Annotated in this window: 94 protein-coding genes, 1 other RNA gene, 5 pseudogenes and 1 riboswitch; of the genes and pseudogenes, 52 read left to right on the plus strand and 48 right to left on the minus strand. The window is 70.4% G+C overall.

Annotated features, from left to right (window positions below; translation table 11 throughout):
* Positions 1–118: 118 nt before the first annotated feature.
* Both ABZ928_RS50345 and ABZ928_RS50350 read right to left on the minus strand, forming a co-directional pair.
* A complete protein-coding gene (locus ABZ928_RS50345) occupies positions 119–1,288 on the minus strand; it encodes a serine hydrolase domain-containing protein (protein ID WP_361535995.1) in 1,170 nt (389 codons plus the stop codon).
* Positions 1,240–2,541, minus strand: a complete 1,302-nt coding sequence (locus ABZ928_RS50350; RefSeq protein ID WP_361535998.1) for a multidrug effflux MFS transporter — start codon at positions 2,539–2,541, stop codon at positions 1,240–1,242. Before ABZ928_RS50350 ends, ABZ928_RS50345 begins: the two co-directional genes overlap by 49 nt.
* An 88-nt stretch (positions 2,542–2,629) precedes the next feature.
* Here ABZ928_RS50350 and ABZ928_RS50355 point away from each other — a divergent pair, with 88 nt between their 5' ends.
* Positions 2,630–3,619 carry a Gfo/Idh/MocA family oxidoreductase gene (locus tag ABZ928_RS50355; protein ID WP_361536000.1) on the plus strand — a complete coding sequence of 330 codons (990 nt, stop codon included), beginning with the start codon at positions 2,630–2,632 and terminating at the stop codon, positions 3,617–3,619.
* Positions 3,620–3,693: 74 nt separating this feature from the next.
* Positions 3,694–4,455 (plus strand): SDR family oxidoreductase, encoded by a 762-nt coding sequence (locus ABZ928_RS50360; RefSeq protein ID WP_361536002.1) that lies wholly within the window; start codon positions 3,694–3,696, stop codon positions 4,453–4,455.
* A 242-nt stretch (positions 4,456–4,697) separates the two neighbouring features.
* On the opposite strand, the gene ABZ928_RS50365 is transcribed toward ABZ928_RS50360, so the two are convergent.
* Positions 4,698–5,756: a D-alanyl-D-alanine carboxypeptidase gene (locus ABZ928_RS50365; protein ID WP_361536004.1), complete on the minus strand. Its 1,059-nt coding sequence runs from the start codon at positions 5,754–5,756 to the stop codon at positions 4,698–4,700.
* Positions 5,757–5,969: 213 nt separating this feature from the next.
* Between ABZ928_RS50365 and ABZ928_RS50370 the strand changes: the two genes are divergently transcribed.
* The gene (locus tag ABZ928_RS50370) at positions 5,970–7,442 is read left to right on the plus strand and encodes an ABC transporter permease (protein ID WP_361536006.1); all 1,473 of its coding nucleotides are present in this window, start codon (positions 5,970–5,972) and stop codon (positions 7,440–7,442) included.
* 91 nt (positions 7,443–7,533) lie between these two features.
* Positions 7,534–8,247, plus strand: a complete 714-nt coding sequence (locus tag ABZ928_RS50375) for an ABC transporter ATP-binding protein (RefSeq protein ID WP_361536008.1) — start codon at positions 7,534–7,536, stop codon at positions 8,245–8,247.
* Positions 8,248–8,345: 98 nt separating this feature from the next.
* On the opposite strand, the gene ABZ928_RS50380 is transcribed toward ABZ928_RS50375, so the two are convergent.
* On the minus strand, positions 8,346–8,672 hold the full coding sequence (locus ABZ928_RS50380; RefSeq protein ID WP_361536010.1) for a nuclear transport factor 2 family protein: 327 nt from the start codon (positions 8,670–8,672) through the stop codon (positions 8,346–8,348).
* A gap of 132 nt (positions 8,673–8,804) precedes the next feature.
* Here ABZ928_RS50380 and ABZ928_RS50385 point away from each other — a divergent pair, with 132 nt between their 5' ends.
* The 4 genes from ABZ928_RS50385 (at position 8,805) to ABZ928_RS50400 (ending at position 11,030) form a co-directional block, all read left to right on the plus strand.
* Entirely contained in the window at positions 8,805–9,371 is a 567-nt protein-coding gene (locus ABZ928_RS50385; protein WP_361536012.1) for a DoxX family membrane protein, read from the plus strand.
* Between the two features lie 66 nt (positions 9,372–9,437).
* Positions 9,438–9,890 (plus strand): DUF6153 family protein, encoded by a 453-nt coding sequence (locus ABZ928_RS50390; RefSeq protein ID WP_361536014.1) that lies wholly within the window; start codon positions 9,438–9,440, stop codon positions 9,888–9,890.
* Positions 9,891–9,963: 73 nt separating this feature from the next.
* Positions 9,964–10,623: a DUF305 domain-containing protein gene (locus ABZ928_RS50395; protein WP_361536016.1), complete on the plus strand. Its 660-nt coding sequence runs from the start codon at positions 9,964–9,966 to the stop codon at positions 10,621–10,623.
* A 47-nt stretch (positions 10,624–10,670) separates the two neighbouring features.
* On the plus strand, positions 10,671–11,030 hold the full coding sequence (locus ABZ928_RS50400; RefSeq protein WP_361536018.1) for a MazG-like family protein: 360 nt from the start codon (positions 10,671–10,673) through the stop codon (positions 11,028–11,030).
* A gap of 83 nt (positions 11,031–11,113) precedes the next feature.
* On the opposite strand, the gene ABZ928_RS50405 is transcribed toward ABZ928_RS50400, so the two are convergent.
* From ABZ928_RS50405 to ABZ928_RS50420, 4 genes are all read right to left on the minus strand, one after another.
* Positions 11,114–13,297, minus strand: coding sequence for an FG-GAP-like repeat-containing protein (locus ABZ928_RS50405; RefSeq protein ID WP_361536020.1), 2,184 nt, complete (start codon positions 13,295–13,297; stop codon positions 11,114–11,116).
* Between the two features lies 1 nt (position 13,298).
* Entirely contained in the window at positions 13,299–13,667 is a 369-nt protein-coding gene (locus tag ABZ928_RS50410; protein WP_361536022.1) for a hypothetical protein, read from the minus strand.
* Between the two features lie 57 nt (positions 13,668–13,724).
* Positions 13,725–15,731: a hypothetical protein gene (locus ABZ928_RS50415; RefSeq protein WP_361536024.1), complete on the minus strand. Its 2,007-nt coding sequence runs from the start codon at positions 15,729–15,731 to the stop codon at positions 13,725–13,727.
* A gap of 198 nt (positions 15,732–15,929) precedes the next feature.
* Complete coding sequence (locus tag ABZ928_RS50420; protein ID WP_361536026.1) at positions 15,930–16,589, minus strand: TetR/AcrR family transcriptional regulator; 660 nt, start codon at positions 16,587–16,589, stop codon at positions 15,930–15,932.
* Between the two features lie 116 nt (positions 16,590–16,705).
* On the opposite strand from ABZ928_RS50420, the gene ABZ928_RS50425 reads away from it, so the two are divergent.
* The 4 genes and pseudogenes from ABZ928_RS50425 (at position 16,706) to ABZ928_RS50440 (ending at position 21,237) form a co-directional block, all read left to right on the plus strand.
* Complete coding sequence (locus ABZ928_RS50425; RefSeq protein ID WP_361536028.1) at positions 16,706–17,398, plus strand: TetR/AcrR family transcriptional regulator; 693 nt, start codon at positions 16,706–16,708, stop codon at positions 17,396–17,398.
* A gap of 163 nt (positions 17,399–17,561) precedes the next feature.
* The gene (locus tag ABZ928_RS50430; RefSeq protein ID WP_361536030.1) at positions 17,562–18,209 is read left to right on the plus strand and encodes a hypothetical protein; all 648 of its coding nucleotides are present in this window, start codon (positions 17,562–17,564) and stop codon (positions 18,207–18,209) included.
* Positions 18,210–18,299: 90 nt separating this feature from the next.
* A pseudogene (locus tag ABZ928_RS50435) lies at positions 18,300–18,497 on the plus strand (DUF4246 domain-containing protein); the annotation flags it as partial.
* A gap of 169 nt (positions 18,498–18,666) precedes the next feature.
* Positions 18,667–21,237: a DUF262 domain-containing protein gene (locus tag ABZ928_RS50440; protein WP_361536032.1), complete on the plus strand. Its 2,571-nt coding sequence runs from the start codon at positions 18,667–18,669 to the stop codon at positions 21,235–21,237.
* A 198-nt stretch (positions 21,238–21,435) separates the two neighbouring features.
* Here ABZ928_RS50440 and ABZ928_RS50445 read toward each other — a convergent pair whose 3' ends face one another.
* The 3 genes from ABZ928_RS50445 to ABZ928_RS50455 form a co-directional block, all read right to left on the minus strand.
* Positions 21,436–21,699, minus strand: coding sequence for a hypothetical protein (locus tag ABZ928_RS50445; RefSeq protein WP_361536034.1), 264 nt, complete (start codon positions 21,697–21,699; stop codon positions 21,436–21,438).
* Positions 21,696–22,049 (minus strand): DUF6247 family protein, encoded by a 354-nt coding sequence (locus tag ABZ928_RS50450; RefSeq protein WP_361536036.1) that lies wholly within the window; start codon positions 22,047–22,049, stop codon positions 21,696–21,698. The genes ABZ928_RS50445 and ABZ928_RS50450 overlap by 4 nt, the downstream gene beginning before the upstream one ends.
* A 265-nt stretch (positions 22,050–22,314) precedes the next feature.
* On the minus strand, positions 22,315–22,572 hold the full coding sequence (locus ABZ928_RS50455) for a hypothetical protein (RefSeq protein ID WP_361536038.1): 258 nt from the start codon (positions 22,570–22,572) through the stop codon (positions 22,315–22,317).
* A gap of 565 nt (positions 22,573–23,137) precedes the next feature.
* Between ABZ928_RS50455 and ABZ928_RS50460 the strand changes: the two are divergent.
* A pseudogene (locus tag ABZ928_RS50460) lies at positions 23,138–23,314 on the plus strand (GntR family transcriptional regulator); the annotation flags it as partial.
* 650 nt (positions 23,315–23,964) lie between these two features.
* Here the strand turns inward: ABZ928_RS50460 and ABZ928_RS50465 are convergent.
* A complete protein-coding gene (locus ABZ928_RS50465; protein ID WP_361536040.1) occupies positions 23,965–24,594 on the minus strand; it encodes a hypothetical protein in 630 nt (209 codons plus the stop codon).
* Here ABZ928_RS50465 and ABZ928_RS50470 point away from each other — a divergent pair.
* Both ABZ928_RS50470 and ABZ928_RS50475 read left to right on the plus strand, forming a co-directional pair.
* Positions 24,593–24,718 carry a hypothetical protein gene (locus ABZ928_RS50470; protein ID WP_361536042.1) on the plus strand — a complete coding sequence of 42 codons (126 nt, stop codon included), beginning with the start codon at positions 24,593–24,595 and terminating at the stop codon, positions 24,716–24,718. The two genes, ABZ928_RS50465 and ABZ928_RS50470, sit on opposite strands and share 2 nt — an antisense overlap.
* Positions 24,719–25,084: 366 nt before the next feature.
* On the plus strand, positions 25,085–25,486 hold the full coding sequence (locus tag ABZ928_RS50475) for a hypothetical protein (RefSeq protein ID WP_361536044.1): 402 nt from the start codon (positions 25,085–25,087) through the stop codon (positions 25,484–25,486).
* A gap of 36 nt (positions 25,487–25,522) precedes the next feature.
* Here ABZ928_RS50475 and ABZ928_RS50480 read toward each other — a convergent pair whose 3' ends face one another.
* The 5 genes and pseudogenes from ABZ928_RS50480 to ABZ928_RS50500 all read right to left on the minus strand — a co-directional run bounded on the left by ABZ928_RS50480 (position 25,523) and on the right by ABZ928_RS50500 (position 31,921).
* Positions 25,523–28,840, minus strand: coding sequence for a type ISP restriction/modification enzyme (locus ABZ928_RS50480; protein WP_361536046.1), 3,318 nt, complete (start codon positions 28,838–28,840; stop codon positions 25,523–25,525).
* Between the two features lie 309 nt (positions 28,841–29,149).
* Positions 29,150–29,566: RNase P RNA component class A (gene rnpB, locus ABZ928_RS50485), an RNA gene on the minus strand.
* A gap of 115 nt (positions 29,567–29,681) precedes the next feature.
* Positions 29,682–30,458: pseudogene (locus ABZ928_RS50490) on the minus strand (DMT family transporter); the annotation flags it as partial.
* Positions 30,459–30,479: 21 nt separating this feature from the next.
* Entirely contained in the window at positions 30,480–31,295 is an 816-nt protein-coding gene (locus ABZ928_RS50495; protein WP_361536048.1) for an AraC family transcriptional regulator, read from the minus strand.
* Positions 31,296–31,342: 47 nt separating this feature from the next.
* On the minus strand, positions 31,343–31,921 hold the full coding sequence (locus ABZ928_RS50500) for a Uma2 family endonuclease (RefSeq protein ID WP_361536050.1): 579 nt from the start codon (positions 31,919–31,921) through the stop codon (positions 31,343–31,345).
* Between the two features lie 165 nt (positions 31,922–32,086).
* Here ABZ928_RS50500 and ABZ928_RS50505 point away from each other — a divergent pair, with 165 nt between their 5' ends.
* Both ABZ928_RS50505 and ABZ928_RS50510 read left to right on the plus strand, forming a co-directional pair.
* A complete protein-coding gene (locus ABZ928_RS50505) occupies positions 32,087–32,836 on the plus strand; it encodes a MerR family transcriptional regulator (protein ID WP_361536052.1) in 750 nt (249 codons plus the stop codon).
* The gene (locus ABZ928_RS50510; RefSeq protein ID WP_361536054.1) at positions 32,833–33,444 is read left to right on the plus strand and encodes a hypothetical protein; all 612 of its coding nucleotides are present in this window, start codon (positions 32,833–32,835) and stop codon (positions 33,442–33,444) included. Before ABZ928_RS50505 ends, ABZ928_RS50510 begins: the two co-directional genes overlap by 4 nt.
* On the opposite strand, the gene ABZ928_RS50515 is transcribed toward ABZ928_RS50510, so the two are convergent.
* Positions 33,386–34,825, minus strand: coding sequence for an RNB domain-containing ribonuclease (locus ABZ928_RS50515; protein ID WP_361536056.1), 1,440 nt, complete (start codon positions 34,823–34,825; stop codon positions 33,386–33,388). The two genes, ABZ928_RS50510 and ABZ928_RS50515, sit on opposite strands and share 59 nt — an antisense overlap.
* A 95-nt stretch (positions 34,826–34,920) precedes the next feature.
* Here ABZ928_RS50515 and yaaA point away from each other — a divergent pair, with 95 nt between their 5' ends.
* A complete protein-coding gene (gene yaaA / locus ABZ928_RS50520) occupies positions 34,921–35,703 on the plus strand; it encodes a peroxide stress protein YaaA (RefSeq protein WP_361536058.1) in 783 nt (260 codons plus the stop codon).
* Between the two features lie 115 nt (positions 35,704–35,818).
* The gene (locus tag ABZ928_RS50525) at positions 35,819–36,451 is read left to right on the plus strand and encodes a bifunctional 4-hydroxy-2-oxoglutarate aldolase/2-dehydro-3-deoxy-phosphogluconate aldolase (RefSeq protein WP_361536060.1); all 633 of its coding nucleotides are present in this window, start codon (positions 35,819–35,821) and stop codon (positions 36,449–36,451) included.
* Here ABZ928_RS50525 and ABZ928_RS50530 read toward each other — a convergent pair.
* The 3 genes from ABZ928_RS50530 to ABZ928_RS50540 are packed head-to-tail and all read right to left on the minus strand — an operon-like array spanning position 36,423 to position 39,354.
* A complete protein-coding gene (locus ABZ928_RS50530; RefSeq protein ID WP_361536062.1) occupies positions 36,423–37,745 on the minus strand; it encodes a bifunctional RNase H/acid phosphatase in 1,323 nt (440 codons plus the stop codon). The two genes, ABZ928_RS50525 and ABZ928_RS50530, sit on opposite strands and share 29 nt — an antisense overlap.
* 11 nt (positions 37,746–37,756) lie before the next feature.
* Complete coding sequence (locus ABZ928_RS50535) at positions 37,757–38,500, minus strand: C4-type zinc ribbon domain-containing protein (protein ID WP_361536170.1); 744 nt, start codon at positions 38,498–38,500, stop codon at positions 37,757–37,759.
* Positions 38,497–39,354 carry a Nif3-like dinuclear metal center hexameric protein gene (locus ABZ928_RS50540; RefSeq protein ID WP_361536172.1) on the minus strand — a complete coding sequence of 286 codons (858 nt, stop codon included), beginning with the start codon at positions 39,352–39,354 and terminating at the stop codon, positions 38,497–38,499. Before ABZ928_RS50540 ends, ABZ928_RS50535 begins: the two co-directional genes overlap by 4 nt.
* 202 nt (positions 39,355–39,556) lie before the next feature.
* On the opposite strand from ABZ928_RS50540, the gene ABZ928_RS50545 reads away from it, so the two are divergent.
* Together ABZ928_RS50545 and ABZ928_RS50550 are read left to right on the plus strand one after the other, a co-directional pair.
* Positions 39,557–40,885 carry a hypothetical protein gene (locus tag ABZ928_RS50545; RefSeq protein ID WP_361536064.1) on the plus strand — a complete coding sequence of 443 codons (1,329 nt, stop codon included), beginning with the start codon at positions 39,557–39,559 and terminating at the stop codon, positions 40,883–40,885.
* 96 nt (positions 40,886–40,981) lie between these two features.
* Complete coding sequence (locus tag ABZ928_RS50550; RefSeq protein ID WP_361536066.1) at positions 40,982–41,137, plus strand: hypothetical protein; 156 nt, start codon at positions 40,982–40,984, stop codon at positions 41,135–41,137.
* Between the two features lie 88 nt (positions 41,138–41,225).
* On the opposite strand, the gene ABZ928_RS50555 is transcribed toward ABZ928_RS50550, so the two are convergent.
* From ABZ928_RS50555 to ABZ928_RS50565, 3 genes are read right to left on the minus strand one after another with little or no spacing between them, the layout of a single operon-like run.
* Complete coding sequence (locus ABZ928_RS50555; RefSeq protein WP_361536068.1) at positions 41,226–42,164, minus strand: 3-oxoacyl-ACP reductase; 939 nt, start codon at positions 42,162–42,164, stop codon at positions 41,226–41,228.
* Positions 42,165–42,200: 36 nt separating this feature from the next.
* Positions 42,201–43,277, minus strand: coding sequence for a Zn-dependent alcohol dehydrogenase (locus tag ABZ928_RS50560; protein ID WP_361536070.1), 1,077 nt, complete (start codon positions 43,275–43,277; stop codon positions 42,201–42,203).
* A 39-nt stretch (positions 43,278–43,316) separates the two neighbouring features.
* The gene (locus ABZ928_RS50565) at positions 43,317–44,174 is read right to left on the minus strand and encodes a MaoC/PaaZ C-terminal domain-containing protein (protein ID WP_361536072.1); all 858 of its coding nucleotides are present in this window, start codon (positions 44,172–44,174) and stop codon (positions 43,317–43,319) included.
* Between the two features lie 287 nt (positions 44,175–44,461).
* On the opposite strand from ABZ928_RS50565, the gene ABZ928_RS50570 reads away from it, so the two are divergent.
* Positions 44,462–45,739 (plus strand): sensor histidine kinase, encoded by a 1,278-nt coding sequence (locus tag ABZ928_RS50570; protein WP_361536074.1) that lies wholly within the window; start codon positions 44,462–44,464, stop codon positions 45,737–45,739.
* 148 nt (positions 45,740–45,887) lie between these two features.
* Here ABZ928_RS50570 and ABZ928_RS50575 read toward each other — a convergent pair whose 3' ends face one another.
* Positions 45,888–46,388: an amino acid transporter gene (locus ABZ928_RS50575; protein WP_361536076.1), complete on the minus strand. Its 501-nt coding sequence runs from the start codon at positions 46,386–46,388 to the stop codon at positions 45,888–45,890.
* A gap of 95 nt (positions 46,389–46,483) precedes the next feature.
* On the opposite strand from ABZ928_RS50575, the gene ABZ928_RS50580 reads away from it, so the two are divergent.
* On the plus strand, positions 46,484–47,116 hold the full coding sequence (locus ABZ928_RS50580; protein WP_361536174.1) for a response regulator transcription factor: 633 nt from the start codon (positions 46,484–46,486) through the stop codon (positions 47,114–47,116).
* A gap of 71 nt (positions 47,117–47,187) precedes the next feature.
* On the opposite strand, the gene ABZ928_RS50585 is transcribed toward ABZ928_RS50580, so the two are convergent.
* The 3 genes and pseudogenes from ABZ928_RS50585 to ABZ928_RS50595 form a co-directional block, all read right to left on the minus strand.
* Positions 47,188–47,940: a class I SAM-dependent methyltransferase gene (locus tag ABZ928_RS50585; RefSeq protein WP_361536078.1), complete on the minus strand. Its 753-nt coding sequence runs from the start codon at positions 47,938–47,940 to the stop codon at positions 47,188–47,190.
* A 252-nt stretch (positions 47,941–48,192) separates the two neighbouring features.
* Positions 48,193–49,044: a hypothetical protein gene (locus ABZ928_RS50590; protein WP_361536080.1), complete on the minus strand. Its 852-nt coding sequence runs from the start codon at positions 49,042–49,044 to the stop codon at positions 48,193–48,195.
* A gap of 158 nt (positions 49,045–49,202) precedes the next feature.
* Positions 49,203–49,712: pseudogene (locus ABZ928_RS50595) on the minus strand (SigE family RNA polymerase sigma factor); the annotation flags it as partial.
* A 231-nt stretch (positions 49,713–49,943) separates the two neighbouring features.
* Between ABZ928_RS50595 and ABZ928_RS50600 the strand changes: the two are divergent.
* Positions 49,944–51,680, plus strand: a complete 1,737-nt coding sequence (locus ABZ928_RS50600; RefSeq protein WP_361536082.1) for an MFS transporter — start codon at positions 49,944–49,946, stop codon at positions 51,678–51,680.
* Positions 51,681–51,781: 101 nt separating this feature from the next.
* Complete coding sequence (locus ABZ928_RS50605; RefSeq protein ID WP_361536084.1) at positions 51,782–52,432, plus strand: class I SAM-dependent methyltransferase; 651 nt, start codon at positions 51,782–51,784, stop codon at positions 52,430–52,432.
* A gap of 13 nt (positions 52,433–52,445) precedes the next feature.
* Here ABZ928_RS50605 and ABZ928_RS50610 read toward each other — a convergent pair whose 3' ends face one another.
* A complete protein-coding gene (locus ABZ928_RS50610; RefSeq protein ID WP_361536086.1) occupies positions 52,446–52,649 on the minus strand; it encodes a chaplin family protein in 204 nt (67 codons plus the stop codon).
* 130 nt (positions 52,650–52,779) lie between these two features.
* On the opposite strand from ABZ928_RS50610, the gene ABZ928_RS50615 reads away from it, so the two are divergent.
* From ABZ928_RS50615 to ABZ928_RS50625, 3 genes are all read left to right on the plus strand, one after another.
* A complete protein-coding gene (locus ABZ928_RS50615) occupies positions 52,780–53,736 on the plus strand; it encodes an N-acetylmuramoyl-L-alanine amidase (protein ID WP_361536088.1) in 957 nt (318 codons plus the stop codon).
* A gap of 200 nt (positions 53,737–53,936) precedes the next feature.
* Positions 53,937–54,704, plus strand: a complete 768-nt coding sequence (locus tag ABZ928_RS50620) for a hypothetical protein (RefSeq protein ID WP_361536090.1) — start codon at positions 53,937–53,939, stop codon at positions 54,702–54,704.
* Between the two features lie 107 nt (positions 54,705–54,811).
* Complete coding sequence (locus ABZ928_RS50625; RefSeq protein ID WP_361536092.1) at positions 54,812–55,822, plus strand: LLM class F420-dependent oxidoreductase; 1,011 nt, start codon at positions 54,812–54,814, stop codon at positions 55,820–55,822.
* A 4-nt stretch (positions 55,823–55,826) separates the two neighbouring features.
* Here ABZ928_RS50625 and ABZ928_RS50630 read toward each other — a convergent pair whose 3' ends face one another.
* On the minus strand, positions 55,827–56,372 hold the full coding sequence (locus ABZ928_RS50630; RefSeq protein ID WP_361536094.1) for a hypothetical protein: 546 nt from the start codon (positions 56,370–56,372) through the stop codon (positions 55,827–55,829).
* Between the two features lie 120 nt (positions 56,373–56,492).
* Between ABZ928_RS50630 and ABZ928_RS50635 the strand changes: the two genes are divergently transcribed.
* Positions 56,493–56,783 carry a hypothetical protein gene (locus ABZ928_RS50635; RefSeq protein ID WP_361536096.1) on the plus strand — a complete coding sequence of 97 codons (291 nt, stop codon included), beginning with the start codon at positions 56,493–56,495 and terminating at the stop codon, positions 56,781–56,783.
* A 10-nt stretch (positions 56,784–56,793) separates the two neighbouring features.
* Here ABZ928_RS50635 and ABZ928_RS50640 read toward each other — a convergent pair whose 3' ends face one another.
* Genes ABZ928_RS50640 through ABZ928_RS50650 form a run of 3 tightly spaced genes read right to left on the minus strand, consistent with a single transcriptional unit; the run spans position 56,794 to position 59,968 of the window.
* A complete protein-coding gene (locus tag ABZ928_RS50640) occupies positions 56,794–57,864 on the minus strand; it encodes a prenyltransferase/squalene oxidase repeat-containing protein (protein WP_361536098.1) in 1,071 nt (356 codons plus the stop codon).
* The gene (locus tag ABZ928_RS50645) at positions 57,861–58,595 is read right to left on the minus strand and encodes a class I SAM-dependent methyltransferase (protein WP_361536100.1); all 735 of its coding nucleotides are present in this window, start codon (positions 58,593–58,595) and stop codon (positions 57,861–57,863) included. The genes ABZ928_RS50640 and ABZ928_RS50645 overlap by 4 nt, the downstream gene beginning before the upstream one ends.
* Positions 58,589–59,968: a glycosyltransferase family 4 protein gene (locus ABZ928_RS50650; RefSeq protein ID WP_361536102.1), complete on the minus strand. Its 1,380-nt coding sequence runs from the start codon at positions 59,966–59,968 to the stop codon at positions 58,589–58,591. The genes ABZ928_RS50645 and ABZ928_RS50650 overlap by 7 nt, the downstream gene beginning before the upstream one ends.
* Before the next feature lie 209 nt (positions 59,969–60,177).
* On the opposite strand from ABZ928_RS50650, the gene ABZ928_RS50655 reads away from it, so the two are divergent.
* Genes ABZ928_RS50655 through ABZ928_RS50665 form a run of 3 tightly spaced genes read left to right on the plus strand, consistent with a single transcriptional unit; the run spans position 60,178 to position 61,541 of the window.
* Positions 60,178–60,798, plus strand: coding sequence for a TetR family transcriptional regulator (locus ABZ928_RS50655; protein ID WP_361536104.1), 621 nt, complete (start codon positions 60,178–60,180; stop codon positions 60,796–60,798).
* A 39-nt stretch (positions 60,799–60,837) separates the two neighbouring features.
* The gene (locus ABZ928_RS50660; protein WP_361536106.1) at positions 60,838–61,107 is read left to right on the plus strand and encodes a CopG family transcriptional regulator; all 270 of its coding nucleotides are present in this window, start codon (positions 60,838–60,840) and stop codon (positions 61,105–61,107) included.
* Positions 61,104–61,541: a PIN domain-containing protein gene (locus tag ABZ928_RS50665; protein ID WP_361536108.1), complete on the plus strand. Its 438-nt coding sequence runs from the start codon at positions 61,104–61,106 to the stop codon at positions 61,539–61,541. The genes ABZ928_RS50660 and ABZ928_RS50665 overlap by 4 nt, the downstream gene beginning before the upstream one ends.
* 9 nt (positions 61,542–61,550) lie before the next feature.
* On the opposite strand, the gene ABZ928_RS50670 is transcribed toward ABZ928_RS50665, so the two are convergent.
* Positions 61,551–61,784, minus strand: a complete 234-nt coding sequence (locus ABZ928_RS50670) for a ferredoxin (protein WP_361536110.1) — start codon at positions 61,782–61,784, stop codon at positions 61,551–61,553.
* A 6-nt stretch (positions 61,785–61,790) separates the two neighbouring features.
* The gene (locus ABZ928_RS50675) at positions 61,791–63,248 is read right to left on the minus strand and encodes an aldehyde dehydrogenase (protein WP_361536112.1); all 1,458 of its coding nucleotides are present in this window, start codon (positions 63,246–63,248) and stop codon (positions 61,791–61,793) included.
* Between the two features lie 188 nt (positions 63,249–63,436).
* On the opposite strand from ABZ928_RS50675, the gene ABZ928_RS50680 reads away from it, so the two are divergent.
* Positions 63,437–64,474 carry an MBL fold metallo-hydrolase gene (locus tag ABZ928_RS50680; protein ID WP_361536114.1) on the plus strand — a complete coding sequence of 346 codons (1,038 nt, stop codon included), beginning with the start codon at positions 63,437–63,439 and terminating at the stop codon, positions 64,472–64,474.
* A 60-nt stretch (positions 64,475–64,534) separates the two neighbouring features.
* On the plus strand, positions 64,535–65,017 hold the full coding sequence (locus tag ABZ928_RS50685) for a nuclear transport factor 2 family protein (protein ID WP_361536116.1): 483 nt from the start codon (positions 64,535–64,537) through the stop codon (positions 65,015–65,017).
* A 33-nt stretch (positions 65,018–65,050) separates the two neighbouring features.
* Here ABZ928_RS50685 and ABZ928_RS50690 read toward each other — a convergent pair whose 3' ends face one another.
* The gene (locus tag ABZ928_RS50690; RefSeq protein WP_361536118.1) at positions 65,051–65,701 is read right to left on the minus strand and encodes a phosphotransferase; all 651 of its coding nucleotides are present in this window, start codon (positions 65,699–65,701) and stop codon (positions 65,051–65,053) included.
* A 47-nt stretch (positions 65,702–65,748) separates the two neighbouring features.
* Positions 65,749–65,885, plus strand: a riboswitch (cobalamin riboswitch).
* 114 nt (positions 65,886–65,999) lie between these two features.
* On the opposite strand from ABZ928_RS50690, the gene ABZ928_RS50695 reads away from it, so the two are divergent.
* The 7 genes from ABZ928_RS50695 to ABZ928_RS50725 all read left to right on the plus strand — a co-directional run bounded on the left by ABZ928_RS50695 (position 66,000) and on the right by ABZ928_RS50725 (position 73,384).
* Positions 66,000–67,241 carry a prenyltransferase/squalene oxidase repeat-containing protein gene (locus ABZ928_RS50695; protein WP_361536120.1) on the plus strand — a complete coding sequence of 414 codons (1,242 nt, stop codon included), beginning with the start codon at positions 66,000–66,002 and terminating at the stop codon, positions 67,239–67,241.
* 14 nt (positions 67,242–67,255) lie between these two features.
* Positions 67,256–67,915, plus strand: coding sequence for an SCO2322 family protein (locus ABZ928_RS50700; RefSeq protein ID WP_361536176.1), 660 nt, complete (start codon positions 67,256–67,258; stop codon positions 67,913–67,915).
* Positions 67,908–69,044 (plus strand): energy-coupling factor transporter transmembrane component T, encoded by a 1,137-nt coding sequence (locus ABZ928_RS50705; RefSeq protein ID WP_361536122.1) that lies wholly within the window; start codon positions 67,908–67,910, stop codon positions 69,042–69,044. Before ABZ928_RS50700 ends, ABZ928_RS50705 begins: the two co-directional genes overlap by 8 nt.
* The gene (locus ABZ928_RS50710; protein ID WP_361536124.1) at positions 69,041–70,858 is read left to right on the plus strand and encodes an ATP-binding cassette domain-containing protein; all 1,818 of its coding nucleotides are present in this window, start codon (positions 69,041–69,043) and stop codon (positions 70,856–70,858) included. The genes ABZ928_RS50705 and ABZ928_RS50710 overlap by 4 nt, the downstream gene beginning before the upstream one ends.
* Positions 70,859–70,917: 59 nt before the next feature.
* Positions 70,918–71,748 (plus strand): ECF transporter S component, encoded by an 831-nt coding sequence (locus tag ABZ928_RS50715; protein ID WP_361536178.1) that lies wholly within the window; start codon positions 70,918–70,920, stop codon positions 71,746–71,748.
* A gap of 296 nt (positions 71,749–72,044) precedes the next feature.
* Entirely contained in the window at positions 72,045–72,464 is a 420-nt protein-coding gene (locus tag ABZ928_RS50720) for a transglycosylase SLT domain-containing protein (RefSeq protein WP_361536126.1), read from the plus strand.
* 221 nt (positions 72,465–72,685) lie between these two features.
* On the plus strand, positions 72,686–73,384 hold the full coding sequence (locus ABZ928_RS50725) for a YoaK family protein (RefSeq protein WP_361536128.1): 699 nt from the start codon (positions 72,686–72,688) through the stop codon (positions 73,382–73,384).
* A gap of 213 nt (positions 73,385–73,597) precedes the next feature.
* Here the strand turns inward: ABZ928_RS50725 and ABZ928_RS50730 are convergent, their stop codons facing one another.
* On the minus strand, positions 73,598–74,092 hold the full coding sequence (locus ABZ928_RS50730) for a hypothetical protein (RefSeq protein WP_361536130.1): 495 nt from the start codon (positions 74,090–74,092) through the stop codon (positions 73,598–73,600).
* A gap of 227 nt (positions 74,093–74,319) precedes the next feature.
* Between ABZ928_RS50730 and ABZ928_RS50735 the strand changes: the two genes are divergently transcribed.
* Positions 74,320–74,853 carry a peptidoglycan-binding protein gene (locus tag ABZ928_RS50735; protein ID WP_361536132.1) on the plus strand — a complete coding sequence of 178 codons (534 nt, stop codon included), beginning with the start codon at positions 74,320–74,322 and terminating at the stop codon, positions 74,851–74,853.
* A 203-nt stretch (positions 74,854–75,056) separates the two neighbouring features.
* Positions 75,057–75,929 (plus strand): annotated as a pseudogene (locus ABZ928_RS50740) (helix-turn-helix domain-containing protein); the annotation flags it as partial.
* A gap of 23 nt (positions 75,930–75,952) precedes the next feature.
* Here the strand turns inward: ABZ928_RS50740 and ABZ928_RS50745 are convergent.
* Positions 75,953–76,342 carry an ATP-binding protein gene (locus tag ABZ928_RS50745; protein ID WP_361536180.1) on the minus strand — a complete coding sequence of 130 codons (390 nt, stop codon included), beginning with the start codon at positions 76,340–76,342 and terminating at the stop codon, positions 75,953–75,955.
* A gap of 101 nt (positions 76,343–76,443) precedes the next feature.
* Between ABZ928_RS50745 and ABZ928_RS50750 the strand changes: the two genes are divergently transcribed.
* Entirely contained in the window at positions 76,444–77,271 is an 828-nt protein-coding gene (locus tag ABZ928_RS50750) for a helix-turn-helix transcriptional regulator (protein ID WP_361536134.1), read from the plus strand.
* Positions 77,252–77,527, plus strand: coding sequence for a DUF397 domain-containing protein (locus tag ABZ928_RS50755; RefSeq protein ID WP_361536136.1), 276 nt, complete (start codon positions 77,252–77,254; stop codon positions 77,525–77,527). Before ABZ928_RS50750 ends, ABZ928_RS50755 begins: the two co-directional genes overlap by 20 nt.
* Here ABZ928_RS50755 and ABZ928_RS50760 read toward each other — a convergent pair.
* Positions 77,511–78,680, minus strand: coding sequence for a steroid 3-ketoacyl-CoA thiolase (locus ABZ928_RS50760; RefSeq protein ID WP_361536138.1), 1,170 nt, complete (start codon positions 78,678–78,680; stop codon positions 77,511–77,513). The two genes, ABZ928_RS50755 and ABZ928_RS50760, sit on opposite strands and share 17 nt — an antisense overlap.
* Before the next feature lie 237 nt (positions 78,681–78,917).
* Here ABZ928_RS50760 and ABZ928_RS50765 point away from each other — a divergent pair, with 237 nt between their 5' ends.
* Positions 78,918–80,156: a cytochrome P450 gene (locus ABZ928_RS50765; protein WP_361536140.1), complete on the plus strand. Its 1,239-nt coding sequence runs from the start codon at positions 78,918–78,920 to the stop codon at positions 80,154–80,156.
* Positions 80,157–80,260: 104 nt separating this feature from the next.
* On the opposite strand, the gene ABZ928_RS50770 is transcribed toward ABZ928_RS50765, so the two are convergent.
* The 5 genes from ABZ928_RS50770 to ABZ928_RS50790 all read right to left on the minus strand — a co-directional run bounded on the left by ABZ928_RS50770 (position 80,261) and on the right by ABZ928_RS50790 (position 86,289).
* Positions 80,261–81,424 carry an NAD(P)-binding domain-containing protein gene (locus tag ABZ928_RS50770; RefSeq protein ID WP_361536142.1) on the minus strand — a complete coding sequence of 388 codons (1,164 nt, stop codon included), beginning with the start codon at positions 81,422–81,424 and terminating at the stop codon, positions 80,261–80,263.
* The gene (locus ABZ928_RS50775) at positions 81,421–81,624 is read right to left on the minus strand and encodes a tetratricopeptide repeat protein (protein ID WP_361536144.1); all 204 of its coding nucleotides are present in this window, start codon (positions 81,622–81,624) and stop codon (positions 81,421–81,423) included. The genes ABZ928_RS50770 and ABZ928_RS50775 overlap by 4 nt, the downstream gene beginning before the upstream one ends.
* A 92-nt stretch (positions 81,625–81,716) precedes the next feature.
* Complete coding sequence (locus ABZ928_RS50780; protein WP_361536146.1) at positions 81,717–83,375, minus strand: LuxR C-terminal-related transcriptional regulator; 1,659 nt, start codon at positions 83,373–83,375, stop codon at positions 81,717–81,719.
* A 72-nt stretch (positions 83,376–83,447) separates the two neighbouring features.
* Positions 83,448–84,293: a hypothetical protein gene (locus ABZ928_RS50785; RefSeq protein WP_361536148.1), complete on the minus strand. Its 846-nt coding sequence runs from the start codon at positions 84,291–84,293 to the stop codon at positions 83,448–83,450.
* Positions 84,253–86,289 (minus strand): bifunctional glycosyltransferase 87/phosphatase PAP2 family protein, encoded by a 2,037-nt coding sequence (locus ABZ928_RS50790; protein ID WP_361536150.1) that lies wholly within the window; start codon positions 86,287–86,289, stop codon positions 84,253–84,255. Before ABZ928_RS50790 ends, ABZ928_RS50785 begins: the two co-directional genes overlap by 41 nt.
* A 232-nt stretch (positions 86,290–86,521) precedes the next feature.
* Between ABZ928_RS50790 and ABZ928_RS50795 the strand changes: the two genes are divergently transcribed.
* Positions 86,522–87,640 (plus strand): DUF2330 domain-containing protein, encoded by a 1,119-nt coding sequence (locus tag ABZ928_RS50795; protein WP_361536182.1) that lies wholly within the window; start codon positions 86,522–86,524, stop codon positions 87,638–87,640.
* A 79-nt stretch (positions 87,641–87,719) separates the two neighbouring features.
* Positions 87,720–88,391: an O-methyltransferase gene (locus ABZ928_RS50800; protein WP_361536152.1), complete on the plus strand. Its 672-nt coding sequence runs from the start codon at positions 87,720–87,722 to the stop codon at positions 88,389–88,391.
* A gap of 34 nt (positions 88,392–88,425) precedes the next feature.
* Here the strand turns inward: ABZ928_RS50800 and ABZ928_RS50805 are convergent, their stop codons facing one another.
* The gene (locus tag ABZ928_RS50805; protein WP_361536154.1) at positions 88,426–88,818 is read right to left on the minus strand and encodes a hypothetical protein; all 393 of its coding nucleotides are present in this window, start codon (positions 88,816–88,818) and stop codon (positions 88,426–88,428) included.
* A gap of 104 nt (positions 88,819–88,922) precedes the next feature.
* Here ABZ928_RS50805 and ABZ928_RS50810 point away from each other — a divergent pair, with 104 nt between their 5' ends.
* Positions 88,923–89,372: a DUF1992 domain-containing protein gene (locus tag ABZ928_RS50810; RefSeq protein ID WP_361536156.1), complete on the plus strand. Its 450-nt coding sequence runs from the start codon at positions 88,923–88,925 to the stop codon at positions 89,370–89,372.
* Here the strand turns inward: ABZ928_RS50810 and ABZ928_RS50815 are convergent.
* Both ABZ928_RS50815 and ABZ928_RS50820 read right to left on the minus strand, forming a co-directional pair.
* On the minus strand, positions 89,358–89,900 hold the full coding sequence (locus tag ABZ928_RS50815; protein ID WP_361536158.1) for a hypothetical protein: 543 nt from the start codon (positions 89,898–89,900) through the stop codon (positions 89,358–89,360). The genes ABZ928_RS50810 and ABZ928_RS50815 overlap by 15 nt on opposite strands.
* 5 nt (positions 89,901–89,905) lie before the next feature.
* Positions 89,906–90,646 (minus strand): hypothetical protein, encoded by a 741-nt coding sequence (locus tag ABZ928_RS50820; RefSeq protein WP_361536160.1) that lies wholly within the window; start codon positions 90,644–90,646, stop codon positions 89,906–89,908.
* A gap of 120 nt (positions 90,647–90,766) precedes the next feature.
* Between ABZ928_RS50820 and ABZ928_RS50825 the strand changes: the two genes are divergently transcribed.
* Complete coding sequence (locus ABZ928_RS50825) at positions 90,767–91,399, plus strand: dihydrofolate reductase family protein (RefSeq protein WP_361536162.1); 633 nt, start codon at positions 90,767–90,769, stop codon at positions 91,397–91,399.
* Between the two features lie 22 nt (positions 91,400–91,421).
* Positions 91,422–91,928, plus strand: coding sequence for a GNAT family N-acetyltransferase (locus ABZ928_RS50830; RefSeq protein WP_361536164.1), 507 nt, complete (start codon positions 91,422–91,424; stop codon positions 91,926–91,928).
* On the opposite strand, the gene ABZ928_RS50835 is transcribed toward ABZ928_RS50830, so the two are convergent.
* Positions 91,921–93,978, minus strand: coding sequence for an MDR family MFS transporter (locus tag ABZ928_RS50835; protein WP_361536166.1), 2,058 nt, complete (start codon positions 93,976–93,978; stop codon positions 91,921–91,923). The two genes, ABZ928_RS50830 and ABZ928_RS50835, sit on opposite strands and share 8 nt — an antisense overlap.
* 167 nt (positions 93,979–94,145) lie before the next feature.
* Between ABZ928_RS50835 and ABZ928_RS50840 the strand changes: the two genes are divergently transcribed.
* Positions 94,146–95,150, plus strand: coding sequence for a peptidoglycan-binding domain-containing protein (locus ABZ928_RS50840; RefSeq protein ID WP_361536168.1), 1,005 nt, complete (start codon positions 94,146–94,148; stop codon positions 95,148–95,150).
* Positions 95,151–95,358 lie beyond the last annotated feature (208 nt).

Genomic DNA, 95,358 nt, shown 5'->3' on the forward strand with positions numbered 1-95,358 from the left:
GGGCTGAAAAACCCAGCCCCTCCGGCGTTTGAGGAGCGGGGTCTGGGGCGGAGCCCCAGAAGGATGGGACGGGTAGGGGCGGCGGGGGCGAGAAAACTTCCCGCCGAGCACGGCCCGGTCACCGCACCGCCCGCGCCACCCTCGTCGCCGCCTCCGCCCTCGGTCTGCTGTCCGCCGGGCGTCTCCGGGGGTGGACCGTGTTCGCCAGGAGCACCAGGAACGTGTCCGTCTCGCGGTCCAGGACGAGCGACGTGCCCGTGAATCCCGTATGCCCCGCCGCTCCTCGCCCCGCCAGCTCCCCCATGAACCACGGCTGGTCGATCGCGAAGCCCAGGCCCGGCGGGGTCAGCAGCAGCTCCACGAAGTCCGGGCCGAGGATGCGGGCGGGGCCGTAGGAGCCGCCGGCCAGGAGGGTGCGGCAGAAGACCGCCAGGTCGCGGCCGGTCGAGAACAGGCCCGCGTGACCGGCCACGCCGCCCAGCGCCCACGCGTTCTCGTCGTGGACCACACCCCGCAGCATCCCCCGGTCCGCCTTGGCCCAGGGCCGCCGTTGGCACTCCGTGGCCGCCGCTCCGGGGCAGGGGCCGAAGCGGGTCGCCGTCATGCCCAGCGGGCGCGTGATGCCGTCGTGGACAAGGTTGTCGAGGCCGCGGCCGGTGATGCGTTCCAGGACGTGCTGGAGGAGGAGCAGGTTGAGGTCGGAGTAGGTGTAGGTGCCGGGCACGCCGATGGGGGCCTCGGCGCGGAGCAGCCTCAGTCGTTCCTCGTCGTCGGCGCAGTCGTACAGCGGGAGTTCGGGGCGCAGTCCCGACGTGTGCGTGAGCAGCTCCCGCACCGTCACCCCGTGCCGCGCCGCCGCCTGGAAGTCCGGCAGGTACGCCCCCACGCGCGCGTCGATGCCGAGCGTGCCGCGTTCGATCTGCTGGATCGCGGCGACCGCCGTGAACAGCTTGGTGAGGGAGGCGAGGTCGAAGGGGGTGTCGACGGTCATCGGGACACGGGACCGGGCCGGCAGTTCCACGCCCGTGTCGGTCTCGGGGTCGTAGGACGCGTACCGGACCGCCCAGCCCGCCGCCTCCTCGACCGCGATCACGGGTCCGCGCCCGGCGACGAGGACGACGCCCGCCGCCCAGGGGCGGTCGCCGGTGGTGAGGTCGTGGGCGTCCTGGATCAGCTGGTCGAGCTCTCCGGGGTCGAGCCCGGCCCGTTCCGCTGTGTCGCTGCGCAGTCTCGGCGCGCTCAGCTCTCTGCTCCCTCCACGCTCGCACGTCTGTTCCAAGGACGGCACATTCCCATGAAACAGGCAAGCGCTACCAGTGCCGACACGAGCTGGACGACCGCCATGGGGACGGCCGTGTCCTCTCCCGCGATCCCCACCAGCGGCGAGGCGACCGCTCCGACGAGGAACGAGGACGTGCCGAGCAGCGCGGACGCCGAGCCCGCGGAGTGCTTGGTGCGCAGGAGGGCGAGGGACTGGGCGTTGGGGAGGGTGAGGCCCATCGCCGACATCAGCACGAAGAGGGCCGCCGCCACCGGGAGCAGGCCCGCCTCGCCGAAGACGCCCAGGGACATCAGGAGCAGTGCGGTCGCCGCGGTGATCACGACCGCCAGCCCGGCCCCCAGGACCTTCTCCAGGCTGACCCGGCCCACCAGGACCTTGCCGTTGAGCTGGCCGACCGCCACCAGGCCCACCGAGTTGATCCCGAACAGCAGGCTGAACGTCTGCGGCGAGGCCCCGTAGATCTCCTGGATCACGAACGGCGAGGCCGATATGTAGGCGAACAGCGCGGCGAAGGCGAAGCCGCCGGCCAGCATGAAGCCGCTGAAGGGGAGGTCCGCGAGGAGCGCCCGCATCGAGCGCAGGGCCTCCCCCACACCGCCGGCGTGCCGGTCGGCCTCGGGAAGGGTCTCGGGGAGCCGGAACCAGACGAGGGCCGCGAGCAGCGCGCCCACCACCGTCAGGACCACGAACACGCCCCGCCAGTCGGTCACCCGGAGGATCTGGCCGCCGATGAGCGGCGCGACGATCGGGGCGACCCCGCCGATCAGCATCAGCGTGGAGAAGAAGCGGGCCATGGCGTCACCGTCGTAGAGGTCGCGGACGACGGCCCGCGCGATGACGATCCCGGCGGAGCCCGCGAGTCCCTGGGTGAGGCGGAAGGCGACCAGGGTCTCGACGTTGGGTGCCACCGCGCAGAGGGCGGTGGCGACGACGTAGACCGCGAGGCCCGCGAGGAGCGGGCGGCGGCGGCCCCAGCGGTCGCTCATCGGGCCGACCACGAGCTGGCCGAGGGCCATGCCGAGCAGACAGGCGGTGAGGGTGAGCTGGACGGTCGCGGCGGGGGCGTGCAGGGCGTCGGTGACCTCGGGGAGCGAGGGGAGGTACATGTCCATCGCCAGCGGGGGCGTGGCCGTCAGACCGCCGAGGGTGAGGGTGACGAGCCAGCCGGTGCGGCGGGCGGCACGAGTGGGCGGCCGCTCCTCTTCCTGAGTCGCGGCCGCCTGTTCCAGGTCCGGTGTCGATGCCCCGCTGTCGGGCATGTGCCCCTCCCTCCGCGTCGGATCCGCCACCTATGCTCTCAGCTCGTACACAGTGGCGAGCGTCACCAGAGCGAGGGCAGGGGCCGGCATGACGGAGCAGAGCGTGCGCTGGGGGATCCTGGCGACCGGCGGGATCGCGGCGGCGTTCACCGCGGATCTCGTGGACCTGCCGGACGCCGAGGTCGTGGCGGTGGCCTCGCGGAGCGAGGAGTCCGCGAAGGCGTTCGCCGAACGCTTCGGGATCGAGCGGGCCTACGGCGAGTGGGGCGCGCTCGCCGAGGACGCGGACATCGATGTCGTCTACGTCGCCACCCCGCACTCGGCACACCGGGCGGCCGCCGGCCTCTGCCTGGAGGCCGGGCGGAACGTGCTCTGCGAGAAGGCCTTCACCCTCAACGCCCGCGAGGCCGAGGAACTGGTCGGGCTGGCGCGCGAGCGCGGAAGCTTCCTGATGGAAGCGATGTGGATGTACTGCAATCCCCTCATACGGCAGCTCAAGGCGCTGGTGGACGACGGCGCGATCGGCGAGATCCGCAGCGTCCAGGCCGACTTCGGACTCGCCGGCCCCTTCCCGCCCAGCCACCGCCTCCGCGACCCCGCCCAGGGCGGCGGCGCCCTCCTGGACCTCGGCGTCTACCCGGTCTCCTTCGCCCACCTGCTGCTCGGCGAACCGTCCGACATCACCGCCCGCGCCACCCTCTCCGACGAGGGCGTCGACCTCCAGACGGGCGCCCTGCTCTCCTGGGACAGCGGCGCGCTCGCGTCGGTGCACTGCTCGATCATCGGCGGTACGGCGACGTCGGCGTCGGTCACCGGTTCGCTGGGCCGCATCGACGTGCCGTACGGCTTCTTCTTCCCGGACCGGTTCGTGCTGCACCGGGACGGCCGTGACCCCGAGGAGTTCAAGGCCGAGGCCGGGCCCCGCAACAGCCTCAAGCACGAGGCCGTCGAGGTCATGCGGGCGGTGCGGGCCGGGGAGACCGAGTCGCCGCTCGTGCCGCTGGGGGGCACGCTCGCGGTGATGCGGACGCTGGACGCGGTGCGGGAGCGGGTGGGGGTCCGTTACCCGGGCGAGTAGGACATCCACATAAGGCATCCACATAGCGGATAGCCCGTTCCGCATCGCGGATATACCTCCTACCCTCCGATGTCATGACTGAGGAGCATGGATCAAGGATCGCCGTCGTGACCGGCGCCGGTTCGGGCATCGGGCGGGCCGTCGCCGTGGAGCTGCTGCGGGCCGGCTGGTCGGTGGCGCTGGCGGGGCGCAAGCCGGGGACGCTGGAGGAGACGGCGGCGCTCGTACCCGAGGGCGCCGCCCTCGTCGTACGCACGGATGTGGCGCGCCCTGAGGACGTGGCCGCGCTGTTCGCCGCGACCGTGGAGCGGTTCGGGCGGGTGGACCTGCTGTTCAACAACGCGGGGACGTTCGGGCCAGGCGGGGTGCCGGTGGAGGAGCTGCCGTACGACGCCTGGCGGCATGTGGTGGACACCAACCTCAACGGGGCGTTCCTGTGCGCGCAGGCGGCGTACCGGCAGATGAAGGAGCAGGAGCCGCAGGGCGGGCGGATCATCAACAACGGGTCCATCTCCGCCCATACTCCGCGTCCGCACTCCGTGGCCTACACGGCGACCAAGCACGCGCTGACCGGGCTCACCAAGTCACTGTCCCTGGACGGGCGGCCGTACGGCATCGCGGTCGGGCAGATCGACATCGGGAACGCGGCGACCGACATGACGGCACGGATGCAGACCGGTGCGTTGCAGGCCAACGGGGAGGTCGCGCCCGAGCCGGTGATGGATGTGGCGGATGTGGCGCGCACGGTGCGGCACATGGCGGAGCTGCCGTTGGCGGCGAACGTGCAGTTCGCGACCGTACTGGCGACGGCGATGCCGTACGTGGGGCGTGGCTGAGGCCGTCGAGGAGCGGTTGAGGGCTCAATCTGCACAAGCGGAATATGAATCTCCGCTCCATCCGGGCCGGTGACGGCCTTATGCTCTACATCTCCTCCACCAGAACTTCACACTTGGAGCAGTGAGCTTCCGCAGACCAAACCGAGGGGGGAGACGGCAGCCGTTCCACCGAGCCGGTTGGGGGTGGACTCCGCGTGGGACCGCGGAGGACACACCGGCGGGTGGAACGGCTGCCGCACGCATCAACTCCGGCGCCTGCGCAGCGCGTACGTCCCTCCGGCGACCAACGCCAGTGTCCCGGCCGCCCCTTCGAGCAGCCGCCACGGCGAGGGCCCTTGCGCGGCGACACCCGCCGCGCCCGCCGCGCCTTGGACCGCCTCCTTCGTCGGCGACGGGCTCGCGCTCGCCTCGCTCAGGGGAGCCGCCAACCGCCCCACCGGCGACACCGAACTCCCTTCCCCGAAGCCCCAGTCGAGCAGTCGCGCGGTCTCCTCGTACACGGCGTTGTTGCCGCTGTCGGGGTGCAGGACCGTCACCAGGAGGGTGCGGCCGTCGCGGGTGGCGGCGCCGGTGAAGGTGTTGCCGGCGTTGCTGGTGTAGCCGTTCTTCACGCCGATGAGACCGTCGTACGTCTTCACACCGTACGAGCCCGTCAGCAGACGGTCGGTGTTCTGGATCTGGAAGGTCTTCTTCCCGCTCGCCGACGCCGGGAAGTCGGCCGTCTTCGTGGCGCAGTACGCGCGGAAGTCGGCGTTCTTGAGGCCGTGGCGGGCGAAGAGCGTGAGGTCGTACGCGGACGACAACTGCCCTTTGTGGTCGAAGCCGTCGGGACTGGCGACATGGGTGTCCCGGGCCTGGAGGTCCGCCGCCTTGGCCTGCATCTCGGCGACCGTCGCCTCGATGCCGCCGTTCATGTGGGCGAGGACGTGCACGGCGTCGTTGCCGGAGCGCAGGAAGACGCCCTGCCACAACTGCTCGACGGTGTACGTGATTCCGGCCCTGACGCCGACGAGGCTGGAGCCCGCCGGGATTCCGGCGAGGTCGGCGGCCGTCACCTTGTGGCGTTCGGTGCGGGCGAATTTCGGCAGGACCGTGACGGCGAACAGCATTTTCAGCGTGGACGCGGGCGCGAGTCGCGTATGTGCGCGGTGGGCGGCGAGGATCTCACCGCTGTCGTGATCGGCGACCAGCCAGGCACGGGCCGTGAGGTTCTTGGGAATGCCGGACGCGGGAGCGGCCGCTGTGACCAGCGGGGCAGCCGCCGTGAGGGCCAGCAGGGACCGTCTGGACAGGGAATTCAAAGAAAGAGTGCTCCTCGCAAAGTAAGGCCCCACCCAACAGCGGGTTCCTGGCAATACGCCCTCCGCAGCTTAGGAATCAGCTGTCTTACCCATTTCTGATCCGGGATCCCGCTTTCTCAGTCCTTGCACATCCTTTACTCAGCCCTGCTCAAAGGTTCGTCCCTAATTTGAGCCCGCGCCCACAGCGGGCGCCAAGAACCTCTGAGGAACGGGATGTTTGGCATCTATCTCAAGCGCGAGCTGGGCCGGCGCAAGAAGGCGGCTCTGGTCATCGCACTGGGTCTGGCGCTCGGTATCGCGCTGGTCATCACCGTCAACTCGGTGTCGGCCGGTATGACTCAGGCTCAGGACAAGGTCCTGAAGTCGCTGTACGGCCTCGGCACGGACATGACGGTGACCAAGGCGCGCTCGGCGCCCACCGACAACAGCTCCGGCAGACCGAACTTCGAGTTCGACGCCAAGTCCAACGACAGCGACGAGACGCAGAGCTCCGACCGTGTGATGACGCAGGGCGGCCAGGCCCTCAAGGCCGCGCTCGTCGCCAAGGTCGCGAAGCAGGACGGCGTCGCCAACGCGGTCGGCGCGATCACCCTCAACGTCACCAAGGTCGACGGCTCCTTCACCCAGGGCAAGGCCCAGTCCACCACCGGCAGCAGCAGCCAGGGCCAGGGCGGACCCGGCGGCGGCAGCGGCGGCAACAGCACGGCGGCCCCCCAGGTGCAGGGCGGCGGCGCCTCCTTCGACGTGAACTCCTACTCGGTCGCCGGCGTCGACGTCACCGACCAGACCCTCGGCCCGCTGGCCGGCATGGAGATCACCTCCGGCAAGACCTTCACGGCCGCGCAGACCAACGCGAAGGTCGCGGTGCTCAGCAAGTCGTACGCCAAGGAGAACTCGTACAAGGTCGGCAAGACCTTCAAGATCTCCGGCACCAAGTACACGATCATCGGTATCGCGACGGCCTCCAGCAGCGAGTCCACCACCGACGTCTACCTGCCCCTGAAGCAGGCCCAGACGCTGGCCGACGCCAAGAACCAGGTCACCACGATCTACGTCAAGGCGACCGACTCCAAGCAGATCGACTCGGTCAAGTCGACCATCCAGAAGAACATCTCCGGTACGACGGTGACGACCTCGGCGGACCTCGCGGAGACCGTCTCCGGCTCGCTCTCCACCGCCTCGAACCTCGCCACCAGCGTCGGCAAGTGGCTGTCCATCGCGGTGCTCGCGGCCGCCTTCCTGGTCGCCGCGCTGCTGACCTCCTCCGCCGTGTCTCGCCGGGTGCGTGAGTTCGGCACGCTGAAGGCGCTCGGCTGGCCGAGCCGCCGGGTGACCCGGCAGGTCGTCGGCGAGTCCATGGTCAACGGCCTCCTCGGCGGTGCCCTCGGCATCGGCCTGGGCCTCGCGGCGGCCTACGCGGTCACCGCGATCAGCCCGAAGCTGACCGCTCAGCTCGGCAACACCGGCGGCGGTGGCGGCGGCATGGGCGGCGGCCCCGGCGGTGGCGGTCCGGGCCAGCAGTCCACGCAGAACACCATGGAGATCGCGCTCTCCGCGCCCGTCTCGCTGACCACCATCGCCCTCGCGGTGGGCCTGGCGGTGACCGGCGGTCTGATCGCCGGCGCGATGGGCGGCTGGCGGGCCTCGCGGATGCGGCCTGCGGACGCGCTGCGCAGCGTGTCGTAGGGCCTTCGGGTCCAGCCCCTTGAGCTGGGGTGCCGCGACCGTTCCCCCCGGGCCGCGGCACCCCGTCCCCCTTACTTACGGAGAGCACCCCATGTACAGACTGACCGGCGTCACCAAGCGCTACTCGCGCGGCAAGGAGACGGTCGAGGCGCTGCGCGGCATCGACCTCACCATCGAGGACGGCGACCAGCTCGTCATCCAGGGCCCCACGGGCGGCGGCAAGTCGACCCTGCTCCAGATGATCGGCGGGCTCGACCGGCCGACCGAGGGCAGTGTCGAGCTGGACGGCGTGGACCTCGCGAAGATCAGCGAGGCGAAGCTGACGCGGCTGCGGGCCGAGAAGATCGGCATCATCTTCCAGTCCTTCAACCTCATCCCGACGCTGACGGCTCAGGAGAACGTCGAGACGGCCCTCGTCCCGCTCGGCGTCAAGCCCGCCGAGCGGCGTGAGCGGGCGGCGGAGGCGCTGCGGTCCGTGGGCCTCGGCGAGCGTCTCGCGCACGCGCCGTCCGAGCTGTCGGGTGGTCAGCAGCAGCGGGTCGCCATCGCCCGTGCGCTGGTGAAGAAGCCGAAGGTTCTCCTCGCCGACGAGCCCACGGGCAACCTCGACGAGGGCACTCGGGACGACATCATGGGCCTGCTGGAAGGCCTGTGGCACGAGTACGGGCTGACGTTCATCCTGGTCACGCACGACTCGTCGATCGCCAAGCGGGCGCCGCGGCTGGCGACCATCAAGGCGGGGCAGATCACGTTGACCGAGCAGCACCAGCGGCAGCACCCGCAGCAGTCGTACGCGCAGTACTAGGCAGTACTAGGCAGTACTAGGCAGTACTAGGCAGTACTAGGCAGTACTTAGACGGTCCCGCACCTCTGAGAACAGGCGTAGCCGCTCATGGTGAGCGGCTACGCCTGACCCGTTTCGAAGCGGGAGATCCGGCCGTCGTCCTCGATGTCGAAGTGCCACTTGGTGCGCATCTCGCCCCAGGTGTCGTTGCTGTAGCGGGCGATGAGGTCACGGCCGCCGCGGGACTCGTTGTCGACCTCCATGTGGCCGTGGGAGGTGAAGATCTCACGGTCGATCCACTCGGAGAGGTCGCGGTCGGAACCGTCGTCCGACATGGTCGCGCCGGGCGTGAGCAGCGCCATGAAGCCGTCGCGGTCGTGGGCGTTGACGGCACCGACGAAGGCGCGGACGGCCGGGTCGCTGAGTTTGGACGTCTGAATCGTCATGCCAGCCAGACTCACACCGCCGCCCGAGCCACGCCACCCGAACGGCGGGCCTGGGCGACACCGACGGGTGCCAGGGGTGCGACGGTGGAAACGCGGGAGGGGTTGTTGTTGCCGTCTGCTCCGGGAGCCATCGTGACGACGTACGACCGACGTGATCTGGGCCTGCTGCTGCTCCGGCTGGGGACCGGGGGTGTGCTGGCCGCGCACGGCGCGCAGAAGCTGTTCGGCTGGTTCGGCGGCCACGGCATCGAGGGGACCGGCCAGTTCATGGAGTCCGTCGGCTACTCGCCCGGCCGGGCGAGCGCCACCGCGGCGGGCCTCGCGGAAGCGGGCGGCGGCACGCTGCTGGCGCTGGGCCTGGCGACCCCGGCCGCGGGTGCGGCGGCGGCCGGTGCGATGGGAGGCGCGGCCACCGTGCACGCGCCCAACGGCTTCTTCAACCAGGGCGGCGGCTACGAGTACGCCGCGACGCTCGGCCTGGCCGCGACGGGGCTGGCGATCTCCGGGCCGGGGCGGCTCTCTCTCGACCATGCCATCGGGCACGTGTTCGACAGGGGGTGGATGGTGCCGGTGGCCCTCGCGGGCACGGCCGCGGTGACTGCGGTGGTCGTGGGGGCGCGGAACCGGCGGCTCCAGGAGAAGGAGAAAGAGGAGCAGGCGGGGTTGTTCGACGAGCAGGAGGCGCTGTTCGGGGAGTGACGTCCGCTGTCCCACGGGCGCGACTTCCACAGGGCGCCCACCGGCGGTCCCTGGCCCGCCCCTAGGATGGCCCCCGTGAACGGCCCCGAGCACCATCCCGCGCGACCGCCTCTGTGGCGGTGCCGGGTGCTGCTCGTGCTGGCTCTGCTGGCGGGGCTCATGGGCATGCATGCCCTGGCTCCGGGGGCGGCGGTCGCGGCCGACCATCCGCACGGCTCGCCCATGACAGCCATGGCTGCGGCGTCCGCCATGTCTGCCACGTCCGTCATGGCCGAGTCCGTGACCGCCGCGCACGGCGACTGCGGCGACTGGGGTTCCTGCGGCTCGGGCCACGTCACGCACGCCGACCCGACCTGTACGGCGGCCTCGGTGAGCGGTGGGCCGTCCCTGCCCGCGCTGGTACCCGACCCGGTCGCCGTCGCCGTACGAGACGAATCGCCGCGCGGGTACGCCGGCGCGGACCCGGACGGCGCTCGCGCACCTCCGTCCTTGGCGGAACTCCAACTCCTGCGGATCTAGACACGGCCCGGCGCGCCTCGCTGTGCGCCGCGTCGGTATGTCCAGATCCCTTTCATCCAGCAGGAGTTCAAGCATGAGCACCACCACCCGTACGCGCCGCGCTGCCCTCGTGGCGGTGACCGTGACCGCCGCGCTCGTCCTCGCGGCCTGTGGCGGCGACGACAGTGACAGCGGCAGTGGCAGCGGTCATGGGGGCGGGCACAGTTCGGCGGCCTCGTCGTCCTCGTCGGCCTCGTCCGGCGACACCGCCGCCGCTCACAACGCCCAGGACGTGTCCTTCGCGCAGGGCATGATCCCGCATCACCGTCAGGCCCTGGAGATGGCGCAGCTCGCCGCCGACCGGGCCTCGTCCGCCGAGGTGAAAGACCTCGCCGCGCGCATCGAGAAGGCCCAGGACCCGGAGATCGAGACGATGTCCGGGTGGCTGAAGTCCTGGGGCGAGGAGGTGCCGGAGGACATGGGGTCCATGCCCGGCATGGATCACGGGTCCGGCTCCGCCATGCCCGGCATGATGGACGACGCGGAGATGGAGAAGCTGGGGAAGGCCTCCGGGAAGGACTTCGACACGCAGTTCCTGACGTTGATGGTGGAGCACCATGAGGGTGCCGTCGACATGGCGAAGACGGAGCAGTCGAAGGGCCGGTACGCGGCCGCCACCGCCATGGCCGGCGACATCGTCACCGCGCAGACGGCCGAGATCGAGGAGATGAACAAACTCCTCGGCAAGAGCTGAGCTGAGCTGAGGGGACGGCTGTCAGTGGTGGGTGCCAAGCTGCGTCCATGAGCGATCGCGACACCACGGCAGACCTCTCGGCAGACCTCACGGCGGCAGACCTTTGGAGCGGCATCGACTCCCTGTGGGCCTGGCTCGATTCCCAGCACCCCGTCGGCGGCCAGGATCCCCTCCTCCTCCGTATGTTGAAGCTCTCGGAGGAGGTCGGCGAGGTCGCCCAGGCGGTGATCGGGACGACCGGTCAGAATCCCCGCAAGGGCACGACCCACACCTGGGAGGACGTCCAAGCCGAACTCTGCGATGTCGTGATCACGGCGCTCGTCGCGCTGCGGACGCTGACTCCGGACACTCGGGAGGTCTTCGACCGGCATCTTCGGCGGGTGCTGGAGCGGTCGCTGGAACGGTGATTGGGGCGGTGATTGGGGCGGTGATTGGGGCAGTGACTGGGGCCGACAGATTACGTCTGCCCCAGTCACCCCGCGTCCCGTGCTCAGGTGCGGTTGACCCACACGCCGGCGTCGCCGAAGCCGAGGACGTCGGCCTTGCCGTCGCCGGTGATGTTGGCGACGAACCGGGGGTGGTTCTCGACGCGCCAGCCCCCGGCGTTGTAACCGAAGTTGGCGATCACCCGTCCGGGCGGGTCGAAGAGTCCCGCGCCGAGGGACCGGGACACCCAGACACCGGCGTCACCGAAGCCGACGACGTCAGCGCGGCCGTCCCCGGTGGTGTCGGCGAGGAAGCGCGGATGCTTCTCCACCCGCCAGCCACCGGCGTTGTAGGCGAAGTTGGCGATCGGCATCGTCATCGGCCCGAAGGTCCCGTCGCCGTTCGACAGGGCCACCCACACCCCGTCGTCACCGAAGCCCACGACATCAGCGCGCCCGTCCCCGGTGACATCCGCGAGGAAACGCGGATGCTTCTCGACGCGCCAGCCACCGGCGTTGTAACCGAAGTTGGCGATCGGCATGGTCATCGGCTGGAAGGTTCCGTCACCGTTGGACAGGGCCACCCACACCCCGTCGTAGCCGAATCCCACGATGTCCGCACGGCCGTCGCCCGTCACGTCCGCGAGGAAACGCGGATGCCGCTCCACCCGCCAACCCCCGGCGTTGTAGCCGAAGTTGTCGATGGCGAGCGTCATGGGTCCGAACGTGCCGTCGCCGTTGGACAGGGCGACCCACACCCCGTCGTAGCCGAAGCCGACGATGTCGGCGCGGCCGTCTCCAGTGATGTCGGCGAGGAAGCGTGGATGCTTCTCCACCCGCCAACCACCCGCGTTGTAGCCGAAGTTGGCGATCGGCATCGTCATCGCCCCGAAGGTGCCGTCACCGTTGGACAGAGCCACCCACACCCCGTCGTAGCCAAAGCCCACGATGTCCGCACGGCCGTCGCCGGTGATGTCGGCGAGGAAGCGCGGATGCTTCTCCACTCGCCAACCACCGGCCTCGTAGCCGAAGTTGTCGATGACCCGGCGCGGGGTCTCGAAGCGGCCGTCGGAATGGCCCGGGGACACATACACGCCCGCGTCGCCGAAGCCGACGATGTCCAGGCGTCCGTCGGCGGTGATGTCCCCGAGGAGCCGGGGGTGCTTCTCTACGCGCCAGCCTCCGGCGGCGTAGCCGTAGTTGCGCACGAGCAGCTGCGGTGACCAGCCGAGGTGGCCCGGGGTGAACTCGCACACCGCGAAGGTGTTGGCCTTCATGAGGCAGGCGACGCCGCCACCGCCCGCGCAGTTCTCGCAGTTGCCGTTGGCCAGGCCGTACCGTCCCCAGGAGCCGCCGCAGTCGCACTTGCTGTTGGCGTACTCGTCGGGGCAGCCGAAGATGTGCCCGGTCTCGTGGGCGAAGACGCGGTCGATGTTGTCGGGGCCCCAGCCGTCGTTGGCGTACTGCATGACCACGCGCGGACCGCCGATGCTCGCGAACGCGAAGTGGTTGAGCGGGTACTTGGTGAAGAAGCCGCAGTAGGTCCAGCGGGTGCCGAACCGGGTGCGCAGGTCCTCGACGTAGGCGTTCACGCCGGCCCAGTCGGCGCTGTAGCCGATCGCCGCCATCGCGGGGTCGCGCCAAAGGGCTTCCAGGTCGGGGGCGTTGGGGTCGGCGGCGACCGTGACGGCCACGTTCTGGATGTCGTAGGAGAAGCTGATGCCGGCGATGGGGTTGGTCGTCGGGTAGAAGCTGAGCCCGTTCTGCACCTCGGCGACGACCTTGAGTATCTCGTCGTTGGAGAACTGGAGGTCGGAGGTGGGGCCCTGCACGATGACGATGCCGACCGCGACGGTGCCCTCCAGGTAGGAACTGGTCGGCGCGGCGGCGGTGGCGGAAGCTGAGGCGGCGGCGGAGGGTGGCCCGGGCTGGGGTACGACCTCCGTACAGTCGGGCATGTCCCATGGCTCCGCGTCCCGCAGGCGGCGGGTCTTCGCTGTGCGGTACGCGGTGGACTCGCGCAACCGCAGGGCGGCCAAGCCGAGTTGCTCCACCTCGGTGAGGCCGTCCGTGTCGCCGGGCTCGGGTCCCGGCGCCGCCGCGGCCGCTCCGTCGGGCACGGCGACGACGCTGACCCTGCCGTACCGGTGCAGGGTCTGTCCCACGCCGGGCCAGGTCGGTGCGGCACCCCGCTGGGCGGCGTCCGCTCCGAGTACGGCGCGTTCGGTGATGTCGAAGTCTCCTGCCATCTCACACTCCGTTCGGATTCTGGTCGGGCGGCTGGAATTCCGGGTCGCCCCAGTTCCGGCCGTCGCCCGGCCTCGATGACTTCTTGCTCGGGCCCGCCTTCCAGGCCTCGACGAACAGGCGGGCGGTTTCGTCGAGTTGGCGGAGGAGGGTGTCGTCGCCGCTGCTCGTGATCTCTCCCTGAGGGGAGCGCGCGAGGGCGAGGCGGCCGTGCGCGGACAGTTCGGGGAGGTGTTTCGCGTCGGCGCGGTAGACGGTGATCGACGGGGGGAGCTGGGCGACGACGGGCCAGGGGGCCTCGCCCTCGCCTACCTCTACGTTCTCGCCCGGGTCGGAGCCGATGCTCACGACGAGGATCTCGGTGTTCTCCACGACCGCCCCCTTGTCTCTCAGGAAGTGGATTCGTCCCTCAGGGAGTGGGGTGGGCCCTCAGGGGGTGGACGCGAGCTCGGTGTAGACGGCGCAGTGGTCGCTCCACCTGCTGGGGAGGTCGCCGCACAGGCCCGGTCCTCCGGTGGGCAGGAAGCTCGTGTGCGTGCCGGACGCCGCGAACCGTGCCGGGAAGAAGCGCTGTTCGCCGACGAGGATCCCGACGACGTCGTCGGACGCCGGTGGCGCCGGCGGGAAGGCGGCGATCTCGTACTTGGCGAAGGTGCCCGTGGCGACCTCGTTGTCGATGTCGTTGCGGGTGGCGTTGAAGTCACCGGCCAGGACCGGCGGGAAGAGACGGCCGCCGGGAGCGGGCGGCACGGCCAGTTCGAGCTGGTCCACGGCCTGGGCTATGAGCGCGTAGTCCGGTCCCGGCTCGGTGCTGCTGGTGTGGACGTCCCATACGTCGACCGAGTGGACGGCGAGCGGCCAGCGCTCCACGAGCGCGAACCGCGCGAACGCGGCCGGCCGGATCGCCCAGTGCGGCCCCCAGTACTTGGTGTCCCGGGTGGTGGAGTCGACCCGGGCGCAGTACGCGGCCCAGTTCGCGGGCGGATTCGTGCAGGGGTAGCTGGCGCGCGGGGCGGGCGTGAGGGGCAGGCTGTCGTACGGAGACCCGATCGCGAGGGTGCCGGGTACGGGCGTGATGTTGCGCAGCCGTTGCGGGTTGTAGAGCACGGCCCGGCCTTGGTACAGCGGGTTCCAGCCCTCCACGGACGGGCCGGTGCTCAGCAGCGCGGCGCGGTAGCGCACCCCGGTGGCCGACTCGATCCTCGCCATCAGCCCGAAGACCGCCTCGTAGTCCTTGGGGTCGCAGCCGCCGAGGAACCAGCACTTGCTGGCGGGGGTCTCCTGGAGAACCAGCAGGTCAGGGACAGTCTGAGTGGCACCCATCCACGCCGCGAGCCGCCCGTGACGGTCCCGCCACGGGCCGAACGAGCTGTCCGTGCCCTGGAGGTTGAGGGAGAGGACCGAGATGTTCTCGTCGGACAGGGCGCGTTTGCCGCAGTCCACGTACAGGTGGAAGGGGCGGTCGGAGAGGGTGCCGTCGGGGGTGCGGGTCTCGACCGTCACCCCGGTGGTGCTGAAGGAGCTGCCCGCGGTGAAGACGAGCCCGGGCGCGTACACCAGACCGTTCCCGGGATCGGCGATGGACGCGACCCGTGCGCAGGACTCGACGGCCGCGCTGAAGCGCACCTCGTAGCGGCCCGTCCCGGTCCGTGCGGCGGAGCGAACCCCGTCCCCGCGGACCAGGCCGCCCGCGGCGTCGACGACCGCGCTGCCCCGGTAGCCGGTACGGGGGTCCTGGGCGCAGTGCACGGCGAGATGGAACGGCGCGTCCATGAGCCCGCCGCCGAGGTTCTTGGTCTCGACGTACACCCCGTACGGGCCGAGATGCCCGCCCGCCGCGAACGCCAGCGCGGGGTAGTACACCAGCCCGGCCCCAGGGTCCCCCACGGTCACCCGGTACGCGCACGCGCTGACGTCATGGCCGAACACGACCTCGTAACGCCCCACCCCGAAACGGGTGAACGACGCGGCCGACCCCCGCACCAGCCCACCGGGCCCGACGACGGCCCGGTCACCGCCCGCGCAGTCCACCGTCAACTGGAAGGGCAGGTCGGTCAGTCCGCCCCCGGAGTTCTTGGTCTCGACGTACACCCCGGCCCGGCTCTGATGGCCACCGGCGGTGAAGACGAGCCCGGCCGGCGGAACGGCCCCCTTGCCGGGTTCGCCGACGCTCGCCGTGAACACACAGTCGCTGACATCCCGTCCGAACCGTGCCTCGTAGACCCCGGCGGACGACCGGTTCAGCCAGGTGAGTCCGGAACTGCGCACCACACTGCCGTCCGCCCTGGCCACGACCCACAGCGCACTCTGCGCGGCGGGGCTGCCGCTGGGGAGTTGCGCCGGGACGCCTGCGGCGGGCGGTGCCACGACCACCGCTGCAACCGCTGCCCCCGCGACCAGCACGGCGAGCGCGCCGACCCACGATGCCCGAACCACGGTGCGTAAGCGCCGAGTTGCCCGGTGAACGACGTCCGAATGATGCGCCATGGCGGCCCCCCGCTGCCTGAGCGTTGCCGGGCGCGGTACGCCCCGCTCAGGCTGGAGACTCAACTCCCGGACTGTGCCACTGTCAATACGACATCGAACTGAAAAGCCCGAGTTACAGGGATGATTCCGCTTATGCCGATCTTCGCGTCATTCGCCCGCGTCGTCATGCAGCCCCTGCAGGAACATGTCGAGGAAGTGCCCGCGGACGCCGTACGCGCTGACCCCTCGCAGCCGTGCGATATGTGAACTGAACCCCGCGATGGACCCGGTGAAGGTCTCGGCGGCGACGGAGCAGTCGATACCGGGCCGCAGTTCACCTCTCGACCGGGCGTCCCGCAGGACGTCCTCGACGACGGCGAGGGGTTTGTCGATGCAGTCGCGCTGGAACCGGGCGTACAGGTCGGGGTAGTTGGGGAGTTCGAAGGAGCAGCGGGCGGCGATGAGCCAGCGCGGGCTGTCGAGGGCGTCGGCGATGTCGTCGTAGAGGGCGTCGAGGTCGCCGACGAGGCTGCCGGTGCGGGGTGGGACGAGGTCGAGGGCGAGGGTGTTGAGCCCGGCGAGGATCAGCTCGTCGCGCTCGGTCCAGCGGCTGTAGAGGGTGCGTTTGGCGACCTTGGCGCGGGCGGCGACGTTGTTGATCCGGAAGCCGGCGACACCGTGGTCGGAGAGCTCGTCGACGACGGCGCGGAGGATGCGGTCGTCGGCGGTGGTGTCGCGGGGGCGGCCGGGTTTGGCGGGGACAGGGGCCTTGGCGGGGACAGGGGCCTCGGCGCGGGCTCCGGCTGGGGCGGACGACGTGGCTGCCATGCCTGTGACCCCTCCCATCCATTTCGCTACCAGAACGGTTTCGTATTCATGCCAGCCTAGGTTACCGTAGATGTGTACGAAACCGTTTCGTTAGAAGCTCGAACGAGGTGCCGCGGATGACAGCGACGGAACAGGCCATCACGCCAGGCACGCGCCGCAGCGGCAGCCGCAGTCGCAGCCGCATCACCCCGGAACGCGAGGCGGAGCTCTACGCCACCGTCCTCGACCTCCTCCGCGAGGTCGGATACGAGGCCCTGACCATGGACGCGGTCGCGACCCGCACCCGGTGCAGCAAGGCCACCCTCTACCGCCAGTGGGCGGGCAAACCGGAACTCGTCGCCCAGGCGCTGCGCCAGACCAAGGGCAACGTCATCAGCGACATCGACACCGGGTCGCTGCGCGGCGACTTCCACGAGATGGTGAGACGCCTCGACGACGAGTCGCTCCGCAGGGAAACGGCCTTGGTCCGCGGCCTCATCCACGCCGTCCACACCCACCCCGACCTCCTCCAAGCCCTCCAGGACCTGGTCGTCGACCCGGACCCCACGGGCCTGGAGTCGATCCTGCGGCGCGCGGTGTCCCGGGGCGAGGTCGACCCCGGCTGCCCGGCCCTGGAGTACATCCCGTACGTCCTGATCGGCGCCCTGGTGGCCCGCCCACTGGTGGCGGACCGGCCGCCGGACCGGTCGTTCCTGCTGCACTATCTGGACTCGGTGGTACTGCCGTCCCTGACGGCCTGCCCCCGCCCGGATGAACGCCCAGAAGTCCGAGGGCAGGGGCAGTCAGAGGGCAGGGCAGGCAGAGGGTAGGGCAGCCAGGGGGTAGGGGCGGTCAAAGGGCAAGGGCAGTCAGAGGGCAGCCGCGGAAATGCGGTGACCCCGTTCGCCGTCCGCGCCGCGTCCGTACTCGCCACGCTGCTATTACTTGCCGGTGCAGACCTCCGCATCCGCACACCCGACCCACCCGATCCCCATGACAAGGCAGAACCAGTTGAACGACAAGGCGCCTCAGCAGCCGGAACCCCAGTCCGCCATCTCCGAGCCGGAGCTCGTGGGGACCTCGCTCCCTCCGATGCCCCCGGCGCCGCCCACGACGTCCCTGCCCTGGGCCGCCCCACAGGGCCGTCGGCGCAAGCGTGCCCTCATAGCCGGCGCCGCCGCCGTCGTGCTCCTCGCCGGTGGCGGCATCACCTGGTGGGCGCTGGCCGGCGACGGCGACCCCATGGACCACGTCGAGGTCTCGGGCGGCAAGCTCGTCACCGGGGACAGCGACTCGTACGGTGACGGGGAGGACTGCGACGACACCGACGAGTTCTCGTACAACGACTGTGACGCGTACGGCGATTCCGACGATTCGGATGACGCGACCTACGAGTTCGTCTACAAGATCACCAACAAGGGCGACGAACCCGCCAACTACTCCGTCCTCGTCAACGGCTTCGACGAGGACGGCGACTTCGTCGGCCAGACCTACATCGGTACGACACACCTGGCCGCCGGCAAGACCGACGCCGACAAGGGCGAGTTCGACGAGTACGTCACCCTCGAAGACGGCCACGACCTGTCCGACATCAAGTCCGTGAAGGTCGCCTACGTGGAGCGCATGGCCCTGGCCAACTGATCCCGGCGTGCCGGTACACCGGCGGTTCTGCGACAGCGCGACCGCCGACTGCCGCCACCTCCGCCTGACCACCGCTGCGGTGTCAGTGCGCTGAAGTCCCGTTGCACCGCGTTCGCAACACCCCGAACCCTGCGGGAACTTCAGATCATGCAGTGCAGCGCCCATATCCGGGCGAAGCCAGGGTGGTTCGACAAGATGAACGATCCCGACTTCGTCACGAGGTGGACGCGGGAAGCGGTCGCCCAGGGCCTCATCGAAGCACAAGTCCGTTACGTGCTTGCCGAAATCCCGGCTGCGCGAGGTCGTCGACGAACACAACGAGCAGGTCTACGAGCGAGGATTCTCCCTCTGCGAGCACTGAACGCACCGTGGCCCGACCGTTCCGTGGCTGTCAGTGGGAAGCCCTATGGTCGTTCCCACGTGCCACGACCGCATCAACTGCCAAGGGGGGACCACGATGCAGGCGAAGGAGACGCTGTTCGCCGATCTCGTACAGGGGAGGGCCCAGCAGTTCCAGGTACCGCTTTATCAGCGGACGTACTCCTGGACGGAGAAGCAACTCGGACAGCTGTGGAACGACATCCTGGAGCAGGCGGAGCTGATCGAGCGCGGCGAGAAGGCGAACACACATTTCCTGGGCTCCGTCGTCCTCGCACCGTCTCCGCAGAACGAGGCGACGTTCCCCCGCTGGCTCGTCGTCGACGGTCAGCAGAGACTGACCACACTCTCCCTCGCTCTGGCCGCGATCCGCGATCACATCAGGGACGCCCAGCCCGACGAGGCCGAGCGCATCGACGAGGAATACCTGATCAACAAGCGGAAGAGCGGCAGCGACCACTTCCGGCTGCTGCCGACCCAGGCGGACCGGCCGCAGTTCGCCGCGCATGTCCGCGGCCCGCTCACGGAACAGGCCACCGGCGGCAGTGTCGCCGCGGCCTACACCTTCTTCCGCCGCAAGCTGGTCGAGGCTGCCGATCCGGCGGCCCCGCAGGACGTGTTCCGCATCGAGCAGGCCATCACCTCCCGGCTGACCCTGGTGGCGGTGACGGCCGAGCGCAGCGACAACGTGCATCGCATCTTCGAGTCCCTCAACAACACCGGGCTCAAGCTCAGCCAGGCCGACCTGCTGCGCAACTACCTGTTCATGAAGCTCCCCACCCGCGGTGAGCACGTCTACGAGACCTATTGGCTCCCCCTGCAGGACAGCCTGCGCAACGAAGAGCTGGAACTGCTCATGTGGCTCCAACTGGTCCTCGACGGCGACGACCGGGTACGCCGCCAGGACCTGTACGCGGCTCAGCAGCAGCACTTCGAGCGCGGCGGGGCTCGCGAGGACGAGATCGAGGCGTACATCAAGGAGCTGCACCGCAGCGCCGCTCTCTTCCGCCGTCTGCTCCACCCGGAGGAGGAGCCGGACCCATCGGTCCGTGCCCATCTGCACCGCCTGGACACCTGGCAGGCCCTGGCCACCTACCCCGCGCTGATGCTGCTCCTGGACCGGCGCCAGCGCGGGGAACTCGACTCCGCGGACACCGCCCGTGCGCTGTCGTACATCGAGAGCTTCCTGGTACGCCGGATGATCTGCCGGGTGCTGCCGAACAGCCTCGGCAGGATCTTCCAGGCCGTACCGGCGCAGCTGCCGCTCGATGTGCCCGTAGCCGACGGCTTGCACCACGTGCTCTCCGCCGACAACCGGTTCTGGCCCGATGACGACGAGCTGCGCGAGAAGATCCAGAAGGCACCCTTCTACCGGTACGGACTCGCTCCGCAGCGCAAGATGGTGCTGCAACGGCTTGAGGAGAGCTACGAGCATCCGGAGCCGGTGGACTTCGCCGCCGCGCGGCTCACCATCGAGCACGTCATGCCGCAGTCGCCCGGCGACGAGTGGCTGCGCATGCTGGACGAGGACACAGCCGACGGAGAGAACCCGCAGGACCTGCACTCCCGCTTGCAGCACACCCTCGGGAACCTGACGCTCACCGCGATCAACTCGGAACTGTCGAACCACCCCTTCGAGCGCAAGCAGGGTCTGCTGCATGGCAGCCACCTGGAGATGAACCGCCGCATCGCCGCGACCGAACGCTGGGGCGCGAAGGAGATCCTGGCCCGCGCCGACGAACTCACCGACCGTGCAGTGGCGTTGTGGCCGTCCCCGCTCCGCGGAGTCGGCCGCGCGGAACGCAGCCGGGACTGGCATCTGGCCCACCAGGTACTCGCGGCACTCCCCCACGGCACCTGGACGTCATACGGCGATCTCGCCGCGTTCCTCGGCTCCGGCGCCCAGGCGGTGGGCAACCACCTGGCGGGAACACCCGGGGTGGCGAACGCGTATCGGGTGCTCACCTCGGAGGGCAAGGTCTCGGACGGCTTCCGCTGGACCTCAGCGGACGAGAACGGCGACGTCCGCTCCCGGCTGTCCGCGGACGGTGTCGCCTTCACGGTGACCGGAGCCGCCGATCCCGCACAACGCCTCACCGCTGACGACCTCGCACTGCTGGTTGCCGATGCGAATGACCAGACCGAGGACTCGGCCTCCGCGCAAAGCACGCCGAACGCTCCGGGCGAGGAAACCCGCGCCGACCGCTTCTTCCGCCAGCTCGCGGCGGACGACTCCCCGGAGACAGTCGAGGCGGTACGCGCGCTCCTCGCCCGCTGGGAGGAACTCGGCGGCTGGATCGGCCACGGGGCGGGCCAGGTCACGACGAGCGCGTTCCTCATGCTCGGGAAGGCAGGCGCCCCGGGCCGCGGCATCTGGCCCCTGACGCTCTACCCGGGCGGAGGGCGGGGTGGCACGGCACAAGTGGTGTTCCAGTACCTGGCCGCCCGGGAACCGTTCACCGACCGCGTCCTACGCCTCGAGTTCCTCAAGCGCCTCAACGACCTGGAAGGCGTCGACATCCCGGAGGGCAAGCTGGAACTGCACCCGAGCTTCCGGCTCTCGGTACTGGAGAGCGACCGCAACCGCGAGTTGCTCGGCGAGGCGTTGGCGTGGTTCCGGGACCGCTGGGAGAGCCGGAACACGGCCTGAGTGCAAGGGCCTTGGGCCTGACCGGTTCTTGCCGGGCAGGCCCCGGCCTGGCGGCAAGAGCAAGTCAGAGATCGTCCGGAAGCATCGGAAGGAAGAGTGGCCATGCAGCGGGCGAACCATGCCAACGTAGCGGCGGCCCAGCGTGAGGATCGCGTCCCTTCCAAAGGGCTGCAAAGGCTGCCCTCTCTCAGGGTGTCGTCACCCGTGCCACACGACACTGCAGATGTAGACGCACTCGTGCCGGGGAACGACGAGGAACTGAATGAAGCCGCGCCCGCCGAAGATCGGGAAGTTCCTTAGGCCGCCGGGTTTGTCCTCGGGTCTGCTCCCTGCCGTCTCGGCGTCGCGCCCCAGCGCGGCAAGCTCGGTGGCAATGCGCTCCACCTCTGCGACAACGCCGATGGGAAGCCCGGCGGTCAGGTACTCCTCGCTCGGGTTGTAGTCCCACTTCCAGTCGGTCACAGTCCGGCCTCGGCCTCCGCCTCTGCGTGGATCTCCCTTATCTCGGTGATGGCATCCGCCGGATCCTCCACCCCGCCGCTCACCACGTCCTCCAGATGGCGCAGACGAGCAGCTCGTGAGGGATAGCGCTGGATCGCCACGAACACGCCCCACGTGTGGACGAAGGTGCGCAGTGGCGCAAGAGACTGGGCCCGCTGAGCGCTGGTGGTCGCGTCGACGAGATCACGCACAAACGCTGGCATACGGCTCGGCGTGAGCTCCTCAACGGCGGCACGCAGGGCGTCCGGGGTCAGGGCAGGCATAGGGATGAGCGGCTCACCGGGCTGCGGCTGCGCGTGCAGTGCGGTCACGGTCGTGCTCCCGGTTCGAGGGTGGACGTTGGCTGTGTTCTAGACGGTACCCGCACCGCGCCGAATCGACGGCCGGATCAACGCATGGGCACGAGCCGATCAGGCCTGGTCACCCGGCGGCCGGTGAGACCCGGATTGGCTCTTGGAACGGGCACTGGTTCTACCGCCGGGCACGCCGGGTGCGATCTTGCCTTCGTGAGGCCTCTAAGCCTTCGCCAACAAGATCGCACCCAACCACCGGCGCCACGGCCGGACGCCTACACGGTCACGCTGTGTCGGCCGCCATGATTCCGACGCATTCTTCGAGCGCCGCGTGCAACGACGGTACAAAGGCGGCAAGTTCGACGTCCGACGCCTTGCCTCCCTCGAGTACGGCGCCAACGACCGTCACCAGGACTGCGGCGGCCTTGAGTGCGTGCGCGTCGGCCAGTTCCTCCAGGAAGCCGCCGGGCTGCGCGACCACGAAAGCCTCCTTGCCGGTGGCGGGATCGACACCGACGCTACGGAGACGCCTCGCGCTCATGCGACCTCCGCCGGGATGTAGTCCTGACCGAGGGTCGCGAGGACTGCAGCTCGGCGCCCGTCTCGCTGGAGGCGCCTGTGGTCGCGTTCGTCGCGCTCGCGTTCCCATACGGCGAGGTAGGGACGGACGAGTGGCTGGCCGTCGGCGAGGACGATGTCCGTCGGGTACGACTGAGGCCCGCGCGTGATCTTGGGAACGGCGACGGGCGGCCTCCCGACAAGCGAAAGTGGCGTTTCGGTGGCACGGTGCACTCCACATGGAGGCAGGAAAAGGCTCAGGATCGCGGCCAGTAGGCTGCGCATAGGTCGACTCCTTGTCAGTCGGCACAGCCCCGGCGTGGAAGCTCTCACCCTTCTCGCCGGGGCGTTTTGTTCCCTCCGAACCCTACCTGGATAACGGTAGTAGTAGGTAGTGGTTAGTAGTAGTGGTAGGTAATGCGTAGTAGAGAGTGGCGCTCTACGGTCAAAAGGTGGACAAGATCAGCCCCGACTCGCCGCAGTACGTGTACGAACAGCTGGCCGCGATCATCGAACAGAAGATCCGTTCCGGCTAGTATCCGCCCGGCACCCGCCTGCCGGGAGAACTGGCCATGACGCATGAGTACAAAGTCGGCCCGGGTACCGTCCGGCGCGCTCTAGACATCCTGCGGGACAGAGGACTAGTGGTGACTGTGCGTGCCCGAGGGTCGTTCGTCGTCGACCCCCCGCCGCCGCCCTCCGAAGACCCTCAGCCTTCCACCTGAACCGCGCCCTCAAAGGCGACTCCGTCCACCGCCGCACCTTCCGCACGCGCACCGAGGCCCGCACCGAGAGCGCTGCCTGGATAACCGACTTCTACAACCGAGGCAGCTACACAGCGTGTGGGTTCAAGGGCGCGATCGACTACGAACGTGACTACGGAGCCACCCTCGCCGAGGGACTGGCCGCACAGACCGTCTCCATGCTGCGAGGAGTTTGACAGATGGATCTGCAACGGTATCCATGAAGCACCGAGTCGTCAGGAATGGGACACTTCGTCGCGTATCAACGCGCCGAGGCGGCGCTGCGCGTGCGACATCCCGAGTTAAGCGATCGCATCGAGATGCACTCGCCGTTGAGTGCATTGCCAACGATGCTCTCCGTCCGGCTTCCCGACGACCGCAGAGTCTTGCTCTGGCTGACACGCTTCGCCCGCCCGCGCGACTTCTATCCCTTCTGGTTGATCGTCGGCCCCGACGACGAGGGATTGCCTCGGATCTGGGACGCCTTAACCAGCCCCGAAGTGCTCGCCGACGCAGTCCGGGAGCGTGTCAGCGCCTTCGAGGAACAGCGTGTAGAGGTGAGTCCGTGGCGATGGGACGAGCCGGACAGGGAGGCGTCGGTCATCAGGCTGGCTGACACGCTGGCGGAGAATTCATTCGACGTCCGGCTCGTCGTGTCCGGAAATCGGATCCGTACGACGCAGACAGCGGATGGTGTCGAGGCGTTCCCCTTTCGAGAGCACGAGGGGGACTTCCTGGAGTTCCGGGTCGGACACCACTCGGTGCGGATCTCCCGGAAGAAGGAGATCGGCTGGCTCGCGGATGTGCACGACCCGGAACTGGATGTGCAGTGGCGCATCGATCTCCACTGGCTCCTCGACAAGCAGGCCGGGAGCCTTCCCGGTTACACCGAAGATGACCAGGTCCTCGGTGGGTTCTATGAGGTCATCGAGGCCGCTGTACGGGACGGACCACCCGAGAACGTGGTCAACTCGCCCCCGCGTAAGGGAGATCGGCCGCGCATAGCGGCAGACCTCGACCCAAGCGACTCGCTGAGTCCACAGCAGGCGCTGCAGGTCACGATGTGGGAACTGCGCGCTCTGGGCTTCGCCGACGTGGCCATCGAGGGCGACGCCGAATCCGCATCCTTGACGTCGGAGATCTTGTCCATCGCCTCGACGGCGCGTCCCAAGGCACTTGGTCTCGCGGACATCAAACATCTGTATGCGGATGCCTCCATCGCGGAAAAGCGGCTGATGGTGCTGCTGCGGACGGGGGGGCATGACACGTCCCGCGGTGGAGTTCGCGAACCGGGCGGGAGCCCTCGTGTTCTGGGCGGACAAGAAAACTGGCCTGCTCGCGCCCTACGGCGGGCTCGCCCGCGAGGTCGCGTTCTCCGAGGTGTAGGCGTAGCAGCCGGTCCGGGGCCTCTCCTGAATGACAGGGCCTGGACCGGCGGTCAATCAGCGCGGGGCAGTGCCGTCCGTAGACCACTCGTTGGCGAAGTGTTCCATCTGCTTCAGCACAAGCTCAATGGCTGCCGGGGCCTGCGTAGGGCGGGTAGCTGGCTCTCGGCCAGAACCGCACCCAAAGCATCGCCCATCAACTCCGGCGGGCCTGACCGCCCGGCGGCGCCGCGCCCTCACAGAGTCCAATCCCTCGGTACAGCAACGCCCCTCTACGTCCGCCTCGTCTCCCCCTCAGTGGTCGGGACCGCTCCTCCCCGCGTACAACCCTCACAAGGAAGGCGCCGATCTCTGCTACAACTACCGTGTGGATCTGTCCCTTTCTACGTCGGAATGCCAGTTGCTGCGCCATCTCGTATTGGCAGACATGCCGTATGTCGACCAGGGTGCGGTAGCCGTAGCCGTGCAGGGGCTGGATGAAGAGACTGTGCAGGACGACGTACGGTCACTCACATGGAGAGGGATGGTGGCAGCTGACGGCGGCCGCCTCTCGATCACCCCCCTCGGCGCGGCAGCGCATTATGCATCCGAGGTCGAATACCTATCGGCGCGCCTCGTCGATGTGGTCACGCTGGCTGACGAACTTGTGCATCTCGCTCCGGCCTTGGCCCGCGAGATGCATGCCGTACGCCAAGTCGCCCAAGGGGCATGGCCGCTTGAGCAGGCGACGCGCTATGCCTCGGACGGTCCTCCTGGACGGCCGCGTTGATGGCACGCGTACGCCGTGGTCGGCCCCAACCATGATTCACATGAGCGTGCCGGGCCCGCCTTCGGCACCGAAGCCGAGGTCGGGGATACGACGGCGCGGCTTTCGCACCTTGGGAGCGACAGGCAGGATTGCGGCCTTCGCCAGATCAGACTCTGTGATCACTGGACCGGCCACGATGCGTTCTAGGAGAGCCTGTTGGGTCGGCTCCAGTTCCACCAGCCGGCGCAGCACCGAAAGCAGCTCCATGAGCTCCGTTGACCACTCTGCGGGCCAGGTCTCGGCATGGATATCGTCCAGCGGGCTGGTTTTCCTGCTGTTGGGCTTGGCCTTGCGGTAGCCGAACCACTTCTTGACGATCTGCATGTCGCCGACTTCGTACGCCCAAACCTCGGGCGGGACGGGCCCGAATTGTCCGGAGCCTAGATGCAGGGTCTTCGTCATCTCGGCGTACTTGATCTCGGCGGGTAGCGCTTGTCCTACGGCGTGTTCGTAGCGGACGCGGCGCGGATCCCCCTGGGGATAGCACACGTCTGCTTTGGGCCTGCCGTCCTCGGGAGCAGCGTAGAGCTCTCCGTACGTCGAGGCCCACAGCACCTCGGAGCCCAGCCGGACGGCTTCATTCCACAGCTGTGGGTCGCGGGTGAGCGGCACGCGCACGCCCGGTGTGAGCAGTTCCTCGGTGAACTGCTCGGTGAACCCGGGGTGCCCCGTCACCGCCACCGCATACGCGGCCAGGTCGTGCACGTTGATCTGAGGGATTCCAAGCACGGCGGCGAGGTGGGCGAGCAGGCCGGGCGGGACGTTGGGAGTACCGTCGGGATGTAGGACAGGCATGACCTTGCCGCCCCGCCCGTTGAAGTGGTGCGTGTCTGGCAGCAGCGCCGTGGCGACGACCGCCGGTCCCGAGTCGATCTCGTGCGAGGACTGCTGGTTGAGGAACAGCTGGTCATGCTGGAGCGATTCCCACAAATCCGGGCGTGGAAAGTCGATGACTCGGTTGTCGGCGATGAGCCACTGACGGTCGAAGCTGCGCATCCCGATCCTGATCAGCTCGGGCTCTCTCGTGGCCTCCTGGCCAATCGGTGTCGCGTGTGCGGGACGGCCGGGCAGGGGTTCCACCTTCTTGTCCAGCGTGCGGTCGCGAGTCTCCTTAAGCAGTTCGGCTTTCTTGGCCTGGTCCCGCTGCGAGACGAGGTGGGCCCAGCGCCGTTGGAGGATCTCCCGGTCCGGGCCGTTTACCCAGGAGCGGTTGGCCTTGCTGCCGGGGCTTCCCCAAGGGAAGAGGTCGCTGAGTTCGGGATATTCCTCCCAGCCGGTGTCCGAGGTTGGGCGGAACGGCTGCGTGGCTTCGGAGTGTGCGTCGTGCCATCCGTCATCGTCCAGGCGGATGGCTTTCAACTGGCGGTACTTGGCGGCTCGCTTGCCTTCGACCGTGCGGTAATGGATACGGGCGGGCCGCTCCGGATCACGGTCAGTGCGCCGAACGAAGATGCAGATCGCGAGCGGCTGCGCCACGCCCGGAAAGATCCGTGTGGATACGTCCGGGCGATGACCTTCCGGGGAGACATCGATGATCCAACCCTCGTCGCAGGTGCGCCGGAGGTAGTCCCGCATACCGCGCCCGCCGGGGCCGCCGGCAAATCCAGAGGGCGTGATGAAGCAGATCACGCCGTGCTGGTCCTCGTCGTGTGCGTCGAAGACCTTCCACGTCGCCCAGCGCCAGAAGTAGATGTACAGGTTCTTCAGGATGTGCTCGTAGCGCCCGTTGCCCGGCCACTTGAAGTCATTGATCGGCGGCGCGCCACGCCCGGCGGCACCGCTCTCGATCCAACCTCCCCGCCCCTTGGCCTTGTCGTCGTACGGCGGGTTCCCGATCACCACGGTCACCGGCGTGGTGGCTTTCACCTTGTTCGCGCGCTTCCGTGACTCCGATATCACTCCATACGTGGAGGCCAGAGACTCCTCGGCTACATACGGGTTGTCCAATGTGTCCGTGACGTAAAGCTGCAGACCGTCCCTCGGCTGCGCCGCACGGTGATGCTTCAACAAATCGGAGGTGCGCAGCTCGGCCACCGCGAAGGGGCCCATCTGCAGTTCGAATCCAACCAGGCGACGAGCCAGATCGCTGATGGCCTCCGGGACAGCACCGGGGCCGGTGTGCTGCCCGGCCCAGTCAGCCACATGCTCGATGATCGCGTGGAGGTAGGTTCCTGTCCCCATGGCCGGATCGACGATGCGCACGTCCTGGCTGGCATAGCCTTGCGCCCGGTCCAGCCGCGTACGCAGCACGTCCTCGGTCAGGCGCACCATCTCCTCCACGACCTCGCGTGGGGTGTAGTACGAGCCGCTCTTCTGCCGCAGCTTCTCGTCGTACACCTCGAGGAACGACTCATACAGATGCAGGTAGGCATCGCGTCGGCCCTTGCGGATGGACTCCCAGCGCACCGCGTCGATCACGCGCACGAGCAAGTCCAGCGTCACCTCGAAGCTTTCGGTGACGTTGTCGGTAAGCAGTTGGAGGGCCTTGCCCATCAAGGCGTGCCCGGCATCGAGCCTCCGGCCGATCTCGTGCAACCCTGTGTCCGTCAGACGGAGATCCTCCGTCCGGGCAAGCAGCAGGGCGAAGGTGACAGCCTGGGCATAGCCGTCGGCGAAGGTGGCGTCATCGGCCGTCGGGAAGAGGAGCTTGCGCCAGTCACCCATTAGGCCGGTAAACCGAAGATCCTGCGGGCGCGCCCCATCGGCCGCCGCGCGTCGTTCGGTCTCCAGTTGCTCCAGCACCGCGGCACGCAGCAGCCGACACAGCGGAGCGATACGTCGTACCAGCACGGAGACTTGGCGAATCTCCTCGGGGTACCAGTACAGGAAGGTCTGCAACAGGACGTGGAACGCGTCTGGAGAAACGACCTTCAAGTCGGCGCCAGCTCGATCCAGATCGCCCTCGAAGGTGACAGGGTCGCCGACTGCCACCCCATGCCGGAACAGTCGCCATTCGGTGCCGTTCGTATAGAGCAGGTTCGGCAGATCGCGTAGACGCTCCCACTGCTCCTTATTACGGCCAGTGAACTTGCTTGGGTCAACGCTCTGGCCGGGCCTCTTGATCTCGACATACCCGATGATCGCGCCGTGGACCTCAACCGCGTAGTCGGGGCGCACCCCAAGGTCGGGCAGCGGCGTCTCCGCGTGCCACAGAACGTCCTGCAGTTTGTACTGGGCGCCAGCGCTCTGCAGCAGCTTCTCAAGCGGCGCGCGGATAGCAAACTCGGGCCACCCAGGACCGTCGAGCAGTAACTTGCTCGATGCGCCGAAGACCGACACGGCCTTCGTTAACCACTCCCGCTGGCTCTCCACCACGTCACGCGCCCCCGAACTTCCATTCATGATCCCGCTGAAAGTATGACAGGGAGATCGTGATCATGAAAGGCGCAAAGCCATCAACTAGGTGTCCCCGTAAGGGAGATGAAACTCACCAGGGGTTGAAGCTGCTCAGCGCTCACTCAGCGCCCCGCCTGACAAGCAAAGTCACACCTCGCCAGCGCTTCCCCCGCTTCACAACCACGCGGGGATTCCTGGGAACTCCCAGATAGAAGCGGGAACCTCTCCCATCGAAGGGGCCTCCGTCGCAGATCGGAGGCCCCTCCAAGGCAAAGCGGCAGGTAGCAGCAGACGAGCCGAGCTATACGCCGGGTTCTGTCACCCGGTCGCCTCGCAGCGACCGGGGAGACGGCCATCCATCTAGGACCGGCGTTGCCGCCGGCCTCGTGCGGTCTACCCGGAGACTCGGGCGGGCAGCCCTCGAACGTCCCCGCAGGGCCCACCCCTCTTTCGAGAAGAGGGCCCCTTTTGACCTTGCTCCAGGTGGGGTTTACCTAGCTGCCCAAGTCACCTTGGGCACTGGTGGTCTCTTACACCACCGTTTCACCCTTACCCGGCACCGAAGCGCCGGGCGGTTTGTTTTCTGTGGCACTGTCCCGCGGGTCACCCCGGGTGGCCGTTAGCCACCACCCTGCCCTGTGGAGCCCGGACGTTCCTCGGGAAGCCCCCGTCAAGGGGACTCCACGCGGCCGTCCGCCCGGCTCGTCTGCCGTGTCGACCATGTTACCGGCCCTCCACTCCTCGCAGGACCGGCTGCCGTCGCCAGTACCGACCCCGCCAGGATCAGGACGAAGGCCACCCCCACCCCCGCCGTCAGCTCCTCCCCCAGGAACAGCGCCCCCGCGGCCACCGCCACCGCCGGGTTCACGTACGTGATCACCGTCGACCGCGTCAGGCCCACCTCCTTGATCAGCTCCAGGAAGGCGACGAAGGCGACCGCCGTGCAGATCACTCCCAGGCCCGCCAGCGCCAGCAGAACCGAAGTCGACGGCATGGACGACGGCCACGTCACCCCCGCCGCCGGTGCGTACACCACCGCCGCCAGCGCCAGGCACGACGCCGTGAGCTGGAGTGACGGGACAACCCTCAAATAGCGCGCCGCTATCAGTGGCGCCGTCGCGTACCCCACCACCGTCACCAGCACCTCCGCCATCGACCGCGCGTCTCCCCCGGTCAGATGCGGCACCGTCAGGACCCCGACACCCGCCATGCCCAGCCCCAGACCCGTCACCCTTCGCGCCCCCAGCCGCTCCGTGTCCCCGAAGAAGCGGGCCAGCGCCACGCCCACGATCGGCACCCCCGCGATCAGCAGACCCGCCGTCGAGCTCGACAGATGCCTCTCCGCGTCCGTCAGCGTGAACCACGGGCCGATGATCTCTATGCACGCGAAGGCCAGGAGCGGTTTCCAGTGGGCCCGGACCGTCGCCGGCAGACCCCGCGCCGCGAACGGCAACAGCAGCGCCGCCCCCAGCGCACACCGCGTGAACACCACGAACGACGGGGACAGCGGAGCCTCCACCGCCACCTTGATCATCAGGTAGGGGATGCCCCACACCACTCCCATCAGGGAGAACAGGAACCAGCCGCGTGCAGTCATACCGCCATGCTCGTCGCGCCGTCAGCGCCCGTCTTGAACGCTGTTGCGGTACGCCGCCGGCGTCACCCCCAGCACCCGCCGGAACCAGCGGGTCAGATGGGCCTGGTCCGCGAAACCCACCGCTGCCGCCGCCTCCGCCGGACGCAAGCCCGATTCCAGCAGGGTCCGGGCTCGGTGGACCCGGTACTGCGCCAGCCAGGCGTACGGGGGCAGGCCCATCGTCGTGCGGAAGGCCCGTAGGAGTTGGTAGCGGGACAGGCCTACGTCCTCGGCCAGCGTCGTCAGCGACGGAGGGGCCGTCAGTTCGCCCGCCAAGCGGTCGCGTACGAGCAGCGCGATTCCTTCGCTGCCCGGCACCTCATCGCACGTCGCCCGTGCCGTCGAGTGGCGGCGGGCCAGTGCCGTCAGGAGCCACGGCAGTCGCGACTCCGCCTCCAGGGGGTCGGGGCAGGCGCTGAGTTCCGTGTGGGTCAGGCGGAGGGCCGTGGCCAGTTCCGGGTCGTCTATCAGGGGCTCGCGGAAGTGCGGGAAGCCGAGGGTGCCGTCGGCCAGCATGGGCGTCGCCGCGTACAGGGCCCGGTACGCGTATCCGTCCGTCGCGTTTCCCGGGCCTCCCGTGTGCACCTCCCCCGGCGCCAGTACGACGATGGAGCCCGGGCCCGTACGGATGTGGCCGCCGCGGTAGTCGATGATCTCCGAGCCGCCGACGCAGACGCCGACCGTGAACTCGTCGTGGGCGTGGGGTGCGTAGACGTGCTTGTCGAAACGGGCCGTGAGGAGGTCCAGGCGGGGGCCGCATCGGCCCAGCCTCGCCCTGGTCCACAGTGCCTGCTCCACGTGTTGCCCCCCGTCTGTCGTCCTCACAGGGGGCAACGCTGGAATGCTCAGAGAAAGTCCGATGTCTCCAGGTCGAAGGCGAACGGCGCGGGGAGCACAAGAGTCTTCCCGAAGGGGCGAGTGCAGTGCTCCAAGTAGTCGTCACCTCTCGGGTCGCTGAACAGCGTGACCGACGAAACGTCGCGGTCGACCAACAGATAAAGGGGGATGCCACCGCGGGCGTAACAGCGGCGTTTGGCCTCGCGGTCCGCCTTGGGCTTGGTGGAGGTCACCCCCAGGACCATGGCGACACCGTCGCACGGCATCCAGGAGCCGGCTCCCGCAAAAAGGTCGCGCTCGACAGGGCCGAAGGTGGTGTCCGGTACCACGTGGTTCTTCGGGCAGGCGTCTCCGCTCTTCAGCCTCAGTCCCTTGTTCCCCGAGAAGTCCATGTCGATCTGTGATTGCCTGATCACTTGCCGCACAATCCGGCTGATGTACTTCTCGTGATCCCCGTCCGGCGGCGGCGTCACAACGATCTCCCCCTCGATCAGCTCAGCCCGGAAACCCTCCGGCGTCTCCAGGGCGAGAAAGCCCTCGAGCAGGACATCCGCCTGCGTGAGCGGCTCATGGGCCATGGCAGTCATGTCACGCCCCTCCTTCTGTCGCTCGCCAGGCTGGGACATCGGCTGATCACCTGTCCGTGAGATCGGAAACCGTTCCCGCGATCGTGGCACACGATCCCGGCCGGCGTCAGGCACGCCGAACCGCGCGCTTGACCCTGCCGCGACGTCAACGTCTCTACTGATCCCATGCGGATCGGAGAACTCGCCGCCGCCGTCGGCGTCACGACGCGGACCGTGCGGCACTACCACCATCAGGGGCTGCTGCCGGAGCCGGAGCGGCTGGTCAATGGGTATCGGGACTACACGTTGCGGCACGCGGTCGTGCTGGCGCGGATCCGGCGGCTGACCGAGTTGGGGCTGGGGCTGGCAGAGGTGCGGGATGTGCTGGCCGATGACACCGAGAAGGAGCTCGTCGAGATTCTTCGGGAGCTTGATGAGGATCTTGCCCGGCAGGAGGCCGCCATCAGGGAGCGGCGGGTGCGGTTGCGGGCGTTGCTCGACGCCGACGAGTTGCCGAGCGAAGGGCCCGTCTCGCCCGAACTCGCCGCGTTGTTCGGTGAGATGGCCCCGCTTTCCCACTCCCCCATGGCCGTCAAGGACCGGGAGGTGCTCGCGCTCATCGAGACCGCCGCCCGGCCCGAGGACCGGGAGCGGATGCTGGCCGCGGTGCACTCCCTGCTGGCCTCGCCCGACACCGTCGCGCGGGCCAACGAGGCGTACGCGCTGCTCGACGACCTTGCCGACGCCTCCGTCGACGATCCGCGGATCGAACGGGCCGCCCGGCAACTCGCCGACAGCACACCGCGCGAACTGCTGCCCGAAGCCGCCTCCGTCGATCACGGCAGCAGCTTCCTGCGGGCGTTCTACGCCGACTTCGCCCCGGCCCAGGCGGAGGCCATCCGCCGTGCCCTGCGCATGCTCACGGAGGAGACATGAGGACGGCCGCCACGCTCGTACGGCATGAACTGCGGCTCCTCGTCAGCCTGTTGCTGTGGGCGGGGCGGCGGACGCATCAGGCCCGGCACGGGCGGGCCTTCGGGTACGCCCGCGGGGAGGGGCCGTTGATGTTCGGGCTCGCGTTCGTGTGCGTGATCGAGTCGGTCACGATGTCCGTGCTGCTGCGGGAACTGCCGGACGTGCACCGGGTCGTGCTCCTGCTGGACGTGTACACCGTCGTGCTCGTCGTCGGGATGCATGCCGCCAACGTCGTACGGCCGCATGTGCTGGACGAGGGCTCGCTGCGGATCCGGCGGGCCGCGCATGTGGATCTGCGGATACCGATCGAGCACATCGCGTGCGTACGACGGGAGTTGCGGGCCACCCATCAGCATGCCGACGGTGAACTCGGCCTGGCCATGGGCGCGCGGACCACCGTCACCCTCGAACTGGACCGGCCCGTCGTCCACTTCACCTTGCTCGGGCGCCCGAAGGTCGTCCACCTCGTCCGTTTCCACGCCGACGAGCCCGGCGAACTCGTGCACGCGATCACGCGGGCGCGAAGCGCACTTTCCCGGACGGGCCAGGTCCCGGATCCGCCTGGGTGAGGCGGACCCGCAGCCGCTCCCCCAGCGGCAGCCGCTCCGGGCCGCCCTCGATCCGTCCGATGACCGCCGGTGACACCAACTGGACCACGCCCACCGTCGGTTGACGTTCTTCGACCTCCACCACGCACCCGTCGAACACCTCCCCCACCCGGTCCTTCAGCAGCGCCGCCTCGACGATGTCGACGCACGCCCGTTCCACCGCGCCCGCGCGCCGGCCGCCCTCGGCCATCTCGCGCGGCAGGACGTCCAGAGCGGCGAAGACCCACTCGGGAACCGGCTCCCCCGCCACCGCCGCCAGGCAGATCTCCGACGCGTACCGGTCGGCCAGGCGGCGGAGCGGGGCCGTGCAGTGGGCGTACGGGGCCGCCACCGCGGAGTGCGTGGTGATGTCGGGGAGGACGCCGTCCCGGAAAACCGTGTAGCCCGCGCCCCGCAGCAGCGTCGTGCACTCCTGGAGGAAGGCCGCGTGCTGCGGGATCCCCGGATCCAGCGAGCGCACCAACGCCGCGTACGACACATGGTGCGGCCAGTCGATGTGCAGGGCGTGGGCGGTGCGGCGGAGGCGGCCGACCGCGCCGTCGGGGGCGGCGGGGAGGGTGCGGAGGACGCCCGTGCCGAGCCCCAGCATCAGGTCCGCCGCGGCCATCCCGGTCAGCAGGGAGATCTGGGCGTTCCAGGCGTCGGCGGGGAGCGGGGCGCGGTACGTCAGTTCATACGTCCCGTCGTTCTCGACGATCTCCTGCTCGGGGACGTTGAGCGAGATGCCGCCCCGCTCCACCTCCAGCTCCTCCCGCAGCCGGCCGATCACCTCCAGCAGGGCCAGCGGCTCCTCGGCGGTCTTCTCGTCGATCCGCCGCTGTACGCCGGCGTAGTCGAGCTTGGCCCGGCTGCGGACCAGGGCGCGGCGGACGTCCACCGCAAGCGTCCGGCCCTCCGCGTCGAGGTCGATCGTCCACAGGGCCGCCGGGCGGGGCCGGGCGGGGAGGAGACTGGCGGCGCCCTCGCTGAGCGTGACGGGGTGCAGGGGGACCTTCTCGTCCGGGAAATAGAGGGTCATCACCCGCCGGTGGGCCTCCTGGTCCAGCGCGGATCCCGGTACGACGAAGGCGGCGACGTCGGCGATGGCGTACCGGACGCGGTAGCCGGTGCCGTGGCGGGAGAGGTGCATCGCCTGGTCGAGGTCGGTGGAGGTGGGGGGATCGATGGTGAACAGGGGGATGTCGGTGGCGTCGTACGACGGGAGGGCCGGAGGCCGCTCGGCGTCGGCCACGGCCTCCGGCGGGTACGTCTCCGGGACGTCCAGTTCGGTGCGCAGGGCGGTGAGGGCGGCCCGGAGGGGGGCTTCGGGGGCGCCGGTCACGCGGATGTGGCGGCGGGGCATACAGCGAGCGTAGGGCCGGGGAGACCCAGGAGCACGCCGTACGCTGTCGCAGAGCTGTACAGGATCTACAGCCACTACAGAAGGAGATCCCGCCCGTGCTTGTCCTGCTGCCGCCGTCCGAAGGCAAGGCCTCCTCCGGTCGTGGCGCCCCGCTGAAGCTGGAGTCGCTGTCGCTGCCGGGGCTGACGGCCGCCCGTGAGGCCGTACTCGACGAGCTCGTCGAGCTGTGCGCCGGGGACGAGGAGAAGGCGCGGGAGGTGCTCGGGCTGAGCGAGGGGCTGCGGGGCGAGGTCGGCAAGAACACCGAGCTGCGGACGGCGGGGGCGCGGCCCGCCGGGGAGATCTACACGGGGGTGCTGTACGACGCCCTGGAGCTGTCCTCGCTCGACACGGCGGCGAAGCGGCGGGCCGGGCGTCAGCTGCTCGTCTTCTCCGGGCTGTGGGGGGCGGTCGGGGTCGCCGACAAGATCCCTTCCTACCGGTGCTCCATGGGCGTGAAGCTGCCAGGACTCGGAGCACTCGGCGCGCACTGGCGTACGCCGATGGCGGCGGCGCTTCCCGAGGCCGCCGGGGACGGACTGGTACTGGACCTGCGGTCCTCGGCGTACGCGGCGGCCTGGAAGCCGAAGGGTGAGGTGGCCGGGCGGACGGCGAGCGTACGGGTGCTGCACGCGCCGACGCGGAAGGTGGTCAGCCACTTCAACAAGGCGACCAAGGGGCGGATCGTACGGTCGCTGCTGTCGGCCGGGGTGGCGCCGAAGGGCCCTGCCGAGCTGGTGGAGGCGCTCAGGGACCTCGGGTATGTGGTGGAGGTGGAGCCTCCGAAGGGTGCCGGGAAGGCGTGGGCGCTGGATGTGCTGGTGGACGAGATCCACTGAGCCCGCACTCCGGCACCGCACTCCAGCACCACATTGCGAGCCCGCACTCCAGCACCGTATTGCAGCATCTGCAACGCTCGTTGCAGCTAACGCTTCTCATCGGCACGATGACGTCATGAACGTGCTGGATCTCGCACCCGTCGTGCCCGTCGTCGTCATCGAGGACGCCGCCGATGCCGTACCGCTGGCTCGGGCGCTGGTCGCCGGTGGGCTGCCGGCGATCGAGGTGACGCTGCGGACGCCCGTGGCCCTGGAGGCGATACGGGCGATCGCGGACGGGGTGCCGGGGGCGGTGGTCGGGGCGGGGACCGTGATCACGCCGGAGCAGGTGACGGAGTCCGTGCGTGCCGGGGCCCGTTTTCTCGTGAGCCCGGGCTGGACGGACGTACTGCTGGAGGCCATGCGGGCGTCCGGGGTGCCGTTCCTGCCGGGGGTGTCGACGGCGTCGGAGGTCGTGGCGCTGCTGGAGCGCGGGGTGCGGGAGATGAAGTTCTTCCCGGCGCAGGCGGCGGGCGGGACGGCGTATCTGAAGTCCCTGGCGGGGCCGCTGCCGCAGGCGCGGTTCTGCCCGACGGGAGGCATCGGGCTCACGAACGCGCCGGAGTACCTGTCCTTGCCCAACGTCGGTTGCGTGGGCGGGACTTGGATGCTGCCGGCGGACGCGGTCGCGGCCCGGGACTGGGGGCGGGTCGAGGAACTGGCCCGGGCCGCTTCGGAACTCAGGCCCGCAGGTGGGACGTGTCGTTGAAGAGCCGCACGCTCGCGTTGCCATCGGCGTAGTACGCCACGGCGGACAGCGACGCGGCCGACAGTTCCATCTTGAACAGGGACTCCGGCGGGGCGCCGAGGGCGAGCCGTACGAACGTCTTGATCGGTGTGACGTGGGTGACGAGCAGGACCGTGCGCCCCGCGTACGCGGCGATCAGCTTGTCCCTCGTGGCGGCGATACGGGTCGCGGTGGCCGCGAAGCTCTCACCGCCGCCGGTGGGTTCGGCGTCCGGGTCGGACAGCCAGGTGTTGAGGTCGTCGGGGTAACGTTCCCGCACCTCCGCGAAGGTCAGCCCCTCCCACGCCCCGAAGTCGGTCTCCCGCAGCCCCTCCTCGATGGCCACGTCGAGCCCGAGCCGCTCGGCGACGGCGGCCGCGGTCTCCCGGGTACGGGTGAGCGGCGAGGCGACGATCTCCTGGATCGTCCCGCGCCGGGCCAGCGCGGCGGCCACCCGCTCGGCCTGCTCCCGCCCCACGTCGGACAGCGAGGGATCCGTCCCTCCACTCCCCGAAAACCGCTTCTGCGGAGTCAACGGAGTCTCCCCGTGCCGCAGCAGCACAAAGGTCGCGGGCGCACCCATGTCCGCCGCCGCCCACCCCGGACTCGCCACGACCTTCGCCGCCCGCACATCAGCCTCAGCCGCAGCAGAGGATGAGGAGGAGGACGAGGAGCCGGCGGAGGAAGCGGACCCAGCCGAGGCAAAGGCAGAGGATCCGGACGCGGCAGAGCCGACGGACGCCGAAGCCAGCGCCGCCCGCGCCCGCGCCGCCCCCGCGACCGCGTCCCCCGGCGGGCCGGACGGCTCGGGCGTCGCGGCCTTCGCGTGCAGCTCCGCCGTGGAAGCCGAAGCCGACCACTGCTCTCCGCGCTTCCCCGCGTCCATCGCCTCGTTGGCCAGCCGGTCCGCGTGCTTGTTGCTCTCCCGAGGGATCCACTCGTAGGTGACGCGGTCGGCCGGGAACACCCGCCCCGCCTCCAGCGCCAGCGGCTTCATGTCGGGGTGCTTGATCTTCCAGCGCCCCGACATCTGCTCGACGACGAGCTTGGAGTCCATACGGACGTGGACGGACGCGGCGGGGTCCAGCTCGTACGCGGCGCGCAGGCCGGCCAGCAGCCCCCGGTACTCGGCGACGTTGTTCGTCGCGACGCCGATGTACTCGGCCCGCTCCAGCAGCGTCTCGCCGGTCGCCGCGTCGATGACCACGGAGCCGTAGCCCGCGGGCCCGGGGTTGCCCCGGGACCCGCCGTCGGCCTCGACGATGAACTCCCGCACGACACAGACTCCTAGAGGCCGGACTCGGACGTACGCACCAGGATGCGGCGGCAGTTCTCGCACCGCACCACCGTGTCCGGCGCGGCGGCACGGATCTCGTTGATGTCGGTGATCGCGAGCTCCTGGCGGCAGCCCTGGCAGGTCCGCTGGTACAGCTTCGCCGCACCGATACCGCCCTGCTGCGCGCGCAGCTTGTCGTAGAGCTTGAGGAGGTCCTCGGGGATCGTGCCCGCGATGACCTCGCGCTCCTTGGTGGCCGTGGCGACCTCGCCGTCGATGCCCTCGAAGGCGGCCTCGCGGCGGGCGGTCGCGTCGTCGATCTTGCCCTGGACCGCGCCGACCCGCTCGGTCAGCTCGGCGACCCGCTCCTGGGCGGACTCACGGCGCTCCATGACCTCCAGGACGATGTCCTCCAGGTCGCCCTGGCGCTTGGCGAGGGAGGTGATCTCGCGCTGGAGGTTCTCCAGGTCCTTCGGGGAGGTGACCGCGCCGGAGTCCAGGCGCTGCTGGTCGCGGGCGGCGCGCTGACGCACCTGGTCCACGTCCTGCTCGGCCTTGGTCTGCTCGCGGGCGGTGTCGCTCTCCTCGGTCTGCGCGGCGACGAGGAGGTCGCGCAGCTGGACGTGGTCCTTGGTCAGCGACTCGATCTCGGCGTGCTCGGGCAGCGACTTCCGCTTGTGCGCGAGCTGCTGGAGGCGGACGTCGAGGGCCTGGACGTCGAGGAGACGGATCTGGTCGGCGGGCGCGGCGTTCAGTTGGGGGCTCCCAGTGAGTCGGTGGTGGTGTTGGACGCCGCGTGGGCCGTCCAGGGGTCGGTGACCGTCTTGGAGACGTGGACGCGAAGGCCCCATCCGTTGCGGTCGGAGATCTCGTCGAGCTGGGTCGCCGCCAGCTCGCACCAGGGCCATTCGGTGGCCCAGTGCGCCGCGTCGAGCAGCGCGAGGGGGCTGTGGGCGACGGCCTCGGAGGCCGGGTGGTGGCGGAGGTCCGCGGTGAGGAAGGCGTCGACGCCGGCGGCGCGTACGACGTCGAAGAGGCTGTCGCCGGAGCCGCCGCTGACGGCGATCGTGCGGATGACCGACTCCGGGTCGCCTGCCACGCGGATGCCCTGCGCGGTGGCGGGGAGGCGCTCGGCGGCCTTCGCCGCGAGTTCGCGCAGCGGCAGGGGGTGGTCCAGCTCGCAGATCCGGCCGAGGCCCCGCCGACCGCTCGGATCGGTCGGGTCCGGCACGAGCGGTCGTACGACCCTGAGGTCCAGCGCGCCGGCCAGCGCGTCGCTCACGCCCGGATCCGCCGTGTCCGCGTTGGTGTGGGCCACGTGCAGGGCGATGTCGTTCTTGATGAGGGTGTGGACGACACGGCCCTTGAAGTGGGTCGCCGCGACCGTCGTCGTACCGCGGAGGTAGAGGGGGTGGTGGGTGACCAGCAGGTCGGCGCCCAGCTTCACCGCCTCGTCGACGATCTCCTGGACCGGGTCGACGGCGAACAGGACCCGGGTGACCTCCTGGTCGGGGTCGCCCACGACGGTGCCGACCGCGTCCCAGGACTCGGCCCGCTCGGCGGGCCACAGGTTCTCCAGCGCGGCGATGACTTCGGACAGACGGGGCACAGACAGAGCGGACACGGGAAAAGGCTACCTGGCTGTTCTGTGCCGTTGTACCGGTGCGGGCGCCGCTCGCCCCGTACAGCACAATCGCCCCGGTTTCCTCAGGCGAATCGTTCCTCGGCCACCCCTTTGTGTGAAGCGGACGGCGGCCCGTCCCCCGTCTGTGCGTGCGAAAACTAGCTTCGTGGCCGGAGGTGACCGAGGGATGACAGCCTGTGCGATCGAGCCCACGGCGGCGGACGAGGACGGTACGCCGCAGGCCGGCTGCACGATCACCGCGGACGGCGGGTACGCCGCCCGCCTCACGCGCGACGGCGACTCCTGGTTCCCGGAGCGCTGGACGCTGGACGGCCCCGAGCCGTACGCGGTGCCGCTGCCCGGCAACCAGCCGGAGGAGCCCGGCACCGAGGTCCAGCCGATGGCCGACGGACGGGTCCTGATCAGGCGGTTCACGGACGGGCGGCACAACTTCTCGCTGCTCTACCCGACCGGCCCCGGCACCGGCGAGCTGCCGCTCGGGGCGGTCGAGTGCCCCGAGGAGGGCACCCGGCTGTGGCTGCTGCCGCCCGCGCCGGGGGGCGAGAAGGCGTACGCCCTCGCCGTGGGCCGGCACTCGACGGCGGTGTGGCTGGTGGCGGGGGGCGCCTTCGGCCCGGAGCATCTCGCGGAGATCCCGGGGCGCTGCTCGGGCGGGGTGTGGCTGGACCGGACCGGGCGGATGCTGGCGCTCGACCGGGAGGTCGGGGGGTGCGTCAAGGCGATCGTGGTCGACCTGGAGCGGGGTGGCGAGGTCTCGCCGCTGCTTCAGATCGCCGCCGGGAGCGACGACCGGCTGCTGCTCGCCGACCCGGACAGCGGGCTGCTGCTGATCCGCTCGGACGCGCCCGGCGAGGAGCGGCTGGGGTGGGGGGTGCTGGGGAGCACGTTGCCGGTGCGGTTCCCGGAGAGCCTCCGGATGCCGGAGTGCGTGGTGACGCCGTTCGCGATCCAGCCGGGGCAGGTGCTGATGCCGGAGAGCTGCGCGGTGGCGCTGCGGATCGACGGGCCGGTCGGCAGCTGGGTCGGGCTGTGGCGGCCGGCCGAGCGGCGGGTGCACCATCTCGCGGCGCCGATGGGGTGGTTGGCGGGCGCCGGGCTGTGGACGCGGGAGGGGGTGCTGCGACTGCCGTACGCCACGGACGAAGTGCCGTGCGGGGTGGCGGAGTTGACGGTGCCCACGGGGGAAGCGGGGGAAGCGGGGGAAGCGGGGAATCCAAGGGGAGCGGAGGGCTCGGGGGAAACGGGGAGCTCGGGGGATGCGGGGCGCGGGGGAAGGTCGGGGGACACGGGCCCGGAGGATCCGGTCCGGGACGGGACGGTCGACGAGTCGGCGCCGGGGAGGCCGCCGGGCTCGGACGGGCCGTCGGGAACGGATCCTCCGGGGCCTGGCGTGACGCGACCCGTGCCGCTGGGGAAGGCGCCGTTGGAGGCACTCGGGAAGACGCCCGTCAAGGACCTCGGGAAAGCGCCGTTGGGTGGTCTTGTAACGAACTAGTGCCGGTTGGCGTGGCCGCCTGGATTCGACCCGTGGTGGGCCGGTTAAACTCGCCCGGCTGTTAGAAAGATCATGTTGACGGGGTGAGTTCTTCCGATGAGCGACGCAAGCACGATCCAGCCGCCGCGCACCGATGTCCACGAGTCTGCCGGACACGGCAGGCACCGGGGTTCGGTCTCGGCCCACGACGGTGACACGGCCCCTCGCGGGCGTCACCGCAAGCCGGTCGAGGAGACCGAGACGGCGGCCTGAGAACGCAGGACAAACGTAGGACAACGCAGGACACGCGCAGGACACACGCAGGACAAGGGGCCCCGTTCACCTTGACGGTGAACGGGGCCTACTCCCTTTTCATCCCCAGCACTTCGGCCGCCGCGAAGGTCTCCCCCGGCGGCCGTCCCGCGTAGTGCGGGGTGAGCAGCGCGTCCAGTTCGTCGTACGTGAAGGTCTCCTGCTTGCTGTCGAACTTGGCCTGCACCCTGGGTCGTTCGACGACGGCGACCATCCCTCCGTGTACAACGAGCAGCTGCCCGTTGACGCGCCCGGCGGCCGGTGACGCCAAGTAGCCGACGAGCGGGGCGACATGCTCGGGAGCGAGGGGGTCGAGCCCGGCGTCGGGTGGCTCGAAGCCGGCGAAGACGTCCTCGGTCATCCGGGTGCGGGCGCGGGGGCAGATGGCGTTGGCCGTGACGCCGTACTTGGCGAGGGCGAGGGCCGTGGAGGTGGTGAGCCCGACGATCCCGCCTTTCGCGGCGGCGTAGTTGGGCTGTCCGGCCGAGCCCGCGAGGAACGCCTCGGACGAGGTGTTCACGATCCGCCCGTACACCGGCCCGCCGACCGCCTTGGACCGCTCCCGCCAGTGCGCGGCGGCGAACCGGGTCGTGTTGAAGTGCCCCTTGAGGTGGACCCGGATCACCGCGTCCCACTCCTGCTCGGACATGGAAAAGACCATACGGTCGCGCAGGATGCCCGCGTTGTTGACGAGGATGTCGAGCTTGCCGAACTCCTCGACCGCCAACTCGACGAGTCGCGCGGCCTGTTGGAAGTCGGCCACGTCCCCGGTGTGCGCGAGCGCCTTGCCGCCCGCCGCGCGGATCTCGGCGGCGACCTCCTCGGCGGGGCCCGCGGAGGCCTCGCCGGAGCCGTCCCGGCCGGGCTGCCCGTAGTCGTTGACGACGACGGCCGCGCCGAGCCGGGCGAGTTCAAGCGCCTCCACCCGGCCGAGTCCACGTCCGGCGCCGGTGACGATCGCGGAGAGTCCCTCAAGTGGCAGTGACATACGTGGAGTTCCCCTCTTCCTCTCTCCCCTGCCCTCTCAGATCTCGATGCAGGTACGGAGCGAGGTGCCGGTCCGCATCTGGTCCAGGGCCTCGTTGATGTCGGCCAGCGGGACCCGGTGGGTGATCAGGCCCTCCAGGTCGACGCGGCCGGCCCGCCACAGGGCGATGGTCCGCTCGTAGGAGTTCAGGACGTCTCCGCCGCCGTACATGGACGGCAGGATCCGCTTCTCGTCGAAGAACAGCTCGAACATGTTGAGTTGGAGGTGGTCGTCCATGGCGCCCGCGCCGACCACGACGAGGGTGCCGCCGCGCCGGGTGTTGTCGTACGCCGTGCGGGCGGTGGCCGACTTGCCGACGACCTCGAAGACGTAGTCGAAGCCCTCGCCGGCGGTGACCTGTTGCTTGGCGTCGGCGAGTTCGTCGGGCGAAACGGCCTTGGTCGCCCCGAACTTGAGCGCGGACTCACGGCGGGAGGCCACCGGGTCGACGGCCACGATCTCCGCCGCCCCCTTGAGCCGGGCGCCCTGGATCGCGGAGATGCCGACGCCTCCGCAGCCGATGACGGCGACGGACGAACCGGCCGTGACATCAGCGGTGTTGAGGGCGGCGCCGAGTCCGGTGGTGACGCCGCAGCCGATCAGGGCGGCGATGTCGAAGGGCACGTCGTCGGGGATCGGCACCGCGCAGCCGGCGTCGACGACGACCTCCTCGGTGAAGGTGCCGGTGCCGGCCATGCCGAAGACATCGCCGCCGGGGCGCTTGAAGTTGGGGGTGCCGGCGTTCATGAACCCGGCCAGACACAGCTCGGTCTGCCCGCGCTTGCAGGCGGGACAGGCACCGCAGGCGGGCAGCCAGCAGACGACGACCCGGTCCCCGGCCTTCAAGTTACTGACGCCTTCCCCGACTTCGAGGATCTCGCCCGCGCCCTCGTGCCCGGGGACGAACGGGGCCGGCTGCGGCAGCACGCCGCTCATCGCGGACAGGTCCGAGTGACACAGCCCCGCGGCCCGCACCCGTATCCTCACCCGTCCGGGGCCGAACCCCACGGCCTCGACATCGTCGTGGACCTCCAGCTTGTCCTGGCCGATCTCGTGCAGTACGGCTGCGCGCATGGTGCGGCTCCCCTCAGACAGCCTCAACGGCGGGTGGAATTACGTGTGTTCGACGACGGTGTCGGCGAGGACGGGCGCGTCGCCCCGCTCGACGGCGCTCACGGCGACGCGGGTGGACTCCGGTGTGTGCCACATCCGGACGCGCAGCGTCTCCCCCGGGTACACGACCCCGGCGAACCGGGTGGCGTACGACCGCACCCGCGTCACATCCCCGCCCAGCAGCGTGTCGACGACCGCCTTGAGCGTGATGCCGTAGGTGCACAGCCCGTGCAGGATGGGCCGCTCGAACCCGGCGACCTTGGCGAACTCGGGGTCGGCGTGCAGCGGGTTCCAGTCCCCGGAGAGCCGGTAGAGCAGCGCCTGGTCCTCGCGGACGGCCCGCTCGACGACCCGGTCGGGCGCACCGGAGGGCGGGTCGAGCCGTCCGGACGGTCCCCGGTCACCACCCCACCCGCCCTCTCCCCGTACGAAGATCTGGGCGTCGTTGGTCCACAACGGGCCCTCGGCGTCGGCGACTTCGGTGCGCATGACCAGTACGGCCGCCTTGCCCTTGTCGTAGACGGCGGCGATCCGGCCGGTGGCGGTCGCGGTGCCGGTCGCCGGGATGGGGCGGTGCACCTGGAGGTGCTGGCCGCCGTGCAGGACCTTGGCGAGATCGACCTCGATACCCGGCATGGACAGTCCGCTGATCACTCCGGGCGAGCCGGAGCCGGCGACGGTGGCGAAGCTCGGCAGGACGTGGAGACGGGACTCCAGGGTGTAGCGCAGTTCGTCGGGGTCCGTGGCGGGGATGCCGGCGCCGATCCCGAGGTGGTACAGCTGCACGTCCTTGGAGTTCCAGGCGATCTGGCCCGTACGGGGTTCGGCGGCCACGGCCTTGGCGGCGTCGATGGGCATGGGGCTCCTGGGCTCGCTCGTCGGATCGGAGACCTCGGTGCGGCCGTCCGCACCGTCGGCCGCACCGAGGTCGTTCAGGGGGCCGTGCGGGAGGCGTTCGGGGTGGGGCTCGTTCTAGAACGCGTTCCAGTACGGCGCCCCCTGTATAGCCCAGCTCCCGACAGTTGTGAAGACTGCTGACGGCATGTCAGATACAGCGAGCGGTACCGCGGCCGGTGACATTTGTACTGCCGGTTTCCCTACAAGTGACTCTGCCGCGCAGGTGGATGGATTCGTAGGTTGGAGCCATGACACAGGGGAACGCACGCAGGGACCGCCGGTCGGAGTCGCAGTGCTGCGCGACCGGCACGGCAAAGGAAAAGAAGAAGGAACTGAAGAAGGAACTGGAGGAGGAACTGGAGAACCCGGGCCCGCCGCCCACCGGCTTCACCCTCCTGCCCTGGCTGCTGCTGGGGATGGGCGCGTTCTCCAACCTCTTCCAGGCCGGCACCGCACACCCGTGGCTGGGCGGCCTGGGCGTGCTCACCTTCAACTCCCTCTACATCTACGTGGTCTTCCGCGCCTTCGTGAAGCAGACCCGCGAGGCCCCCTCGACCCGGGTGGCCCTGCTCCTGATGGCCCTGGTCACCTGCGCCCTCGCCCTCGCCTACGGCGGCAGCTGGCTGTACTTCTTCCCGCTGCTCGGCCTGGCGACGGGCGCGGTGGCCCGGGGCCCGTGGCTCGGCCGGGCAGCCCTCGCCCTGACGGCGGTCGCGACAACCGTCTCCGTCATCCGGGACGGCTGGGGCGCGGTGAGCATCGCGTACGCCACCTTCCTGTCCACGATGGTGACCGCCGCGATCCTCTCCCTCTCCGAGGCGGTACGAGAACTGCGCGCCGCCCGCGAGGAGTTGGCCCACCGAGCGGTCGAGCAGGAACGCCTCCGCTTCTCCCGCGACCTCCACGACCTCCTCGGCCACACCCTCTCCGTGATCGTGGTGAAGTCCGAGGCGGCGAGGCGGCTGGCCCCGCGCGACCTCGACTCCGCCCTCGCCCAGATCACCGACATCGAGTCCGTCGGCCGCCAGGCCCTGACCGAGATCCGCGAGGCGGTGACGGGCTACCGCGACGGCAGCCTCAGTACCGAGCTCGACCGAGCCCGCTCGGCACTGGAGGCCGCGGGCATCGAGCCCGTCGTACGACTCACAGGCCCCCCGCTCGCCGCCCATACGGAAACCCTGCTGAGCTGGGTGGTGCGGGAGGCGGTGACCAACGCGGTACGGCACAGCGGGGCGCGGCGGTGCGAGATCTCGGTCGAGGGGACGGGGGAGCGGGTGCGGCTGAGGGTTGAGGATGACGGGCGGGGGGTCTTGGAGGGGGAGGGCGTGGAGGACGTGGGGGGCGTGGGGGGCAGCACGCCTGGGACGCCCGGTACCGGTTTGAGAGGCCTGACGGAACGTCTCGCGGCGGCGGGCGGCCACTTGGAGGCTGGACCGGCGGCGCGGTCGGGCTTCGCGGTGACGGCGGAGCTCCCGGTTGAGGAGGCGGCGCGGGTGGAGGCGGGGGTGGAGGCGGGGGTGTCGTGACCCGGGGTGCGGAGGCCCGGGAGCCGGGACCTAGGCACCGGGGTTCGGGAGGTAAGTGATTGGCAGATCTGTCCCACAGACGGCAAGGAAAAGCCCAGGTGGGACACACCGAGCCACGGAACAGATCTGCCAATCACCGACTCAGAAGTCAGAAGTGGGTGGCGATGCCGAAGACGCGGCGGAGTTGGGCCATGTCGTGGCGGTCTCGGGGCGTGGGGGTGTAGCCCTGGTGGAAGTGGACCTGTTGTTCGGCGGAGAGGCATGGCACAGGCGTGTCGGCGATCGTGCCGGTGACGAAGCACGAGGCCGGGTAGTGGAATGGGCTGTCCGGCTCGAAGGAGGCCTGCGTCGCGGAGCCGTCCGTGGCGAAGACGAGCGGGTGGAGGTCGAGGTCGATCCCGGGTCCGCCGTCCGGCGCCGTCATCACGAACCGGACGGGCCGCTGGTCGAGACTCTCCACGAACCCGGCCTCGGCGAGCGCGGCGACGAGGGCGGGCTCCTGCTCCCGCCGGTGCATGAGGTCGAGGTCCCGATGCTCCCGGGTCTGCTCCCCGACGAGGGCGTCGATCCCCCACCCGCCGCCGACCCAGACCTCGGCACCGGCCCGCCGCAGCAGGGCGAGTACGGACAACACGTCGTCGGCTGTCATCACTTGGGGCAACCTACCTGCACAGCCCACCGGAACGGCACCGCACAGAGCGCGCGCACCCGACCTCCGCGCCCTACCCTTGGCCCGTGAACGAGATGCCCCGAGACCACCGGCCCGCGAAGTCCATCAGGGTTCTGCTCGCCGAGGACCAGGGGATGATGCGGGGCGCGCTCGCGCTGCTGCTCGGGATGGAGCCGGACATCGAGGTGGTCGCCCAGGTGGGCGCCGGCGACAAGATCGTGGACGCGGCGCTGACCCACCGTCCGGACGTCGCGCTCCTCGACATCGAACTGCCCGGCAAGAGCGGCCTCGACGCCGCCGCCGAACTCCGCGACCAGTCCCCCGACTGCCGCGTCCTGATCCTCACGACCTTCGGCCGCCCCGGCTACCTCCGCCGCGCGATGGAAGCCGGAGCCGTCGGCTTCCTGGTGAAGGACGGCCCGGTCGAAGACCTCGCCTCCTCGATCCGCCGAGCCCTGACCGGCGAGACGGTCATCGACCCCGCCCTCGCGGCCGCCGCCCTCAGCGCTGGCCCCAACCCACTGACGGCCCGCGAGTGCGAGGTCCTGAGCGCCTCGGCGGACGGCGCGACCGTCGCCGACATCGCGGACGCCCTCCACCTGTCCGAGTCCACGGTCCGCAACTACCTCTCCGCCGCCATCGGCAAGACAGGCACCCGCAACCGCACGGAGGCACTGCGGGAGGCTCGCCAGCAGGGGTGGCTGTAGCCCCGGAGACATGGCACCTCACGGTGCCGGACAAGCGGCGCCGGGCAAGCGGCCTCTCAGCCCCCCCCTCACTAGCCCCGCCTGAACAACCCCGCCCACAAGAACCCCTCCCCGAACCGCTCCGCCCCCTCCGGCTCGTCCCGCATCCTTCGCAGCTCCACCTCCGTCAGGTCAGAGAAGATCCACCGCAGCGACTCGGCCGAATAGGCCAGCCCGCCCTCCAGCCGCTCACGCCGGTAGAACTCCACGTCGGACAGCTCCGAGCCCATGCCGCCGGCGGCGAAGCAGGCGAGGGCGAAGTGGCCGCCGGGGGCGAGGAGTTGGTCCAGGAGGTGGAGATAGCTGATCCGGCGGTGTGGGGGCAGGTGGTGGAAGCAGCCGGAGTCGTAGATGAGGTCGTACGGCCCTGTCAGCACCGTGCCGGCGAGCGCGAAGGCGTCCCCGCAGTGGAACCGGGGGCCCTCCCCCTCCCCCTCGCCCACCCCCACCTCTCTCGCCCTCTCCTCCGCCCACGCGACCGCCTTCGGCGAAAGGTCCACCCCGTCCACCTCGAAGCCGCGCGAGGCCAGGTACAGCGAGTTGCGCCCCGGTCCGCAGCCCAGGTCCAGGGCGCGCCCACCGCCCGGCGGCAGCAGCCCCCGGTCGACGTACGCCACCAGGTTCTCGTCCGGCTTCGCCACGAAGAACGGCACCGGTCTGGAGCGGTCCGCGTAGAAGCCGTCCCACCAGTCGGCGCCCCGGTCCGTCCAGCGGTCGGCGTCCGGTGCGAACAGGCCGTCCAGGAGGCGGAGTACGTCCTCTGTCGTGCGGATGTGGCGGTCCATCGGCAGTCCCCCTTCGCAGTCCCGAGAGCCTAGGCCCCGCACGGATGGAAGCCCAGGTCAGTCGAGTAGAGGCGCCTCTGGGCGACGCCGTGTCCGGCTGTGTGCGGGACCCGGACGGCAGCCCGGGGCGCCTCACATCGGGGGCGGGGTGAAACAGCCGCGGTGCCCGTGCCGAGGTCCCTCAACCGGCCCGTAGCGGCTACGCGGACGCCCCTGTTTCATGCGGCTGCACCACAGAACCCCCAACCCCCATCACCCACCGGCGCTCGTCACCTCCACCGCCTTGTACTCCGTCCCCTTCGGCGCCATGCACACGAACCAGTCCACCGGTGAACCCTCCGCCGGGCGGATCGCCAGCTCATCGGTGCTGGTCTCTGTCCCCTCCGGGACCCGGTCGATCTCGGTCGTCGTGCCGTTCTTCCAGGTGCAGGTGACCGTTTGGGCTTCGTGGCTCACCTGGCCGATGACCAGGCGGTTCGGGTTTCCGCCGGCGGGCTTGGAGGGGTTGCCCTTGGTGGGGAGGTCGGCGGGGATGGCGGCGGCCTCGAGGTCGGTGCCGTTGGTGGTGTCGCCCTTCATGAAGTCGTCGCCGATGACCGCCGTGCCCACGTCTCCGACGACGTAGCGCACGAGGTAGGAGCTCTTGCCGATCAGTTGGGTGGCCTTGGTCACGCCCGTGGGGACGTCGCCGGACTCGCCCATCGCTTCGAGCTGGCCCCCGGCCTGGGTCTCGGTCTTGGGGGCCGCCCAGGTGTCGATGAGGACCTTCCACTCCTTGCCGTTCTCCGTGCCGCTCGCGATCTCTGTGCGCATGGGCGCGAACAGGCCCTCGGTCGTCGTCGGGGCGGAGGGCGTCGCCATCGGCGCCACCGTGCTGTCCCCGCCCGGCAGTCCCGCCACCGCGAGCGTCGCCGAGGAGGCGGCGAGCGCGAGGGCCGTGGCCGCGGTGACCGCCCAGCGGCGGGCCTTGCGGCGGCGGCCGCCCTGGAGCACCGTCTGGTAGGGGGCTATACCGATCTCGACCTCGTCCGCGGCTCCGGCCAGCAGGCGGGTGATGTCGCCGTCGTTCGTCATGTCGTGGTTCGTCTCCCGGTCCGCGCTCATCACTTCCGACCTCCCTGCGCCACCTGCGCCACCTGCGCTGCCTGTGCCGCCGGTGCTGCCTGAGCCTCCGGCGCCGCCTGTGCCGCCTGCCCGGCCTCTGATACGTGCGTCGCCTGCGCCGCCGGTGTCCCCCGCGCCGCCGTCCGCGTCTCCATCCCCGCCAACCCCGGTATGGCCCGGAGCTTCGCGATCCCCTTCGCCGCGTTGCTCTTCACCGAGCCGACGGAGCAGCCCATCGCCTCGGCGGTCTGTGTCTCGGTGAGGTCCTCCCAGTAGCGGAGGACGACTGCCTCGCGCTGCCGCGGTGGCAGCTGGGCCAGTGCCTTGAGCAGGGCGTTGCGGTCCTCGGCCTGGGCGATGCGGTCGCCGGTGTCGGCGATCTCGTGCACGAGGCCGGAGTCGTCCTTGGGCGCCAGGAACTCCCGGAGCCGTTTGCGGTGTTTTCTCGCGTGCGCGTTGATCATCACGCGCCGTACATACGCCTCCGGGTCGTCGGCCGAGCCGACTCTGCGCCAGGCCACGTAGGCCCGTTCCAGTGTCGACTGGACCAGGTCCTCCGCGGCGTGCTGCTCCCCCGTGAGGAGAAATGCCGTCTTCATCAGCCGCGGCCAGCGGCCGATGACAAAGCTCTGGAACTCCTCGTCCCGAGCGAGCTTCCGTTCCCCCATGGGCACCTCCTAGATGTCTAAAGGAGTCCATGAGCCCCTCGGACCGTTGCCTCCCTCCCGAGAACTCCCAGAACTCCCAGGACTCCCAGGACTCCCAGAACTCTCTCCCAAGAAAAGGTCAAGGATTCATTAGCTGCCCGAAGCATCGGAATAGTTGCCCAGGCACACGGGTTCCATCCCCACGTACCCCCTTGCACCCCCCTTTTCCCTCAGGCCGGGAGGCCCCACTCCATGACGCACACGTCGACCGACCAACCCACCCGCAGAGCGAGCGGCGCGGTCGTCCCGGTCCTCGCCTTCGCGGGCATCGTCGTCGCGGTGATGCAGACCCTGCTCGTCCCGGTCATCAAGGACCTCCCGCAGCTCCTCGACACCGCGCCCAGCAACGCCACCTGGGTCCTCACCTCCACGCTTCTCTCCGGCGCCGTCGCCACCCCGATCATGGGCCGCCTCGGTGACCTGTACGGCAAGCGCCGGATGCTGATCGCGAGCCTCGCGGTGATGGTGGTCGGCGCCCTGGTCAGCGCGCTCACCAGCGACCTGCTCCTGATGATCGCGGGCCGTACCCTCCAGGGCTTCGCCATGGGTGCGATCCCCCTCGGTATCGGCCTGATGCGCGACATGCTGCCCCGCGAGAAGCTCGGCTCGGCGATGGCCCTGATGAGCTCCTCGATCGGCGTCGGCGGCGGCCTCGCCCTCCCGCTCGCCGCCCTGATCGCCCAGCACGCCGACTGGCACGCCCTCTTCTACGGCGCCGCCGGCCTCGGTGCCCTCTCGATCGTCCTCACCCTCCTCGTCGTACCGGAATCCCCGATGCGCGCCGAGGGCTCCTTCGACGTACTCGGCGCCCTCGGCCTCTCCACCGGCCTGGTCCTCTTCCTCCTGCCGATCACCAAGGGCAGCGACTGGGGCTGGACCTCGGGCACCACGCTCGGCCTGTTCGCCGCCTCGGCCGTCGTGCTCCTCCTCTGGGGCGTCTTCGAACTCCGCACCAAGGCCCCCCTCGTCGACCTGCGCACCACGGCCCGCCCGGCGGTCCTCTTCACCAACCTCGCGTCGATCATGGTGGGGGTCTCGTTCTACGTCGTGTCCCTCGTCCTCCCCCAGCTCCTCCAGCTCCCGACGGCCACCGGCTACGGCCTCGGCCAGTCCATGGTCGTCGCCGGTCTGCTGGTCGCCCCGCTGGGCCTGACGATGATGTTCACGGCGCCCGTCTACGCCCGCCTCTCGGCGAAGTACGGCCCCAAGTTCACCCTCATCCTCGGCATGCTGATCATCGCCATCGGCTACGGCGCCGGCCTCGGCCTGATGAGCGCCGCCTGGCAGAGCCTGGTCATCGCGGTCGTCCTCGGCGCGGGCATCGGCCTCGCCTACTCCTCGCTCCCCGCGCTGATCGTCGGCGCGGTCCCGGCCTCGGAGACGGGTGCGGCGAACGGCCTCAACACGCTGATGCGGTCCATCGGTACGTCGGTGTCGAGCGCCGTCATCGGCATGGTGCTGGCCAACACCGCGAACACCGTGAACGGCGTCGAGATCCCGACCATGCACGGCTTCCGCGTCTCCTTCCTCATCGCGACCGGCGCCGTGGCGATCGGCCTCCTGATGGCCCTGTTCCTGCCGAAGCCGAACCGCGCGCCCCAACTGCGCGCGAGCAGCGAGGAGGAGGAGAACCTGGCCCGCGCCGAGGAGGCCCTGCGCGGCTTCCGCGGCCGGGTCCTGGACGCCGAGGGCTCGCCCGTCGCCCGCGCCAAGGTCACGCTGATCGACCGCCGCGGCCGCCAGGCCGGGGCCACGCTCTCGGCGGAGGACGGCAGTTACGCCCTCGCGGTACCGGCTCAGGGCGCGTACGTCCTCGCCGCCCGCGCCACCGGCCACGGCCCGCTCGCCTCCTCCGCGACCCACGCGGGCGACGAGAGCGCGGTCGACCTGGACCTGGCGCTGCCCGGCGAGACGACGGTCACCGCCTGAGGCAGAGCGAGCACGTGCACCACACCCCCGTCGCCCAGGTGACGGGGGTGTGGTGCACCATGGGGCGCCCACACTCTCGTACGACCGGAAGGCCCCCGCTCATGACCGCGGCCCCCAAGCCCGAGATCCTCGCCGCCTTCGAGGCCGCGAAGGGGTTCATGCCGGTGAACGAGGGGCTCGCCCTGTACGCGGCGGCCGTCGACGCGGGGCGGCTCGGCCTCCCCCTCCTCGAAGTCGGCACGTACTGCGGCCGCTCCGCGATCCTGCTCGCCGACGCGGCCCGCGCGGCCGGGGTGACAGCTCTCACCGTCGACCATCACCGGGGCAGCGAGGAGCAGCAGCCCGGCTGGGAGTACCACGACCCGGAGACGGTCGACGCCGAGATCGGCCTGATGGACACGCTGCCGACGTTCCGCCGGACCCTGCACAAGGCGGGCCTGGAGGAGCACGTCGTCGCGCTCGTCGGCCGTTCCCCGCAGGTGGCGAAGGTATGGGGCGCCCCCCTCGGCCTCGTCTTCATCGACGGCGGCCACACGGACGAGCACGCGACCGCCGACTACGAGGGCTGGGCGCCGCATGTCGCGGAGGGCGGGCTGCTGCTCATCCACGACGTGCACCCGGACCCGAAGGACGAGTTCACCGGCCAGGCGCCGTACCGGATCTATCTGCGGGCGCTGGAGTCGGGAGCGTTCACGGAGGTCTCGGTGACCGACACTCTGCGTGTGCTGCGGCGGGTGGGTGCGGGGATCTGAGGCGCTTCAGGCCTCAGGGCTTCACGTTGATGTCGATGTCGACCGGGGTCTGGATGACATTCCCCGTACCGACGCCCGGCTGACCGTACACGTAGTCGACGGCACAGGCGTCTTCCGGCGGGGTGCAGGGGAACGAGGCGGCCTGGGCCGTGGGGGCGCCCAGCAGGACCGCCCCGGTGACGGCGACGGTGGAGAGGACGCTCGCTATCACTCGCATATGTGATCTCATGGGCGATTCTCGGCATACCGCCCAGCCGCGAGCGACGCCGGTGTGCCGTTCGGATGAAATGACCCGCCCGGCCGCACCCACCCCGCCTTGCCTGTGACCCGCCGCTAGGGTGGCAGGCGTGTCGTACGTAGGCCCGGACTTTGATCCTCCCCAGCCCCGCCGCCCCAGGCGCCGTCCCCTCACCGTGGCGGTCGCCGCGCTCGTGCCGGGCGCGTTGCTCGGGTGGCTGGTGTATGCGGCGGTGGGCGGATCCGGTGGAGGTTCCGAGGAGGCCGTGGGGACGCCGACGGCAAGCACGTCATCGAGCGCGCCGACCACGAACTCCACGTCGTCCGGCGCCCCTGCCACCGACGACGCGAAGCCGAGCCCCACCCCCACGACCTCCGCCCCCGCCGCCTCCGGTCCCCTCAAGGGCAAGGTCGTCGTCATCGACCCGGGCCACAACCCGAACAACTTCCAGCACACGGCCGACATCAACAAGAAGGTGAACATCGGCACGGGCTGGAAGGAGTGCGACACCACCGGCACCTCCACCAACTCCGGTTACACCGAGGCCAAGTTCACCCTCGACGTCGCCCACCGTCTGCGCACCCTCCTCGAACAGCAGGGCGCCACGGTGAAGTTGACCCAGGACGGCGACCGGACCTACGGCCCCTGCATCGACGAGCGCGCCAAGATCGGCAACAAGGCGCACGCGGACGCCGTCGTCTCCATCCACGCGGACGGCGCCGGCGCCGGCCAACGCGGCTTCCACGTCATCCTCCCCGGCAAGGTCAAGGCGGGCGCCGCGAACACCGGCCCGATCGTCACCTCCTCCGCCGACCTCGGCGAGCGAATCGCGGGCAACTTCGTCCGCGTCACGGGCAGCGCCCCCTCCAACTACGTCGGCGACGGCACCGGACTCGTCACACGTAAGGACCTCGGCGGTCTCAATCTGTCAACGGTTCCCAAGGTGTTCATCGAGTGCGGCAACATGCGCGATAGCAAGGACGCGGCACTGTTGACGAGCGGTGCCTGGCGGCAGAAGGCGGCTCGGGGGATCTCTGAAGGAATCGTGAGTTTCCTGCGCGGCTGACTGTCATGGGGCTGATCTCTGCGGACACCCTCGTCGGACGGACGATAAGGTCGTCTTTACGATGAGGGGCCACCCCCGCGCTTCACACCGGGGCCTGACGGCGACATGGTGACAGCGACGCCTCCAGCGATGCCGACGACGAGACAACTGACGAAGGACCGACTGAAGTGAATATCCGCTCCCTCACTCGAGGCGACGGCGTGGTGATCGGAGCAGCGGTGTTGCTGTTCATCGCGTCGTTCCTCAGCTTCTACACGGCCGACGGCTACAGCGGGGCCCCGAACGCGTGGGATTACCTGTACATGGGCCTCGGCGTCTACTTCGGCGGTGTGATCGCGGCCGCGCTGATCGCCGTCAACCGGATGCTGCCGCAGCCTCGCAAGGTCGCCGGTCTGGACCTCGGCACGGTCGGTGCGTCGTTCGCCGTCATGGTGCTGTGGGTCCTGTTCTGGTCGCTGGTGGACGTCCCGGACGGCCTCAGCGCCGGCGGCGGTCTCATCCTCGGCTTCATCGCGGCGCTCGTCCTGGCCGGCGGCGCCATCGCCGGCCCGCTGGTCCCCGCCCTCCAGGCCGCCCTCATCCCGGCCCCGCGCCCCATCGCCCCCCAGCCCTACGGCGCCCAGCCCCCCGGCGGCTACGGCTACCCGGGCGCCGGTGCCCCGCAGCCCGGGCAGCCCTACGGTGCCCAGCCGCAGCCCGGGCAGCCGTACGGTGCGACCGGGCCGCAGCCCGGGCAGCCGCAGCCGGGGCAGCCGACGCCTCCCGCCTCGGACTTCTCGCCGTTCTGGTTCGCCGTGCCGGTGCCGCGGCCGCTCTTCGCGGAGGACGGTTCGCAGACGCCGATCGCCGAACTGGCGCCGGGTACCTGGTACCTGGCGGTCGAGCAGCGCGGGCCGAACCTGGTCGCGCAGACGCAGGACGGCCGTCGTGGCGTGCTTCAGGACACCTCGGGGATCCAGCGCGGCTGATCCCGGAGACCGACGCGTACGGCCTCTCGCCCTTCCGGGCGGGGGGCCGTTGTCGTACAGTCGCCTCCCCGACCAGCAAACTGACACACCGTCAGGAGGCGGCAGCGATGCGACTCGGTCTCGCGCTCGGCTACTGGGGGCGTGACCCCAACCCGGCCCATGTGCAGCTCGCGCAGGAAGCCGAGCGGCTCGGTTACGACTCCGTGTGGACCGCCGAGTCCTGGGGGTCGGACGTCTTCACGCCCCTCACCTGGATCGCCGCCCACACCACAACCATCAGGCTCGGCACCGCCGTTGCCCAGATGGCCGCCCGCTCCCCCACCACCACCGCCATGCACGCCCTCACCCTCGACCATCTCTCCGGCGGCCGCGTGATGCTCGGCCTCGGGCTGTCCGGGCCGCAGGTAGTGGAGGGCTGGTACGGCCGACCGTTCCCGAAGTCGCCGCTCACCGCGACACGGGAGTACGTCGATGTCGTACGCCAAGTCCTCGGGCGCGAGGGGCCGGTTGAGGTCGACGGGCGCTTCCACTCCCACCCCTACCGGGGCGAGGATGCCACCGGTCTCGGCAAACCCCTCAAGCCGATCACCCACCCCCTCCGCCCCGATCTGCCGATCCTCCTGGGCGCCGAGGGCCCGAAGAACATCGCCCAGACGACCCGCATCGCCGACGGCTGGCTCCCCCTCTACTGGTCCCCCACCCGCCCCGAGGTCTACGAGGCCTCCCTCGCCGACGCCCCCGACGGCTTCCTCGTCGCCCCCATGGCCCAGGTGCGGGTCTGCGACGACGTACGCGAGGGTCTCCTCCCCGTGAAGACCATGCTCGGCTTCTACATCGGCGGCATGGGCCACGCGGCCCGCAACTTCCACGCCGACCTGATGGCCAGGATGGGGTACGAGGAGGAGGCCCGGCGGATCCAGCGACTGTTCCTCGAAGGGCGCCGGGAGGAGGCGGTGTTGGCCGTCCCGGACGCCTTCGCCGACGAGATCTCCCTCGTCGGACCGCGTGAACGCATCGCCGAGCGACTGGAGTTGTGGCGCAAAGGGCCGGTGACCGATCTGCTGGCGCTGGCGCCGGACCTCGCGTCCCTGCGGGTGCTGGCGGAGCTCAACTCCTAGGCGGCTAGCCGGAGGTGAGCTGGGACGCCGACGGCACCTTGTCCGTGACCTCCGCGCCCGCGCTCTTTCCCGCGTCCTTCACCTGGTTGATGACGTCGTCGAAGGAGCCGACGACACTCGTGTCCCCCTTGCGAAGCTTCGACGGGAGGTCCTTGAGGGCGTCGATCCCGGCGGTGAGCGGGGCGACCGCCTTGGCGAGGGTGGGGTCGGACTGGGCATTGCGGGTGGCGGCCTTGAGGCGGTTGTAGGCGAAGGTGCCCGCCAGTCCGGCCTTGACCAGGGCCAGCCTCCGCCCGTCCGCGCCGCTCTTGAACTTCCCGGCCCGCCACGGCTTCACGATCCACTGGTACGTCGCTCCGGCGGCGAGGCCCGCGTTCGTCACGAACCGGGTCTTGGCGAACTTCTGCCGTTCCGCCGAGGTCGTGGGGGTCGCCGCCGTGGCACTGGCACCGGCGCTGTCACTGTCGTCGCCGCCGCAGGCCGTGGTCGTGGCGAGCAGGGCGCAGCAGAGGGTCAGGGCCACGAGGAGGCGGCGGATCGATACGGGCACGGGTGGTCCTCCGGGAGCGGTGCGGAGCTTCTCCCCGCAGCGTCGACCCGGCCCGTGGGGTGCGCCACCCGGGCGTACCCGTTCGGGTTTCATCCAGGAAATGGCGGCAACACGATGGTTATGTCCCCTCGATATAGCGGTGCCAACTCGGCCGGCACGGTCATAGCGATCGTGGCCGACATCATGGCCCTCATCCTGGGCCTGTGGATTCTGATGTACCTGCTGGACGCGAACCGCGCGAACGACTTCGTGCAGTTCATCCACGACGCCGCCCGCTGGTTGGCGGGCTGGTCGTACGACCTGTTCACGTTCGACGAGGCGTGGGCGCGAGTTGTCGCCGGGTACGGCTTGGCAGCGGTGGTGTACTTGTTCGTCGGACACGCCATAGCCAACCGAGCCCACCGCCACTGAGCCGCAACGCTCAGGCGCAGCAGTCCGGGTCCAGGCCACGCGGAAGGTGTTCGCCTCCGAACACGGCGCACGTCGCTTCATGGCCACCCAGTGCGGCCACGGCCAGGAGCAACGACCCGGCCGTCCAAGTGGTCAGTTCCCGCGGCCAGATCGCCCCGTCCTCGAAGACGTAGCCCGTCCAGTACAGCCCGCTCTGCGGATCCCGCAGGTGCTGGATCGACTGAAGGATCTCCAGCGCGCGGTCGGACTCGCCCATCGCCCAGAGCGCGAGGGCGAGTTCGGCCGACTCGCCGCCCGTCACCCACGGGTTGGGGACGACACAGCGCACCCCGAGGCCGGGGACGACGAAGCGGTCCCAGTCCGCCTCCATACGGGCCTTGGCCTCCGCGCCCGTCAACGCGCCGCCCAGGATGGGGTAGTACCAGTCCATGGAGTAGCGGTCCTTGTCGAGGAACCGCTCCGGGTGGCGGCGGATCGCGTGGCGCAGAGCGCCGAGCGCCAACTCCCAGTCAGGCTGCGGCTCTTCGCGCTGTTCGGCGATCGCTAGGGCGCAGCGCAGGGCGTGGTGGATCGAGGACGAACCCGTCAGCAGGGCGTCCGTCGTGAAGGTGCCGTCCTCCTCGCCCTTCCAGCCGATCTGGCCGCCGGGCTGCTGGAGCCGCAGGACGTATTCCACGGCCGCGTACACCGTCGGCCACATGCGGTCGAGGAACGTGTCGTCGCCCGTCGACAGGTAGTGGTGCCACACGCCCACGGCTATGTAGGCGACGAAGTTGGTCTCCCGGCCCCGGTCGGTGACCTCGTCGTGCGCCCCGTCCTGGTACGCGGCGTACCAGGAGCCGTCCTCGTTCTGGTGCCGGGCGAGCCACTCGTACGCCCGCTCGGCGGCCTCGTGCTCGCCCGCCGCGTCGAGGGCCATCGCCGCCTCGGTGTGGTCCCAGGGGTCGAGGTGGTGGCCGCGGAACCAGGGGATCGCCCCGTCCTCGCGCTGCACGGCGAGGATGCCGGCGACGGTCGCGGCGGCCTGCTCGGCGGTCAACACCCCGGGCAGGACGAGGTGTTCGGTGCGCGGGGTCGTCACCGGGCGTCCACGGCGGGCAGGTGCGGCTTGGTCGCGTACGCCACGAAGCTCTTGCCGATCAGGGGGTTGAGGGCCTGCTCGGCGACCCGGGTCGCGAGCGGCTTCTTCATGATGTCCCAGACCAGGAGCTTGTGGTACGCCTTCACCGGCAGCGCCTTGTCGTTGTCGACGCCGAACGCGCACTTCAGCCACCAGTACGGCGAGTGCAGCGCGTGCGCGTGGTGGGTGCCGTACGGCTTCAGGCCCGCCTCGCGGATCTTCGCCAGCAGTTCGTCCGCCTTGTAGATGCGGATGTGGCCGCCCTCGACCTCGTGGTAGGCGTCGGACAGCGCCCAGCAGATCTTCTCGGGGCCGTAGCGCGGGACGGTGATGGCGATGCGGCCGCCGGGCTTGAGCACGCGGACCATCTCGGCGAGTACGCCCTTGTCGTCCGGGATGTGTTCCATGACCTCGGAGATGATCACGACGTCGAAGGACTCGTCCGGGAAGGGAAGCGCGAGGGCGTCGCCCTCCATGGCCGTCGCGGTGGCGCCCTCAGGGGCTTCCCCCGCCTCCTTCATCGCCGCGAACCACTTCGCGACCTCTCTGATTTCCTCGGCGTTCTGGTCGAGGGCCACGACCTGGGCGCCCCGCCGGTAGCACTCGAACGCGTGCCGGCCGGCGCCGCAGCCGAGGTCCAGGACGCGGTCGCCCGGGGCGAGCGGGAACCGGGAGAAGTCGACGGTCAGCACGTGGCCCTGCTTTCGGAATAGGTGCTTGTGGGGGCGGCGGAGTGATCGGTCGAGGTCGAGGTCGCGGGGGCGCCGATCGCCTCGCGGTACCTGGCCACCGTGCCCTCGGCGGCCCGGGCCCAGGTGAAGTTCTCCAGTACGCGCTCACGGCCGGCGCGGCCGAGGCGTACCCGCAGCCCGGGGTCGCCCAGCAGTCGGCCCAGGCCGGATGCCAGTGCCCCGGAGTCCCCCGGTGGTACGGCCAGGCACGTCTCCCCGTCCCGGCCCGCGACCTCCGGGATCGCTCCGCCGGTCGTCGCCAGGAGGGGCGTGCCGGTGGCCATGGCTTCCGCCGCCGGGAGGGAGAAGCCTTCGTAGAGGGAGGGGACGCAGGCGACCTCCGCCGAGCGGACCAGGTCGACAAGTTCGGCGTCCGAGATGCCCTTGACGAACTCGACGGCGCCGCCGAGGCCGTATCGCTCGATGGTCGTGGCGACCGGGCCCTCCTCGGGGCGTTTGCCGACGACGACCAGGTGGGCGTCGGGGTGTTCGGTCCGTACCTTCGCGAGGGCCTCGACGAGGTGGACCAGGCCCTTGAGGGGGACGTCGGCGCTGGAGGTGGTGACGATGCGGCCGGGGATCTTCCGTACCGAGGGATCCGGCGAGAAAAGGTCGGTGTCGGCGCCGATGTGGACGACGTGGAGGCGGTCGTCGCGGACGCCGAGGTGGTCGATGATCTCCTGGCGGGAGGTGCCGGAGACGGTGAGGACCGAGGGGAGGCGGACCGCGACGCGCTTCTGCATCCGGGTGAAGGCGTACCAGCGGCGCTTGCCCCAGCGCTGGCCCCAGCCCTCCGCCGCATCCAGCTCCAACTGGCGGTCCACGGTGATGGGGTGGTGGATGGTGGTGACGAGGGGGGCGCCGATGTCGCCCAACAGCCCGTATCCCAGGGTCTGGTTGTCGTGGACGACGTCGAACTCGCCGCGCCGGGCGCGCAGATGGCGGCGGGCGCGGAGCGAGAACGTCAGCGGCTCGGGGAAGCCGCCCGTCCACATCGTGCCGACTTCGAGGGCGTCGATCCAGTCGCGGTACTCGTCGCGCCCCGGGGTGCGAAAGGGGTCCGGGGAGCGGTACAGGTCGAGGCTGGGCAGTTCGGTGAGGGAGAGGCGGTGCGCGTAGTCGGCGCCCTCGTCGAGGACCGGGTACGGCTGGGAGCCGATGACCTCGACGCGGTGGCCGAGGCGGGCCAGTTCGCGGGAGAGGTGGCGGACGTAGACGCCCTGGCCGCCGCAGAACGGGTTTCCCTTATAGGTGAGGAGTGCGATGTTGAGCGGTCGCTCGCCGTCCGCTGCCGGGTCCTCCTGGGACCCCGCCTGACTGGCCTCAGCGGTCACTCCGGGCCCCCTTCTCCCTGCTATTTCCCGCGAGATTACGCCGGGACGCTAATCTAGAACAAGTTTCAGACTTGATCGTTCAAGAGGCTCTGAATCTACCGGCAGGTAGGGGCGCGGTGAGCAGTGGATCAGGTGATTCACGCCACGGCCGAGGTCCCTGCCATGCTGTGTGATCATTCACCCTCACCGACCGTCACGGAACGGGATCCATGCCTGCGGAAGTGAGCACCCAGCGACCTGCCTCCCCGCCTCTCACCGAGCGGCAGGAGGCCCGCCGTCGCCGCATCCTGCACGCGAGCGCGCAGCTGGCGAGCCGGGGTGGTTTCGACGCGGTGCAGATGCGGGAGGTCGCGGAGTCCTCGCAGGTGGCGCTGGGCACGCTGTACCGGTACTTCCCGTCCAAGATCCATCTGCTGGTCGCCACGATGCAGGACCAGCTGGAGCACATGCACGGCACGCTGCGGAAGAAGCCGCCGCAGGGCGAGTCGGCGGCGGAGCGGGTCGCGGAGACCCTGATGCGCGCCTTCCGCGCCCTCCAGCGCGAGCCCCACCTGGCCGACGCGATGGTCCGCGCCCTCACCTTCGCCGACCGCAGCGTCTCCCCCGAGGTCGACCAGGTCTCCCGCCAGACCACGGTGATCATCCTCGACGCGATGGGCCTCGCGGACCCGACGCCGCAGCAGCTGTCCGCGGTCCGCGTCATCGAGCACACCTGGCACTCGGCCCTCATCACCTGGCTCTCGGGCCGCGCCTCCATCGCCCAGGTCAAGATCGACATCGAGACGGTGTGCCGCCTGATCGACCTGACGACGGCGGACACCGGGAACTGACCCCGCACTCACCTGGTACATGACCTGTACCATGAAGTGATGGGACTCAAGCGCACCAATGTCTATGCCGACGAAGAGGACCTCACCCTGATCAAGGAGGCCGCCGCCCGCATGGGTGTCTCCGAGGCCGAGATAATCCGCGAAGGCATTCACCGCATGGCCCTGGCCACTCGCGTCTGGGACGAGCCTTTCCTCTCCGACGAGGAGACCTTCGACCTGGGCGGCCCGGTCGCGTCGGCCGACATCCGGGCCGCGGTGACCTCCGCCCACGACAGCCGTGACCGCCAGGCCGGGGAGCGGGCCGGGTGATCGCGGTCGCCGACACCTCCGGTCTCCTCTGCCTCTTCAACCGCTCCGACCCGGACCACCTGGCGGCCCGGAAGGCAGCCGATCAGTGCAGCCTCCTGGTCGCCACGCCGCCGGCCCTGACCGAGGTGCACCACGTCGTCACCGCCCGTGCGGGACGCGGTGCCGCCGACGCGGTCCTCCGCTCGCTCTCCCAGCGCGTACGGCAACTGCGCCTCGCCCTCGCCGAAGTGACTCCGGACCTCCTGGACACAGCCGTGACCGTGCGTTCCCGGTACGACTCCCTGAACCTGGACCTCGTCGACGCGGTGAACGTGTGCCTGGCCGCCGAGTACCAGACGGACGCCGTGCTGACCCGGGACCTGCGGGACTTCCGCGCCCTGCGGCCGATCAGCTCGGCCCACACCCACTTCCGCGTGCTGCCCGACGACCTGTGAGGCCCGCCCCTACTCCTCCGGCGGGAACACCGGCTCCCCCGTCCCCAGCAGCGTGATGACGATCGCCTCCACCGGGCAGCTCTCCGCAGCCGCCAGGACCTTCTCGTTGGCGTCGGTCTCCGGGTCGACGGGATGGGACTGGCGGCCGGTGTCGAGGCGGAAGCCGTCGGGGGCGTGGTGGACGCACTGGGCGGAGCCGATGCAGATGGAGCGATCGACCTCGACCTGCCAGCGGTCACCCATGGCCGCTCACGCCTCCCAGCCGGCCGGGAGGTGGATCATCTTGTGTTCGAGGTATTCGCCGAAGCCCTCGGGGCCGAACTCCCGCCCAAGGCCCGAGTTCTTGTAGCCGCCGAACGGGCCCAGCATGTCGAGGCTGAAGGTGTTGACGTTGTACGTGCCCGTCCGCACCCCCCGCGCGAACTCGATGCCGTGCGCCACGTCCGCCGTCCACACGCTGCCGCTGAGCCCGTAGTCGGAGTCGTTGGCGATCTTCTGCGCCTCGGACTCGTCGCCGTACGGCAGCAGGCAGATCACCGGGCCGAAGATCTCCTCGCGGGCGATCCGCATGGAGTTGTCGACGTCGCCGAAGAGGGTCGGCTCGACGTACCAGCCGCGGTCCAGGCCCGGCGGACGCCCGCCGCCCGTGAGGATCTTCGCGCCCTCCTCCTGGCCGATGCGGATGTAGTCGAGGTTGCGCTGCTGCTGCCGCTTGGCCACCAGCGGCCCCACCTGCGTCGCCGGGTCCAGCGGGTCGCCGACGACCAGCGCGCTCGCCGCCGCCGAAAAGGCGTCCGCGAACTCGTCGTAGCGGGAGCGCGGGAGGAGGATGCGGGTCTGGGCCACGCACGCCTGGCCGTTGTTCATCCAGGCCGCCGAGACGATCCCGGGCACGGAGGTCTCGATGTCCGCGTCCGGCAGCACCACCGCCGCGGACTTGCCGCCCAACTCCAGTGTCACGCGCGTGAGATGGCGCGAGGCCACCTCCATCACCCGCTTGCCCGCCGCCACCGAGCCGGTGAAGGAGACCTTGTCCACGCCGGGGTGCCCGACCAGGTACTCGCTGACCTCACGGTCGGCGGGCAGGATCGACAGCACGCCCTCCGGCAGCCCGGCCTCGCGCGTGATCTCGGCGAGGAGATACGCGTCCAGCGGCGACTCGGGCGACGGCTTCAGCACCACCGTGCAGCCGGTCAGCAGCGCGGGCGCGAGCTTCGCGGCGGCCACGAACTGCGGGACGTTCCAAGGGACTACGGCCGCGACGACGCCCACCGGTTCGCGCCGGACGAGGAGTTTGCCGAGGACGCCGTCGCGCTGCTCCTCGTACGTGTAGTTCCGCGCGACCGTGATCGCCGCGTCCCACACCATCATCGCGCCGAGCGCCTGCGCGAGGACGCTCCAGGAGTACGGCGATCCGTTCTCGGAGGAGATCACGCGGGCCATCTCCTCGTGCCGGGCGAGGATGCCGTCCTTGATACGGCCGACGACCTCGATGCGCTCGTCGAGCGTCAGCCGCGGCCAGGGTCCTTCCTCGAACGCCTGCCGCGCCGCCGCCACGGCCCGGTCCACGTCTTCCCGCGACGCGTGCGGGACGCGTCCGATGACCTCCTCGGTGTGCGGGGAGATCACCTCGATGACGTCCTTGCCCAGGGGGTCGGTCAACTCCCCGCCGATGAACAGCTGTCCGTGTTCCACGAGCTCGGTCATGGCGACTGCCTCCCCGGGAGCTGACTCTGACGGTTCATCAGATACCGGAACTGATACCAGTTCCCCTCGGAGGAGTCCACAGAGCTCACATGGACGAGCCGACAATGATCCTTTGCCGACAGGTGACTTGGGCTCCCATCGAAACCCGTTCTAGTTATAGTGGCGAGAACGCGGAGACGGGGGAGCCCATGACACAGCTCGCACCACAGGTCACCGACCACGGCGGCGGCGTCCGCTCCATCCATGTACCCATCCCCGACAACCCCCTGGGCTTCACGCTCGTGTACGTCGTCGACACCGACCGAGGTCCGGTGCTGGTCGACACGGGCTGGGACGACCCGGAGTCCTGGGACACGCTCACCGCGGGGCTGACCGCGCTCGGGACGGTGGCCGGGGAGATCCACGGAGTGGTCATCACCCACCACCACCCCGACCACCACGGCCTGTCCGGCAAGGTCAGGGAGGCCTCCGGCGCCTGGATCGCAATGCACGAGGCGGACTCGGCGATCGTCCGCCGCACCCGCGAGACCGACGCGAGCCGCTGGCTGTCGTACATGTCGGCCAAGCTCACGGCGGCCGGCGCCCCGGAAGCCCACGTGGCCCCGCTGCGCACGGCCCGCCCCCGCCGGCTCCCCGGCTTCTCCCCCGCCGTCCCCGACCGCGAGATCGTCCCCGGCGAACTCCTCCCCCTCCCGGGCCGCCGTCTGCGCGCGATCTGGACGCCGGGCCACACCCCCGGCCATGTCTGCCTGCACCTGGAGGAGGAGCATCCCGCCCAACTCCCGGGCCACGGCCGCCTGTTCTCCGGCGACCATCTCCTCCCCGAGATCACCCCGCACATCGGCCTGTACGAGGACCCCGACGACACCACCGTCACCGACCCCCTCGGCGACTACCTCGACTCCCTCGAACGCGTCGGCCGCCTCGCCCCCGCCGAGGTGCTCCCGGCCCACCAGCACACTTTCACCGACGCGGCGGGCCGCGTACGGGAGTTGCTCGCCCACCACGAGGAACGCCTCGGCGACCTCCTGACGTTGCTGGTCGAACCCCTCACCCCCTGGCAGCTCGCCGAGCGCATGGAGTGGAACCGGCCCTGGGACCAAATCCCCTACGGATCAAGGAACATCGCGGTCTCGGAGGCCGAGGCGCATCTGCGGCGGCTGGTGAAGCTGGGGCGGGCGGAGGCGGTGACGGGGAGCGAGCCGGTGACGTACGTGGCGGTGTAGACGTACGTGGCGGTGTAATCGGCTCGCGGGGCGTGCGGCGGCGCTGCTAACAAGGGGACCATGGACCCTCTGAACTCTCTGGACCCTCTGGAGCAGCTCCTCGCCGAGCGCGCCTGTGAGCGCCTCGTCCTCGACTTCGTCCACCGCCTCGACATCGGCGACCCCGGGTCCGTGGCCGAGCTGTTCACCGAGGACGGCAGCTGGGAGTGGCCCACGCCGGGGGACGGGCGGCGGTTCGAGGGGCGGGCGGCACTGCGCGAGTACTTCGGGTCGCGCCCCGAGGACCGGCTGTCGCGGCGCGTGATGTCCAACGTCCTGGTCACGGTGACGTCTTCGGAGACGGCGTCGGCGACCTCGTACTTCACGACGTACCGGGTCGACGGCTACGGCGGCGGCATCGTGCCGCCCGGCGCGCCGGTCCAGGTCGGGCACTACGAGGACACGTTCCGGCGTACGGGGGACGGGAGTTGGCTGCTGGCGTCGCGTGCGCTGCATCTGCCGTTCGGGGGACCGACGCCTCAGGCGTCAGCGGTGAGCGCGTAGTCGAGGCTGCCACGACGGCCTTCACTTCGGCCTTCACGACGGCCAGTACGACCTGATCAACTCCTCCGCCTCACCGAGCAGTTCGACCTCCCGGCGGCTCATCGTCGGGTTGACGGCCCGCCGTCGCCGCGCCTCCGCCAGCCCCTCCCCGGTCGCCCCCGAGGGATCCGCGAGCAGCGCGGCCAGCATCGAGCCCGCCGCCTCCGCGAAGGGTTCGTCGCCCACGGCGACCTGGGCGAGGATCACCGCCGACATGCCCCAGTCGAGGCCGGGGTCGCCCTCCTCGGCGTTGGCCCAGTCGATGACGTAGGGCCCGTCGGGGGTGAGGATGACGTTGTCCGGATGCAGGTCCAGATGCACGATCCGCCCGGGGATGGCGTGCAACCGCCGCAGCAGCCCGGCCAGTTCCTCCCCCGCCTCCCGAGGCCCGATCCGCCCGGCGGCGAACGCGCCCAGCATCGTCGGCCCGTACAGCCGCTCCATGACGAGGTCGGTCCGCGAGCAGTCCTCGACCCGCACCCGGGGCACGGGGTAGCCATGCCCCCGCACCCGCTCCATCACGGCCGCCTCGGCGAGCGCGTCGCCGTACGGGTGCCGGGCGCGCCGCAGCACCCACGCCGCGTCGATCTCGTACACGTCGGAGGCCCGCCCCGAGCCGATCCGTCTCCCCGTCGCGATCCCCATGCCGGTGAACCTACCCGGCGCACAGCCGCCTCTCAGGGGGCTTGTTACGTGCCGGTAGAGTGGCCGGGTCGTCATCACACCCGTACGGGGGGAAGCCGGTGCAAATCCGGCGCTGACCCGCAACCGTGAGCCGCCCCACTCCCCGGGACGGCGAGCCGGATCGCCCCGCACGGTTCTAGTGACCGGCTCACGTGCATCGGCAACGGCCGCTGCACGGCACCGTCGAGGCATACGGAGCCGAGCCGCCGGGGTGTCCCGTGCTGCCCGGCTCCCCTTCAGGGAGAGGCACCCGCCGATCATGAACGTCCGCCGCAGCGCCGCGGTCCTGGCCGCCACCGCAGTGATCGGGGCGGCCGCACCGGCCGTGGCCGCGAGTCCTTCTCCCTCACCGTCGGTGGCGATACCCGAGGGGTTGTACGGGGCGGGGGATCCGACGTACGACGGGGTGTGGCGGCAGTCGTTGACGCTGCTGGCGCTGAACCGGCAGGGCGTGATCCCCGCCCAGAAGGCCGAGGACTGGCTGGCCGGGCAGCAGTGCGCGAGCGGCGCCTTCCCGGCGTTCCGCGCGGACACCACCAAGCCCTGCGACGCCAAGGTGATGGTCGACACCAACAGCACGGCCGCGGCCGTCCAGGCGCTCGCCACGGTCACCAGCCAGCATGAGGACGCGGTACGCAAGGGGCTCGCCTGGCTGAAGTCGGTGCAGAACGAGGACGGCGGCTGGGGCTACACGGCGGGCGGGGCGACCGACGCGAACTCCACGTCCGTCGTCATCGACGCGATCCTCGCCGCGAGCATGACAGGCACCGGGTCGATGAAGTCGTTCGAGAAGGACGGCAAGACCCCCTCCGACGCCCTGCTGAAGCTCGCCCTGCCCTGCACCGGCGACGGCGGCGCGTTCGCCTACCAGCCCGACAAGAAGGGCAAGCTCGTCGCCAACGCGGACGCCACGGCGGCGGCCGTGCTCAGCGGCCTGGGCGGGCAGCCTCAGATCTTCCTCCTCGGCGGTGAGCAGGCCTCCAAGTCCTGCGAGAAGCCCCGGGACTTCGAGCGGGCCGTCCACAACGGCGCCTCGTACCTCGCCGGGACCATGGCCAAGGACAAGTACCTTAAGTCCGCGCTCCCCGGCGCCGAGGACCAGCCGGACTACGGCAACACGGCCGACGCCGTGGTCGCCCTCTCCGCCGCCGATTTCAACGACGAGGCCGCCGCGTCCGTTCACTGGCTGGAGACCCACGCCCTGAAGTGGGCCGCGCAGAGCGGCCCGGCCGCGTACGCCCAGCTGATCTTCGCCGCCCGGGCCGGCGGCGTGGACCCGCGCGAGTTCGGCGGCAAGAACCTGGTCACCCTGCTGAACGCGACCGGCCCGAAGCCCGAGCACGTACCCACCCTGGACGAGGAACCCCTGCTGGAGGCGAACACCGACGAGGACGATGACGACGGCGCCCTCACCGTCGCCTGGACCGTCGGCGGCGGTCTCCTCCTCGGCTCCCTCATCGGCTCCGCCCTCATGCTCCGCGGCCGGAAGCGCGAGCAGTGACCCCCGTGACCTCCGTGACCCCCCGCCGCGCCGCCGCCCTCCTCCTCGCCGCGTTCCTCCTCGCGGCCCTCGCCCCCGCGTCCGCCCAGGCCACCGGCTACCGCTACTGGTCCTTCTGGGACCGCACCGGCACCGCCTGGACCTACGCCACCCAGGGCCCCGCCACCGCCGTCCCCTCCGACGGCGACGTCCAAGGCTTCCGGTTCGCCGTCAGCGCGGACTCCGCCGACGCGTCCACGCCCCGCGGTACGGCGGACTTCGCGACGATCTGCGCGAAGACCCCGGCGCCCGGGTCGGGCAGCAAGCGAGTGGCCCTGCTCATCGACTTCGGCACGCCCTCGGACGCCCCGAACGGCGAGACCCCTCCGACGGCCCGTACGGCCTGCGCGGTCGTCGCCGAGAACGCGACCACGGCCGAGGCCCTGGCAACGGTCGCGAAACCCCTCCGGTACGACACGAACGCCCTCCTGTGCGCCATCGCGGGGTATCCGGAGACGGGGTGCGGGGAGCAGGTCGCGGGAGGGGAGAAGCCGACGTCCACGGAGGAGCGGAAGAAGGAGAAGGACTCCGGGGGCAGCGGCCCGTCGATGGGACTGTTCGCGGGGGTGGCGGTGGTGACGGTGCTGGGCGGGGCGGCGGTGTGGCAGGCGAGGCGGCGGCGCCGCGATGCATAGGCCTGGCTGCGCCCAGCCACAGCACAGGGCACCCAGTGACCCGCCCCACAGTCACCACCGCCCCACCCCCCAACTCCACCCCGGCGCCTGGTGGCTCTGGTCCCTCGGCCTCGGCACCGCCGCCACCCGCACCACCAACCCCCTCCTCCTGACCCTCCTCATCACCACCTCCGCGTATGTCGTGACAACCTGCCGCCCCAACACCCCCTGGTCCCGCTCCTACACCGCGTTCGTCAAACTCGCCCTGGCCGTCCTCCTCATCCGCCTCGCCTTCACCACCTTTCTCGGTTCCCCCCTCCCCGGCACCCACGTACTCCTCACCCTCCCCGAACTCCCCCTCCCCGACTGGGCACAGGGCATCCGCCTGGGCGGCAAGGTGACCGCGGAGACCCTCACGTTCGCGTTCTACGACGGCCTGAAACTCGCCACCCTCCTGATCTGCGTAGGCGCGGCGAACGCCCTCGCAAGCCCCAGCCGCCTCCTCAAGTCCCTCCCGGGCGCCCTGTACGAGATGGGCGTCGCGGTGGTCGTCGCGATGACCTTCGCACCGAGCCTGATCGCCGACGTCCAGCGTCTCCGCGCCGCCCGTCGCCTCCGCGGCCGCCCGGACTCCGGCCTCCGCGGACTCCTCCAGGTCGCCCTCCCGGTCCTGGAGGGCGCGTTGGAACGCTCCGTGGCCCTCGCCGCCGCGATGGACGCGCGCGGATACGGCCGCACCGCCGACGTCCCTCCCCGTGTCCGCCGTACGACGACCGCACTCACCCTCGGCGGCCTGCTGGGCGTCTGCGCGGGAACGTACGGCCTGCTCACCGCCGACGGCGGCACGTACGGTCTCCCGGTCCTCCTCACCGGCCTGACCGCGGCCCTGGCAGGGCTCCGCCTGGGTGGCCGCCGCACCCCGCGCACCCGCTACCGCCCGGACCGCTGGACCACGCGCGCGTGCCTGGTCGCCGCGTCCGGCGCGACGGTGGCGGTCGCACTGGCAGTGGCAGCCACCCAGGCCCCAGCCGCGGCCCTCAACCCTGGCGTGATCCCCCTCACCGCCCCCACCCTCCCCCTCTGGCCCGCGGCGGCGATCCTCGTAGGCCTGCTCCCCGCCCTCCTCGCCCCTCACAAGGAGCCGTCGTGATCCGCTTCGAAGACGTCTCCGTCACCTACGAAGGAGCCCCCGAACCCGCCGTCCAGGGCGTGGACTTCGAGGTCCCGGAGGGCGAACTCGTCCTCCTGGCAGGCCCGTCGGGCACGGGAAAGTCGACGATCCTCAACACCGTAAGCGGCCTGGTCCCACACTTCACGGGCGGCACCCTCCGAGGCCGCGTCACCGTCGCCGGCCGCGACACCCGCACCCACAAACCCCGCGAACTCGCCGACGTCGTAGGCACGGTGGGCCAGGACCCCCTCTCCCACTTCGTGACGGACACGGTCGAGGAGGAACTCGCCTACGGCATGGAGTCCCTGGGCCTCGCCCCCGCCGTGATGCGCCGCCGAGTGGAGGAAACCCTCGACCTCCTCGGCCTGGCCGACCTCCGCAACCGCTCCCTCACCACCCTCTCCGGCGGCCAGCAGCAACGCGTGGCCATCGGCTCGGTCCTCACCCCCCACCCCCGAGCCCTCATCCTCGACGAACCCACCTCCGCCCTGGACCCCGCCGCCGCGGAAGAAGTCCTCGCGGTCCTCCAACGCCTCGTCCACGACCTCGGCACCACCATCCTCATGGCCGAACACCGCCTCGAACGAGTAATCCAGTACGCCGACCAGCTCGCCCTCCTCCCGACCCGAGGCGCAGCACCGGTACTGGGCACCCCGGCCGACATCATGGCCGTATCCCCGGTGTATCCACCGGTGGTGGACCTGGGACGACTGGCGGGCTGGTCACCGTTGCCCCTGACGGTGAGGGACGCGAGGCGGAGGGCGGGAGACCTGAGGGAGCAGCTGGAACTGCGCGCCGAGAGGCTCCCCGCGGGCACCCGCACCGCCGAGACACCGCCGCCCGCGGACAGCCGCACCGCCAAGACGCCGCCGTCTGCGGGCAATCGTGCCGCTGGGGCGGCACGGGTGGGCGCAGACGGCACCCCGCAAGCGCCGGGCCGCGCGACCCACCCCCGCCCAGCCCCCACCCGCCGCAACTGGTTCCGCAGGCTCACCCCCACCAGGTCCACCACCCCCACCACCTCCGCCCATCCCCCCACCCCTCCCCCCGCCGAAGTCCACGCCCTCTCCCTCCACCGCTCCCAGACCCGCGCCCTCCACAACATCACCCTCACCATCTCCCCCGGCGAAACCATCGCCCTCATGGGCCGCAACGGCGCCGGAAAATCCACCCTCCTCAACACCCTCGTAGGCCTCCTGGAACCCACCACAGGAAAGGTCCGCACCGGCGGAGCCGTCCCCCACCGCACCCCACCCCGAGACCTCGTCCACCACGTAGGCCTGGTCCCCCAGGAACCCCGCGACCTCCTCTACACCGACACCGTCGCGGCGGAGTGCGAGGCAGCCGACGCAGACGCCACCGCACCCCCCGGCACCTGCCGAGCCCTCGTCGACGACCTCCTCCCGGACGTACCGGACGACACCCACCCCCGGGACCTCTCCGAGGGCCAGCGCCTCGCCCTCGCCCTCGCCGTCGTACTCACCGCCCGCCCACCCCTGCTCCTCCTCGACGAACCCACCCGAGGCCTGGACTACGCGGCGAAGGCGAGACTCGTCACCCACCTCCGACAGCTCGCCACCGAGGGCCACGCCATCGTCCTGGCGACGCACGACGTGGAACTGGCCGCCGAGCTCGCCCACAGGGTCGTCCTCCTCGCCGAGGGCAAAGTGATCGCGGACGGCCCGGCGGCGGACATCGTCGTGACCTCCCCCTCCTTCGCCCCGCAGGTCAGCAAGATCCTCGCCCCACAGAAGTGGCTCACGGTGGCACAGGTGAAGGAGGCCCTCGCATGAAGTCGATGAAGTCGATGAAGTCGATGGAGTCGATGCAGTCGATGCAGTCCACGCGGTCCATGAAGGCCCCGAAGGTCATCCACCTCGGCCCCCGCTCCATAACCGCCCTGCTCCTGGTCAGCGCAGTCGGCGTAGGCGCCCTCGGCTGGCCCTTCCTCGCCCCGCCGAAGTCCGCGGCCAACGCCCACTCCCAGGACGCGCCCTGGCTCTTCGCCGGCCTGCTCGTGCTCCTCGTACTGGTCCTCGCGGCGACGATCTCCGAGTCGGGCCTGGGCCCGAAGGCGGTGGCGATGCTGGGCGTCCTCGCGGCGACGGGCGCGGCGCTGCGCCCGCTGGGCGCGGGGACCGCCGGTATCGAACCGATGTTCTTCCTGATGCTGCTCAGCGGAAGGGTCCTCGGCCCGGGCTTCGGTTTCGTCCTCGGCTCGGTGTCGATGTTCGCGTCCGCGCTGCTGACGGGCGGGGTGGGGCCGTGGATGCCGTTCCAGATGCTGGCGATGGGCTGGTTCGCGATGGGCGCGGGCCTGCTGCCGGGGTCGCGGCGCCTGCGCGGCCGGGCGGAGCTGGCGCTGCTGGCGGGCTACGGCTTCGTCGCCGCGTTCGCGTACGGCACGCTCACCAACCTCGCCGGCTGGCCGTTCATGCAGCAGAGCACCTCGAACATCGCCTTCGACCCGGACGACCCGGCCCCCGCCAACCTGGCCCGTTTCGTCGTCTACTGTCTGGCCACCTCGATGGGCTGGGACCTGGGCCGGGCCCTGTGCACGGTCGTCCTGACCTTCCTCCTCGGCCCGGCCGTGCTCAGGGCGCTACGCAGAGCCACCCGGCGGGCGGCGTTCGAGACCGCGGTCACTTTCGAGCCTCGCCGACCGGTGAACCGTCCCACATGACCCACATCACTCACTATATACCCTAGTAGTGCATTTCGGACGCCATGCTCATGCCATAACAGCCCCTGACCTGCACATTGAGAGCCAGCTCACACCGACCACGCCACCCCCACATACGACCACAACTAGCAAAAGGGGTCATTGCGGACGCCCTCCAAGCCTGTTTCTCTGGATGACGTCGCACGGCGCCGACGAGCCCCACGGGCCTCGGCGCCGACGCATGACCCGGACACTCGGAACCTTCCGATCCGCCCGACATGCAGGCGACGCACCTGTCCCCGAAGAAAAGGTTCTCCGTGTCCGTCTCCCGCATCGTTCGCCGCATCGCCTCCCCCAAGAAGGCCCTCACCACCGTCGCGATGGCCGCCGCCACCGCCGGCCTGGTGCTGACCGCGGCGCCCGCTCAGGCGGCCACCACCGACTCCGCCGCCGAGGCCAAGGCCATCGCGCAGAAGATGATCCCGAACACCGCTCAGTACAACGCCTTCAGCAAGATCGTCGAGCACGAGAGCGGCTGGGACGTCGACGCCACCAACGCCTCTTCCGGCGCGTACGGCCTGGTCCAGGCCCTGCCCGGCTCCAAGATGGCCTCCGCCGGCTCGGACTGGAAGACCAGCGCCGAGACGCAGATCGAGTGGGGCCTCGACTACATGAACGCCCGCTACGGCAGCCCGACCGGCGCCTGGGCCTTCTGGCAGGCGAACGGCTGGTACTGAGCCGACTGCCCCGAGCACCACAGAAAGGCGGCGACCCCGATCGGGGGTCGCCGCCTTCGTCGTACGGCAGCCGCCCCCGGTAGCCCGCCCGGTGATTGGCAGATCCGTTCCACCCCCGGGCGGCAAACCCGCAGGTGGGCACGGCCCAACGCGGAACAGATCTGCCAATCACCCTCCCGGCCCTCCCCCGGCCACCCCCAGCCCGTCCACCATGGCGATCCATGAGCACCCAGCCGCAGCCGCAGCCCCAGCCGCCACCACCACCCCCACCGTACGGCCCCGAAGCCCGCGGTGTGCGTCTCGTCCCCGTGTTGCTGGTACTGACCGTGGTGAGCGGGCTGATCGACGCGGTGAGCTATCTCGGGCTCGGGCACGTCTTCACCGCCAACATGACCGGCAACGTCGTCGTACTGGGCTTCGCGGCGGCCGGGGCGCCAGGGTTCTCGTTGGCGCACACGCTGACCTCGCTGGGGGCGTTCGTGGTGGGCGCGGGGGTGGGCGGGCGGATCGCGGTACGCCTCGGGGGTGGCTCCCGCCGTACCTGGGCCCGTGTCACGCTCGCCGCGGAGGCGCTGCTGCTGGGCGGGTCCGCGGTGGTCGCGTTCGCCGCGCCGGACGCCACGGCCACCGTGTACGCGCTCATCGCGGTCACGGCCTTCGCGATGGGGTTGCGCAACGCGACCGTGCGCAAACTGGGCGTACCCGACCTCACGACCACCGTCCTGACCATGACCCTGACGGGCCTCGCGTCCGACGGCCCCGGCCCGCGCCGTCACCGCCGTACGGGCGCTGTCGTCGCGATGGTCGCGGGTGCAGCGTTGGGGGCGTGGCTGGTGGGTGACCATGGGCTGGGGGTGCCGTTGCTGGTCACGGCGGTGGTGGTGGGGGTGCTGGCGGGGGTGGCGTCGGGAAGGGAGTAGGAGAGGGCACCTACACCAGATCGACTGCACCAGATCGACCGGAATCAGCCCCGTCCCCCATGCCGTCCGGCGAGGAGACCCAGAAGAACTCCCGGTACCCCTCGTGCGCGAAGTGGACCGGCGCACTCCACGGCCGCCCATCCGCGTCGGCGGTGGCCGGCACCAGGTACCGGTTCGCGTCGACGATGCCCCGGGCGACCCCACCCCGCCCGCTCACCGGGCCCTCCGAAAGGTCAGCCCGAAGTCCCGCTCCCAATCCACCGACTCGACCGAGGCCGAGGCCGACTCCGCCGATGCGCTCTTCGCCGATGCGCTCTTCGCCATCTCCCAGGCCCCCCGGATCACCTCGCCCTCGACCCGTCCGATGAACCGCTGCCGGAAGGCGAGCGGCGAGAAGTCCGCCGTCTCCCGCAGCAGCAGCCACTCCTCACCGTCGAAGGTCATCGCGTACGTCCGCACGACCCCGCGTGTGTCGAAGTAGTGGTATGTGTACGCCCCTGACTCCGGGTCCACGGCGATGACCGCCATGCTGTCCGGCGCCCCGGGAACAGGTATCCGGGTGCGCTGGACAAGGAACCGCCCGTCCAGTTCCCACGAGAACACACACCGCGCGGCCGGCCCCGCCTCCGCCCCGGGAAGGTCGGCCTCGACCTCCCACTCCCCCACCAGCACGCCCAGCCTCTCCAAGGCTTCCGCTCCGCCGCCCATGACGGACACCTCCTCCTCGCGTCTGACAGAGGGATGACGTCGGCGGCGGGCGAAACTCATCGGTGAACCACTCGGCGTACCACTTGTCCCGCCCTCCTCCTCTCCTCGCCCGCCGCCTCATCCCTGGCGCTCCATGCCAACACCCTGTCGTTCCAGCCCAACGACCCGCCCGCCCCACGGCTGCGAACCTTCCCCACACGTCAGGTCCCAACAACCCAGGGAGCGACATGAGTTCACGTATGACACGGGGCAAGCTCGTCGCGTGCACGGTAGGCGCGCTGACCGCGGCCGCCCTCGCGCTGAGCACGTCCCCGGCGGCGGCGAGCGGGACGTACAGCGGGCGGGCGTACGTCTACGGGGCGGGTGTCTTCGGTGACGACTGGGGCGACGAGGGCATCGTGTCCACCAGCTACAACACGTCGTCCAACGCGACTTGCCTGTGGCAGAAGATCCTGTGGGCCGACCATCGCCTCGAAGCCTCACAGATCGACGGCATCTTCGGCACAGACACCTATAACGCGACCATAGACTGGCAAATCGACTTCCTCGGGTCGAGCAACGCCGACGGCATCGCCGGTAAGGAAACCTGGGGGCTGGCCGACGCCTACCTCCAGGACACCGACAACGACGGCGCCGTCGACCGGTACCTCGGAACGAGCGGCCGCTACGCCAACATCAGCCGTGACAGCGACGGCCGCTACCACTTCTACGACGGCGGCGGCAGCGCCCGTATCGCCGGCTACGACTACAACACCTGCTGACAGCCAGCGGCGGGCCGTCCGCGCCCAACGTGACGCGGGCGGCCGCAAGTTGGCCAAGAAGACGGCTGTGCCCTCCCTGAACGGTGACTCACAATCAGCTCCGCGCGGCCTGAACGGGCCCGTGACGGGGGGCGTTCGTGATCACGACGTACGACAGCACGGGTCTGAGACCGACCGAACGGGCCGAGAGGTTCCGCGAGTTGGTGGGGCTCTCCCGTATGCCGACCACCTTCGAGCTACCGGACCAGGGCCCCTTCGCCGGCCGCCTCCGCGCCCTCTCACTCGGCGCCGCGGACCTGTCCGAGCTCTCGCACACCACCCTTCGGGCCCGGCGCACCCCGCGCCTGATACGGCAGTCCGACCCCGAGATCTGCCATCTGAGCCTCGTCCGCACCGGACAGCGGGCGGTCGAACAGAACAGGAGAACGGCCTGGGTCGGCCCCGGGGACCTGGTGCTGTACGACAGCTCGCACCCGTTCAACGGCACCATGCACAAACACCCCGGCAGGTCGACCTCCCTGCTGCTCCAGTTCCCCCGCAGGCTCCTGCCCGGCCCCGCCGAGCGCCTCCTCCCGCTCCTGGCGACGCCCCTGTCCGGCCGCACCGGCACCGGCCGTCTGCTCGCCGTCCTCATGACGGAACTGGCGAGAGAGCACCGCGACTACACCGCACCGGACCTGACCCGGTTGGGCACCCTCGCCATCGACCTGGTGGCGACCCTGGCGGGCCAGCGCCTGGACCGGGAGACCGCGGTGCCTGTCGAGGCCCGCGAGAACACCCTGTTCCTGCGCGTCGCGTCCTTCATCCAGACCCACCTGTCGGCGCCGGACCTGACCCCCACCCTCATCGCCGCCGCCCACCAGACCTCCCCGCGCTCCCTCCAGCGGCTCTTCCAGCGGCACGGGACCACGGTGACGTCGTACGTCCGGCAACAGCGCCTCGACCGATGCCGTCACGATCTGGCCGACCCCGCCCTCGACACCCTGGCGATCCACCGGATCGGGGCGCGCTGGGGCTATCCGCACGCGGCCGACTTCACCCGCGCCTTCCGCACGGCGACCGGGATGACACCGAGCGAGTACCGGGCCGCCTCACGCCGTCACGCGGTACCGCACTCGAACCACACCACCTTCCCGCTCCTCCCCCTGCTCTCCACACCCCACTTGTCGGCCACCGCGCCCACCAGCACGAGCCCCCGCCCGCTCTCCGCCTCCGGCACCAACCCCTCCGGAACGGAGGGAAGTTGAGGGCATCCGTCGGCCACCTCCACCCGGACCCCCGCCGTTCTCAGCACGACCACCTCGCACCTCCGATCCGGAACATGCCGTACGACGTTGGCGACCAGCTCGGTCACGCCCAATTCCACGGCGTCGGTCAGCTCGGCCAGTTCCCACTCGGCCAGCAGCGAGCGGACGATGCGGCGGATGTGCCGGGCGGAGTGTTCGCCGACCGTGAGGCGCATGCGGTACTGGGTGACGGCGGGGAACATGAGGGTGGGGGGAAAGTATGCGTTCACGGTACGAGCCTGACCTGGCGGAACTACCCTGGGCTACAGGCCGGATACAACCCGTTCTGGAGTGGGGGCAGTTCGTGACGCACATCAACGTCCTTGACCCGGGAGCCTCACCGCTCGACTACTACGGCTTCGAGCTGCGGCGTTTGCGGGAGGCGGCGGGGCTGACGCAGAAGCAGCTCGGGGACATCATCAACTACACCGCGTCGCTGGTGGGGCAGATCGAGACGGCGAGGAAGGTGCCGACGCTGGAGTTCAGCGAGCGGGTGGATGTGGCGTTGGGGACGGACGGGTTACTGTCCCGGCTCGTCGAGCTGGTGCTGCGCAGTCAACTCCCGGCCTGGTTCCAGCAGGTGGCCGAACTTGAGGCGCGGGCCGTCGAGATGTGCACCTTCCACACGCACCTGATGCACGGCCTCCTGCAGACCAAGGCCTACGCTCGCGCCGTGCTCGGCGCGCTGGACCGGACCAACCTGGACGACCGCACCGCCGTGCGGCTCGCTCGCCAGCGCATCTTCGAGAAGGCTGAACCTCCGATCCTGTGGGCCGTCATCAGCGAGGCCGCGTTGTACCAGGAGATCGGCAACCGCGACACCATGCGAGGCCAACTGACACAGCTGTTGGCCTTCGAGGACAACCCCCGGCTCAACATCCAGATCCTGCCGTTCACGGCCGGGGTGCACGCAGGCCTGCAAGGCCCGTTCGACCTCTTCCGATTCGCGAGCGACCCGACCATCGTCTACACCGAGGGATACGGCGTCGGGCATCCGACCGCGAATCCGGACACCGTCAAGGACTGCTCACTCCGTTACGATCATCTCCGGGCCGCCGCTCTATCCCTCAAGGACTCGGCGGAGCTGATCCGGCGCGTGATGGAGGACCGCTATGGAGAGCAAGTGGCGTAAGTCGAGCTACAGCGGCGACCAGGGCGGCTCGTGCGTCGAATGCGCGCCGCTCGGCCTCCTCACCTGGCGCAAGTCCACACACAGCGGCGACCAGGGCGGTGATTGCCTCGAAGTCGCCGAAGCCCCCTGCCCTTCCATCGCCATCCGCGACTCCAAGAACCCGGCGGGCCCGATCCTGACCCTCGACCCCGCCGCGTTCGTCACCTTCCTCAACTGGACGTCTGCAAGCGCTACAAGCCCTACAAGCGCTGAATGATCGTGCCGGTGGCGAGTCCGCCCCCCGCGCACATCGTCACCAGGGCGAACTCCTTGTCGGTGCGCTCCAGTTCATGAAGAGCGGTGGTGATGAGCCGCGCCCCCGTCGCCCCCACCGGGTGTCCCAGCGCGATCGCACCCCCATTCACGTTCACCTTCTCCAGGTCCTGCTCGAAGACCTGCGCCCAGCTCAACACAACGGACGCGAAGGCCTCGTTGATCTCGACGAGGTCGATGTCCCTCAAGGACATCCCCGCCTTACCCAGCACCGCCTTCGTCGCGTCGATCGGCCCGTCGAGGTGGAAGTGCGGGTCGGCGCCGACGAGCGCCTGGGCGACTATCCGCGCCCGGGGCCTCAGCTTCAGCGCCCGCGCCATCCGTTTCGACGCCCACATGATGGCCGACGCCCCGTCGCTGATCTGGGACGAGTTGCCCGCCGTGTGGATGGCGGTCGGCATGACCGGCTTCAGGCCGGCCAGCGCCTCCATGGACGTGTCGCGCAGCCCTTCGTCCCGGTCGACGAGCCGCCACATGCCCTGTCCGGCACGCTGTTCGTCCTCCGTGGTCGGGACCTGTACGGCGAACGTCTCCCTCTTGAACCGCTCCTCGCTCCAGGCGACGGCGGCCCGTTCCTGCGAGATGAGCCCCAGCGAGTCGACGTTCTCCCTCGTCAGCCCCCGATGGCGGGCGATCCGCTCCGCCGCCTCGAACTGGTTCGGCAGATCCACGTTCCACTCGTCCGGGAACGGCTTCCCCGGTCCGTGCTTCGACCCCGACCCCAGCGGCACCCGTGACATCGCCTCGACCCCGCAGGAGATGCCGACGTCGATGACGCCCGCCGCGACGAGGTTGGCCGTCATGTGCGAGGCCTGCTGGGAGGAGCCGCACTGGCAGTCGACGGTCGTCGCCGCCGTCTCGTAGGGCAGGCCCATGGTCAGCCAGGCCGTGCGCGCGGGGTTCATGGACTGTTCGCCGGCGTGGGTCACCGTGCCGCCGACGATCTGCTCGACGCAGTCGGCGGGGATGCCGGTGCGGCCGAGGAGTTCACGGTAGGTCTCGCCCAGCAGGTAGGCGGGGTGGAGGTTGGCGAGCGCGCCGCCGCGCCTGCCGATGGGGGTGCGTACGGCTTCGACTATCACGGGTTCCGCGGCCATGGTGGGGAGTTCCTCTCCTCCGTACCCGCGCGGCGCGGGGGCGTCCCGGCCCGGCCCGCCACGCGGAACTAGTACGTGTTCTAGTTCCATGTGCAGTCTGCTGACACGGAGTCCATCACCGCAAGAGTCGTGCACGCCTCTTGCTACTTCTAGAACCCGTTACTACGTTCACGGCACGAACTGATGGACCGTCAGAAGACTGCCGGAATACGGCTGGAACACGGCTGGAGCTGCCCCATGACCTGTCCAGCGCTCCCCGACGGGTTCGACTTCACCGACCCTGACATGCTGCAACAGCGCGTACCACTACCGGAGTTCGCCGCGCTCCGCCGCGTGGAACCGGTCCGCTGGATCCCCCAGGCGGGCAACATCGCCGGGTTCCAGGACGAGGGCTACTGGGCCGTCACCCGGCACGAGGACGTCAAGTACGTCTCCACGCACCCGGAGATCTTCTCCTCCATGCTCAACACCGCGATCATCCGCTTCAACGAGCACATCGAGCGCGACGCCATCGACGCCCAGCGGCTGATCATCCTCAACATGGACCCGCCCGAGCACACCCGGGTCCGCCAGATCGTGCAGCGCGGTTTCACCCCGCGCTCGATCCGTGCCCTGGAGGACACCCTCCGCGCCCGCGCCCACTCCATCGTCGAGACGGCCCTCTCCTCCCACGACGGCTCCTTCGACTTCGTCACCCAGGTCGCCTGCGAACTCCCCCTCCAGGCCATCGCCGAACTGATCGGCATCCCCCAGGAGGACCGCCTCAAGATCTTCGAGTGGTCGAACCGGATGATCTCCTACGACGATCCCGAGTACGCCATCACGGAGGAGGTCGGCCAGGAAGCGGCGATGGAGGTCATCGCCTACGCCATGAACATGGCCGCCGAACGCAAGAAGTGCCCGGCGAAGGACATCGTGACGACGCTGGTCGCGGCCGAGGACGAAGGCAACCTCGCCTCGGACGAGTTCGGCATGTTCGTGCTCGCCCTCGCGGTCGCGGGCAACGAGACGACCCGCAACGCCATCAGCCACGGCATGCACGCGTTCCTCACCCACCCGGAGCAGTGGGAGCTGTTCAAGCGCGAGCGGCCCGCTACGACGGCCGAGGAGATCGTCCGCTGGGCGACCCCCGTCGTCTCCTTCCAGCGAACGGCCACTCAGGACACGGAGTTGGGCGGCAAGAAGATCAAACAGGGCGACCGGGTCGGGATCTTCTACGCCTCGGCCAATCACGACCCCGACGTCTTCGACAACCCCGGCGCCTTCGACATCACCCGCGACCCCAACCCCCACCTCGGCTTCGGTGGCGGCGGCCCCCACTTCTGCCTCGGCAAGTCCCTCGCCGTCCTGGAGATCAACCTCATCTTCAACGCCATCGCCGACGCCATGCCCGGCCTCCACCTCACGGGCGACCCCCGCCGGCTGCGCTCCGCGTGGATCAACGGCGTGAAGGAACTTCAGGTGAGCGTGGACTGACCCCCAGGGCCGAGCCCGTGGGTCGAGCCCGTACTCGGGCCGGTGGCTTCCCGGCGCCGCCGGCCCGTCCAGGTCCCCGGGGGAGGCAGGGAGCGCCCCCATCCCTACGCCCTGCTCCTGCCTCCCCCGAGGCCCAGCGTCACCTTCTTCGGCTCGGGCACGTTCCTCGCCGCGATGTGCCGCGCCACGAACTCCGCGTCCCGGCCCACCCCTTGGATCATCGACGAGGCCAGCGCGTACTGGAACAGCCGCCCGACGAAGTACAACCCCGGCTGCCCGTCCACGACTCCACGCCGCTGCGCCGGTTCCCCGTCCGCGTCGAACACCCCGGGCAGATCGATCCACGACACGTCCGGCGCGAACCCCGTGCACCACACCACGCCCGCCACCTCCGCCAGTTGACCATCGCCGAGCTCGGGAACCCCGCCCCGCACCCCGGTCGTACGGGCCACCCGCTCGACCCCCGCCGCCGCCAGATCCTTCCCCTTCACCCGGATCAGCGGCGCACTGTGCGCGAGAACCTTCGGCCGCACCTTGCGCCCCATCGGCGTACGGACCGTCAGAACGTGCCGGAAGAGGAAGAACAGCACCGGCGTCAGCAGCCGCGCCGCCCTCCGCTCGATCCGCCACGGGATCTGCCCGGGATGCGGCCCGGAGAGCAGCACCCGACGCGTGGCGGCCAGCTCCATGGCGATGTCGGCACCCGAGTTCCCGGCGCCGACGACCAGGACGGGCCCGTCGGGAAGCTGGCCGGGGTTGCGGTACTCAACGGCGTGCAACTGGCGTATGGCGGAGTTGAGTTGACCGGCGTACGGGGGCGTCTTGGCCAGCCGGTCGTACCCTGCGGCGACGACGACATTCGCGGCCAGGTACCTCACCCCGCCCTCCGTCTCGACGACGTACCGCTGACCGTCGTACGACAGTCGCCGCACCCGGACGCCGGTCCGTACCGGGAGTTCCGCCCAAGCGGCGTATGCCTGGAGGTAGTCGGCGAACTCGTCGCGGGTCGGGAACCCCCACGCGGGCCCGGGATACGGCAGCCCCGGCAGGCCGTCGAACTTGGCGGGACTGAACAGCCGTAGCGAGTCCCAGCGTTGGCGCCAGCAGTCCCCGATCCGCTCACCCGCCTCCAGGATCACGAACGGCCGTCCGGTGCGGGCGAGGTGGTAGCCGGTGGCGAGTCCGGCCTGTCCCCCGCCGATGACGACGGTGTCGATGCTTTCGATGCTTTCGGTGCTTTCGGTGCTTTCCATGGCTTCGGTGTTCATGCCGGCTCCTCGGTGCCGTGCGGGAGTGCGGTCCGTGTCCGGCGTTCGGCCTCGTAGATCTCCACGGCCTGCCGCAGCAGCCGCTCGGCCTCGGTGTGGTCGCCGCGCAGCCGCAGCAGCGTGCCTAGTTCCGTGGCACTGTCGGCGAACCTGAGCCGGGCCGCCCGTACCTGTTGCCGGAGCGGCGCGTGGTCGGACACGCTTCGATGCTGGTCGCGCGGGGTGGGGGCGCGCATCGACAGCAATGCCCATTCCGTGGGCGGGGGTGTGGGTATTCCTACGCGCCCGGAGGTCAGCCTGGTGGCCGCACCAGCCCGTGCTCGAAGGCGTACGCGGCGACGGCGGTGCGCGAGCCGACGTCGAGCTTGCCGAAGATGTTGCTGATGTGCCGGGCGACGGTCTTCTCGCTGAGGACGAGTTCGGCGGCGATGGCGTGATTGGTACGGCCTTGGGCGATGAGCCGTACGACGTCGAGTTCGCGTGGGGAGAGCAGGGACCGCCGGTTGCCGCTGAGCCCCTCGACGCGCAGCACATCGGGCTGGGCCCCGAGCCGCTCGAAGGCCGTACGGGCCGCGTCCAGCTCCAGCACGGCACAGTCCTCGTCCCCGAGCGCCCGACAGGCGAGCGCGACGAGCACCCCGACCCGCGCGGCCTCGTAGGGCACGTCGAGCTCGCGCCAGACCCGCCCGGCATCCCGCAGCACACCGAGCGCCTCCCCGCTCGCGCCCTGGGCGAGCAGGACGGCTCCACGGGCCTGGCCGGTCATGGCGCGGAGGGCGGAGACGCCGAAGTCCTCGGCGATGGAGGCGAGTTCATCGACGGCACGGGCCGCTTCGGCGAGGTCGTCGGAAGGCGTACCGGTATCGGCCAGCAGGATCTCCACCGCCCCCGGCAGCAGCCTCGCCCTCCGCATCGGCTCGCCCGTCTCCGCCAGCGCCCGCCGGATCGCCGCCGCGGCCGCCTCCCGCCGTCCCTGGGCCAGCCTCAGCAGCGCGAGCCCCGGCTGGGTGTCCCACCCGTACCGCAGGGTGTCGCGATAGGCCTGTTCCGCCTCGGCGTACTCGCCCCGCAGCCGATGCAACTCGCCGAGCTGGTAGAAGGCGCTGCCCGCCGCCCCCTCCCCGTACCCGGCGGTGAGCTGCGCACAGGCGAGCCGCGCCTCGTGGACGGCGTCGGGCCACTCCCCGCCGAGCTGGAGCAGCACGGCCCGGTGCACCCGGCACAGCCCGCGATACGCGCCGCTGAAGTCCGGCTGGGCCGCGCACCAGGCGGCGAGCGCCTTGCTCCACTCCTGGGCGCGGCGCAGTTCCTGCATTTCCTGGCAGGTGCCGATGACCACGCAGTACGTCATCCCGATCGCCCGCGCGGACGGCTCCCCGTCGGCGACGGCGACCATGGCCTCGTCCAGCTGGGCGAGCCCGGCGGCGGGCTCCCCGTTGCTGACGAGGGCGAGCCCGAGGGTCATGGCCGTACCGACGAGGAGATCGGGATCGCCCCCGGCCCCGGCGCTGACGGCATCCCCCAGTCGCCGCGCGACGCCGAGCATCTCCGCCGGCTCACCGGCCCGGAAATGCAGTTCGGCGTCGAGCAGCAGCAGATACCCGTACTCCTGGCATCCGGGGTCCGTGGCGGCCAGCCGTCGGGCCCGCGCCAGCCAGGCCCCGGACTGCACGACCTCCCCGCCCCAGGCGAGCCCCTTGCAGAGCCAGTACGCACACCGGAGCGCGGACCCGACGTCCCCGGCCTCGGCGTAGGCGGTGAAGGCCCGCCGCAGCAGCAGCACGGCGTCATCACACCGCCCCAGCATGTCCGCGGCCTCGGCCAGCGCCTCGACATCCCCCGCCCCGAGCGGCCGCACGGCATCCACCCCACTCAGCAGCGCGTAGGCCTCCGCCCACGCCCGCCGCCGCCCGGCCTCCCGCCCCTTCACCAACTCCGCGTCCCACTCCATGGCGCCTCCGCCACCATTGCACCGCGGCGGGGCTGGGCTGTCATCCGGCGCGAGGGGGCTCGGCGCGGGGGCTCACCGCTCCGGTTGAGGCCGCTGCCAGTTCTCGTCCAGCCCCAGGCTCATCCTGATGATCTCGCTGTTGATCTCGCCGAGCCGCTCCCTGATCCCGGCATCACGTTCCGAAGCCGTCTCGGCCTCTCCCAGCCTCGCGTACACGAAGGCGATCTGACTCCGCAGCGAGTTGTCACCGTCAGGGTCGGGCGGGGTGCCGTCCAGGTAGTGCTGCCAGACGCTGGGCAGCCAGCCACTGGGCTCCTCACCGTGCGGCGCGATGGTGACGTACCACTGGAACCGGTCCCTGCCGACCTCCACATCGCAGTGAGCGCCCCTGAACCGGATCCGGACATTGCCGAAGTCCCCGTCCAGTTCCTCGTCGACCCGCTCGTACCCGCGCTCCACCAGCCAGGCCGACAGCTCGTCGACCCACCCCTTCTTGCCCCACTGCGTGGCCTTGGCGCTCCGCATCACTTCGCCGGCATCTCCGCCGGCCAGGAAAGGATGCGCAAGCTCCACGTACGCCGCCTGCGCGCGCAGCGTCTTCCGCAACTCCTTCAGGCTTCGCGCCCTGTGCGAAACGCGCTTCCCGCCCACCCCGAGAGCGGCGGCGAGGCGGTCCACCGGCATCGTGAACCGATCGTCGTCGGTATTGACCTCCACCACACAGCCGACCCATTTCCCGGAGTCCAGGTCCTCGTACGACGTGTGGTACTCCACGCCCTGACCGGAATAGATCAAGGTCGGAACGTCGCCCTCTGCCTCGCTCGGCCCCTCCAGCCCGATCCGGGCGGCTACTTCCTCGTAGATCTCCCCCACCTGCTCAACGAACTCCCTCCCCGACGGCACCGACGGTTCGCTCATCCCTGGACTCCTTCGCCCCCTGCGCCGCCCCCGCACTCCGCGCCCGCGGCCCCTGGAACAGATATGCCAGCCCGAACCCCGCGCCCACAACCCCCGCCCCACCCACCGCGTCCAGCACCCAGTGGTTCCCCGTCACCACGATCGCCGTCACCGTGAACAGGGGATGCAGCAGCCCGAGTCCCTTCATCCACCACCGCGGGGCGACGATCGCGATGACCAGGCCGCACCACAGGGACCAGCCGAAGTGGAGGGAGGGCATTGCCGCGTACTGGTTCGTCAGGTGGGTCAGGGTGCCGTAGTCCGGCTTGGTGAAGTCCTGGACGCCGTGGACCGTGTCGATCATGCCGAGGGAGGGCATGAGGCGGGGCGGGGCCAGGGGGTAGAGCCAGAAGCCGAGCAGGGCGAGGAGGGTGGTCAGGCCGAGGGACGCTCTCGCCCAGCGGTAGTCGGCCGGGCGGCGCCAGTACAGGACCGCCAGGACCGTCAGGGGGACTACGAAGTGGAAGGATTCGTAGTAGAAGTCGAAGAAGTTCCTGGCCCAGTCGACCTTGACGATCGCATGGTTCGCCCAGTGTTCGATGTCGATGTGGAGCCAGCGTTCGAGGTCGAGGATCTGCGCGCCGTGTGCCTCCGCCCTCGCCCTGCCCTCCGCGTTGCTCCCGCCCGTCGCCGCCAGCCGCACCTGCTGGTACGCCGCGTACGTGACCCGGATCAGCAGCAGCTCCAGCAACAGGTTCGGGCGGGTCAGTACCCGCTTGAGGAACGGCAGGAGCGGTACGCGGCGGAAGCGGGCGGGGACCGGGGCGGCGTACCGCGTGGGGATCGGGGTCTGGTAGTGCGCCGAGGTCCGCGGCAGGAACGGGATCACTGTCGCCGCCGCCAGTGCCGCCAGCAGGACGACGTTGTCGCGCAGGGGGTCCAGGACCGACATGTTCGGGAAGATCATCTTCGCCGGGAGGGTCATCACGAGGACCACCGCGACCGGCCACACATACCGGTCCGACGCCCGCTTCCCGACCCGCCCGACCACCGCGAGCAGCACCCACAGCAGCTGGTGCTGCCAGGCCGTCGGCGAGATCAGGATCGCCGCGCAGCCGGTGACCGCCACCGCGAGCAGCAGCTGGCCGTCGCGGGCGTAACGGACCGCCCGGCGTACGGCGTCGACCGCGACCACCGCGCCCAGCAGCAGGAAGAGCCCGATCTCCAGCGGCCCCGACAGCCCGGCCCGCAGCAGCAGGCCGTGCAGCGACTGGTTGGCGAGGTCGTCGGCCGCGCCGCCGAGGCCGGTGCCCGCCACGTGGTGCACCCAGTACGTGTACGAGTCGTGCGGCATCGCCGCCCACGCGAGCGCCGTGCACACGGCGAACGTCACGCCCGTCGAGAGCGCCGCCCGGCGGCGGCCCGTGAACCACAGCAGCGGCGCGAACAGCAGGATCGTCGGCTGGAGCGCGGCGGCGACGCCGATCAGGGCACCGCTCGCCCGTTCCCCACGGACGACGAAGCAGCCCAGCAACACCAGCAGCACCGGCATGATGCTCGTCTGGCCCAGGTACAGCGTGTTGCGGACCGGCAGCGACAGCATCAGGAGGCTGATCGCGACCGGCGCGGCCAGCAGCGAGGTCAGTCTGCTCACCGGCTGCGGCAGGGCGCGCGCGACGACGAGGCCGAGGGCGACGACCAGGAGCAGCGTGCCGAAGGTCCAGCCCCAGCCGAGGGCCTGCTCGGCGGCACGTGTCAACGGCTTGAGCACGAGCCCGCCGAAGGGCGTACCGGTGAACAGGGTGGAGTCGTAGAGCGAGCCGTTGACGTGCAGCACGCCGTCGGGGCCGACCCAGGTCTCCAGGTCCGTCAGCCGCTCCCCCTCGGGGGTGCTCAGGACGACGGCCACCTGCCGGACGGCGAGTATCGCGGCGACCAGCCACAGCCCGAGGCGGACCACGCGCGCCCGTGCCCCGTAATCCTCGACCGTTCCGCCGCTGTGCTCCGCATTCGCCACGACTCGCAGGCCTCCCGCCCTGTTCGTCCCACGCGTCCGCGTGAGGGCCGTTTCGCGAACTGTATTCCGCTCGCTGCACCCCCAGAGAGAGACGCCGACACCTCCACCTTCACCTGACACCCGCGCGAGGTGCGACGTGGATCACTTACGGCGGCATGAGGAACGGAACCGTATGCTCCCGCCGTACTACCGTCTGAAGTCAGTCGGCGGCGGGGCGGAGGGTTCGGGGGAGATGATCGGTTTCCTGAGGGGCCGGGCGCGTCGGCGCGTGCTCGCGGTCGTGGTGGCGTTGCTCGCCACCCAGCTCGGCTCACTCGTCGCCCCCGCCTACGCGTGCGGCTGCGGCGCCATGATCCCGGACACCGCCCGGCGGGTCGGCGTGGCCCGCGAGGTGTCCGTGGTGCGCTGGGACGGCACCCAGGAGCAGATCGTGATGCGGCTGACCGTCGACGGCGACAGCGACCGGGCCGCCTGGGTCATGCCGGTACCCCGGCGCGCGACCGTCAAGCTGGGCGATCCGGCCCTCTTCGACCAGCTCGACGCGGCCGCCGCACCCGTGCACCGCGAGCGCTACCACTTCTGGCCGGAGGACGGCGACTGGCCGCTCGTCTCCGGCGACGGCGGCCCGCGGACCGGCGCGCCGCCCGGTGCCGGCATCGGCGCCCAGCCGCCCGTGGACGTGGTGGACCGCCAGAAGCTCGGCCCCTTCGACGTGGCCCGGCTGACCGCCACCGACCCGAACGCGCTCGGCACCTGGCTGAACACCAACGGCTTCACCCTCCCGCCCCGCCTGAGCGGCGCCCTCCAGCCGTATGTGAAGAACCGCTGGGAGTACGTGGCGGTCCGCCTCGCCCCCGAGACCCCCGGCACCGTCCTGCGCGGCGCCCTGGACCCGCTCCACCTCACGTTCTCCGCCGACCGCCCGGTCTACCCGATGCGCCTGTCCCGGCTCGCCCGGACCCCGCAGTCACTGGGCCTGTACGTCCTCGCCCCGCACCGCATGGAACCGGCCTCCGCCATCGGCGGCGAGCGCCCCCGGGTGACCTTCGCCGGAAAGGTGACCGCGAAGTCGGGCCCGCTGGCCGAACTGGCGCAGGGCACCCCGTTCCTGACCGCGGTGGGCCAGGAGTTCCCGACGCCGTCCCTGATCGACGGCGACCACGTACTGCGCCGCGCGGCCTCCGACACCGCCTTCCAGCAGGTGATCTACGAGGACCGGCTGCGGAAGGTGGCCGGGATCCCGGCCTGGCTGCTGACGGTCGTCGGCGGTCTCGCGCTCGTCGTCACGGCGGTGACCCTGCCCGTCGTACGACGCTCCCGGCGCCCGGCGCCGACCCCGGAAACCCCCTGACAGGGAACCGGCCCGCGCCTATATTCGTTAGCGCATCTAGTTAGCAGCTCTAACTAGCCACACGAAAGGCACAGGTCGCATGAGCCAGTCGCAGGTCTGGGACGACGTCGACGACTACTTCACCGCCCACCTCACGCCCGACGACGAGGCACTGGCCGCCGCCGTGCGCGACAGCGAGGCGGCCCACCTCCCGCAGGCCGCCGTCACCGCCCCGCAGGGCAAGCTGCTCCACCTGCTCGCCCAGATCCAGGGCGCCCGCACCGTCCTGGAGATCGGCACCCTCGGCGGCTACAGCACCATCTGGCTGGCCCGCGCCCTGCCCGCCGACGGCCGGCTGATCTCCCTGGAGTACAGCCCGAAGCACGCGGAGGTCGCGACCGGCAACATCGCACGCGCCGGACTCGACAAGATCGTCGAGGTGCGGGTCGGCCCGGCCCTGGAGTCGCTGCCCCGGCTGGCCGCCGAGAACCCGCCCCCGTTCGACCTCGTCTTCATCGACGCCGACAAGGCCAACAACCCGCACTACGTGGACTGGGCGATCCAACTGACCCGCCCGGGCAGCCTGATCATCGTCGACAACGTCGTCCGCGGCGGCCGCGTCGCGAACCCGGACAGCACCGAACCGGACGTCCAGGGCACTCGGGCCGCGATCGAACTCATCGGCGCCCACCCGAAGTTGAGCGGTACGGCGATCCAGACGGTGGGCGGCAAGGGGTACGACGGGTTCGCGCTGGCGCGGGTGCTGCCGTAACCCTTGCTGCCTCTTCTCCTGCCGCCGCCGAGGCTCACGCCTCGTGGTAGAAGCCGACGTTGACGCTGCGCGGGGCGGTGCGGTCGCGGATGACGATCTCGCCGTTGCCGCCCCGGGGCAGCGGGATCGTCCCGCCGTAGACGAGGGGCTGGGCGTACTGGCCGACCACGAGGTGGACCTCGGAGGACGGTTCGGGCTGCGAACCCGGCAGCCAGGTCACCTGCCAGCCGCCCTCGGGGCCGCACAGGAACTCCAGATGGACCCGGGAGACGAACAGCCAGTCGTCCGGCGTCGAGAGCCGGCACACGGACTTGTCCCGGCCGACTCGCAGCACGCTGCCCGGGTCACTGGGCGCGTCGGCCATCTGCATACCGGCCGTGGCACCCTCCTCCGCCGCGGATACGGCGGCCATGGTGAGTTCGAGCACGTGCGCTCCCTTGTGCAGTTGCTGGATTGTCCCTGTGCAAGTGTCCTTGTACAGCGGCCGCATGATAAATCGCCCGGCCATTCCGCGTCCGGCACAATGGACTCATGACCGAGCGAAAGCCACCTGGCGTCCCGTTCGAGTCCTGGGTCGACAAGCAGATCCAAGACGCGCAGGGCCGCGGCGACTTCGACCGACTCCCCGGCGTGGGCGAGCCCCTGCCCGCCGATCTGGAGACCCCCTACGACGAACTCTGGTGGGTCAGACGCAAGATGGCCCGCGAGGGCCTGGCCGTACTGCCGCCCGCGCTGGCTCTGCGCAAGGAGGCGGAGGACACCCTCGCCGCCGCGTTGACGGCCCCCTCGGAACGGGCCGTCCGCAAGCTGATCACGGACGTCAACGACAAGATCCGCACGATGATGTTCAGGCCGCCGCCCGGCCCCCCGCTGGGCAAGAAGCCGTACGACGTCGAGGACGTCGTACGGCAGTGGCGGGAGCGCCGGGCGGCGGAGCGGTCGGGACAGCCGGGGCCGTCGGAACAGTCAGAGGTGCAGTAGCCGGTCCGCCAGCTCGCGGTAGTCGCGCAGGGCGAGGCGCAGCTGCTCGGTGTCACCGGCGTTCCCCTGCTTGTCCGCACCGTCCTGCCAGGAGGTGCGCAGGGTGCGGCGGCGCCGCGTCAGGGCGTCGGTGACCCGGGTGGCGACCTCCTCCATCACACGGTCGGCCTCCTCGACGGACGTACGGGGTCCGTCGACGAACCCGGCGACCGCGTGCTGGAGCCGCAGGGAGAGCTTGTCGCACTCGTCGTGCGGGAGCAGCCGGCCGCGGTGGGAACCGTCGCCCTTCGCCGCCGCCTCATGTCCGGCGGGACCGGCGACGAGCGGGGAGCGGGAACCGTCGTCCTTCTCTTCGGCCCGCGTGGCGCCGTCGGAGCTGCCGGAGGAGCCGTCGGAGGTGTCACGGGTGCCGTGCCCGGCCACGAGCGGGGCACTCCGCTCGCCCTTGGGCCCCATGGAGCGGTCGCCCGCCGTCTTCTCGCCGCGCCGCGCGCTCTCGGCGCCCGGTCCGGTCGTCGCGTCCGTCATGTCACTCAACTCCCCTTCGCGTGACGCCGGGTGAACGCCCACGGCAGATGGCCGCGGCCGTCGGTGCGGGCGGGCCGGCTCCCGCCGTCGGACTCGTCCTGCTGCTTCTCGGGCTGGTGCCGCACAGACTTCTCCGCCCGCTCGGCCGTCCGGGACGAGTCCCGGTGATGGTCGTCGCCCACCAGGTCGTCGAACAGGAGCCGGGCGTCGACCATGGCCGCGCGCATCTCCTCGGTGCTGCCGTCGCGGGCACCGTCCTGTGTCCCGTCCCGTGTCCCGGCCCCGTGCGGGCGGGCGGCGCGGTGCACACGCCGGTAGCCGTGCACATGGTCCGCGTGGTGCACGGACAGCGCGGCGAGCTGCTCCTCGTACTGCCCGCCGTCAGGGAACCCCTTGTCCCCCGCGAGCTCGGCGAGCAGCCGGTCCGCCTCGGCCACGGCCTCCCGCGGCGAGTCGACGAAGCGTTCCTGGGCGGCCGTCCAGCGAGCCTCGTACTCCCGCCGCCGGGCCGGCTCCAGGGGCTGCTCGCGCAGCGACCCGTGCCGTTCGACCCGCTCGGCGAGCTCGCGCTCGGCGGCCTGCGGGTCCCCGTCGTGCCGGGCCACGGCCCGGTCGTACTCGGGCCCGAAGCGCCGCTTCAGACTGCTGCCGCGGCGCGGCCCCCGGGCACGTCCGGCGAGTACGGCCGCCACGGCGATGACGGCCACAACGATCACGATCAGAGCGATGATCAGGCCAGTTGACATGGCTACCGGGTAGCCCCGGACGGCTTCCTCAAACCGCCACGAAATTCGTCCGCCGGGTGTGTCGATCCGATGGGGACCCCGATCGACGTATGAGTGACAGAAGCGATCGAGGAGGTTGTCATGAGTGAGGTCATCGCACAGCTGTCCGTATCCCTCGACGGATATCTCGCGGGCCCCGAGTCCGGGCGCGAGCACCCGCTCGGGATCGGCGGGGAGCGACTGCACGACTGGGTGTTCGGACTGCGGTCCTGGCGCGCGGGGCACGATCTGGAGGGCGGCACGACCGGCCCCGTGGACGACCTGATGGCGGAGTGGATCGAACGCCCCGGCGCGGTGGTGATGGGCCACGGCATGTTCATCACCGGCGAGACCCCATGGGGCGACTCGCCGCCCTTCCACACGCCGGTGTACGTCGTCACGCACCACCCCCGCGAGTCGGTGCCGAAGGCGGGCGGCACGACGTACCACTTCGTCACCGAGGGCCCGGAGCACGCCCTGTCCCTGGCCAGGGAGGCGGCGGGCGACCGGGACGTCTCGCTGGCGGGCGGCGCGGACCTGGTCCAGCAGTTCATCCGCGCGGGCCTGCTCGACGAGCTGTGGCTGCACATCGCCCCGGTCTTCCTGGGCGGCGGCCGACGGCTCTTCGACCACCTCGGGGCCGTCGGCGCCGGGGGCGAGAAGCCGGTCGCGTGGCGCAAGACGCAGGTCCTGGACTCCCCGGAGGCCACGCATATTCGCTTGCGGCCGGTGTGACGCGCGCTCCGAGAATGGGGCCATGACCACGCCCTGGACCGTGACCCCCGAGCCGTACGACTCCCCCGTCGCCGCCGCCCTCTGGCGGGAGTACTACACGGAGGTCAGCGACCGCTACTACCTCCTCCACGAGGGCCGGCGGACCGAACCGGCGGAGCTGGAGCGGGAGGTCGCCCGGGCGGACTGGTCCGAACTCGCCCCGCCCAAGGGCGCGTTGCTGCTGGCCCGCTACGACGGCGAGCCCGCCGGCACCGCGGGCGTACGCCTCCTGGACCCCGAAACCGCCGAGCTGAAGCGGGTGTTCGTCCGGGAGGAACTGCGCGGCAAGGGCGGCGGCCCGGTCCTCGTGCGGGCCGCCGAGGAAACCGCCCGCGCGCTGGGCGCCGTACGCCTGATCCTCGACACGCGCCACGACCTCCTGGAGGCACGCGCGTTGTACGCCCGGCTCGGCTTCGAGGAGACGGCGGCGCACAACGACGACCAGTACGCCGAGCATTGGTTCACGAAGAACCTCAACAGCCTCAACTGAGGCGCGCCGCCGACCCGTTGTGCGGCTGCTCCCGGTCCGAGCCGCACAGCTCGGAGTTGAGGTCCTTCACCAACTGGGCGAGGTCCGTGGGCCGGTCGGGGCCCCACCAGTCGCCCAGCAGCTCCGCCAGGGACTCCTCGCGGGCCAGGGCGAGGCGGTCGGCGACCTCCTGGCCGGTGTCGGTCAGGACGAGGTCGAGGCCTTCGCGGCGGGCGAGGCGCCGCTCCTCGACCTGGCGGGCGGCGGCGATGATGACGGGCAGCGGGACGGAGCTGCGCTCGGCGAGGACGGACGGTTCCACCCAGCCGTACCTCTTGATCCGCAGCAGCAGCCAGCTCGCACCGGGCAGCAGGTCGTAGCCCGCCCGCTCGGTGATCGTCCGGTAGATCTCCCGCCGTCCCTCGCGCGTGCCGAGCACCGACAGCGCCCGGCACACCTCGTCGTACGAGGACCGCTGCACCGGGTTGCTGGCGAGCGTCTCGGTGAGGTCCGGTGCCGTGACCGAGCCGCGCAGCCGGTCCTCCTTGAGGAACCAGGCCAGCACGAAGCCGACGAGGGCGACCGGGGCGGCGTACAGGAAGACGTCGGTGATGGACGAGGCGTACGCGTGCACCGCGGGCGGCTGGAGCGCGCCCGGCAGTTCGGTGATGCCGCGCGGGTCGGACTCCAGGCCGTCCACCGAGGCGCCCGGCGGGAGTTCGGCACCTCGGAAAGCGGCGGTGAGTTTGTCGCCGAGACGGTTCGCGAAGACCGTGCCGAAGATCGCGACGCCGAAGGAGGCTCCGATCGAGCGGAAGAAGGTCGCGCCGGAGGTGGCGACGCCGAGATCCTCGTACGAGACCGCGTTCTGCACGATGAGGACCAACACCTGCATCACCAGGCCGAGTCCGAGCCCGAAGACGAAGAAGTACGTGCTCATCTCGGCGGTCGAGCTGTTCTCGTCCAGTTGGTGGAGGAGCAGCAGACCGAGGGTGGTGACGCCGGTGCCGGCGATCGGGAACACCTTCCAGCGGCCGGTGCGGCTGACGATCTGCCCGGACGCGGTGGACGAGATGAGCATGCCGGCGACCATCGGCAGCATGTGCACCCCGGACATGGTCGGGGAGACGCCCTGGACGACCTGGAGGAAGGTCGGCAGATAGGTCATCGCGCCGAACATCGCGAAGCCGACGATGAAGCTGATGACCGCGGAGAGCGTGAAGGTGCGGATGCGGAACAGCTTGAGCGGGAGCACGGGTTCGGCGGCCCGCCGCTCCACGGCCACGAAGGCGAAGCCGAGGACGACCCCGAGCACCGCCAGCCCGATGATCTGCGGCGATCCCCAGCCCCACGTGGTGCCGCCGAGGGACGCCACCAGGACCAGGCAGGTGGCGACGGCGGCGATGAGGAAGGTGCCGAGGTAGTCGATGACGTGCCGGGTCGCCTTGTGCGGGATGCGCAGCGCGGTGGCGATGACGGCGAGGGCGACGACGCCGATGGGGAGATTGATGTAGAAGACCCAACGCCAGCTCAGATGCTCGGTGAACAGCCCGCCGAGCAGCGGCCCCAGCACACTGGTGGCCCCGAAGACGGCGCCGAACAAGCCCTGATACCGGCCGCGTTCACGCGGCGAGACGATGTCACCGACGATCGCCATCGACAGCACCATGAGCCCGCCGCCGCCGAGCCCTTGCAGCGCGCGGAAGGCGATCAGCTGAGGCATGTTCTGCGCCATGCCGCACAGCGCCGACCCGATGAGGAAGATCACGATCGCGGTCTGGAACAGCTTCTTCCGGCCGTACTGGTCGCCGAGCTTGCCCCACAGCGGGGTCGCGGCGGTGGAGGCCAGCAGATACGCCGTGACCACCCACGACAGATGCTCAAGGCCGCCGAGGTCGCTGACGATGGTCGGCAGCGCGGTGGAGACGATGGTCTGGTCGAGGGCGGCGAGCAGCATGCCCAGCAGCAGGGCGCCGATGGAGACGAGGACGTTGCCGGACACGTGGTCGTCGTGTGTCCGGCCGCGGGGGTCGTGCACCTCACCCGTCGTACCGTGCGCTTCCGCGGCCATGAAGCCCTCCCGGGGTCTCGTTACGCATCCCGCTCTCCATCGTGGTCGGTGTAACCGTTTATGGCCTGTTGAGTCCCTTTGGAATCAGGCATTCCGGGGGCTACCGGGACAGGTGTGTGGAGAGGTTCTGCATAATCTCTGGAGTTCGCGAGGGGAGGGACGAACACATGGCGGAGTCGAACGGCCATCTGTGCCCGGAGTGCGGGGCACCGAGAGCGGCCGACAACACCCCGTCCTGCGCGTGCACGCGACGGGCGTCCGACGCCCTGCGCGACGCGCGCACGGCGGAGGCGGCCGCGGCGGAGGACTTCGATCCGCTGCGGATACGCCCGTATGTGGAGCTGGAGGGGACGGGTGACCTTACGGGGAGCAGCCCTACGGACTCGCCCCCCGAGGCCGACGCAGAGTTGACGATGCCGCTGCGGGCGATACCCCCGGAGCCGCCCACTCCCCTGGCACCCCCACCCGCGGCGCCCAGCACCACGGACCTGAACCTGTTCGACGGGATGGGACCCGGAGACGAGGACCGGTCGGCGGCCTACGACGATCCCTCCCACACCCCCCGCCGCCCCCGGCGCACCCTGCTGCTGAGCGCGGCCGGCGCGCTGGTCGCGGTGGTGGCGGCGGCCGGACTGGCGAGCGGCTTCTTCTCCTACGACACCCCGGCGCGGGACGGAGCGTTGCCGGAGGAGGTACGGGCGAGCGTCCCGGACACGACGACGAGCGGCGCCCCGGCGTCCCCGTCGAACTCGACGGCATCGTCACAGCCGCAGTCGACGCCCGCATCCACCTCACCCAGCGCCAGCGAGTCGGCTTCCCCGTCCCCGTCGCCTTCCAGCGCGTCCCCGAGCGCTTCGGCCTCGACGCCGCCGACGACCACCACCCCGTCCGCCTCCGCCACCGCCTCGGACACAGCGGCCGAGTCCTCGGGCTCCCGCGAAAGCACACCCCCCGTCCTCCGCCGAGGCTCCGAGGGCGACGAGGTGGTGGAACTGGAACTCCGCCTCACCCAGCTCAACCTCTACACCCGCAAGGCGAGCGGCCACTACAACGAGGGCGTCGAGGACGCGGTGACCCGCTACCAGTGGGCGCGGGGGATCGTGGTGGACGAGTACGGGGTGTACGACCTGGAGACGCGGGAGCATCTGGAGTCGGAGACACAGGAGCCGTAGCCCCTGACACGGGGTGAATTCAGCCCGTCCGGCGTCCGAGGCCGAGGCTGGGCCGTCCCCATCCCCCACCCACCCGCTGACGGCTGAACTTCTCGACGCCGCCCCAGGTATTTCAGCCCGTCCGGCGTTTGAGGACGAGGCCCCTTAAGGGCCGAAAAGGCGGGGTCTGGGGGCGCAGCCCCCAGGAAGGGCGGGGTCGAAGGGGCGG

Origin of the sequence: Streptomyces sp. NPDC046909 (assembly GCF_040644695.1) — a bacterium.
In the GTDB taxonomy this organism is placed as follows: Bacteria; Actinomycetota; Actinomycetes; order Streptomycetales; family Streptomycetaceae; genus Streptomyces.

Bases quoted from the DNA above. Each gene is read 5' to 3' on its own strand.
- ABZ928_RS50600 (WP_361536082.1), top strand. From the start codon at position 49,944: ATGACGCACACGTCGACCGACCAACCCACCCGCAGAGCGAGCGGCGCG.
- ABZ928_RS50510 (WP_361536054.1), top strand. From the start codon at position 32,833: ATGAGGACGGCCGCCACGCTCGTACGGCATGAACTGCGGCTCCTCGTC.
- ABZ928_RS50440 (WP_361536032.1), top strand. From the start codon at position 18,667: ATGCAGGCGAAGGAGACGCTGTTCGCCGATCTCGTACAGGGGAGGGCC.
- ABZ928_RS50820 (WP_361536160.1), bottom strand. From the start codon at position 90,646: ATGTCAACTGGCCTGATCATCGCTCTGATCGTGATCGTTGTGGCCGTC.
- ABZ928_RS50835 (WP_361536166.1), bottom strand. From the start codon at position 93,978: ATGGCCGCGGAAGCGCACGGTACGACGGGTGAGGTGCACGACCCCCGC.
- ABZ928_RS50500 (WP_361536050.1), bottom strand. From the start codon at position 31,921: ATGACTGCCATGGCCCATGAGCCGCTCACGCAGGCGGATGTCCTGCTC.
- ABZ928_RS50695 (WP_361536120.1), top strand. From the start codon at position 66,000: ATGAACGTCCGCCGCAGCGCCGCGGTCCTGGCCGCCACCGCAGTGATC.
- ABZ928_RS50430 (WP_361536030.1), top strand. From the start codon at position 17,562: ATGACAAGGCAGAACCAGTTGAACGACAAGGCGCCTCAGCAGCCGGAA.
- ABZ928_RS50825 (WP_361536162.1), top strand. From the start codon at position 90,767: ATGAGTGAGGTCATCGCACAGCTGTCCGTATCCCTCGACGGATATCTC.
- ABZ928_RS50735 (WP_361536132.1), top strand. From the start codon at position 74,320: ATGAGTTCACGTATGACACGGGGCAAGCTCGTCGCGTGCACGGTAGGC.
- ABZ928_RS50770 (WP_361536142.1), bottom strand. From the start codon at position 81,424: ATGAACACCGAAGCCATGGAAAGCACCGAAAGCACCGAAAGCATCGAA.
- ABZ928_RS50575 (WP_361536076.1), bottom strand. From the start codon at position 46,388: ATGACAGCCGACGACGTGTTGTCCGTACTCGCCCTGCTGCGGCGGGCC.
- ABZ928_RS50360 (WP_361536002.1), top strand. From the start codon at position 3,694: ATGACTGAGGAGCATGGATCAAGGATCGCCGTCGTGACCGGCGCCGGT.
- ABZ928_RS50795 (WP_361536182.1), top strand. From the start codon at position 86,522: ATGATCGGTTTCCTGAGGGGCCGGGCGCGTCGGCGCGTGCTCGCGGTC.
- ABZ928_RS50660 (WP_361536106.1), top strand. From the start codon at position 60,838: ATGGGACTCAAGCGCACCAATGTCTATGCCGACGAAGAGGACCTCACC.
- ABZ928_RS50840 (WP_361536168.1), top strand. From the start codon at position 94,146: ATGGCGGAGTCGAACGGCCATCTGTGCCCGGAGTGCGGGGCACCGAGA.
- ABZ928_RS50785 (WP_361536148.1), bottom strand. From the start codon at position 84,293: ATGAGCGAACCGTCGGTGCCGTCGGGGAGGGAGTTCGTTGAGCAGGTG.
- ABZ928_RS50555 (WP_361536068.1), bottom strand. From the start codon at position 42,164: ATGTCACTGCCACTTGAGGGACTCTCCGCGATCGTCACCGGCGCCGGA.
- ABZ928_RS50355 (WP_361536000.1), top strand. From the start codon at position 2,630: ATGACGGAGCAGAGCGTGCGCTGGGGGATCCTGGCGACCGGCGGGATC.
- ABZ928_RS50375 (WP_361536008.1), top strand. From the start codon at position 7,534: ATGTACAGACTGACCGGCGTCACCAAGCGCTACTCGCGCGGCAAGGAG.
- ABZ928_RS50465 (WP_361536040.1), bottom strand. From the start codon at position 24,594: ATGCCCCCCCGTCCGCAGCAGCACCATCAGCCGCTTTTCCGCGATGGA.
- ABZ928_RS50725 (WP_361536128.1), top strand. From the start codon at position 72,686: ATGAGCACCCAGCCGCAGCCGCAGCCCCAGCCGCCACCACCACCCCCA.
- ABZ928_RS50780 (WP_361536146.1), bottom strand. From the start codon at position 83,375: ATGGAGTGGGACGCGGAGTTGGTGAAGGGGCGGGAGGCCGGGCGGCGG.
- ABZ928_RS50745 (WP_361536180.1), bottom strand. From the start codon at position 76,342: ATGTTCCCCGCCGTCACCCAGTACCGCATGCGCCTCACGGTCGGCGAA.
- ABZ928_RS50565 (WP_361536072.1), bottom strand. From the start codon at position 44,174: ATGCCCATCGACGCCGCCAAGGCCGTGGCCGCCGAACCCCGTACGGGC.
- ABZ928_RS50610 (WP_361536086.1), bottom strand. From the start codon at position 52,649: ATGCGAGTGATAGCGAGCGTCCTCTCCACCGTCGCCGTCACCGGGGCG.
- ABZ928_RS50470 (WP_361536042.1), top strand. From the start codon at position 24,593: ATGACACGTCCCGCGGTGGAGTTCGCGAACCGGGCGGGAGCCCTCGTG.
- ABZ928_RS50670 (WP_361536110.1), bottom strand. From the start codon at position 61,784: ATGGGTGACCGCTGGCAGGTCGAGGTCGATCGCTCCATCTGCATCGGC.
- ABZ928_RS50755 (WP_361536136.1), top strand. From the start codon at position 77,252: ATGGAGAGCAAGTGGCGTAAGTCGAGCTACAGCGGCGACCAGGGCGGC.
- ABZ928_RS50730 (WP_361536130.1), bottom strand. From the start codon at position 74,092: ATGGGCGGCGGAGCGGAAGCCTTGGAGAGGCTGGGCGTGCTGGTGGGG.
- ABZ928_RS50350 (WP_361535998.1), bottom strand. From the start codon at position 2,541: ATGCCCGACAGCGGGGCATCGACACCGGACCTGGAACAGGCGGCCGCG.
- ABZ928_RS50810 (WP_361536156.1), top strand. From the start codon at position 88,923: ATGACCGAGCGAAAGCCACCTGGCGTCCCGTTCGAGTCCTGGGTCGAC.
- ABZ928_RS50675 (WP_361536112.1), bottom strand. From the start codon at position 63,248: ATGACCGAGCTCGTGGAACACGGACAGCTGTTCATCGGCGGGGAGTTG.
- ABZ928_RS50560 (WP_361536070.1), bottom strand. From the start codon at position 43,277: ATGCGCGCAGCCGTACTGCACGAGATCGGCCAGGACAAGCTGGAGGTC.
- ABZ928_RS50550 (WP_361536066.1), top strand. From the start codon at position 40,982: ATGAGCGACGCAAGCACGATCCAGCCGCCGCGCACCGATGTCCACGAG.
- ABZ928_RS50685 (WP_361536116.1), top strand. From the start codon at position 64,535: ATGGACCCTCTGAACTCTCTGGACCCTCTGGAGCAGCTCCTCGCCGAG.
- ABZ928_RS50545 (WP_361536064.1), top strand. From the start codon at position 39,557: ATGACAGCCTGTGCGATCGAGCCCACGGCGGCGGACGAGGACGGTACG.
- ABZ928_RS50420 (WP_361536026.1), bottom strand. From the start codon at position 16,589: ATGGCAGCCACGTCGTCCGCCCCAGCCGGAGCCCGCGCCGAGGCCCCT.
- ABZ928_RS50390 (WP_361536014.1), top strand. From the start codon at position 9,438: ATGGCCCCCGTGAACGGCCCCGAGCACCATCCCGCGCGACCGCCTCTG.
- ABZ928_RS50515 (WP_361536056.1), bottom strand. From the start codon at position 34,825: ATGCCCCGCCGCCACATCCGCGTGACCGGCGCCCCCGAAGCCCCCCTC.
- ABZ928_RS50585 (WP_361536078.1), bottom strand. From the start codon at position 47,940: ATGGACCGCCACATCCGCACGACAGAGGACGTACTCCGCCTCCTGGAC.
- ABZ928_RS50635 (WP_361536096.1), top strand. From the start codon at position 56,493: ATGTCCCCTCGATATAGCGGTGCCAACTCGGCCGGCACGGTCATAGCG.
- ABZ928_RS50830 (WP_361536164.1), top strand. From the start codon at position 91,422: ATGACCACGCCCTGGACCGTGACCCCCGAGCCGTACGACTCCCCCGTC.
- ABZ928_RS50605 (WP_361536084.1), top strand. From the start codon at position 51,782: ATGACCGCGGCCCCCAAGCCCGAGATCCTCGCCGCCTTCGAGGCCGCG.
- ABZ928_RS50815 (WP_361536158.1), bottom strand. From the start codon at position 89,900: ATGACGGACGCGACGACCGGACCGGGCGCCGAGAGCGCGCGGCGCGGC.
- ABZ928_RS50580 (WP_361536174.1), top strand. From the start codon at position 46,484: ATGCCCCGAGACCACCGGCCCGCGAAGTCCATCAGGGTTCTGCTCGCC.
- ABZ928_RS50505 (WP_361536052.1), top strand. From the start codon at position 32,087: ATGCGGATCGGAGAACTCGCCGCCGCCGTCGGCGTCACGACGCGGACC.
- ABZ928_RS50370 (WP_361536006.1), top strand. From the start codon at position 5,970: ATGTTTGGCATCTATCTCAAGCGCGAGCTGGGCCGGCGCAAGAAGGCG.
- ABZ928_RS50680 (WP_361536114.1), top strand. From the start codon at position 63,437: ATGACACAGCTCGCACCACAGGTCACCGACCACGGCGGCGGCGTCCGC.
- ABZ928_RS50525 (WP_361536060.1), top strand. From the start codon at position 35,819: ATGAACGTGCTGGATCTCGCACCCGTCGTGCCCGTCGTCGTCATCGAG.
- ABZ928_RS50405 (WP_361536020.1), bottom strand. From the start codon at position 13,297: ATGGCAGGAGACTTCGACATCACCGAACGCGCCGTACTCGGAGCGGAC.
- ABZ928_RS50395 (WP_361536016.1), top strand. From the start codon at position 9,964: ATGAGCACCACCACCCGTACGCGCCGCGCTGCCCTCGTGGCGGTGACC.
- ABZ928_RS50800 (WP_361536152.1), top strand. From the start codon at position 87,720: ATGAGCCAGTCGCAGGTCTGGGACGACGTCGACGACTACTTCACCGCC.
- ABZ928_RS50590 (WP_361536080.1), bottom strand. From the start codon at position 49,044: ATGAGCGCGGACCGGGAGACGAACCACGACATGACGAACGACGGCGAC.
- ABZ928_RS50715 (WP_361536178.1), top strand. From the start codon at position 70,918: ATGAAGGCCCCGAAGGTCATCCACCTCGGCCCCCGCTCCATAACCGCC.
- ABZ928_RS50570 (WP_361536074.1), top strand. From the start codon at position 44,462: ATGACACAGGGGAACGCACGCAGGGACCGCCGGTCGGAGTCGCAGTGC.
- ABZ928_RS50760 (WP_361536138.1), bottom strand. From the start codon at position 78,680: ATGGCCGCGGAACCCGTGATAGTCGAAGCCGTACGCACCCCCATCGGC.
- ABZ928_RS50455 (WP_361536038.1), bottom strand. From the start codon at position 22,572: ATGAGCGCGAGGCGTCTCCGTAGCGTCGGTGTCGATCCCGCCACCGGC.
- ABZ928_RS50425 (WP_361536028.1), top strand. From the start codon at position 16,706: ATGACAGCGACGGAACAGGCCATCACGCCAGGCACGCGCCGCAGCGGC.
- ABZ928_RS50380 (WP_361536010.1), bottom strand. From the start codon at position 8,672: ATGACGATTCAGACGTCCAAACTCAGCGACCCGGCCGTCCGCGCCTTC.
- ABZ928_RS50655 (WP_361536104.1), top strand. From the start codon at position 60,178: ATGCCTGCGGAAGTGAGCACCCAGCGACCTGCCTCCCCGCCTCTCACC.
- ABZ928_RS50705 (WP_361536122.1), top strand. From the start codon at position 67,908: ATGCATAGGCCTGGCTGCGCCCAGCCACAGCACAGGGCACCCAGTGAC.
- ABZ928_RS50765 (WP_361536140.1), top strand. From the start codon at position 78,918: ATGACCTGTCCAGCGCTCCCCGACGGGTTCGACTTCACCGACCCTGAC.
- ABZ928_RS50400 (WP_361536018.1), top strand. From the start codon at position 10,671: ATGAGCGATCGCGACACCACGGCAGACCTCTCGGCAGACCTCACGGCG.
- ABZ928_RS50690 (WP_361536118.1), bottom strand. From the start codon at position 65,701: ATGGGGATCGCGACGGGGAGACGGATCGGCTCGGGGCGGGCCTCCGAC.
- ABZ928_RS50625 (WP_361536092.1), top strand. From the start codon at position 54,812: ATGCGACTCGGTCTCGCGCTCGGCTACTGGGGGCGTGACCCCAACCCG.